Annotated in this window: 102 protein-coding genes, 2 tRNA genes, 3 pseudogenes and 1 riboswitch (2 of these 108 only partly in view); of the genes and pseudogenes, 38 read left to right on the top strand and 69 right to left on the bottom strand. The window is 71.2% G+C overall.

The genetic code is table 11. The features are described from left to right. The 3 genes in view from ACFZDI_RS02060 to ACFZDI_RS02070 are tightly spaced (at most 32 nt apart) and all read left to right on the top strand, a layout consistent with a single transcriptional unit that may run on beyond the window. Positions 1–519: the 3' portion of an ABC transporter substrate-binding protein gene (locus tag ACFZDI_RS02060; protein WP_234849458.1), read on the top strand. The gene continues 432 nt to the left of window position 1, outside the view; only the last 519 of its 951 coding nucleotides appear in the window; its start codon lies off the left edge, out of view; the stop codon is at positions 517–519. A gap of 32 nt (positions 520–551) precedes the next feature. Then, on the top strand, positions 552–1,493 hold the full coding sequence (locus tag ACFZDI_RS02065) for an amino acid ABC transporter permease (protein WP_234849459.1): 942 nt from the start codon (positions 552–554) through the stop codon (positions 1,491–1,493). Beyond that, a complete protein-coding gene (locus ACFZDI_RS02070) occupies positions 1,490–2,251 on the top strand; it encodes an amino acid ABC transporter ATP-binding protein (RefSeq protein ID WP_308287510.1) in 762 nt (253 codons plus the stop codon). Before ACFZDI_RS02065 ends, ACFZDI_RS02070 begins: the two co-directional genes overlap by 4 nt. Before the next feature lie 56 nt (positions 2,252–2,307). On the opposite strand, the pseudogene ACFZDI_RS02075 reads toward ACFZDI_RS02070, so the two are convergent. Next, positions 2,308–3,077, bottom strand: a pseudogene (locus tag ACFZDI_RS02075) (class I SAM-dependent methyltransferase). Between the two features lie 89 nt (positions 3,078–3,166). On the opposite strand from ACFZDI_RS02075, the gene ACFZDI_RS02080 reads away from it, so the two are divergent. Then, on the top strand, positions 3,167–3,826 hold the full coding sequence (locus ACFZDI_RS02080; protein WP_308287511.1) for a CGNR zinc finger domain-containing protein: 660 nt from the start codon (positions 3,167–3,169) through the stop codon (positions 3,824–3,826). A 65-nt stretch (positions 3,827–3,891) separates the two neighbouring features. On the opposite strand, the pseudogene sodX reads toward ACFZDI_RS02080, so the two are convergent. Then, positions 3,892–4,377 (bottom strand): annotated as a pseudogene (sodX, locus tag ACFZDI_RS02085) (nickel-type superoxide dismutase maturation protease); the annotation flags it as partial. Between sodX and sodN the strand changes: the two are divergent. Both sodN and ACFZDI_RS02095 read left to right on the top strand, forming a co-directional pair. Continuing rightward, positions 4,289–4,684: a superoxide dismutase, Ni gene (gene sodN / locus ACFZDI_RS02090; protein WP_003992892.1), complete on the top strand. Its 396-nt coding sequence runs from the start codon at positions 4,289–4,291 to the stop codon at positions 4,682–4,684. The pseudogene sodX and the gene sodN overlap by 89 nt on opposite strands. Before the next feature lie 530 nt (positions 4,685–5,214). After that, positions 5,215–5,964 (top strand): VOC family protein, encoded by a 750-nt coding sequence (locus ACFZDI_RS02095; RefSeq protein WP_391247153.1) that lies wholly within the window; start codon positions 5,215–5,217, stop codon positions 5,962–5,964. Here the strand turns inward: ACFZDI_RS02095 and ACFZDI_RS02100 are convergent. From ACFZDI_RS02100 to ACFZDI_RS02135, 8 genes are all read right to left on the bottom strand, one after another. Further along, a complete protein-coding gene (locus tag ACFZDI_RS02100; protein ID WP_391247155.1) occupies positions 5,946–6,191 on the bottom strand; it encodes a hypothetical protein in 246 nt (81 codons plus the stop codon). The genes ACFZDI_RS02095 and ACFZDI_RS02100 overlap by 19 nt on opposite strands. Before the next feature lie 10 nt (positions 6,192–6,201). Beyond that, complete coding sequence (locus tag ACFZDI_RS02105; protein ID WP_391247157.1) at positions 6,202–7,422, bottom strand: sigma-70 family RNA polymerase sigma factor; 1,221 nt, start codon at positions 7,420–7,422, stop codon at positions 6,202–6,204. 28 nt (positions 7,423–7,450) lie between these two features. Continuing rightward, positions 7,451–7,864 (bottom strand): YciI family protein, encoded by a 414-nt coding sequence (locus tag ACFZDI_RS02110; RefSeq protein WP_234849466.1) that lies wholly within the window; start codon positions 7,862–7,864, stop codon positions 7,451–7,453. Positions 7,865–7,948: 84 nt separating this feature from the next. Next, positions 7,949–8,269, bottom strand: coding sequence for an LITAF-like zinc ribbon domain-containing protein (locus ACFZDI_RS02115; RefSeq protein WP_234849481.1), 321 nt, complete (start codon positions 8,267–8,269; stop codon positions 7,949–7,951). Between the two features lie 26 nt (positions 8,270–8,295). After that, entirely contained in the window at positions 8,296–8,880 is a 585-nt protein-coding gene (locus ACFZDI_RS02120) for a dihydrofolate reductase family protein (protein ID WP_391247160.1), read from the bottom strand. Between the two features lie 173 nt (positions 8,881–9,053). Next, entirely contained in the window at positions 9,054–9,695 is a 642-nt protein-coding gene (locus tag ACFZDI_RS02125) for a GNAT family N-acetyltransferase (protein ID WP_391247161.1), read from the bottom strand. Positions 9,696–10,199: 504 nt separating this feature from the next. Next, entirely contained in the window at positions 10,200–11,393 is a 1,194-nt protein-coding gene (locus ACFZDI_RS02130; RefSeq protein WP_391247163.1) for a polyprenyl synthetase family protein, read from the bottom strand. A 111-nt stretch (positions 11,394–11,504) separates the two neighbouring features. Beyond that, positions 11,505–12,911, bottom strand: a complete 1,407-nt coding sequence (locus tag ACFZDI_RS02135) for a family 2B encapsulin nanocompartment shell protein (RefSeq protein ID WP_391247165.1) — start codon at positions 12,909–12,911, stop codon at positions 11,505–11,507. Positions 12,912–13,187: 276 nt separating this feature from the next. On the opposite strand from ACFZDI_RS02135, the gene ACFZDI_RS02140 reads away from it, so the two are divergent. Further along, positions 13,188–14,096: a pyridoxal-phosphate dependent enzyme gene (locus ACFZDI_RS02140; RefSeq protein WP_391247167.1), complete on the top strand. Its 909-nt coding sequence runs from the start codon at positions 13,188–13,190 to the stop codon at positions 14,094–14,096. Positions 14,097–14,153: 57 nt separating this feature from the next. Here the strand turns inward: ACFZDI_RS02140 and ACFZDI_RS02145 are convergent, their stop codons facing one another. After that, on the bottom strand, positions 14,154–15,752 hold the full coding sequence (locus ACFZDI_RS02145) for a Na+/H+ antiporter (protein ID WP_234849472.1): 1,599 nt from the start codon (positions 15,750–15,752) through the stop codon (positions 14,154–14,156). Positions 15,753–15,814: 62 nt separating this feature from the next. Between ACFZDI_RS02145 and ACFZDI_RS02150 the strand changes: the two genes are divergently transcribed. The 3 genes from ACFZDI_RS02150 (at position 15,815) to ACFZDI_RS02160 (ending at position 17,903) form a co-directional block, all read left to right on the top strand. Next, entirely contained in the window at positions 15,815–16,075 is a 261-nt protein-coding gene (locus ACFZDI_RS02150; RefSeq protein WP_234849473.1) for a UBP-type zinc finger domain-containing protein, read from the top strand. Between the two features lie 260 nt (positions 16,076–16,335). Beyond that, entirely contained in the window at positions 16,336–16,749 is a 414-nt protein-coding gene (locus ACFZDI_RS02155) for a hypothetical protein (RefSeq protein ID WP_003992877.1), read from the top strand. Positions 16,750–16,766: 17 nt separating this feature from the next. Further along, positions 16,767–17,903, top strand: coding sequence for an RNA polymerase sigma factor SigF (locus ACFZDI_RS02160; protein WP_234849474.1), 1,137 nt, complete (start codon positions 16,767–16,769; stop codon positions 17,901–17,903). Between the two features lie 3 nt (positions 17,904–17,906). Here ACFZDI_RS02160 and ACFZDI_RS02165 read toward each other — a convergent pair whose 3' ends face one another. Next, positions 17,907–18,356 carry a hypothetical protein gene (locus ACFZDI_RS02165; RefSeq protein ID WP_234849475.1) on the bottom strand — a complete coding sequence of 150 codons (450 nt, stop codon included), beginning with the start codon at positions 18,354–18,356 and terminating at the stop codon, positions 17,907–17,909. 116 nt (positions 18,357–18,472) lie between these two features. Between ACFZDI_RS02165 and ACFZDI_RS02170 the strand changes: the two genes are divergently transcribed. Then, positions 18,473–19,441, top strand: coding sequence for a diacylglycerol kinase family protein (locus ACFZDI_RS02170; RefSeq protein WP_234849476.1), 969 nt, complete (start codon positions 18,473–18,475; stop codon positions 19,439–19,441). Positions 19,442–19,761: 320 nt separating this feature from the next. Beyond that, positions 19,762–20,019, top strand: coding sequence for a WhiB family transcriptional regulator (locus ACFZDI_RS02175; RefSeq protein ID WP_003992873.1), 258 nt, complete (start codon positions 19,762–19,764; stop codon positions 20,017–20,019). 199 nt (positions 20,020–20,218) lie between these two features. Here ACFZDI_RS02175 and ACFZDI_RS02180 read toward each other — a convergent pair whose 3' ends face one another. Continuing rightward, a complete protein-coding gene (locus tag ACFZDI_RS02180; RefSeq protein WP_391248003.1) occupies positions 20,219–21,685 on the bottom strand; it encodes a histidine kinase N-terminal domain-containing protein in 1,467 nt (488 codons plus the stop codon). A 353-nt stretch (positions 21,686–22,038) separates the two neighbouring features. Further along, a complete protein-coding gene (locus ACFZDI_RS02185) occupies positions 22,039–22,842 on the bottom strand; it encodes a TetR family transcriptional regulator (protein ID WP_391247170.1) in 804 nt (267 codons plus the stop codon). A gap of 97 nt (positions 22,843–22,939) precedes the next feature. Between ACFZDI_RS02185 and ACFZDI_RS02190 the strand changes: the two genes are divergently transcribed. After that, entirely contained in the window at positions 22,940–23,692 is a 753-nt protein-coding gene (locus ACFZDI_RS02190) for an SDR family oxidoreductase (protein ID WP_391247172.1), read from the top strand. Between the two features lie 126 nt (positions 23,693–23,818). On the opposite strand, the gene ACFZDI_RS02195 is transcribed toward ACFZDI_RS02190, so the two are convergent. Then, positions 23,819–24,892: an SIS domain-containing protein gene (locus ACFZDI_RS02195; RefSeq protein WP_391247174.1), complete on the bottom strand. Its 1,074-nt coding sequence runs from the start codon at positions 24,890–24,892 to the stop codon at positions 23,819–23,821. A 280-nt stretch (positions 24,893–25,172) separates the two neighbouring features. Between ACFZDI_RS02195 and nagB the strand changes: the two genes are divergently transcribed. Continuing rightward, complete coding sequence (nagB, locus tag ACFZDI_RS02200; protein WP_234850976.1) at positions 25,173–25,958, top strand: glucosamine-6-phosphate deaminase; 786 nt, start codon at positions 25,173–25,175, stop codon at positions 25,956–25,958. Between the two features lie 205 nt (positions 25,959–26,163). Here nagB and ACFZDI_RS02205 read toward each other — a convergent pair whose 3' ends face one another. The 6 genes from ACFZDI_RS02205 to ACFZDI_RS02230 all read right to left on the bottom strand — a co-directional run bounded on the left by ACFZDI_RS02205 (position 26,164) and on the right by ACFZDI_RS02230 (position 31,841). After that, positions 26,164–26,709, bottom strand: coding sequence for a hypothetical protein (locus ACFZDI_RS02205; RefSeq protein WP_234849290.1), 546 nt, complete (start codon positions 26,707–26,709; stop codon positions 26,164–26,166). Further along, on the bottom strand, positions 26,706–26,954 hold the full coding sequence (locus ACFZDI_RS02210) for a helix-turn-helix transcriptional regulator (protein WP_234849289.1): 249 nt from the start codon (positions 26,952–26,954) through the stop codon (positions 26,706–26,708). Before ACFZDI_RS02210 ends, ACFZDI_RS02205 begins: the two co-directional genes overlap by 4 nt. Positions 26,955–27,108: 154 nt before the next feature. Beyond that, a complete protein-coding gene (locus ACFZDI_RS02215) occupies positions 27,109–28,647 on the bottom strand; it encodes a glycoside hydrolase family 3 N-terminal domain-containing protein (RefSeq protein WP_391247177.1) in 1,539 nt (512 codons plus the stop codon). A 9-nt stretch (positions 28,648–28,656) separates the two neighbouring features. After that, the gene (locus ACFZDI_RS02220) at positions 28,657–29,502 is read right to left on the bottom strand and encodes an ABC transporter permease subunit (protein WP_391247179.1); all 846 of its coding nucleotides are present in this window, start codon (positions 29,500–29,502) and stop codon (positions 28,657–28,659) included. Further along, a complete protein-coding gene (locus ACFZDI_RS02225) occupies positions 29,499–30,488 on the bottom strand; it encodes a carbohydrate ABC transporter permease (protein WP_234849284.1) in 990 nt (329 codons plus the stop codon). The genes ACFZDI_RS02220 and ACFZDI_RS02225 overlap by 4 nt, the downstream gene beginning before the upstream one ends. A gap of 72 nt (positions 30,489–30,560) precedes the next feature. Continuing rightward, positions 30,561–31,841, bottom strand: a complete 1,281-nt coding sequence (locus ACFZDI_RS02230; protein ID WP_391247182.1) for an extracellular solute-binding protein — start codon at positions 31,839–31,841, stop codon at positions 30,561–30,563. Between the two features lie 314 nt (positions 31,842–32,155). Here ACFZDI_RS02230 and ACFZDI_RS02235 point away from each other — a divergent pair, with 314 nt between their 5' ends. The 6 genes and pseudogenes from ACFZDI_RS02235 (at position 32,156) to ACFZDI_RS02260 (ending at position 38,899) form a co-directional block, all read left to right on the top strand. Beyond that, the gene (locus ACFZDI_RS02235; protein WP_391247184.1) at positions 32,156–32,920 is read left to right on the top strand and encodes a UTRA domain-containing protein; all 765 of its coding nucleotides are present in this window, start codon (positions 32,156–32,158) and stop codon (positions 32,918–32,920) included. Positions 32,921–33,049: 129 nt separating this feature from the next. Further along, complete coding sequence (locus tag ACFZDI_RS02240) at positions 33,050–33,316, top strand: DUF3311 domain-containing protein (RefSeq protein ID WP_234849281.1); 267 nt, start codon at positions 33,050–33,052, stop codon at positions 33,314–33,316. Continuing rightward, positions 33,313–34,941, top strand: a complete 1,629-nt coding sequence (gene mctP / locus ACFZDI_RS02245) for a monocarboxylate uptake permease MctP (RefSeq protein ID WP_234849279.1) — start codon at positions 33,313–33,315, stop codon at positions 34,939–34,941. The genes ACFZDI_RS02240 and mctP overlap by 4 nt, the downstream gene beginning before the upstream one ends. Positions 34,942–35,018: 77 nt before the next feature. Next, positions 35,019–35,210: pseudogene (locus ACFZDI_RS02250) on the top strand (GNAT family N-acetyltransferase); the annotation flags it as partial. A gap of 12 nt (positions 35,211–35,222) precedes the next feature. Next, positions 35,223–35,420, top strand: a riboswitch (cobalamin riboswitch). A gap of 123 nt (positions 35,421–35,543) precedes the next feature. Then, on the top strand, positions 35,544–37,892 hold the full coding sequence (locus tag ACFZDI_RS02255) for a ribonucleoside-diphosphate reductase subunit alpha (RefSeq protein WP_391247187.1): 2,349 nt from the start codon (positions 35,544–35,546) through the stop codon (positions 37,890–37,892). Then, positions 37,892–38,899: a ribonucleotide-diphosphate reductase subunit beta gene (locus ACFZDI_RS02260; protein WP_361117981.1), complete on the top strand. Its 1,008-nt coding sequence runs from the start codon at positions 37,892–37,894 to the stop codon at positions 38,897–38,899. Before ACFZDI_RS02255 ends, ACFZDI_RS02260 begins: the two co-directional genes overlap by 1 nt. On the opposite strand, the gene ACFZDI_RS02265 is transcribed toward ACFZDI_RS02260, so the two are convergent. Beyond that, a complete protein-coding gene (locus tag ACFZDI_RS02265) occupies positions 38,812–39,054 on the bottom strand; it encodes a hypothetical protein (RefSeq protein WP_234849276.1) in 243 nt (80 codons plus the stop codon). The genes ACFZDI_RS02260 and ACFZDI_RS02265 overlap by 88 nt on opposite strands. A gap of 93 nt (positions 39,055–39,147) precedes the next feature. Between ACFZDI_RS02265 and ACFZDI_RS02270 the strand changes: the two genes are divergently transcribed. Then, on the top strand, positions 39,148–40,110 hold the full coding sequence (locus tag ACFZDI_RS02270) for a GlxA family transcriptional regulator (RefSeq protein ID WP_234849275.1): 963 nt from the start codon (positions 39,148–39,150) through the stop codon (positions 40,108–40,110). 12 nt (positions 40,111–40,122) lie between these two features. Here the strand turns inward: ACFZDI_RS02270 and ACFZDI_RS02275 are convergent, their stop codons facing one another. From ACFZDI_RS02275 to ACFZDI_RS02320, 10 genes are all read right to left on the bottom strand, one after another. After that, positions 40,123–41,493, bottom strand: coding sequence for a cytochrome P450 (locus ACFZDI_RS02275; protein ID WP_234849274.1), 1,371 nt, complete (start codon positions 41,491–41,493; stop codon positions 40,123–40,125). Beyond that, a complete protein-coding gene (cyc1, locus tag ACFZDI_RS02280) occupies positions 41,490–42,575 on the bottom strand; it encodes an epi-isozizaene synthase (protein WP_234849273.1) in 1,086 nt (361 codons plus the stop codon). Before cyc1 ends, ACFZDI_RS02275 begins: the two co-directional genes overlap by 4 nt. A gap of 297 nt (positions 42,576–42,872) precedes the next feature. After that, complete coding sequence (gene def / locus ACFZDI_RS02285) at positions 42,873–43,523, bottom strand: peptide deformylase (RefSeq protein WP_234849272.1); 651 nt, start codon at positions 43,521–43,523, stop codon at positions 42,873–42,875. Between the two features lie 125 nt (positions 43,524–43,648). Beyond that, positions 43,649–44,629: a hypothetical protein gene (locus tag ACFZDI_RS02290; protein WP_234849293.1), complete on the bottom strand. Its 981-nt coding sequence runs from the start codon at positions 44,627–44,629 to the stop codon at positions 43,649–43,651. 117 nt (positions 44,630–44,746) lie between these two features. Continuing rightward, on the bottom strand, positions 44,747–45,991 hold the full coding sequence (locus ACFZDI_RS02295) for an HD domain-containing protein (protein WP_234849271.1): 1,245 nt from the start codon (positions 45,989–45,991) through the stop codon (positions 44,747–44,749). After that, a complete protein-coding gene (locus ACFZDI_RS02300; protein ID WP_391247191.1) occupies positions 45,988–47,325 on the bottom strand; it encodes an HD domain-containing phosphohydrolase in 1,338 nt (445 codons plus the stop codon). Before ACFZDI_RS02300 ends, ACFZDI_RS02295 begins: the two co-directional genes overlap by 4 nt. Positions 47,326–47,477: 152 nt before the next feature. Then, positions 47,478–47,789, bottom strand: coding sequence for a mycothiol system anti-sigma-R factor (gene rsrA, locus ACFZDI_RS02305; protein ID WP_234849268.1), 312 nt, complete (start codon positions 47,787–47,789; stop codon positions 47,478–47,480). Further along, positions 47,786–48,472, bottom strand: coding sequence for an RNA polymerase sigma factor SigR (gene sigR / locus ACFZDI_RS02310; protein ID WP_234849292.1), 687 nt, complete (start codon positions 48,470–48,472; stop codon positions 47,786–47,788). Before sigR ends, rsrA begins: the two co-directional genes overlap by 4 nt. Before the next feature lie 256 nt (positions 48,473–48,728). Further along, positions 48,729–49,385 (bottom strand): alpha/beta family hydrolase, encoded by a 657-nt coding sequence (locus tag ACFZDI_RS02315; protein ID WP_391247192.1) that lies wholly within the window; start codon positions 49,383–49,385, stop codon positions 48,729–48,731. Position 49,386: 1 nt separating this feature from the next. Further along, positions 49,387–50,202 carry an SOS response-associated peptidase family protein gene (locus ACFZDI_RS02320; protein ID WP_391247194.1) on the bottom strand — a complete coding sequence of 272 codons (816 nt, stop codon included), beginning with the start codon at positions 50,200–50,202 and terminating at the stop codon, positions 49,387–49,389. A 50-nt stretch (positions 50,203–50,252) separates the two neighbouring features. Here ACFZDI_RS02320 and ACFZDI_RS02325 point away from each other — a divergent pair, with 50 nt between their 5' ends. The 4 genes from ACFZDI_RS02325 to ACFZDI_RS02340 all read left to right on the top strand — a co-directional run bounded on the left by ACFZDI_RS02325 (position 50,253) and on the right by ACFZDI_RS02340 (position 53,888). Next, positions 50,253–50,975: a M50 family metallopeptidase gene (locus ACFZDI_RS02325; RefSeq protein WP_234849266.1), complete on the top strand. Its 723-nt coding sequence runs from the start codon at positions 50,253–50,255 to the stop codon at positions 50,973–50,975. Positions 50,976–51,082: 107 nt separating this feature from the next. Beyond that, the gene (aroA, locus tag ACFZDI_RS02330; protein ID WP_391247196.1) at positions 51,083–52,399 is read left to right on the top strand and encodes a 3-phosphoshikimate 1-carboxyvinyltransferase; all 1,317 of its coding nucleotides are present in this window, start codon (positions 51,083–51,085) and stop codon (positions 52,397–52,399) included. 17 nt (positions 52,400–52,416) lie between these two features. Then, entirely contained in the window at positions 52,417–53,427 is a 1,011-nt protein-coding gene (gene rsgA, locus ACFZDI_RS02335; RefSeq protein WP_234849264.1) for a ribosome small subunit-dependent GTPase A, read from the top strand. A 137-nt stretch (positions 53,428–53,564) separates the two neighbouring features. Next, positions 53,565–53,888 (top strand): multidrug efflux SMR transporter, encoded by a 324-nt coding sequence (locus ACFZDI_RS02340; RefSeq protein WP_234849263.1) that lies wholly within the window; start codon positions 53,565–53,567, stop codon positions 53,886–53,888. Positions 53,889–53,895: 7 nt separating this feature from the next. Here ACFZDI_RS02340 and ACFZDI_RS02345 read toward each other — a convergent pair whose 3' ends face one another. Together ACFZDI_RS02345 and ACFZDI_RS02350 are read right to left on the bottom strand one after the other, a co-directional pair. Then, positions 53,896–54,501 (bottom strand): TetR family transcriptional regulator, encoded by a 606-nt coding sequence (locus tag ACFZDI_RS02345; protein ID WP_391247199.1) that lies wholly within the window; start codon positions 54,499–54,501, stop codon positions 53,896–53,898. Positions 54,502–54,654: 153 nt separating this feature from the next. Continuing rightward, positions 54,655–55,329, bottom strand: a complete 675-nt coding sequence (locus ACFZDI_RS02350; RefSeq protein WP_391247201.1) for a DUF4097 family beta strand repeat-containing protein — start codon at positions 55,327–55,329, stop codon at positions 54,655–54,657. Positions 55,330–55,561: 232 nt separating this feature from the next. Between ACFZDI_RS02350 and ACFZDI_RS02355 the strand changes: the two genes are divergently transcribed. The 3 genes from ACFZDI_RS02355 (at position 55,562) to ACFZDI_RS02365 (ending at position 57,867) form a co-directional block, all read left to right on the top strand. Beyond that, positions 55,562–56,449, top strand: a complete 888-nt coding sequence (locus ACFZDI_RS02355) for a GbsR/MarR family transcriptional regulator (protein ID WP_234850995.1) — start codon at positions 55,562–55,564, stop codon at positions 56,447–56,449. A gap of 95 nt (positions 56,450–56,544) precedes the next feature. Then, positions 56,545–57,345, top strand: coding sequence for a histidinol-phosphatase (hisN, locus tag ACFZDI_RS02360; protein ID WP_234845821.1), 801 nt, complete (start codon positions 56,545–56,547; stop codon positions 57,343–57,345). 129 nt (positions 57,346–57,474) lie between these two features. Continuing rightward, a complete protein-coding gene (locus ACFZDI_RS02365; protein ID WP_361120065.1) occupies positions 57,475–57,867 on the top strand; it encodes a CBS domain-containing protein in 393 nt (130 codons plus the stop codon). Between the two features lie 70 nt (positions 57,868–57,937). Here the strand turns inward: ACFZDI_RS02365 and ACFZDI_RS02370 are convergent, their stop codons facing one another. Beyond that, positions 57,938–59,389 carry a catalase gene (locus tag ACFZDI_RS02370; protein ID WP_391247204.1) on the bottom strand — a complete coding sequence of 484 codons (1,452 nt, stop codon included), beginning with the start codon at positions 59,387–59,389 and terminating at the stop codon, positions 57,938–57,940. Between the two features lie 145 nt (positions 59,390–59,534). Between ACFZDI_RS02370 and ACFZDI_RS02375 the strand changes: the two genes are divergently transcribed. Next, complete coding sequence (locus ACFZDI_RS02375; protein ID WP_062928973.1) at positions 59,535–59,951, top strand: Fur family transcriptional regulator; 417 nt, start codon at positions 59,535–59,537, stop codon at positions 59,949–59,951. Positions 59,952–60,088: 137 nt separating this feature from the next. On the opposite strand, the gene ACFZDI_RS02380 is transcribed toward ACFZDI_RS02375, so the two are convergent. From ACFZDI_RS02380 to ACFZDI_RS02395, 4 genes are all read right to left on the bottom strand, one after another. Further along, a tRNA-Met gene (locus tag ACFZDI_RS02380) sits at positions 60,089–60,162 on the bottom strand. A gap of 322 nt (positions 60,163–60,484) precedes the next feature. Further along, complete coding sequence (locus tag ACFZDI_RS02385) at positions 60,485–62,308, bottom strand: sel1 repeat family protein (protein WP_391247206.1); 1,824 nt, start codon at positions 62,306–62,308, stop codon at positions 60,485–60,487. A 234-nt stretch (positions 62,309–62,542) separates the two neighbouring features. Then, positions 62,543–62,616, bottom strand: a tRNA-Met gene (locus ACFZDI_RS02390). Between the two features lie 57 nt (positions 62,617–62,673). Continuing rightward, positions 62,674–65,625 (bottom strand): UPF0182 family protein, encoded by a 2,952-nt coding sequence (locus tag ACFZDI_RS02395; RefSeq protein ID WP_391248006.1) that lies wholly within the window; start codon positions 65,623–65,625, stop codon positions 62,674–62,676. Between the two features lie 163 nt (positions 65,626–65,788). Between ACFZDI_RS02395 and ACFZDI_RS02400 the strand changes: the two genes are divergently transcribed. Next, positions 65,789–66,331, top strand: coding sequence for a PPA1309 family protein (locus tag ACFZDI_RS02400; RefSeq protein ID WP_234845825.1), 543 nt, complete (start codon positions 65,789–65,791; stop codon positions 66,329–66,331). Between the two features lie 45 nt (positions 66,332–66,376). Here the strand turns inward: ACFZDI_RS02400 and ACFZDI_RS02405 are convergent, their stop codons facing one another. The 4 genes from ACFZDI_RS02405 to ACFZDI_RS02420 form a co-directional block, all read right to left on the bottom strand. Next, the gene (locus tag ACFZDI_RS02405) at positions 66,377–67,468 is read right to left on the bottom strand and encodes a PDZ domain-containing protein (RefSeq protein ID WP_391247208.1); all 1,092 of its coding nucleotides are present in this window, start codon (positions 67,466–67,468) and stop codon (positions 66,377–66,379) included. 102 nt (positions 67,469–67,570) lie between these two features. Next, positions 67,571–67,702: a hypothetical protein gene (locus ACFZDI_RS02410; protein WP_358611243.1), complete on the bottom strand. Its 132-nt coding sequence runs from the start codon at positions 67,700–67,702 to the stop codon at positions 67,571–67,573. A 231-nt stretch (positions 67,703–67,933) separates the two neighbouring features. Next, positions 67,934–68,395 carry a molybdenum cofactor biosynthesis protein MoaE gene (locus ACFZDI_RS02415; protein ID WP_031108363.1) on the bottom strand — a complete coding sequence of 154 codons (462 nt, stop codon included), beginning with the start codon at positions 68,393–68,395 and terminating at the stop codon, positions 67,934–67,936. A gap of 158 nt (positions 68,396–68,553) precedes the next feature. Continuing rightward, entirely contained in the window at positions 68,554–69,675 is a 1,122-nt protein-coding gene (locus ACFZDI_RS02420; RefSeq protein WP_361120050.1) for an SDR family oxidoreductase, read from the bottom strand. A 192-nt stretch (positions 69,676–69,867) separates the two neighbouring features. On the opposite strand from ACFZDI_RS02420, the gene ACFZDI_RS02425 reads away from it, so the two are divergent. Together ACFZDI_RS02425 and ACFZDI_RS02430 are read left to right on the top strand one after the other, a co-directional pair. Next, positions 69,868–71,328: a zinc-dependent metalloprotease gene (locus tag ACFZDI_RS02425; protein WP_234845829.1), complete on the top strand. Its 1,461-nt coding sequence runs from the start codon at positions 69,868–69,870 to the stop codon at positions 71,326–71,328. Further along, positions 71,325–71,852 (top strand): NUDIX domain-containing protein, encoded by a 528-nt coding sequence (locus ACFZDI_RS02430; RefSeq protein ID WP_391247210.1) that lies wholly within the window; start codon positions 71,325–71,327, stop codon positions 71,850–71,852. The genes ACFZDI_RS02425 and ACFZDI_RS02430 overlap by 4 nt, the downstream gene beginning before the upstream one ends. A 170-nt stretch (positions 71,853–72,022) precedes the next feature. Here ACFZDI_RS02430 and ACFZDI_RS02435 read toward each other — a convergent pair whose 3' ends face one another. The 4 genes from ACFZDI_RS02435 to ACFZDI_RS02450 all read right to left on the bottom strand — a co-directional run bounded on the left by ACFZDI_RS02435 (position 72,023) and on the right by ACFZDI_RS02450 (position 75,959). Then, positions 72,023–72,778, bottom strand: coding sequence for an AIM24 family protein (locus tag ACFZDI_RS02435; RefSeq protein ID WP_234845831.1), 756 nt, complete (start codon positions 72,776–72,778; stop codon positions 72,023–72,025). Between the two features lie 16 nt (positions 72,779–72,794). Further along, positions 72,795–73,475 (bottom strand): AIM24 family protein, encoded by a 681-nt coding sequence (locus ACFZDI_RS02440; RefSeq protein ID WP_234845832.1) that lies wholly within the window; start codon positions 73,473–73,475, stop codon positions 72,795–72,797. A gap of 11 nt (positions 73,476–73,486) precedes the next feature. Continuing rightward, positions 73,487–75,208, bottom strand: a complete 1,722-nt coding sequence (locus tag ACFZDI_RS02445) for a TerD family protein (protein WP_391247213.1) — start codon at positions 75,206–75,208, stop codon at positions 73,487–73,489. Positions 75,209–75,350: 142 nt separating this feature from the next. After that, complete coding sequence (locus tag ACFZDI_RS02450; protein WP_234850979.1) at positions 75,351–75,959, bottom strand: M48 family metallopeptidase; 609 nt, start codon at positions 75,957–75,959, stop codon at positions 75,351–75,353. Positions 75,960–76,264: 305 nt separating this feature from the next. On the opposite strand from ACFZDI_RS02450, the gene ACFZDI_RS02455 reads away from it, so the two are divergent. Continuing rightward, complete coding sequence (locus tag ACFZDI_RS02455) at positions 76,265–77,479, top strand: ThiF family adenylyltransferase (RefSeq protein ID WP_391247215.1); 1,215 nt, start codon at positions 76,265–76,267, stop codon at positions 77,477–77,479. Next, on the top strand, positions 77,472–78,842 hold the full coding sequence (locus ACFZDI_RS02460) for an AarF/ABC1/UbiB kinase family protein (protein ID WP_234850637.1): 1,371 nt from the start codon (positions 77,472–77,474) through the stop codon (positions 78,840–78,842). The genes ACFZDI_RS02455 and ACFZDI_RS02460 overlap by 8 nt, the downstream gene beginning before the upstream one ends. A gap of 16 nt (positions 78,843–78,858) precedes the next feature. Here ACFZDI_RS02460 and ACFZDI_RS02465 read toward each other — a convergent pair whose 3' ends face one another. From ACFZDI_RS02465 to ACFZDI_RS02485, 5 genes are all read right to left on the bottom strand, one after another. Continuing rightward, entirely contained in the window at positions 78,859–79,077 is a 219-nt protein-coding gene (locus ACFZDI_RS02465) for a hypothetical protein (RefSeq protein ID WP_391247217.1), read from the bottom strand. Positions 79,078–79,405: 328 nt separating this feature from the next. Beyond that, complete coding sequence (locus ACFZDI_RS02470; protein ID WP_391247219.1) at positions 79,406–79,729, bottom strand: hypothetical protein; 324 nt, start codon at positions 79,727–79,729, stop codon at positions 79,406–79,408. Beyond that, a complete protein-coding gene (locus ACFZDI_RS02475; RefSeq protein ID WP_033313877.1) occupies positions 79,726–80,094 on the bottom strand; it encodes a WhiB family transcriptional regulator in 369 nt (122 codons plus the stop codon). The genes ACFZDI_RS02470 and ACFZDI_RS02475 overlap by 4 nt, the downstream gene beginning before the upstream one ends. 173 nt (positions 80,095–80,267) lie before the next feature. Beyond that, a complete protein-coding gene (locus tag ACFZDI_RS02480) occupies positions 80,268–80,594 on the bottom strand; it encodes a hypothetical protein (RefSeq protein ID WP_234850634.1) in 327 nt (108 codons plus the stop codon). A gap of 164 nt (positions 80,595–80,758) precedes the next feature. Then, positions 80,759–83,011 carry a UvrD-helicase domain-containing protein gene (locus tag ACFZDI_RS02485; RefSeq protein WP_391247222.1) on the bottom strand — a complete coding sequence of 751 codons (2,253 nt, stop codon included), beginning with the start codon at positions 83,009–83,011 and terminating at the stop codon, positions 80,759–80,761. A 126-nt stretch (positions 83,012–83,137) separates the two neighbouring features. Between ACFZDI_RS02485 and ACFZDI_RS02490 the strand changes: the two genes are divergently transcribed. Beyond that, a complete protein-coding gene (locus tag ACFZDI_RS02490; RefSeq protein WP_003992805.1) occupies positions 83,138–83,380 on the top strand; it encodes a mycoredoxin in 243 nt (80 codons plus the stop codon). Between the two features lie 41 nt (positions 83,381–83,421). Here ACFZDI_RS02490 and ACFZDI_RS02495 read toward each other — a convergent pair whose 3' ends face one another. The 6 genes from ACFZDI_RS02495 to ACFZDI_RS02520 form a co-directional block, all read right to left on the bottom strand. Continuing rightward, positions 83,422–84,039 (bottom strand): methyltransferase domain-containing protein, encoded by a 618-nt coding sequence (locus ACFZDI_RS02495; protein WP_391247224.1) that lies wholly within the window; start codon positions 84,037–84,039, stop codon positions 83,422–83,424. 13 nt (positions 84,040–84,052) lie between these two features. Further along, positions 84,053–84,997, bottom strand: coding sequence for an NAD(+) diphosphatase (nudC, locus tag ACFZDI_RS02500; protein ID WP_391247226.1), 945 nt, complete (start codon positions 84,995–84,997; stop codon positions 84,053–84,055). A gap of 155 nt (positions 84,998–85,152) precedes the next feature. After that, positions 85,153–86,556: a dipeptidase gene (locus tag ACFZDI_RS02505; protein WP_391247228.1), complete on the bottom strand. Its 1,404-nt coding sequence runs from the start codon at positions 86,554–86,556 to the stop codon at positions 85,153–85,155. Positions 86,557–86,566: 10 nt separating this feature from the next. Beyond that, positions 86,567–90,313, bottom strand: coding sequence for a UvrD-helicase domain-containing protein (locus tag ACFZDI_RS02510; protein ID WP_391247230.1), 3,747 nt, complete (start codon positions 90,311–90,313; stop codon positions 86,567–86,569). 91 nt (positions 90,314–90,404) lie between these two features. After that, entirely contained in the window at positions 90,405–93,821 is a 3,417-nt protein-coding gene (locus ACFZDI_RS02515) for a UvrD-helicase domain-containing protein (RefSeq protein ID WP_391247232.1), read from the bottom strand. 266 nt (positions 93,822–94,087) lie between these two features. Further along, the gene (locus tag ACFZDI_RS02520; RefSeq protein ID WP_391247234.1) at positions 94,088–94,480 is read right to left on the bottom strand and encodes an MGMT family protein; all 393 of its coding nucleotides are present in this window, start codon (positions 94,478–94,480) and stop codon (positions 94,088–94,090) included. 186 nt (positions 94,481–94,666) lie between these two features. On the opposite strand from ACFZDI_RS02520, the gene ACFZDI_RS02525 reads away from it, so the two are divergent. From ACFZDI_RS02525 to ACFZDI_RS02535, 3 genes are all read left to right on the top strand, one after another. Beyond that, positions 94,667–97,396, top strand: coding sequence for a lysylphosphatidylglycerol synthase domain-containing protein (locus ACFZDI_RS02525; protein WP_234849979.1), 2,730 nt, complete (start codon positions 94,667–94,669; stop codon positions 97,394–97,396). Between the two features lie 130 nt (positions 97,397–97,526). Beyond that, positions 97,527–99,071 carry an alpha/beta fold hydrolase gene (locus ACFZDI_RS02530; protein ID WP_391247236.1) on the top strand — a complete coding sequence of 515 codons (1,545 nt, stop codon included), beginning with the start codon at positions 97,527–97,529 and terminating at the stop codon, positions 99,069–99,071. 135 nt (positions 99,072–99,206) lie between these two features. After that, positions 99,207–100,676, top strand: a complete 1,470-nt coding sequence (locus ACFZDI_RS02535) for an alpha/beta fold hydrolase (protein ID WP_391247238.1) — start codon at positions 99,207–99,209, stop codon at positions 100,674–100,676. Between the two features lie 71 nt (positions 100,677–100,747). Here the strand turns inward: ACFZDI_RS02535 and moeZ are convergent, their stop codons facing one another. The 11 genes from moeZ to ACFZDI_RS02590 form a co-directional block, all read right to left on the bottom strand. Beyond that, positions 100,748–101,926, bottom strand: coding sequence for an adenylyltransferase/sulfurtransferase MoeZ (moeZ, locus tag ACFZDI_RS02540; protein WP_031112256.1), 1,179 nt, complete (start codon positions 101,924–101,926; stop codon positions 100,748–100,750). A 63-nt stretch (positions 101,927–101,989) separates the two neighbouring features. Beyond that, positions 101,990–102,739, bottom strand: coding sequence for a spherulation-specific family 4 protein (locus ACFZDI_RS02545; RefSeq protein ID WP_391247240.1), 750 nt, complete (start codon positions 102,737–102,739; stop codon positions 101,990–101,992). Beyond that, entirely contained in the window at positions 102,727–103,686 is a 960-nt protein-coding gene (locus tag ACFZDI_RS02550; protein ID WP_086560583.1) for an NAD(P)-dependent oxidoreductase, read from the bottom strand. Before ACFZDI_RS02550 ends, ACFZDI_RS02545 begins: the two co-directional genes overlap by 13 nt. A 131-nt stretch (positions 103,687–103,817) precedes the next feature. After that, positions 103,818–105,059, bottom strand: coding sequence for a hypothetical protein (locus tag ACFZDI_RS02555; protein ID WP_391247242.1), 1,242 nt, complete (start codon positions 105,057–105,059; stop codon positions 103,818–103,820). After that, a complete protein-coding gene (locus ACFZDI_RS02560) occupies positions 105,059–106,777 on the bottom strand; it encodes a DUF3492 domain-containing protein (protein WP_391247244.1) in 1,719 nt (572 codons plus the stop codon). The genes ACFZDI_RS02555 and ACFZDI_RS02560 overlap by 1 nt, the downstream gene beginning before the upstream one ends. A gap of 189 nt (positions 106,778–106,966) precedes the next feature. Continuing rightward, positions 106,967–108,559 (bottom strand): dipeptide ABC transporter ATP-binding protein, encoded by a 1,593-nt coding sequence (locus tag ACFZDI_RS02565; protein ID WP_391247246.1) that lies wholly within the window; start codon positions 108,557–108,559, stop codon positions 106,967–106,969. Next, positions 108,556–109,554 carry an ABC transporter permease subunit gene (locus ACFZDI_RS02570; RefSeq protein ID WP_391247248.1) on the bottom strand — a complete coding sequence of 333 codons (999 nt, stop codon included), beginning with the start codon at positions 109,552–109,554 and terminating at the stop codon, positions 108,556–108,558. The genes ACFZDI_RS02565 and ACFZDI_RS02570 overlap by 4 nt, the downstream gene beginning before the upstream one ends. Then, positions 109,551–110,561, bottom strand: coding sequence for an ABC transporter permease subunit (locus ACFZDI_RS02575; RefSeq protein ID WP_391247250.1), 1,011 nt, complete (start codon positions 110,559–110,561; stop codon positions 109,551–109,553). Before ACFZDI_RS02575 ends, ACFZDI_RS02570 begins: the two co-directional genes overlap by 4 nt. Positions 110,562–110,565: 4 nt before the next feature. Beyond that, the gene (locus ACFZDI_RS02580; RefSeq protein ID WP_391247251.1) at positions 110,566–112,284 is read right to left on the bottom strand and encodes an ABC transporter substrate-binding protein; all 1,719 of its coding nucleotides are present in this window, start codon (positions 112,282–112,284) and stop codon (positions 110,566–110,568) included. 169 nt (positions 112,285–112,453) lie between these two features. Further along, complete coding sequence (locus tag ACFZDI_RS02585) at positions 112,454–112,546, bottom strand: Ms4533A family Cys-rich leader peptide (protein WP_311774658.1); 93 nt, start codon at positions 112,544–112,546, stop codon at positions 112,454–112,456. 68 nt (positions 112,547–112,614) lie between these two features. Continuing rightward, positions 112,615–112,888, bottom strand: the 3' portion of a protein-coding gene (locus ACFZDI_RS02590; protein WP_391247254.1) for a DUF3152 domain-containing protein. 1,322 nt of this gene lie beyond the right edge of the window; only the last 274 of its 1,596 coding nucleotides appear in the window; the start codon falls outside the window, past its right edge; it ends in the stop codon at positions 112,615–112,617.

Consider the following 112,888-nt stretch of genomic DNA (forward strand, 5'->3'; position numbering starts at 1 on the left):
GGCAAGAAGGTCGGTGAGGGCGTCGACTTCGTGGACTACTTCACGGCCGGTGTCTCGATCTACACCAAGAAGGGCGACGACCAGGGCATCAAGACCTGGTCCGACCTGTGCGGCAAGAAGGTCGTGCTGCAGCGCGGCACGGTCTCCGAGGACCTCGCCAAGGCCGAGTCGAAGAAGTGCCCGTCCGGCAAGAAGATCGCCATCGAGGCCTTCGACAACGACCAGCAGGCCCAGACCCGCCTGCGCGCGGGCGGCGCCGACGCCGGCTCGTCCGACTTCCCGGTCGCCGCGTACGCGGTGAAGACCTCCGGCGGCGGCAAGGACTTCCAGCTGGTCGGCGAGCAGGTCGAGGCCGCCCCGTACGGCATCGCGGTCGCCAAGAACCAGACGGAGCTGCGTGACGCCCTCAAGGCCGCGCTGGACGCCGTCATCAAGAGCGGCGAGTACGAGAAGATCATGAAGAAGTGGGGCGTCACGGACGGTTCCATCGACGCGGCCACCATCAACGGCGGCAAGTGACCGCAGCGCAGCGGCACTGAAAGGCAACACCCGTGACTGTTGACATCGACAAGACGCCGGCCGACACGCCCCCGGCCGGACCGGAGGCCATCAAGGCCATCCCGGTCCGGCACTACGGGCGGTATGTCTCCGCCGTCGTCGCCATCGCCCTGCTGGGCGGGGTCGTCTACGCGTTCTCCCAGGGCAAGATCAACTGGGGCGCGATCCCCGACTACTTCTTCGACGACCGCATCCTGGACGGCGTCGGCAAGACCCTCCTGCTGACGATCCTGTCCATGGCGATCGGCGTCATCGGTGGCGTTCTGCTCGCCGTGATGCGCCTGTCGAAGAACCCGGTGACCTCGTCGATCGCGTGGTTCTACATCTGGTTCTTCCGCGGCACCCCGGTCCTGGTCCAGCTGATCGTCTGGTTCAACCTCGGCCTGGTCTTCGAGTACATCAACCTCGGGCCGTTCTACAAGGACGAGTGGTCGGACTTCATGACCCCGTTCCTGACGGCGCTGCTGGGCCTCGGCCTGAACGAGGCCGCGTACATGGCGGAGATCTGCCGTGCCGGTCTGCTCTCGGTCGACGAGGGCCAGACCGAGGCGTCGCACGCCCTGGGCATGAGCCACGCGAAGACGCTGCGCCGGATCGTCATCCCGCAGGCGATGCGCGTGATCGTGCCGCCGACGGGCAACGAGGTCATCAACATGCTGAAGACGACCTCGCTGGTCTCGGTCGTCCAGTACCCCGAGCTGCTGCGCGCGGCTCAGGACATCGGCCAGACGTCCGGTGCCCCCGCCGAGATGCTGTTCCTGGCGGCGGCCTGGTACCTGCTGCTGACCTCGATCTTCAGCGTCGGCCAGTACTACCTGGAGCGGTACTACGCGCGCGGTTCGAGCCGGTCCCTGCCGGCCACGCCGTTCCAGAAGATCAGGGCGAACGTGCTCTCCCTGTCCAGCCGCTCCAAGCCGAAGGGAGGCACCGCATGACCGTCATGGTCAAGGCCGAGGGCGTTCACAAGTCCTTCGGTCCCGTAGAAGTCCTCACGGGCATCGACCTGGAGGTGAAGACCGGCGAGGTGTTCTGCCTCATCGGCCCCTCCGGTTCCGGCAAGTCGACCTTCCTGAGGTGCATCAACCACCTGGAGAAGATCAACGCGGGCCGTCTGTACGTCGACGGCGAGCTGGTCGGCTACCGGCAGAAGGGCGACAAGCTCTACGAGCTGAAGGACAGCGAGGTCGCGGTCAAGCGCCGGGACATCGGCATGGTCTTCCAGCGTTTCAACCTGTTCCCGCACATGACGGCCGTCGAGAACGTCATCGAGGCGCCGGTCCAGGTCAAGGGCGTGGGCAAGGGCAAGGCCCGTGAGCGTGCCCTGGAGCTGCTGGACCGGGTGGGCCTGGCCGACAAGGCAGGCAACTACCCCTCCCAGCTCTCCGGCGGTCAGCAGCAGCGCGTCGCCATCGCCCGGGCCCTGGCCATGGATCCGAAGCTGATGCTGTTCGACGAGCCGACCTCGGCGCTCGACCCGGAGCTGGTCGGTGACGTCCTGGACGTCATGCGCGACCTGGCCGAGTCCGGCATGACGATGATCGTCGTCACCCACGAGATGGGCTTCGCCCGCGAGGTGGGCGACAGCCTGGTCTTCATGGACGGCGGTGTGGTGGTCGAATCCGGTCACCCGCGCGAGGTGCTGACGAACCCGCAGCACGAGCGGACGAAGTCGTTCCTGTCCAAGGTGCTCTGACGGTACGCACGGCGAGGGGGCGGTACGGGATCTCCGTACCGCCCCCTTCGTCTGTGCTACTTGACGGCCAGCAGCAGGGTGTCCGAGGGCGAGCACCACACCGGCCTGGCCTCACCGAACCCCTTCTCGCGCAGCACGCGCGCGTGCCAGGCCGCCGACGGCGTGTCGCCGTCGGCGTGTTCGCCATAGATCTCGTAGCGCCGCGCTGTGGGCCGGCGAGGACGGGGTCCTTCGCCGCGAGCCGCCACCACTCGGCCCAGTCGGGGGTGCCGTCCCGCTTGGCCTGATCCATGCGGGCGTGCCGTTGTGCGCGCTCCGCCGCGTTGATCCGGGGCGTCGTCTCGTCGATCATGTGGTCCGCGTTCATGAAGACACCGTCGGCACGGACGAGTCCCGCGACCCGGCCTTAGAGGTCCGCGAGGGGTTCCTTGTGCAGCCAGTGCAGGGCCGTCGCGGTCAGAACGGCGTCGTAGGAGTCGTACGGCAGTCTCGACGGCCAGTGCGGGTCCTTGAGGTCGGCGGTGACCAGACCGACCCGCTCGTCACCGGCGAAGGTGCCCTCGGCGATGGCGAGGAGCGCCGGGTCGAGGTCGACGCCGGTGCTGGTGGCGTCCGGGAACCGGGCGAGCAGCCGGGCGGTGATGCTGCCCGTGCCGCAGGCGAGGTCGAGGACGCGGGGGGCGGTGCCCACGAGGGCCTCCACCATGTCGAGCATGATCCGGAACCGCTCCTCGCGGTCGGGCATGTACCCCTCCTGCTGGCGGTCCCAGCTCGCCTGCCAGGCCTGCCAGTCGGTGGTGGCCGTGGTGGTGTCCGCGTCCGTCATCGATCCCCTCCCTCGTAATACCCTGGAAGCACCATCAGCTGTTACAAGTGCGCGCTCACGACCATAAAGCCCCTCCGTAAGGACTACAAGTGGAACTGGCCTATTACTCGGACTACGCCGTGCGCCTCGTCAACACCGAGGAGCCGGCCCGGGGCAAGGACGCCCTGACGTCGGTCGAGGCCGTCCGCGACCTGTTCGGGCCCAGCCAGTCGGCGGCTCGCCGTGCCACCGACGCGGACGTGACCCGCTTCCGCTCGGTCCGGGCCCGGCTGCGCGCGGTCTTCGAGGCGGCCGACACCGGTGACGAGAGGCTCGCCGTCGACCTGCTGAACTCGCTGCTGCTGGAGTTCCCGGTGAGCCCCCAGATCTCCGGGCACGACCACCGCGACGACGACGGCCGCCCCCTGTGGCACATGCACCTGGCGGACCACCCGTCGAATGCGACGGCGGGCTACGCGGCGATCGCGGCGATGGGCCTGGCGTTCCACCTGACCGAGTACGGCGTGGACCGCCTCGGCCTGTGCGAGGCCGCGCCCTGCCGCAACGCCTACCTCGACACCTCGACGAACCGCTCGCGGCGCTACTGCTCCGACCGCTGCGCCACCCGCGCCAACGTGGCGGCCTACCGCGCCCGCAAGCGCCTGGAGGCCACTCGGCCCGACGTGCCCGAGAGGACGGGCCTGGCCGCCGACAGTGCCCAGCCCAGCAGCGCCCAGGGCGACCGCCGGCCGGAGCTGCGCGGCCGGTAGCGGAACCTGACCCGCCCCAGCACCAGGTCGTCGGGCACGACGCCGTAGTCGGTGCTGTCGCCGCCGGCGTACGCGTTGTCCCCGAGCACCCACCAGCCGCTCTCGCGCCGCTGGGCGATCCGCTTGACGACCAGCAGGTCCTGCTGGAAGGGGTGCCGCAGCACGACGACGTCCCCGGGCCTGACCCGGGCCCCGTAGTGCACCAGGAGCAGGTCCCCGTGGTGCAGCGTGGGCACCATGGACGGCCCGGTGACCTCGGCCACTCCGAAGGGCGGGGCCGGCCTCCCCCGCTCGGACTCCTGCGACAGCTCCGGCATCACCCGGCACCTCCCCGGTTCTTCCTCCACCAGTCTCAGTCTCACCCCGGACTTTTGTCCTAAGCCCATGGGGGCACCCGCGAAAAGCCGTCCCTCACGGAGTAATGTCCCCTGTGAGAAGACGATCACGAGGAAGGAATGCTCCATGCTTTCCCGCCTGTTTGCCCCCAAGGTCAAGGTCAGTGCGCACTGCGACCTGCCCTGCGGTGTGTACGACCCTGCCCAGGCCCGCATCGAGGCGGAGTCGGTCAAGGCTGTCCAGGAGAAGATGGCCGGCAACGACGACCCGCACTTCCAGGCGCGTGCCACCGTCATCAAGGAGCAGCGTGCCGAGCTCGCCAAGCACCACGTGTCGGTGCTCTGGAGCGACTACTTCAAGCCCCCGCACTTCGAGAAGTACCCGGAGCTGCACCAGCTGGTCAACGACACCCTGAAGGCCCTCTCGGCCGCCAAGGGCTCGACCGACCCGGCCACCGGCCAGAAGGCGCTGGACTACATCGCCCAGATCGACAAGATCTTCTGGGAGACCAAGAAGGCCTGATCGTGGATCATGCCGTTTGACCTGCAATGTCTTGGTTGTCAGGTCTACCGGTCCGCACCCGGTCCGCTGAGGCCGCCGAGCACGGCGTCCATGGCGGTCCGGGTGCGGTCTTCTTCCCCCGGCCACAGGTGGGCGAAGGCCGACAGGGCTTCACCCGGCCCGCGACGGCGCCGACCGGGCGAGAAGGGGGCCGCGGGTCCGGTACCCGTCGCCGTGCACGGGACCCTTCATCCTCCGCCGGTCGGAGGCGCGTTGTGGCCCGGGGCGTTCACGACGACTCCTTCCCCGGCCCGCCGGTGCCCGCATCACGACACGGTGGGCCAGAAACTGCTGCCGCCTCCCGCGGCCAGCTCAAGATGCTGCACTCTTGTGTCTCTTCTGTTCGCGGGTGATCAGCTCCCGTCCCGGCCACCGATCGTGGCACCGACGTAGCCACCCACCGAGTAGCTCCGGTCGACGGCCGTGGCCGTCTTCCCGACGACGTTCGCGGTACGCAGGTGGCGGGGGCGCGTGCCTCTACGATCGCGCCCATGAGGATCAGCTGGACCTACGCCTTCATCGATCGCCCGCGTGAGACCTTCGGCGCCGCCTGCGACTTCTGGACAACGGTCACGGACACCCGCCTGTCCGAACTGCGCGGAGAGCACGACGAGTTCGTCACGTTGCTCCCCGAAGGCGCCGACGCGTGCGTGAAGGTGCAGGCGGTCGGCCCGGGTTCCGGAGGCGCGCACCTCGACTTCTGCGTGGACGACGTACCGGAGTTCGCCGCCGCGGCGGTGCGGCTCGGCGCGAGCGTGGTGAGCGACCTGGGGTCGCTCGTCGTGCTGCGCTCGCCCGGCGGCCAGTTGTTCTGCGCGGACCCCTGGCGCGGCCAGTCGGTGCGGCCGGGCGTGGTGCGGGGCAGCCGTCTCGACCAGGTGTGCGTGGACGTCCCGCCCTCGGCCTACGACGCCGAGGTCGCCTTCTGGAGCGCGCTGCTCGACGGCTGGGAGTCGCGCCCGGGCGCCCTGCCGGAGTTCCACGTGGTCGAGCCGCCGCCCGACCTCCCGGTCCGGCTGCTCCTGCAACGCCTTGGGGAGGAGGGCACGGCCTCGGCCCACCTCGACCTCGCCTGCGCCGACGTCGCGGCGACCCGGGCCCACCACGAACGGCTCGGGGCCGGCTTCGTGGCCGGCTTCTCCGGCTGGACGGTGCTGCGCGACCCGTCGGGCGGCACGTACTGCCTGACGAGCCGGGATCCGGTGACGGGCCGGTCGCGCGGTCAGGGCATGTCGGCGTAGGCGCAGGCGACCGCCCCGGTCGTCGGGCAGGACGGCAGGGCCGGTGGCTCGTCGGGGTCCGCATCGGGATCCGCATCGGGATCCGCATCCTGCCAGACGTACGGTCCCCGCGGCTGCGCGGAGTCCTGCATCCACAGCGTCAGAGCGCCCGCGACCGCCACGAGCAGCGCCCACCCGATCACCACCCGGCGCCACACTGTGCGGCGCCGCTCCCCCGGTACACCCATGCCTCATACGCTAGTCGCGCAACCGGGCCGCCCGGGACCGGAGATAGCGCTGCTCGGGCAGGCTGAGGGTCTGGGCCGCCGCCGACTCGTAGGCGGCCCGGGCGGCTTCGGGCCGACCCGCGCGCTCCAAGAGGTGGCCTCGTACGGCGTCCAGACGGTGGCCCTTCAACTCATCTGCCAGGGAGTCCACTTCGGCCAGGCCTGCGTGCGGGCCGTGGACCATGGCCACGGCGACCGCGCGGTTGAGACGCTCGACCGGGCCGGGCACCAGGCCGACCAGGACGTCGTACAGGCCCAGGATCTCCGCCCAGTCCGTCGCCTCGGGCGAGGGTGCCTCGTCGTGCACGGCGGCGATGGCGGCGCGCAGTTGGAACGGCCCCGGACGCCCCCGGGAGAGGGCCTGGGTGACGAGTGCGACGCCCTCTTCGATGGACGCGCGGTCCCAGCGGTCGCGGTCCTGCTCGTCGAGGGGGATCAGCTCGCCGGTCGGGCCGCTGCGCGCGTCGCGCCGGGCGTCGGTGAGCAGCATCAGCGCGAGCAGACCGGCCACCTCGCAGTCGCCGGGCAGCAGCCGGTGGACCGTGCGGGTCAACCGCACGGCCTCACCCGCGAGGTCACGCCGTTGCAGGGCGGCGCCCGAGGTGGCCGTGTAACCCTCGTTGAAGATCAGGTAGAGGGTCTGCAGGACGGACGGCAGCCGCTGTTCCCAGCGGTCCGGGCGGCCGAAGCGCACGCCCCGCACCTTCTGCTTGGCCCGGCTGACCCGCTGCGCCATCGTCGCCTCGGGGACCAGATACGCCCGGGCGATCTCCGCGGTGGTCAGACCGCCCACGGCCCGCAAGGTCAGCGCGATCTGCGCGGGCGGCGAGAGGTCCGGGTGGCAGCACAGGAACAGCAGCGACAGCGTGTCGTCCTCGCGAGGCGCCCGCTCCCCGGGCGGCGGTGCCGTGAAGGCGTCCCGGGGCGTGAGCGCGGCGGCCCGCTCCTCGCGCCGCCGCCGGGCCTCGTCGCTGCGCAGGGCGTCGGTGAGCCGCCGCGAGGCGACCTTGATCAGCCAGCCGCGCGGATTGCCGGGCACGCCTGCTTCGGGCCACTGCCCGGCCGCCGCGAGCAGTGCCTCCTGCACGGCGTCCTCGGCGGCGTCGAAGTGCCCGTACCGTCTGACCAGCGCGCCGAGGACCTGCGGCGCGTCGTCGCGCAGCAGGTCCTCGATCTCGGGTGTGTCCCGCACGGGCGTGTCCGTCGGTGCCGGCCGTCCGTCAGAGGTCCCCGGAGCCGTCCATGATCGGGCGGATCACGACCGGGTGGCGGGGGGCGCCGGCCGGCTGGGGGCAGCGGGAGACCCGGTCGGCGATCTCCGTGACCCGCTCCAGGCTCTCGCACTCCAGGACCCAGTAGCCGGCCAACAGCTCCTTGGTCTCGCCGTACGGCCCGTCGGTGATCACGGCCTTGCCGTCGTCGCCGAGGGCGACGTGGCGGGTCTGTGCCGGCTCGGCCAGGCCCTGCGCGTCGACGAGCTCACCGCTCTCGGAGAGGTCGTCGTTGATGGCGCCCATGTAGGCGAACATGGTCTTGATGTCCTCCTCGCTCCAGACCGGGGAGTCCGCCGACGCCTTGCCCCGCATGGCCTCGTAGTCCGCCTGCGTGCCCTGCACCATGACCAGGTACTTCATCAGTCCGCTCCTTCGCTCGCACCGCCCTGCCGGGCGGCTCTTCACAGGGGACGTCGGAGCCGGGTGGCGTATCTCGACACGGGTTCAGGAATTCTTCGCGGCGCTTTCCCCGGGGCTCTGGCCGGGCCCGTATCGGGGCCCGTCGGACGGGCCGGAGCCGGCTTCGGGCGGGGCCGTTCTCGCGGGCGGGGCAAGCTCTCCGGTGGCCGGGTGGGTCTCCCCGGCACGCGTGCCCTCGACGGTGTGGCCGCTGTTCACGGCGTCCGCGTCGTAGGCCCCGCACTCCGGGTTGCCGCACGGGCCCGCCACCCATCGGGGGACCCAGGTGCCCAGCGTCTTGTGACGCCGGACCACCGTCTCCACTGGCTGTCCGCAGCTGGGACAGACGTGTTCTTCGCTGCCCATGTCCTCAGGGTAGGCCGGTCGGGGGTTCAGCGCTTCCTGCTGTACGTGCGCACCAGGGCGCCGTTGCCGAACGTGCGCACCGACCCCAGGGTGAACTCCGAGATCGCGAACCCGGAGCCGAACATCGGCATGCCCGCGCCGTAGACGAGCGGGTAGGTCTTGATGACCAGCTCGTCGATCTCGTCGACCAGTTCCCCGGCGACCTGGGAGCCGCCGCACAGGTAGATGCCGAACGCGCCGTCCTCCGCCTTCAGTTCGCGTACCTTCCCGACCAGGTCGTCCGCGATGATCTCGACGTTCGGGTCGGGCGACTTCTCCAGGCTCCTGGAGGCGACGTACTCCCGCAGATGGGCGTAGGGGCTGGTGATGCCCTCCTTCAGGGCGAGGTCGTAACTGCCCCGTCCCTGAATGATGGTGTCGAACCGCTTGTTCGGCAGATCGTCGAAGCCGAGGGCACGGCGCCCCTGGGTGGGCACGGCGTCCGGGTATTCCGTCCTCAGGAAGTCGAGGAACTCCTCGTCGAGGAGCTGCATCATCGCTGTCGCGTCTCCGCTCGGGTCACCGATGAAGCCGTCGAGGGAACAGGCGATGTAGTACGTGAGCTTTCGCAAGCCGGTCTCCTTCCGTAGACAGTCGCTGCAACAACTCCAGTTGTAGTACTCCCGTTGTAGTGGTAGCAAGGGGATGACGATGAATCACCGAATGGGAGAAAGGATTCCGCATGCTGGCATGCCGTGGGCGTCGCCGCTCCCGTGGCAGGCGGACGGCGCGCTCTCCGGTGGGTCTAGGCAGGCCGGCCGTGTGACCTGGGCTCGCGCCACATGGGCCACATCGCGGGGCCGTCCGGAAGGTCGAGAGCCGGGCCGGCGGGCGCGAAGCCCAGGCGCTCGTACAGCACGCGGCTGCGGGCGCTGCTGGCTTCCAGATAGGCGGGCAGCCCCTCACGGTCGCAGCGGTCGAGGACGGCCTCGATGAGCGCGGTCCCCAGACCCTCGCCCTGACGGCCGGGCGCCACACCGATCATCCACAGATACTCGTGGGCCCGCCCGGTGGGATGGATGGCTGCCGTCAGCCGGCCGATCGCCTCGATGCGCTCGTTGTCGGGGTCGACGGCCTCCCGCACCTGGGCCGGTCCTTCGTCGCCGGAGACGTCGCCGTGGCCCTCGGCACCCTGGCCTTCGTGCCCGTCACCTGCGGGCATGGAGAGCCACAAGGCGCAGGCCGAGCCGTCCTCGGTGACGTCTATGCGGCCGGCCGCGAGCACGATGTCGGTGAAGGCGGCCATGAGCCCGGGGTGCTTGGCTCGGCGCTCCTCCGCACCGGGGAAGACCCAGCCGCTCACGGGATCGTCCTGGAACGCCTCGTCCAGGAGCCGGACGATCAGCTCCCTGTCCCCTGCACCCGCCGTCCGGATGGCCACACCCATGCCCCGCCCCTTCGCTCGTCCCGACGGGCGTCGATCGTAGGGGGACCGGCTCCGGCAGGACGCCGCGAGCAGGATCTTGGCGGGATTCAGTCGAACGTCTGCCCAATCCCGACCGGTGCGGAGCGGTACGCGCGCCGGTGCGGAGCGGTGCACGCGCCGAGCGGGAGCCCGGGCACGCGCCGCGCGCGAGCCTGTGCAGGGGTGGATCCGGAAGCCGGTGCAGGGATGGATCCGGGAGTTCGTACGGGGGTTGATCCGGCCGTCATGGCGAGAAGGGGCGGGCCCCGCACACCGTGGGGCAGTGCGGGACCCGCCGACCGGAGGCCGGTGGCCGCGCGGGGTCAGGAGCCGCACGGCTCCGGCGCTCCGGAGTCCTGTCCTTCGGCGACCCGAAGGAGCCTCGCCGGTCTGGTCAGTCGTAGCGGAGGAGGGGACCTCCAGCCGGTGCGGGCCACCGGCTGCCGCTGGTCGCCGACCCCCGCGGTCGCCGACCTCCGTGGGCCCTCACCCGGTCCGCCGTGTCACGCACTCGGCGAGCGCCAGCAGGCCGCCCGCCGCCTCCGGGTCCGGCACCGCTCGGGCCAGTTGCTGCATCGCCCGGGCCATCCGGTCGGCCGCCTGGCCCTGGGCCCAGTCACGGCCGCCCGCCCGCTCCACCGCCAGGGCGATGCGCTCCAGGTCCTCCGTCTCGGCCGGTCGTGCGTACAGTTCGGCGAGTTCGGCCGCAGCCGGGTGACCGGAGGCGAAGGCCGCGGCCACGGGCAGGGACTTCTTGCGGGCGGCCGCGTCGGCACCGCCGGGCTTGCCGGTGCGGCACGGATCGCCCCATATGCCGGCGACGTCGTCGATGAGCTGGAAGGCGAGCCCGGCCTCCCGGCCGAATGCGTCCAGCGCCGCCACTTCCGTCTCCGAGGCACCCGCGTACAGTCCGCCGATCGCGCAGGCACTTCCGATCAGGGCACCCGTCTTGGCCTCCGCCATGGCGAGCACCTCGTCGAGCGTGACCTCCGTGGGGGCGCACCGCTCCAGGGCCGTGTCCGCGTGCTGCCCCGCGCACAGTTCGACGACGCAGTCCGCGAGCCGGACGGCGGCGGCCGGCGCGGCCGGGTGCGGATCCTGCGCGAGCAGCCGCAGGGCCAGCGCCTGCAGGGCGTCTCCGGCGAGGATGGCGTCGGCGTCACCGAACACCGTCCACGCGGTGGGGCGATGACGACGGGTGGTCTCCCGGTCCGTCACCTCGTCATGCAGCAGTGTGAAGTGGTGGACCAGCTCCACCGCCGCAGCTGCCCGAGCCGCCCCCGCCCGCGCCTCGGACCCGCCGCGTGCCGCCGCGGCGGCGAGGACCAGCGCGGGCCGGATCGCCTTGCCGGAGCCCCCCTCCGCCGCCGCGCCGGATCCCCCCTCCACCACCGTGCCGTCGGCCTGTTCCCAGCCGATGTGGTACTGCGCGATCCGGCGCATCGGCCCGGGCAGCGAGCCGAGCGCGGCCCGCAGCACCGGATCGACCTCCGCCCGGGCCCGCTCCAGCAGCATGCGCGCCTCGTGCTCCTCGGCCGGCGCCGGCCGGCCGTCCCGCTGCGGCCCGGCGGCCCCTCGCCCCTCCGGTGTCCCGGCCGTCCGCCGGTGCTCGGCGTGGCGCGGCCCGCCCGGGGCGGGCAGCGCCGTCTCCGTCCTGGACTCCGTGAGGGACTCACCCATGGGACCGCCTCGGAGAAGGAGCGGAGGGTGGCGCTTCCGCTGTCGCTGGGCGCGTACCCCGAGCATGTACCCGCCCCGACGGGCGGGGACACGGCGGGCATGCCGCAGGCGTCACCGCCAGCGGCCGATCTCGACGTTCTCCAGGACGCCGAGCGCGTCCGGTACCAGGACCGCGGCCGAGTAGTAGGCCGTGACCAGGTACTTGATGATGGCCTGTTCGTTGATGCCCATGAAGCGCACCGACAGGCTCGGCTCGATCTCGTCCGGGATGCCGGAGGCGCGCAACCCGATGACACCCTGGTCGGCCTCCCCGGTCCGCAGGGCGATGATGGACGTCGTCCGGGCGTCCGAGACCGGGATCTTGTTGCACGGGAAGATCGGCACACCGCGCCAGGTCGGGATGCGGTTGCCGGCCATGTCGATGGTCTCGGGCACCAGTCCCCGCTTGTTGAGCTCGCGGCCGAACGCGGCGATGGCACGCGGGTGGGCGAGGAGCAGCTTGGTGCCGCGGCGCCTGCTGAGCAGCTCGTCCATGTCGTCCGGGCCGGGCACGCCGTCGTGCGGCTGGATCCGCTGGTCGTACTCGCAGTTGTGCAGGAGTCCGAAGTCGCGGTTGTTGATGAGCTCGTGCTCCTGGCGCTCCTTGAGCGCCTCGACCGTCAGCCGGATCTGCTGCTCGGTCTGGTTCATGGGCTGGTTGTAGAGGTCGGCCACGCGGGTGTGGATGCGCAGCACGGTCTGGGCGACACTCAGTTCGTACTCACGGGGCCGGGCCTCGTAGTCGACGAAGGTGTGCGGGATGTCCGGCTCGCCGGAGTGGCCGGAGGAGAGGTCGATCTCCTTCTCGCCGTGCTTGTTGGAGCGCTGGGAGGGGATCGAGCGGCGCTGCCGGAGGTGTTCGCGCAGGGTGTCCGAGCGCTCCGCGATCTGCTGGAACTCCTGGCGGGACAGCACGAGCACGGTGCACGCGGTGAGGGCGCGGGCCGTGAACTCCCAGATGGCGTCCTCGTCGAACAGCGCCTCGTCGCCGAAGTAGGCGCCGTCGGCGAGGACTCCGAGGGACTCGTCGTCCCCGTAGGGGCCTGTGCCGACCTTTTCCACCCTGCCGTGCGCCAGCAGGTACACCTCGTCGGACGGGCTGCCGAAGGAGGCGATCACCTCGCCCGCCGGGATCTCCCTCTGCTCGCAGCGGCGGGAGATCTCGAAGAGCACCTCCTCGTCCTCGTACGACCGCAACGCCGGCAGCTCGCCCAGCTCGGCGGGGATGACCTCGACGCGGTCGCCGGTCTTCACGAACGTCACCCGGCCGTCGCCCACGGCGAACGTCAGCCGTCGGTTCACCCGGTACGTGCCGCCCTGGATGTCGACCCATGGCAGCATCCGCAGCAGCCAGCGCGAGCTGATCTCCTGCATCTGCGGCACGGACTTGGTCGTGGTGGCCAGGTTCCGCGCGGCCGCCGTGCCGAGACTCTGCTGCGGCTTGGTCTGCTCCGTGCGGACCTCTTCGCCTACCGACATAGAGAACTGCCCTCCCGGTCGTGACCGACGCCCATATGCCCCGGGCATCGATGTGCACGGCAAGCCTTCCGCACGCGACCTCGTGGTGCTATTACCCGAAAGAGGGGGAATGGATCTTCGCAGTACTGGGCAAAGGGGGCCCGTCCCGGGGCGTTCGGAAGCGCCCGTGCCGGGGACGCGGACCGGGGGCCGGGGCGCCGCGGGGTCAGCCCGGGGCGCGGCGCCGGCGTCAGCCCGGGGCACCCTCCTCTCCCACGTCCGGGTGACAATGGCCCGGTGACCGGCCCCGACACCCCAGGACTCGCCGCGCTGCGGCCCCGGCTGCCGTCACCGGTGCAGGAGGTCGTGGACGAGCGGTTCGAGCGCAGGGGCGTGCGGCTGCTGCTGAAGCGGGACGATCTGATCCACCCCGAGCTGATCGGCAACAAATGGCGCAAGCTCGCGCCGAACCTGGCAGCGGCCGCCGGCCGTCCCGTCGTCACCTTCGGCGGCGCCTGGTCCAACCACCTGCGTGCCACGGCCGCGGCCGGCCGGCTGCTCGGCATCCCCACGGTCGGTGTGGTACGCGGCGACGAGCTGGCCGGGCGTCCCCTCAACCTCTCACTGAGCCGCTGCGCGGCGGACGGCATGCGGCTGCACTTCGTGGACCGGGCGACCTACCGCCGCAAGGCCTCGCCGCGGGACCTGGCCGGCATCCTGCGCGCGGCGGACGCCGAGGACGCGTACGTCGTCCCCGAGGGCGGCAGCAACGCCGAGGCCGTACGCGGCTGCCGGGCACTCGGCGCCGAACTGCGCGGCCGGGCCGAGGTCGTCGCCGTGGCCTGCGGCACCGGCGGCACGCTCGCGGGGCTGGCCGCCGGTCTCGGCACCGGCACGCGCGCCCTGGGCGTGCCGGTGCTCAAGGGCGGCTTCCTGAGCGCCGAGACGGAGGCCTTGCAGCGTGCGGCGTTCGGCGGCCGGCGCGGCACCTGGAGCCTTGACGAGCGTTTCCATGGCGGTGGCTACGCGCGCGTGCCCACCGAGCTCGACGCCTTCGCGGCGGACTTCGAGCAGCGGCACGGCCTGGCGGTGGAGCGTCTGTACGTCGCCAAGCTGCTGTTCGGGCTCGTCACGCTGGCCGGCGAGGGGGCCTTCCCGCGCGGGACGACGGTCGCTGCCGTGGTCACCGGCCGCCCTTTCCCCTGAGGAGCCCCCGCGAGTCCCTCGGCGCCGCTGTTCCCACCCCGGGGCGCCGCTCAGCCGTCACGCCGCCTCCCGGAACGCCGCCGCCTCCTCCAGGTCCAGCCTGCGCAGCAGGGTCCGCAGCATCTCGTCGTCGATGTAACGGCCGTCCCGGAGTCTGACGAACACCTCGCGCTCGGCGCTGATCATCTCCCTCGACAGTCGCCGGTAGGTGTCGTCCACGGACTCCCCGGTGATCGGGTTGGCCTGGCCGAGCCGCTCCCAGACGGCGTTGCGACGGCGCTCCAGCACGGTGCGCAGCCGGTCGGCGAGCGGGGCGGGCAGGGCGTTGCGCTCGTCGGTGAGGAGCTCGTCCAGGCGCCGCTCGGCGGCCCGCGAGGCTTGCGCCTGGGCGTTGGCCTCGGCGAGCGTCTCGGTCTGCGCGTCCCGCCCGGGGAACTTCAGCACCCGGATGAGCGGCGGCAGGGTCAGGCCTTGTACGACCAGGGTCCCGATGACCGTCGTGAAGGTCAGGAAGAGGATGAGGTTGCGCTGCGGGAAGGGCTCCTCGCCGTCGTGCATGGTGAGCGGGATGGAGAAGGCGATGGCCAGCGAGACCACACCCCGCATCCCGGCCCACGCGATGACGAAGGGCCCCTTCCACGTGGGGTTCTCCTCCCGTTCCCGCACCCGGGCCGACAGCATCCGTGGCAGGAAGGTGGCGGGGTACACCCAGACGAACCGGGAAGCGACGACGACCAGGAACACGGCGAGCGCGTACCAGGCGGCGTCGATACCCTCGTACTCCCCGAGCCCCCGCAGCACCACGGGCAGCTGCAGGCCGATCAGCGCGAACACCGCCGACTCCAGGACGAAGGCGACCATCTTCCAGACCGCCTCCTCCTGCAGACGGGTCGCGAAATCGACCTCCCACGCGCGGTGCCCCAGGTAGAGCGCGACGACCACGACCGCGAGGACACCGGAGGCGTGCAGTTGCTCGGCGACGGCGTACGCGACGAAGGGGATCAGCAGGGACAGCGTGTTCTGCAGCAGCGCCTCCTTCACGTGCGTGCGCAGCCAGTGGATCGGCGCCATCAGCACCAGGCCCACCAGGACGCCGCCGACGGCCGCGAGCAGGAACTCGCCGATGCCTTCGGCCCAGGTCACGCCCTCGCCGACGGCGGCGGCCAGGGCCACCCGGTAGGCGGTGATGGCGGTGGCGTCGTTGAGCAGGGACTCGCCCTGGAGGATCGTGGTGATCCGCGACGGCAGCCCCACCCGGCGGGCGACCGCCGTAGCCGCGACCGCGTCCGGGGGCGCCACCACCGCGCCGAAGACCAGGGCCGCGGTCAGCGGCATCCCCGGCACGATCACGTACAGGGCCCAGCCGACGACGAAGGTCGCGAAGAGCACGTACCCGACGGACAGCATCGCGACCGGCCGCAACTGCGCCCGCAGGTCGAGATAGGAGCTGTCGGTCGCGGCCGTGTGCAGCAGCGGCGGCAGGATCAGCGGCAGGACGACGTGCGGGTCGAGCGTGTACTCGGGCACCCCCGGGACGTAGCTGACCGCCAGTGCCACGGCCACCAGCAGCAGCGGCGCCGGCACCGGGGTGCGCCGTGCGGCCGCCGCGATCGCGGCACTGCCCGCCACGAGCAGCAGCAGTGGCATCACGTCCATCGTTCTCGCCCACCCTCATTTTTCGACGCGGCCTTCCGCCCGACCGTCGTAACCTGGCAATCATGAAACAGTGCACGCATGCCGAAGCGCTGCCGCACCCCGAACCCGGCCCGCTCAGCGAGACGTGTCCGGAGTGTCTGGCGGAGGGCATGGATCCGGTGCAGCTGCGGCTGTGTCTCAGCTGCGGTCACGTCGGCTGCTGCGACTCCTCGCCGGGACGGCACGCGTCGGAGCATCACAAGGAGTCCGGTCATCCCGTGATGCGGACACACGAGCCCGGGGAGACCTGGCGTTGGTGCTTCGTCGACCATGTCCTGGTGTGACGCGACAGGACCCCGGCGGCGGACGGTTCGACCGTCTGACGTCTGGGTACGTCAACCCGGCGCGCGCTCTTCCCTTTTGGGCCCGCCCAACCCCTAGACACGGAGCGTATCCACAGGTTTACTGTGAGTGACGACAAGGGGTTGGGGTCCCGGGGACAGGACCGCCGAGAGCGCGGTAGCGTCACCGCTGAACCACGTATCGCGTTATCCCGGGGGACGACCCTCGGCCCTGAAACGCTTGTACCACCATGGAGGTGAGGGTGTCCCAGATCGCAGGCGAGCCCGCGACCCAGGACTTCGTGGAAGTCCGGCTGCCGGCCGCGGGGGCCTACCTGTCGGTGCTGCGTACGGCCACGGCCGGTCTCGCGGCCCGTTTGGACTTCACCCTCGACGAGATCGAGGACCTGCGCATCGCAGTGGACGAGGCCTGCGCGATCCTGCTTCAGCAGGCCGTGCCCGGCTCGGTGCTCAGTTGTGTCTTCCGCCTCGTCGACGACTCACTCGAGGTCACCGTCTCGGCGCCGACCACGGACGGTCATGCCCCCTCGCGGGACACCTTCGCCTGGACCGTCCTGTCCGCTCTCGCGGGCAAGGTCTCTTCCGCCGTGGACAAGGACAAAACCGTTTCGATCAGCCTCTACAAACAGCGCGGCGCGGGACCCGGGCCGGCGTGAGGAGCGAGGACGGGCCGGTGCGGGACGAAGAGCGCGGCACACGAGAGCTGCCGGCCGAGGGCACGGGCGTGAGCGGCCCGAAGGGTGCCCGGCGCATGGCGGACGGCATCGACGGCATCCCCGAGCAGGCACGCCCGCATCCCGAGGACGACTCCGCGGGGGTCGTCCTCCCGGGCGGCGGGCGGCCCGACCGGGACGGCGCCGTGCGGAGCGCGCCTCCGGGCGGGGGGATCGGAGCATCCCCGGCCCAGGGGGGTCCCCCCACTCGCGAGAAGTCGAGAGTGGCGGAGGAGGCGAGGGCGCGGGGAAGGGCGACGGGCGGGACGATGAGCGAGCACGAGCGAGACTCCGAGGATCAGGCGCCGCGTGCACCCCACGCGCAGAGTGCGCAGCACGGCTCTCCGGACCGCAGCGGGGCGCGCGAGATGTTCCTCAAGCTGCGCACGCTGAGCAGTGGCAGCCCCGAGTACGCGGAGCTGCGCAACCAGCTGGTCCGGATGCATCTGCCGCTCGTGGAGCATCTCGCGCGCCGCTTCCGCAACCGGGGCGAGCCGCTGGACGACCTCACCCAGGTCGCCACGATCGGGCTGATCAAGTCGGTCGACCGTTTCGACCCCGATCGCGGTGTGGAGTTCTCGACGTACGCGACCCCGACGGTGGTCGGCGAGATCAAGCGGCACTTCCGCGACAAGGGCTGGGCGGTGCGCGTCCCGCGCCGGCTGCAGGAGCTGCGCCTGGCGCTGACCACGGCCACGGCCGAGCTCTCACAGCTGCACGGCCGCTCCCCCACGGTCCACGAGCTCGCCGAGAAGCTGGCGATCTCGGAGGAGGAGGTCCTGGAGGGCCTGGAGTCCGCCAACGCGTACTCCACGCTGTCCCTGGACGTTCCCGACACAGACGACGAGTCCCCGGCGGTCGCGGACACCCTCGGCGCCGAGGACGAGGCGCTGGAGGGCGTGGAGTACCGGGAATCCCTCAAGCCCCTGCTGGAGGATCTCCCGCCGCGTGAGAAGCGGATCCTGCTGCTGCGGTTCTTCGGCAACATGACCCAGTCACAGATCGCCCAGGAGGTCGGCATCTCCCAGATGCACGTCTCCCGGCTGCTGGCGCGCACGCTGGCGCAGCTGAGGGAGAAGCTCCTCGTCGAGGAGTGACGGCTACTTCTGGAGGTCGCCCGAGTTGCCGGGCCCGCGGATCCCGAGGGCCCGGGTCGTCTCCGGGTTCACCAGCAGCACGAGCGACGCGACGGCCACCACCGCCAGGGCGATCCCGCCCGGGATGGCCATGCTGTCGGCCTGCAGCAGGTTGTAGGCCACCGGCAGCGCCATGAGCTGGGTGATCACGGCCGGGCCGCGGCTCCAGCTGCGCAGGGCGAGCAGCCCGCGCGCCGCGAACAGCGGCAGCAGCGCCAGCACGACCAGCGTGATGCCTCCGGTCACCGCCTGCTGACGGTCGTCGGGATGCCCCGTGAGGCCGAGGACGAGGATCCAGACCCCGCCGACGACCAGCGCGAGGCCCTCCAGCGCGGCCAGCAGCGCGGCGTACGTCAGACGCCGGGGGCGCGGGCCGGTGGTTTCCTCGGTGGTGGGGGTCTGCTCACTGCTCACCCCTGAAGGGTAGCCCTGGTCGTACGCGCCCCTCGTGCCCAGGTTCACCACCGCTCTCTTACCTGATCCCCACCTCGGTATGGGCCCGGTACCCCCCAGTAGGTACGCTGCCAGTCATGCGTGCACTCCTCGTGGTCAATCCGGCGGCAACCACCACAAGTGCGCGCACACGCGACGTACTGATCCACGCGCTCGCCAGCGAGATGAAGCTCGAAGCGGTCACGACCGAGTACCGCGGTCACGCGCGCGACCTCGGCCGGCACGCGGCGGACAGCGACGACATCGACCTGGTGGTGGCCCTCGGCGGCGACGGTACGGTCAACGAAGTGGTCAACGGCCTCCTGCACGCCGGCCCCGCCCCCGGGCATCTTCCGGGCCTCGCGGTGGTCCCGGGCGGCTCCACCAACGTCTTCGCCCGCGCCCTGGGGCTGCCCAACGACGCCGTGGAGGCCACCGGCGCGCTGCTCGACGCCCTGCGCGACGGCAGCGAGCGGACCGTCGGCCTGGGCCTGACCTCGGGCACGCCGGGTACCGAGGACGAGTCGGTGCCGTCCCGCTGGTTCACCTTCAACGCGGGGCTCGGCTTCGACGCCGGTGTCGTAGGGCGTGTGGAGCAGCATCGCGAGCGCGGCCGGAAATCCACGCACGCTCTCTACGTGCGCCAGGTGATGCGTCAGCTCCTGGGTGAGCCGAACCGCCGTAACGGGACGATCACCCTGGAGCGGGCCGGGGAGGATCCGGTCACCGATCTGGTGCTGTCCATAGTCTCGAACACCTCGCCCTGGACGTTTCTGGGGAATCGCCCGATCTACGCGGCGCCTAAAGCCTCGTTCGATACCGGCCTCGACCTCTTCGGTCTCAGCCGCCTCTCCACTGCGGCGGTTGCCCGGTATGGCACCCAGTTGCTCACTTCGTCCCCCGAGCGTGGACCCCAGGGGAAGCACGCCACCTCTCTGCACGACTTGACAGAGTTCACCTTGCATTCGAAGGTCCCGCTCCCCCTCCAGATGGACGGTGACCACCTGGGGCTGCGGACCAGCGTGACGTTCACAGGCGTACGCCGTGCACTGCGTGTGATTGTGTGAGCAGAACTGGCTAAAGTCCTTTCACTCGAACGTTTAGGCCAGGATCCACCCCATGGAAGTACGGCTGTGACCTAGTCGACACCGAAGAATCAAAAAAAACTTTCCAGAAGGGGTTGTATCCGCCGCTGAGGTTTGCGAGTCTCTACGTGGCGATCGGGACGGCCCGCAAGACCGGCCTCCACTGATCACCGGAACCCCTCTCCAACACACAGGACCTTCGTCAGGTGACCCTGACGGTCGGCCCTTCACTTGTTGAGGGATTCGTGAAAGCGTTCACATTCACAAGCACCTGCACGTAATACCAAGGAGAGGTAGCAGCCATGGACTGGCGTCACAACGCCGTTTGCCGCGAGGAAGACCCCGAGCTCTTCTTCCCCATCGGCAACACCGGTCCTGCGCTGCTGCAGATCGAGGAAGCCAAGGCCGTCTGCCGTCGCTGCCCGGTGATCGAGCAGTGTCTGCAGTGGGCGCTCGAGTCCGGCCAGGACTCCGGCGTCTGGGGTGGTCTCAGCGAGGACGAGCGCCGCGCCATGAAGCGCCGCGCCGCTCGCAACCGGGCTCGTCAGGCCTCCGCCTGACACCCACCCCTGCTGACAGCCTGAGCTTGGCGGCGCGTGCAGCGAGTACGCATCTCCCGCCCCCGAGCCGCAGCGCGCAGTTCCCCCGATGCGCTTAGACAAGCAGCAACGAGCTTTAGCCCCGGGCCACTTGGTGGCCCGGGGCTCATCGCTTTTTCCGGGCCCTTCCCGAGGCTTTCGGTTTGCGCTGCGGTTTCCGCTACTTCTGGGAGCGCACCGGGATGTCGAGGATCACTCGGGTGCCGCGCTCGGGGGCCGGGACCATGTCGAACGTCCCGCCCAGCTCGCCCTCCACCAGCGTCCGCACGATCTGGAGCCCGAGATTGCCGGCGGTGTGCGGGTCGAAGCCGTGGGGCAGGCCCACCCCGTCGTCCTGGACCGTGACCAGCAGTCGGGCCTCCTTGGTCGTGCCGCCGCGCACCGCCGACACCTCGACCGTGCCGATGTCGCCCTCGCGGAACCCGTGCTCCAGCGCGTTCTGCAGGACCTCGGTCAGCACCATCGACAGGGGTGTGGCGACCTCGGCGTCGAGAATGCCGAAACGGCCGGTGCGCCGGCCCGCCACCTTGCCCGGGGAGATCTCCGCGACCATCGCCAGGACGCGGTCGGCGATGTCGTCGAACTCCACACGCTCGTCCAGGTTCTGGGAGAGCGTCTCGTGCACGATCGCAATCGATCCGACACGTCGCACCGCTTCTTCGAGAGCCTCGCGCCCGCGGTCGGACTCGATGCGCCGGGCCTGGAGGCGCAGCAGCGCGGCCACCGTCTGGAGGTTGTTCTTGACCCGGTGGTGGATCTCCCGGATGGTGGCGTCCTTGGTGATCAACTCGCGCTCACGCCGACGCAGTTCGGTGACGTCCCGGAGCAGGACGAGGGAACCGATGCGGGTGCCCTTCGGCTTCAGCGGGATCGCGCGGAACTGGATGACCCCGTCACTGGCCTCGATCTCGAACTCGCGCGGCGCCCAGCCGCTGGCGACCTTGGCGAGCGCCTCGTCCACCGGGCCCCGGGTGGGGGCGAGTTCGGCGGTGGTGCGGCCCAGGTGCTGGCCGACGAGGTCGGAGGCGAGGCCGAGCCGGTGGTAGGCGGACAGGGCGTTGGGAGAGGCGTACTGGACGATGGCGTCGGCGTCGAGCCGGATCAGGCCGTCGCCCACGCGGGGTGAGGCGTCCATGTCGAGCTGCTGGTTCGCGAACGGGAAGGACCCTGCCGCGATCATCTGCGCCAGGTCGGAGGCACTCTGCAGATAGGTGAGTTCGAGGCGGCTCGGGGTGCGCACGGTGAGGAGGTTGGTGTTGCGTGCGATGACGCCGAGGACGCGCCCCTCCCGCCGTACGGGGATCGACTCGACCCGGACGGGCACCTCCTCGCGCCACTCGGGGTCGCCCTCGCGCACGATGCGCCCCTCGTCGAGGGCGGCGTCCAGCATCGGACGGCGGCCGCGCGGGACGAGGTGGCCCACCATGTCGTCCTGATACGAGGTCGGGCCGGTGTTGGGCCGCATCTGGGCGACCGAGACGTACCGGGTGCCGTCGCTGGTGGGGACCCACAGGACCAGGTCGGCGAAGGAGAGGTCGGAGAGCAGCTGCCACTCCGAGACCAGCAGGTGCAGCCACTCGAGATCGGTGTCGTCGAGGGCGGTGTGCTGGCGTACGAGTTCGTTCATGGAGGGCACGTGTGCGAGCGTACCCGGGGGTTCGTACGGCCCTGAAACACCCGCGGGCCGCGGCGCCTGAGAGGGACCCTCAACCCTCCCGGCACCGCAGCCCGGAGCAACATCGGCCGTGGGGTGTGCGGTCCCGGTCGGCCGAAGGATTGAGGAGCCGGGGCAGTCAGGGCAGAGAGCCTCGGATCCTCGGTCCGTCTTCCTGTGCGGGGAAGACGGAGGCTTGGTGCGCGTTGCACACGCGCTCTGGTTACGCATTGTGGACTAGACCACTTGTGGTGTCCATGCGTGGGAGGCTGTTCGTTGTTGTCATTTCCGCGACGCATCGGACGCACCGGCGTCCAGCAGGCAGCCTAACCCGTGTGGGTTCCTGTGCGGGGCCAGATGGCCAGGGCAATTTCCGCGACCGCCTCCAGCTCCTCCCTGCTCGCCCCGTCCCGTGCCTGTTGTGACATGCCCTGGATCATCGCGCCGGTGTGACGGGCCAGGGCGGCGGCGTCGGTGGCGGACGGCAGCACGCCGGCGGCGACATCGGCCCTGATGCGGCTTTCGAAGGCGGCGATGTTGGCGTTGCGACGGTCTCGCAGCGACTGCTCCACCTCTGGGTTCGAGCAGTTCGCGGCGGCGTGGACGACGAGGCAGCCGTGCGGGTGGCCGGGTTCGGTGTAGGCGGTGGCGGCCTCGCGCAGGGTGCGCTCGACGGCGGCCCGTGCGGTGGGCTCCTCTTCGAGGGCGCGCTCGGCGAAGGACCCGTAGCGCGTGCCGTACACGCGGACGACCTCGTCGAAGAGGGACCGCTTGTCGCCGAAGGCGGCGTAGAGGCTCGGGGCGCCGATGTCCATGACGCGGGTGAGGTCGGAGACGGACGTCGCCTCGTAACCGTGCTCCCAGAAGGCCAGGAGTGCCTTCTCCAGCGCGGTTTCGCGGTCGAAGGAGCGGGGGCGGCCGCGGGGCTTGGCTTTCGCCGTGCCGGTCCCGCCGGTTTTCGCGCTGCCGGCTCCGGCGGTCTTCGCGTTGCCCGCCCCGGCGGTCTTCGCACTCGCGGTGCCGGGCCCCTGAGAACTCTGCGCGCTCGCGGCGTGCGACCCCTGAGGAGCCTCCACGCTCGCGGCGTCGGCCTCCTGCCGAGCCTTCGCGGTTCCGTCGTCGTTCACCATGGGGTGCATTTTATAGCGGGCACTAGAGAAATGGGGGCGGGCTGTTGTACGGTCATTTCTGTAGCGACAGCTAGATAAATGAGAAGGGGGCGCCGCCATGGGCGTGCTCACGGGCAGGACGGCACTCGTCACGGGGGCGAGCAGGGGCATCGGGCGAGGCATCGCCGAGCGGCTGGGGCGCGACGGAGCTCGGGTCGCCGTGCACTACGGCCGGAACGAGACGGCGGCGAAGGAGACGGTCGCGGCGATCGAGAGGGCCGGGGGTTCGGCGTTCGCGGTGGGGGTCGAGCTGGGGACACCCGGGGACGCCGAGGCGCTGTGGGAGGAGTTCGACCGGCACGCGGACGGGCTGGACATCCTGGTGAACAACGCGGCGATCGGTAACACGCGGCCGCTCGGGCAACTGGAGGAGCGGGAGTTCGACGAGGTCTTCGCGGTGAACGTGAAGGCGCCGTTCTTCATCCTCAAGCACGGCATGACTCGGCTGCGGGACGGCGGCCGCGTCGTCAACATCTCGTCGGGGCTGGCCCGGACGGCGGCGATGCCGGACAACGTGGCGTACGCGATGACCAAGGGCGCGCTGGACGTCTTCTCACGTGATCTGTCCAAGGTGCTGGGTCCTCGCGGCATCACGGTGAACTCGGTGGCCCCGGGCATCATCGAGACGGACAACACGGCAGCACTGCTGCACGGCGGCCCCGACGGCTGGGCGAAGGCCGCGGCGCTGTCGGCGCTGGGCGGAGTGGGTCAACCCGCCGAGGTCGCGGACGTGGTGGCGTTCCTGGTGTCGGACGGCGGGCGGTGGATAACGGGCAGTTGGGTGGACGTGACGGGGGGTTCGCTCACCTGACGGCGAGGACGCGGGGCGGGCGCGAGCCCCCGGTCCCGCGCTGGGAGGCGGGCCTGTGCGAGCCCCACCGCCCCCGCTAGGAGGCGAGGCCTACACGCCCCCGGCCACCAACCCCCTCCCCCGCCCTCAGCGGGTCTCCGTCACCTTCGCCAGAGCCCGGGGCGCGTCCGGGTCCTGGCCGCGGGCGATGGTGACCTCGTAGGCCAGGAGCTGGAGAGGGATGATCTCCAGCACGGGCTGGACCTCCTCCGCCACACCCTCGGTGGGCAGGACGAAGCCGGCCGACGCCTGCTCGACCTGGTGCCCGGGTCCGATGACGACGAGGTCGGCACCGCGGCCGCGCAGCCGGTCCAGGACGGGCTGGAGGGCTTCGCCGCCCTTGCCGTCGGTCACCACCGCGATGACCGGGGAGACGTTGTCGACCATGGCCAGCGGACCGTGCAGCAGGTCCGCTCCGGAGTAGGAGAGGGCGGGGATGTAACTGGTCTCCATCAGCTTGAGGGCGGCCTCCTTGGCCGTGGGGTAGCCGTAGCCGCGGGAGGTGATCACCATGCGCTCGGCGAAGCGGTAACGGGCGGCGAGCGTACGCACCTCTTCCTGCCGGTTGAGCAGTTGCTCGGCGAGGTCCGGCAGCACTCGCGTCGGCGCACCGTCACCGCCCCGCAGGCCCTCGACGAAGAGGTAGAGCGCGAGAAGGGAGGCCGTGTACGTCTTGGTCGCGGGGAGGGCCTTCTCGGGTCCGGCCACGATGTCGATGTGGTGCTCGGAGACTTCGGCGAGCGGTGAGTCCGGGTTGTTGGTGACGGCAAGGGTGATCGCGCCGGCCTCCCGGGCGGCCCGGGTCGAGGCGACCAGGTCCGGGCTGCCTCCGGACTGGCTGACGGTGACGACCAGGACGTCGGTGAGGTCGGGGCGGGCGCCGTAGGCCGTGGTCGTGGACATCGAGGTGAGTCCGCAGGGCAGGCCGAGCCGGACCTCCAGGAGGTACTTGGCGTACAGGGCGGCATTGTCGGAGGTGCCCCGGGCGGTCAGCAGGACGAAGCGGGGTGCGCGGGCGGCGATCTTCCGGGCGACGTCCTGGATGGCGGGGGCACCCTCGGACAGGATCCGGCGCAGCACGGCGGGCTGTTCGGCCATCTCACGCGCCATGGTCCGGCCCGGGGGCTCGCTGAGGGGACCTGGTGCGGCGGGGGCGGTCATGGCGTGGTTCCTCCCGGGGGTGGGGCGACTCCGGACCCCATTCCACTCCCCCGGGTGCGGCGCCGCCCGCCCGGGAAACCTCACGTCCGCTTCGTCACCTTGCGCGCAGTGGCACTGTTCACCCCCTGGTGACCCGCTGGGCACGGCAGCGCCGCCCGTGCGGGAGTGGTGATGTGCACCCTGGGCCGAGGAGGACCGCTCTGTTAGATTGGTCTAAACCACACGGCCCCTCACAGGTCCAGTCCCAGTTGAGTGCTCCCCTCAGATCGGCAGGCCCAGCGTGGAAGTTGTCATCGTCCCGGACAAGAAGGCAGGCGGCGAGCTCATCGCCGAGGCCATCGCTCAGCTGCTCCGGCGCAAGCCCGCAGCCCTGCTCGGCGTGGCCACCGGCTCGACGCCGCTGCCCGTGTACCAGGCGCTGGCGGCGAAGGTGCGCTCCGGCGCGGTGGACGTCGGGCGGGTGCGGATCGCGCAGCTCGACGAGTACGTGGGGCTGCCCGCCGATCACCCGGAGTCGTACCGGTCGGTGCTGCGGCGTGAGGTGCTGGAGCCGCTCGGCATCGGCATGGACCAGTTCACGGGCCCGGACGGCACGGCGGCGGACGTGCAAGGGGCCTGTGAGGCCTACGACGAGGCGCTCGTGGACGCCGGGGGTGTGGACCTTCAGCTGCTCGGCATCGGCACCGACGGGCACATAGGTTTCAACGAGCCGTGTTCGTCGCTGGCGTCGCGGACGCGGATCAAAACGCTGACCGAGCAGACCCGGGTCGACAACGCGCGCTTCTTCGACGGTGACATCGACCAGGTGCCGCACCACGTGATCACGCAGGGCATCGGCACCATCCTGGAGGCCCGGCACCTGGTGCTGCTCGCCACCGGTGAGAACAAGGCGGACGCGGTCGCCGCGTCGGTGGAAGGGCCGGTCGCCGCGGTGTGCCCCGCGTCCGCGCTCCAGCTCCACCCGCACGCGACCGTCGTCGTCGACGAGCCCGCCGCGTCGAAGCTGAAGCTGGCGGACTACTTCCGCCACACCTACGCCAACAAGCCGGAGTGGCAGGGGATCTAGGGCACCCTGGGCCCCGGGACACCAGGGCAACCCCACAACCCCCGGCCCCCTCGGAGCCGGTCGGTCACCTGCTTCACCCTCGGAGCCGGTCGGTCACCTGCCGACACCCTCGGAGCCCCGTCGGTCACCTGCCGGCACCCCCGGGACCCCTCGGTCACCCACAGGCGACCCCCCGCCCCTCCCCACCCCCGGCGTCTCCTCGGACTCAGAGCTCCAGGGCCCCGCCCCCGACCGCATCCTCGTCGGCCGGTTCGTCCTGGGCGCGCCAGCCGGCCACCCACAGGGGCATCATCCAGTGCACGACGAGGACGGCGATGAGCAAGGGTGCCGCGTAGGCCTTGGGGGCGACGCCGGCGGTGCCGCCCGTGATCAGCAGGGTGACCGCCGCGGCGGCGAGGAGCAGGGTCGTCACGCGGTGGGCCCTGGCCAGGACGCGGCTGCGTTCCGCCGACTGCCGCTCGTCCAGCGCGCGTTCGCGCAGCTCCAGCAGGCCCCGGGTGGCGCCGTTGATCAGGCCCGTCGCGACCATCCAGGGAAAGTACAGCACCGCCGTCACCGCGACGGTCCACAGTGGCTCGCCCTCGGCGAGGCAGAAGTGGGTCATCAGGCCACCGATGGCCCCGCTGAGGACGACATGGGCGACGACGGTCAGACGGCGGCGGGCCGCCGTGGCGTACCAGACCGCCGCACGGCGGTCGTTCATCAGCCGCAGCATGCTCCGGTCGTAGCGGGTGAGGGGTGTCGTCGTCATATCTGGTTCCTCCCGTAGACCTCGTCGGTGAGCGGGCGGAACGGTTCGAGGGAGAACAGGGCCTCGACCGGCAGACCGAAGAACTTGGAGATCTTCAGCGCCAGGTCGAGGCTCGGGTTGTACTGCCCCCGCTCGATGTAGCCGATGGTCTGGTAGTGGGCTCCCACTGCCTCGGCCAGGCTCTGGCGCGACACCTTGCGTTCGGCGCGCACCACCGCCAACCTGTTGTGCACCTGCTCACTCATGTATAAGAAGTACTACATTCGGGCGCAGGCTTACAACAGTGAGTCCGAGGAAGGTCGGCCTCTGCCTGCCGGCGAAGGCACGCAGAGGGTGGTGAGACGTCCTTGCCGGCCGAGGTCCTGCCGGGGAGTTCCCCACAGCGGGCCCACCGCGCTCTCACACCCCGGTGACCCCGGCGATCACCTCGGCCGCCGCGCGGCCGCAGACGCGGGCCGCGCCGTGGGTGGCGATGTGCAGGGCGCCTCGTGGGGCGGCCTGGGGGACGCCCATCTCGACGACCACGGTCTCGGGGCGGGCCGCGAGCAGGGTGTCGAGGGCCGAGGCCATCCAGGGGTGGCGGTGTTCGTCGCGGACGACGGCGACGATGCGGCGGGTGCCGGCTGCCTGGAGCGCCTCCCGTCCGGCCTTCTCACCTGCGTCCCGCTGGGGGCCGTCCCCGGCGGAGAAGCTGCCCGTCACCGTGCCCGGCAGGAGGTGGACGAGTTCCGCGGCGACGCCCCACGGGGTCTCGTCACCCACGGCGATGTTGGCGACGGGGGTGAGGGCGGCGACGTAGGGCGGTTCGGTGAGGGGCTCGAAGGCGCCGGGGCTGCCGAGGCCGGGCGCCGCGGTCACGGTGAGGGCGCGGCGGGCGGCGTGCAGGCCGATCCCGGTGCCGTGGGACGTCTCGGCCGGGCGGCTCGCCGTGCCGGTCCAGCGGGCCAGTGCGCGCACCCGGTCGGCGGCCTCGGCGAGGCGTTCCTCCGGGAGTTCGCCCGCGCGCACGGCGCCGACCAGGGCGTCCCGCAGGCGCAGCACGGTCTCGTCGTCGGCGAGGCCGCCGCCCACGCAGATCGCGTCGGCGCCCGCGGCGACGGCGAGGACGCTGCCGCGTTCGATGCCGTAGGTGCCGGCGATGGCGCGCATCTCCATGCCGTCGGTGACGATGAGGCCGTCGTAGCCGAGCTCGTCGCGGAGCAGGCCGGTGAGGATGCGGCGGGAGAGCGTGGCCGGGCGGTCCGGGTCCAGGGCGGGGACCAGGATGTGGGCGCTCATGACGGCCCGGGTCCCGGCGGCGATGGCGGCGCGGAACGGGATCAGCTCGCGTTCGGCCAGTACCTCGGCGGAGACGTCGATGCGCGGCAGGGCGTGGTGGGAGTCGACGGCCGTGTCGCCGTGACCGGGGAAGTGCTTGGTGCAGGCGGCGACCCCGGCGGACTGCAGGCCGGTGACGTAGGCGGCGGTGTGCCGGGCGGCGAGTTCGGTGTCGGCGCCGAAGGAGCGGACGCCGATGACCGGGTTGCGCGGGTCGGAGTTGACGTCGGCGGAGGGGGCCCAGTTGAGGTTGACGCCGCAGGTGGCGAGGCGCTGGCCCAGTTCGTGGGCGACCTGCCGGGTCAGCTCCACGTCGTCGACCGCGCCGAGCGCGTGGTTGCCGGGGAAGGAGGAGCCGCTGCGCACCTCCAGGCGGGTCACGTCGCCGCCCTCCTCGTCGATCGCGACGAGGACGTCGTCGCGCTCGGCCCGCAGCTGGGCGGTGAGGGCGGCCAGTTGGTCCGGTGAGGCGATGTTGCGGCCGAAGAGCCCGACGGAGGCCAGGCCCTCACCGAGCCGGCGCAGCAGCCAGTCGGGGGCGGTGGTGCCGGTGAAGCCGGGCTGGAGGACCGTCAGGGCGTCGCGGGTGAGTGTGTCGGTGCCGCTGGCGAGTGTCGTCATCGGGTGAGGTCATCCCTTCACTGCGCCCGCGGTCAGGCCCGCGGCCATCTTGCGCTGGACGAGGAGGAAGAGGGCGACGATCGGCACGGCCATCATCGTGGCGCCGGCCATCATCGGGGCGTATTCGGTGCCGTGTTTGGTGGTGAAGTTGCCGAGCCAGACGGTCGCGGTCTGGTTCTTCTGGCTGAGCAGCATCAGGGCGTACAGGTACTCGTTCCAGGCCTGGATGAAACCGTAGACCGAGGTGGCGACCATGCCGGGGGCCAGGAGCGGGAAGACGACCCGGAGGAAGGCGCCGGTGCGGGAGCAGCCGTCGACCATGGCCGCCTCCTCCAGCTCCTTGGGGATGTTGACGATGAAGCCCCGCAGCGTCCACACCGTGAACGGGAGGATGAAGGTCAGGTAGGTGATGATGAGGCCGGTCAGCCGGTCGTACTGGCCCAGGTCGTTGAGCAGCAGGAACACCGGGATGATCATGGCGACCAGCGGGACCATCTGGACCGCGAGGATGCCCACGATCACGATCTTGCGGCCGCGGAAGGCGTAGCGGGAGATGGCGAGCGCGGCCAGCAGCCCGACGGCCACGCCGATGACGACCACGGCCAGCGACACCACGAGGCTGCGGCCGACGGGGCCCCAGAAGTCGGCGATGTCCAGCGCCCGGCCGAAGTTGTCGAAGGTGAGGCCGGTCGGCAGCAGGCTCGGGTCCGGGTCGATGGCGTCCTTGGCGGGCTTGAACGCGGTGTTGAGCATCCAGTAGAGCGGGAAGCCCGCGACGAGGAAGACCAGGAGACCGAGGAGGTTCCAGCCGAGCCGCGGGTTCCTGCGGCGGCGGGTTCCGGTGAGCGTGCTCATTCGACCTCTCCGATCTTCAGCATCTGCCGCATGTAGACGGCGACCACGCCGAGCAGCAGCAGGACGGTGATCAGCGCGATGGCCGAGCCCTGGCCGTAGTCGTTGACCACGAACGCCCGGTCGTAGGAGTAGGTGTTGAGGACCTGGAACTCCGGCTCGGGGTGGCCGCCCCGCATGACGAACACCTGGGGGAAGACGCCCATGTCCCAGATGACCGACAGGGTCGTGAGCATCACGATGATCGGCTTGAGGACGGGCAGGGTGACGAAGCGGAAGACGCCCCAGGAGCCCGCGCCGTCCAGACGGGCGGCCTCCTCCAGCTCCTTCGGGACCTGGGTGAGACCGGCGCTGAGGGTGATGACCACGAACGGCACGGCTCCCCAGATCACCAGCAGCATGATCACGGCCAGCCCCTCGGGGCCGCTCGCGAACCAGTTGTGGCCGACCATCTCGACGCCGGGCAGCTTGCTGAGCAGCGCGTTGAAGACGCCGTAGTCGGAGTCGAAGAGCCACTTGAAGACCGTGGTCGCCACGATCACCGGCATGCCCCAGCTGGCCACCAGCACGATGTTGATGAGCATCTTCAGCCAGCCGGAGACCCGCTGGAGCAGCAGGGCGAGCGCCATGCCGATCACCATGGTGAGGACGACGGCACCGGCCGCGAAGACGATCGTGCGCACGACGACGGCCCAGAACTCGCCGTCGCCCAGCACCTCGGCGAAGTTGTCGAACCCGACCGTCTCGGCCGGCTGGAAGCCCCACAGCTGGGACTGGCCGAACTTCTGGAAGGACAAGGAGACCAGGCGGGCCAGCGGATAGCCCATGACCAGGGCGAGGATCAGCAGGCAGGGCGCGAGCAGCAGCCAGGGGGCCAGGGCCCCGCCGGATGTGCGCTGTCCGCGGGGCCGCCGGTCCTTCGGGGGCGGCGGTGGTGCCTGCCGCGGTGGCGGCACCTTGGCAGGGGTGGTGGTCTCTGCGGCACTCATCGCGCGCTCCTCGGCGGTCCCTCAGGTCGTACGGACGGCGGGGCTCCGCAAGCCGGGAGCCCCGCGCTCAGGTCACTTGGTGTTGATGACCTTGTCGATCGCGGCGTCCGCCTCCTTGGCGGCGGCCTCGACGGACTTCTTGCCGGTGCCGATGCTCTGCAGCATGGTCTGCAGGATCTGGGCCTTCTCGACCTGGCCCCAGCCGGGCGCCATCGGGACGAACCAGCTGGACTCGGCCGCGGTGGCGGGGACCGCCGTCTTGGGGTCGTTCTTGAGCGTCGCGAGGTCGGTCTTGTTGTTGGGCAGGTTGCCCTTGGCCATCAGGCCCTTCTGCCCGGAGGAGCCGGTGAACGCGTTGATCCACTCGGCGGCCAGGGCCTGCGCGTCGGACTTGACCGGCACGGCGAGGTCACTGCCGCCCAGGAAGACGGGCATGTTCTTGCCGGACGGGCCGGGCATCACGAAGTTCTCGAGGTTGCCCTTGAGCTTGCCGGTCTTGTCGTTCTTCGGGTCCTCGGCGGTGGCACCCTCCCAGGCGGCCGCGAAGATCATGGCGGACTTGCCCTGGCCGTAGACGATGTAGCGGTCGGACTCGTCCTTGGTCTTGTCCCCGTGCATGTAGGAGTCGACGACGTTCTTGAACTCCTTCAGGCCCTTGAGGGACTCGGGCGAGGAGAGGGACGCCTTCCACTGGCCGCCCGACTCGGTGGCGATGGCACCGCCGGCGTCGTAGACGAAGGACATGGCCGCGTACCAGTCGCGGGTGGGCTGGTACCAGGCGCTGAACTTGTCGCCCTCCTTCTTCTGGATCTTGTCCAGGGCGGCGGTCAGCTCCTTGTAGGTCTTCGGGGGTGTCTTCAGGCCGGCCGAGGCCGCGACGTCCTTGCGCCAGTTGGCGACGCGACCGCCGGCGTAATACGGGACGCCGTAGGTCTTGCCCTGGTAGGTGACGGAGGCCTTGAGGCCGTCCAGCCAGGCGTCGGAGTTGTCGAACGTGCCCTGGTCGAGCGGGGCGAAGGCGCCCTTGACCATGTAGCCGAGCATCTCGGTGTTGCCCATCTCGACCACGTCGGGGGCCTTGTCCGTGGCGAGGACGGCGTCGAGCTTGGCGTTCTTGTCGGGCCAGCCGTAGTACTCGTGGTTGATCTTGAGGCCGGGGTGCTTCTTCTTCACCGCGGCGTCGGTGGCCTTCACCAGCCCGGGCCAGTTGTTCTGGGCGTCGACGGTGAGCCAGACGGTCAGCTCCTTGGCGTCCGCGCCCTTGTCCGAGCCCCCGTCACCCTCGCCCCCGCATGCCGCGATGGAGACCATCATGCCCGCGATACCGATCGCGGCTGTCAGCTTGCGCTTCACGCCACCCTCCTCAGGGATCCCACAACCCCCCTGGCTCCCCGCAGTGAACGTGGGGCCGGGCCTGGACCAATGGTGTAGACCAGTACCGGGGAGCTTGGACCAGACCAGAAGGCCTGTCAAGGGCCTCGATAAAGCTCTGACCAGCCGTTATGCGACCTACATATGCAGGAACCTTTAAGTAAGAAGCCAGCGAAAACCCGAGCGGAACACGGCATACTGCGGGTAGACCACAGAGAACGGTGGACTAGACCAAAAGAGGCGCCGACGGTATACAAGTGGGATCGTGTCGGCAGACCGGGCCGGGAAGGCGGAGCATGAGCACCGACGTCAGCAGTGCGGAGAACGAGAACGGGGTGCCCGTCCGGACCGCGCGCGTGCCCAAGTACTACCGGCTGAAGAAACACCTGCTCGACATGACCGAGACCCAGGCGCCGGGCACGCCGGTCCCGCCCGAGCGCACCCTGGCGGCGGAGTTCGACACCTCGCGCACGACCGTGCGCCAGGCGCTCCAGGAACTGGTCGTCGAGGGCCGGCTGGAGCGCATCCAGGGCAAGGGCACGTTCGTCGCCAAGCCGAAGGTCTCGCAGGCCCTGCAACTGACCTCGTACACCGAGGACATGCGCGCCCAGGGCCTCGAACCCACCTCGCAGCTGCTGGACATCGGCTACATCACCGCCGACGACCGGCTGGCCGGGCTGCTCGACATCACGCCCGGCGGACGCGTGCTGCGCATCGAGCGGCTGCGCATGGCCAACGGCGAGCCGATGGCCATCGAGACCACCCACCTGAGCGCGAAGCGCTTCCCGGCGCTGCGGCGCTCGCTGGTGAAGTACACGTCCCTCTACACCGCGCTGGCCGAGGTCTACGACGTCCATCTCGCGGAGGCCGAGGAGACCATCGAGACGTCGCTGGCGACTCCGCGCGAGGCCGGTCTGCTGGGCACGGACGTCGGGCTGCCGATGCTGATGCTCTCCCGGCACTCGCTGGACCGGGAGGGCCAGCCCGTGGAGTGGGTGCGGTCGGTCTACCGGGGCGACCGGTACAAGTTCGTGGCCCGGCTGAAGCGGCCCCAGGACTGACGCGGCGGCGGCCGGATCCCCGGTCCTTTCGGGAACCGCATTGCGGACGAGGGGTTCCGCTTGCGCCGTGCCCTGACCTAGATTGCCTGCGCATTGCCCAGGTGATCACTGAGGGGACGGAGCCGCCTGATGTCGCAAGCCCCAGAATCCAGCAGAGGCCCGGTGGTGACGCCCGTGCGCGTCGTCATCGGGCTCTGCCTTGTCGCACCCTTCGTGGCCATGCTGTGGGTCGGCTCGTACGCCAAGACCGACCCGGCCTTCATCGGGATCCCGTTCTTCTACTGGTACCAGATGGCGTGGGTGCTCATCTCCACCGCTTTGACGATGATCGCCTACAAGCTGTGGCAGCGTGACCAGCGCGCCCGCTCGGCCGCGAAGGGCGGTGCGTCGCAGTGAAGGACGGCGTGAACGGCGTCGCACTCGCCGTCTTCATCTTTTTCTTCGTGGCCGTGACGGTCATGGGCTTCCTGGCCGCGCGCTGGCGCAAGGCCGAGAACGAGCACAGCCTGGACGAATGGGGCCTGGGCGGCCGCTCGTTCGGCACCTGGATCACCTGGTTCCTGCTCGGCGGCGACCTGTACACGGCGTACACCTTCGTCGCCGTGCCGGCGGCGATCTACGCGGCGGGCGCGGCCGGCTTCTTCGCCGTGCCGTACACGATCCTGGTGTACCCGCTGATCTTCACCTTCCTGCCGCGCCTGTGGTCGGTGTCCCACAAGCACGGGTACGTCACGACGTCCGACTTCGTGCGCGGCCGCTTCGGTTCGAAGGGTCTGTCGCTGGCCGTGGCCGTGACCGGCATCCTGGCGACGATGCCGTACATCGCCCTCCAACTGGTCGGCATCCAGGCCGTGCTGGACGTGATGGGCGTCGGCGGCGGCGAGAACACCAACTGGTTCATCAAGGACCTGCCGCTGCTGATTGCGTTCGGCGTGCTGGCGGCGTACACGTACTCGTCGGGTCTTCGGGCCCCCGCGCTCATCGCGTTCGTGAAGGACACACTGATCTACATCGTCATCGCGGTGGCGATCATCTACATCCCGATCAAGCTGGGCGGCTTCGACGACATCTTCGCCAAGGCCGGTGACGCGTTCAGCCAGACCAACCCGGCGACGGGCGCGCCGCGCGGGGCGCTGGCACCGGCCGAGCCGGGCCAGTGGACGTACGCGACGCTGGCGTTGGGATCCGCCCTGGCGCTGTTCATGTACCCGCACTCGATCACGGCGACGCTGTCCTCGAAGAGCCGTGAGGTGATCCGCCGCAACACCACGATCCTGCCGCTGTACTCGCTGATGCTGGGCCTGCTGGCGCTGCTCGGGTTCATGGCGATCGCGGCCGGCATCAAGGTGCAGAACGGTCAGCTGGCGATCCCTCAGCTGTTCGAGACGATGTTCCCGGACTGGTTCGCGGGCGTGGCGTTCGCGGCGATCGGCATCGGCGCGCTGGTGCCCGCGGCCATCATGTCCATCGCGGCCGCGAACCTCTTCACCCGCAACATCTACAAGGACTTCATCAAGCCGGACGCCACCCCCGCGCAGGAGACCAAGGTCTCCAAGCTGGTCTCCCTGCTGGTGAAGGTCGGCGCCCTGGCCTTCGTCCTCACCATGGACAAGACGGTCGCCATCAACTTCCAGCTGCTGGGCGGCATCTGGATCCTGCAGACCTTCCCGGCCCTGGTCGGCGGCCTGTTCACCCGCTGGTTCCACCGCTGGGCCCTGCTCGCGGGCTGGGCGGTCGGCATGATCTACGGCACGGCCGCGGCGTACGGCGTGGCCTCCCCGACGCAGAAGCACTTCGGCGGCTCCGCGAAGGAGATCCCGGGCATCGGGGAGATCGGCTACATCGGCCTCACGGCGTTCGTCCTGAACGTGGTGGTGACGGTGGTCCTGACCTTCGTCCTGAAGGCCCTGAAGGCCCCCGACGGCATCGACGAGACCAAGCCGGAGGACTACACGGCGGACGCGGGCGACCCCGGGGTCCAGGTGGAACTCCCGCCTGCGACGGCCGGGTCGGCTCACTGACCTCGCACCACCACACAACACCCGCAGCGGGCCGCCGAGACCACTCACCACGGCGGCCCGCTGTCGTACACGCTCATCAGCGCTCCTGCGTCGAGCGGGCGCGGGCCACCCCGGGCTGCCGGAGCGTCGTGCTGTCGGCCCGGCCCCCCGTGCACACCGCCCATCGCGTCTACGAACGCCTGGGCTTCACTCGCACACCCGAGCGTGACGGGAACCCCCTCCCGGAGCTGACGGACATCACTCATCTCACCTATGAGTTGACGCTCTGAAACCAGCACGACACAACATCTGGGGGTGCCGTTCGAACCCGGCACAAGATGTATGCTCATGCTCGCTGTCGCCGCAGGGGAATCCGGTGCGAATCCGGAACTGTCCCGCAACGGTGTACTTGTGCATGTCTGTTCCCGGAACCGCCGTGTTCCGGGTGCCGCCCTGCACAGGGGTCAGTCCGAGGACCTGCCGACAGCGCACCCGGCCACCCGGCCGGTGTGCCCTGACGTCCGGGCCTCGTGGAGTGGGCCGGTGGACGCGACGCCGCGTGCGCTCGTGTGCTGCCCCCTGCCCTCGACGAGGCCCCCGTGCCGAGCGAGGGAGAGCCCCACGTGACCATCGCGCCAGCCGAACCGGTCTCAGCCGAAGAAGAGCACGACGCTCCCGGTGCCACGCTGCTGCGGACCCTGAGCGAGCTGACCGCCGACCTCCCCGACGCCGACCCCGACCGGGTCGCCGCCGCCGCGCTGCGCGGCCGGTCCGCGCAGGCGGACGAGCGGGAGCTGCGGGAGCTGGCGACGGAGGCCGCGGCCGGTCTGATCTCCGAGGACCCCGCCTACTCCCGGCTGGCCGCCCGGCTGCTGACCATCGGCATCCGCGAGGAGGCCGCCTCGCAGGGCGTCACGTCCTTCACCGGGTCCGTCGCGGTCGGCCACCGCGAGGGGCTCATCGCCGACCGCACCGCCGAGTTCGTGCGCGTCCACGCCGCCCGCCTCGACGCGCTGATCGACCGTGCGGCCGACGACCGCTTCGGCTACTTCGGCCTGCGTACCCTCCACAGCCGCTACCTGCTGCGTCACCCGCACACCCGCAAGGTCGTCGAGACGCCCCAGCACTTCATGCTCCGGGTGGCGTGCGGCCTCGCCGAGGACGACACCACACGCGCGGTGGACGAGGTCGCGGCTCTCTACTCGCTCATGAGCCGCCTCGACTACCTCCCGTCCTCCCCCACGCTCTTCAACTCCGGCACCCGGCATCCCCAGATGTCGTCCTGCTACCTCCTGGACTCCCCGCAGGACGAACTGGACTCAATCTACGACCGGTACCACCAGGTGGCCCGGCTGTCGAAGCACGCCGGCGGCATCGGCATCGCCTACTCCCGGATCCGCGCCCGCGGTTCACTGATCCGCGGCACCAACGGGCACTCCAACGGCATCGTCCCGTTCCTGAAGACCCTGGACGCCTCGGTCGCCGCCGTGAACCAGGGCGGCCGGCGCAAGGGCGCCGCCGCGGTCTACCTGGAGACCTGGCACGCCGACATCGAGGAGTTCCTTGAGCTGCGCGACAACACCGGTGAGGACGCCCGCCGTACGCACAACCTGAACCTCGCACACTGGGTGCCGGACGAGTTCATGCGGCGCGTGAACACCGACGCGCAGTGGTCGCTGTTCTCCCCCTCGGACGTGCCGGAGCTGGTCGACCTGTGGGGTGAGGAGTTCGACGCCGCGTACCGGGCGGCCGAGGCGAAGGGCCTCGCGAAGAAGACCCTGCCCGCCCGTGAGCTGTACGGCCGCATGATGCGCACCCTCGCGCAGACCGGCAACGGCTGGATGACCTTCAAGGACGCCGCCAACCGCACCGCCAACCAGACGGCCGAGCCCGGCCACGTCGTGCACTCCTCCAACCTCTGCACGGAGATCCTGGAGGTCACCGACGACGGCGAGACCGCGGTCTGCAACCTGGGCTCGGTGAACCTCGGCGCGTTCGTGACCGGCGGGGACATCGACTGGGAGCGCCTGGACGAGACCGTCCGCACGGCCGTGACGTTCCTCGACCGGGTCGTGGACATCAACTTCTACCCGACCGAGCAGGCTGGCCGCTCCAACGCCCGCTGGCGTCCGGTCGGCCTCGGCGCGATGGGCCTCCAGGACGTCTTCTTCAAGCTGCGCCTGCCCTTCGACTCACCGCAGGCCAAGGCCCTGTCCACCCGTATCGCCGAGCGGATCATGCTCGCCGCGTACGAGGCCTCCGCCGACCTCGCCGAGCGCAACGGCCCGCTGCCGGCCTGGGAGAAGACCCGTACGGCCCGGGGCGTACTGCACCCCGACCACTACGACGCGGAGCTGACCTGGCCGGAGCGCTGGGCGGCGCTGCGCGAGCGCGTCGCCTCGACCGGCATGCGCAACTCGCTGCTCCTCGCCATCGCGCCCACGGCCACCATCGCCTCCATCGCGGGCGTGTACGAGTGCATCGAGCCGCAGGTGTCCAACCTGTTCAAGCGCGAGACGCTGTCGGGCGAGTTCCTCCAGGTCAACTCCTACCTGGTGGACGAGCTGAAGCGGCTCGGCGTGTGGGACGCCCGCACCCGGGAGGCCCTGCGCGAGGCCAACGGGTCGGTGCAGGACTTCGCCTGGATCCCCGAGGACGTGCGCGCCCTCTACCGCACGGCGTGGGAGATCCCGCAGCGCGGCCTGATCGACATGGCGGCGGCCAGGACGCCGTTCCTGGACCAGTCCCAGTCCCTGAACCTGTTCCTGGAGACGCCGACCATCGGCAAGCTCTCCTCGATGTACGCCTACGCCTGGAAGTCCGGGCTGAAGACGACGTACTACCTGCGCTCGCGCCCGGCGACCCGCATCGCCCGCGCCGCCCGGGCCACCGTGCCCGTGCAGGCCACTCCCGACCCCGAGGCGGTCGCCTGCTCCCTGGAAAACCCCGAGTCCTGCGAGGCCTGCCAGTAATGAGCACCCAGAACCTTCTCGACCCCGGCTTCGAGCTCACCCTGCGCCCCATGCGCTACCCGGACTTCTACGAGCGCTACCGGGACGCCATCAAGAACACCTGGACCGTGGAGGAGGTCGACCTCCACTCGGACGTCGCCGACCTCGCCAAGCTCTCCCCCGCGGAGCAGCACCTCATCGGCCGGCTGGTCGCCTTCTTCGCGACGGGTGACTCGATCGTCGCGAACAACCTGGTGCTGACGCTGTACAAGCACATCAACTCCCCCGAGGCGCGGCTGTACCTGAGCCGTCAGCTCTTCGAGGAGGCGGTGCACGTCCAGTTCTATCTGACGCTGCTCGACACCTATCTCCCCGACCCGGAGGACCGCGCGGCGGCCTTCGCGGCCGTGGAGAACATCCCGTCCATCCGCGAGAAGGCCGGGTTCTGCTTCAAGTGGATCAACGAGGTCGAGAAGCTGGAGCGCCTGGAGTCACAGGCGGACCGCCGCCGCTTCCTGCTCAACCTGATCTGCTTCGCCGCGTGCATCGAGGGCCTGTTCTTCTACGGCGCCTTCGCGTACGTCTACTGGTTCCGCAGCCGGGGCCTGCTGCACGGCCTGGCCACCGGCACCAACTGGGTGTTCCGCGACGAGACGATGCACATGTCCTTCGCCTTCGACGTGGTCGACACCGTCCGCAAGGAGGAGCCGGAGCTGTTCGACGACCGGCTCCAGCAGGAGGTGACGGACATGCTCCGGGAGGCCGTCGAGGCCGAGCTGCAGTTCGCGCGCGACCTGTGCGGTGACGGCCTGCCGGGCATGAACACCGAGTCGATGCGGCAGTACCTGGAGTGCGTGGCGGACCAGCGGCTGACCCGCCTCGGCTTCGCTCCGGTGTACGGCTCCGAGAACCCCTTCTCCTTCATGGAGCTCCAGGGGGTTCAGGAGCTGACCAACTTCTTCGAGCGTCGGCCCTCGGCGTACCAGGTGGCGGTGGAGGGCACCGTCGACCTGGACGAGGACTTCTGAGCCGGCACCTCTTCGCGGGCCTCCTGAGCCTCCCGGATCTGCCGGTCGATGCGCCGCTCGCGCACCAGGCCGAACAGGGACGGGAGGATCAGGAGGACAAGGATCCCGAAGGTGGCGGTCAGTCCGATCAGTGCTTCTACCTGGTTGCTGTTCATGGACACCACTGTCGCGCTGATTGCTCCTTACCGTCAGTGGCAGTACTGCCGCAGACCCTCGAATTACTGCCACCGACGAGGCACACTGGACGCATGCTGCGGAACGTGGCCGTCGCCCTGCTCGACGGCGTGAATCCTTTCGAACTGGGCGTGGTCTGCGAAGTCTTCGGCACCGACCGGAGCGACGAGGGCCTGCCGGTGTACGACTTCGCCGTCGCCTCGGCCGAGGGCCCGGTGCTGCGGATGAACTCCGGCTTCTCGCTCCACGCCGAGCACGGCCTGGAGCGGCTGGAGACGGCCGACCTGATCGCCGTGCCGGCCGGGCACGGCTATGCGTCCCGGGACTTCCCGCCGGAGCTGCTGGACGCCCTGCGGCGCGCGGTCGACCGCGGCGCCCGGGTGCTGAGCGTCTGCTCCGGCGTCTTCGTGCTGGCCGCGGCCGGGCTGCTGGACGGCCGCCGCTGCGCTACGCACTGGAAGCACGCCGAGGACCTCGCCCGGCTGTACCCGCGCGTGGTCGTCGAGCCGGACGTGCTCTACGTGGACGAGGACCCCGTGATCACCTCCGCCGGCACGGCCGCCGGCATCGACGCCTGCCTGCACCTGGTGCGCAAGGAGCAGGGCACCGAGGTCGCCAACAAGATCGCCCGGCGGATGGTGGTGCCGCCGCACCGTGACGGCGGCCAGGCCCAGTACATCGAGCGCCCGCTGCCGCTTCCCGAGGCCGACACGATCGGTGAGGTGCTGGCGTGGATGGAGCGGCATCTGGACGAGGAGGTCACGGTCGAGCAGCTGGCCGCCCGCGCCCTCATGTCCCCGCGGACCTTCGCCCGCCGCTTCCAGCAGGAGACGGGCACGACTCCCTACCGCTGGGTGCTGCGCCAGCGCGTGCTGCTGGCCCAGCGGCTGCTGGAGGCGACGGACGAGACCATGGACGCGATCGCCGGCCGGACGGGGTTCGGCAACGCGGCCACGCTGCGCCACCACTTCGTCCGGGCGATCGGGACCACCCCGAACGCCTACCGGCGCACGTTCAGGGGCCCGGAAGCGGCCTGAAGCGCGTACCGGTCATCGCGCCACCGGCCGCACCCGCAGGTCGTGCGGCCGGAGCGTGATCCCCACCCGGGTGGCGTCCTTCGACCCCGCGACCTGCTCGAAGCGGTACGTGGTGGCCAGCACCGCCGTGATCAGCGTCAGCATGGCCATCGAGAAGTGGTCGCTCGGGCACTTGCGGTTTCCCACGCTGAACGGGCTCATGGCGTGCTTCGGGATGTCCTTGACCCGCTCGGGAAGCCAGCGGTCGGGGTCGAACTCCAGGTTCCGCTCGTACGACTTCGGGTCGCGCTGGATCGCGTAGGGGCTGTAGATGAGGTCCGCCCCGGACGGAATGCGGTATCCACCGAGTTCCGTGTCCCGTACCGCCCGGCGGGTCAGAATCCAGACGGCAGGGCTCAAACGCATGGACTCGACGACGACATTGTTGGTATGCCGGAGTCCTCGGACGTCTGCGAATGCCACCGGCCTGCCACCGGTGACGGCCCGCACTTCGTCGCGCACCCGGTCGGCGTGTTCGGGATGCTCCGCGAGCATATGCAACAGCCACATGATCGTGGAGGCGATGGTTTCGCTGCCGGGGGTGAGGATCGCAACGACCTGATCGTGGATCTCCTGTTCCCCGATCGGCTCGCCATTCTCGTCCGTCGCCTCGAGCAATGCCGTCAGCAAATCGTCCGGCTTTTGACCGGATGCCCGGCGCTCGGCGACGATCTCGTCGACCAGGAGATGCAAATCGGCCAATGCCCGGTTGAATTTCCGGTTGGCCGGCAACGGCAGGTTGTAGAGCGGTCCGAGCGGGACCACCATCCGCCGGTACATCCCCCGGAAGACGGTCGTGAGAGCGACGGACAGCCGTTCCGCCCGCTCGTCCATGTAGTCGCCGCGCAGCAGGCAGCGGGCCGCGACGCGCACGGCCACCCGGAAGGACTCGGAGGTGCAGTCGATCGTCTCGCCGGGCTTCCAGCGCTCGATGAGCGCGTGGGCCTCCTCCTCCATGATCGGGCCGTAGGCGGGGATGGCGTCGAGCCGGAAGGCGGGCTGGATGGTGCGCCGCTGGCGCCGGTGCAGCGGGCCGTTCGCCGTGGCCACGCCCTCCTTGCCGAGCAGGCCCTCCAGGGACTCCCACAGCGGCCCGGCGATGATGAAGTCGTTGCTCAGCGCCAAGGCGCCGGTCAGGGCGGGAGTGGTGACCGCGTACACGGTCTTCGGGCCGAGCGCCAGCCGCACGACGTCGCCGTGGTCGCGCAGCCGGGACATGAACGCCAGCGGGTCGCGTGCCAGCTTCCAGCCGTGCCCGAGGACCGGGACGGCACCACCCGCCCGGGGCGGTTCCCGCAGCGTCACGTCCGGCGGGGTCTCGGGCTTCACAGACTCGACGGTCATTTCTCACCTGCCGCTTCGTTGCTGACGTACGGGGGCGTGGACCGGTCGTCCCAGCTGTCGACCATGTACCGGCCGGACTCGTGATGGAACCAGTAGACGGAACTGAACCAGTTCCGCATATTGCTCAGACAGCTCAGCACGGCGGCGCCCAGCTCCTTTCCGCGCACGGTGCCGTCGGCGAGGTCGTCGGCGAACCGTAAGGCTTCCTGCTCGACGTCGAGGAAATCGTCGATGGTTTTCTCGACACGGCGCCGGACTTCCACGACCGCCTGTTCCAGGGTCAGGCCCTCATGGGTGATGAGACTGATTCCGAGATTGTGCACTTCGTCGCCCGCAATCTCCTTGGGGAGCGAGCACAGATCGTTGTACCAGGCGGCGAACTCCTGACTCAGCAGGGCGGCCCGCCGATATGCGGGATGTTTCCGCACGGCGTCCGGGAGTTCACAGCCGGCGGCCGTCTCCAGCAGGTCCGTCCATATCCAATGCGCGAACGTGAGCCGCCGCAGCCGAAGGTATTCCTCGACCGTCGGGACGATCCCCTCGGTGCGATTGTGGAACTCCCGGTCGTACGCGCCTATCACCGCGTGGAAGTGCCGGGCGAAGCGGAGGTTCCACGTCTGGGGCAGAAACGCGTACAGCCGCTGCACACTGTCCGCGAACCCGGCGACCAGTGGGTCCTCGTGACGCAGGTGCTCCCCGGGGGAGTCGAGGGCCGAGTGCAGCCGGTCCCGCAGCAGCCGCCAGGCCGCCGGACGGCCGTGGACGATGTCGCGGTCGTGACGGTCGTCCCAGACGAAGAACCAGGCGCTGTAATCGGCGATCGCCTGCATGACCTCGTCCGGAGCTCCGATGTAGTACCCGGCCATGAGGTCGGTGTAGCAAAGTCCGTCGGCATATTCCTCCACCTTGTCCGCCGGCATGAGCCGCTTTTCGAGCAGCCAGGCCCGGGTCTTCTCCTGGCACTTCGGCCAATACGGGTGGAGCCGACGGGGAAACGCCGCCTCGATCACCGGGAGAGAGAGCGACGGTGGAACTGCGATCGTGACCGGTGTCCATGTGGTGCCGCGTGACAAAGCATGCACGAACTAACCCCTCTCAGCCGCCAGTTGGCGCGGGCGCCCCTCCCTTCGTGCCGGGCGTGCGCCGTTGCATACCCCGCTCATCCCATTCAGCACTACAACTGACCGCTCTGGGAACGCATTTGCTTCATTCACCACCCCACACTGCCGGGAATCTCCCGTTGTGTGACTTCCCGTGGATCACCAAGAGAGCAGAAGCGATCGAACATGCGACGGACAGGCGAACAGGACAGACGAACGGCGCCTGTTCAGGGTGGGACACCCGAACAGACGCCGTGCGCCTGGTGAGGCCGAGGCGGGTCAGTCGTTGGCCACGACCGGGTAGCGGGGCTCGTTCTCGGCCATCTGCCGCAGCGCGTCCTTGCGCTCGCGCTTGGAGAGCCGGTCGATGTACAGGTAGCCGTACAGGTGGTCCGTCTCGTGCTGCAAACACCGAGCGAAGTACCCGGTGCCGCGCACCTTGATCGGGTTGCCCTTCTCGTCCTGCCCGGTCACCTCGGCGTAGTCGGGCCGGGCGAGCGGCGCGTACGCGGTGGGCACCGACAGGCAGCCCTCGTTGCTGTCGTCCAGGCGGCGCTTCTCGGCGGGCAGTTCGACGAGCTTGGGGTTGCAGACGACGCCGGTGTGCCGGACGCCCTCGTCGTCCGGGCAGTCGTAGACGAAGACCTTCGCGTCGACGCCGATCTGGTTGGCGGCGAGGCCCACGCCCTCGGCGGTGCGCTGGCTGGCGAACATGTCCGCGACGAGCTGCTGGAACTCCTCGCCGAAGTCCGTGACGTCCTTGCACTCCTTGTGCAGCACCGGGTTCCCGACCACGGTGATCGGCCGCGAGGTACCGCGCTCCCGCCAGGCCGCCTCGCGCTCCTCGCAGTCCTCCGTGTCGATCACGTACCCCTCGTCATCGACGGGGAGCACGCCCGCACGCTGCTGATCGGTGTCCTGCTGAGCCATGACGTCCGTACGCCTTCCTGAACAAATCCAACCCGGGATGCTGATACAGGGTACGGGGAAGGCGCCCCCTCAGGGGCGCGGGGAACTGCGCGATCAGCCCCACGGCGCCGCACCCGTCGGACGACTTAGCACACCTCTTCCAGGTCCCGCCAGTCACGAGAGTCCGGGCTGTCGGCCACCCACCCGTCCAGCAGCCCCCGGACCAGCGAGGCCGGCGCAGCCAGCCCGCACTCCCGCTCGGGAACCCACAGCTGCCCGTCCGTCCGGTGCCCCAGCGGCCCGGGATGCCCCGGCTCACTGTGATCGTGCGGGTCGAGATGCTCCCCGTCGCCCTCGTCCGACGGCATCCGTGACTCCGAGCACATCCGGCACAGCAGCCGTACCGAGGAGGACCAGTCCTCCGCCGCGAACCCGGCGTCCGCCGCCAGCTGCTCCAGCGCGTCCCGGTCCGACTCGGTCGCCGCCTCCAGCAGCACCACCCACGTCGGCACCGGCGAGGGCGCCCACAGCTCGATCTCGTCGAACACCGGGTACGTATGCCCGGCGGCCGTGGTCCGCTCCCCGTGCGGCACGCCGTCGTGCAGGACGACCTCGCCCCAGCGCCGCCCCGACGACGGCAGCGGAATGGACAGCACCTCGACCCGCGCCGGATCCAGCCGCCGCCCCCACACGACCTCGGCCTCCCCCTCCGGGGACAGCCGTACGGCCGCGCTGCCGAGGTCCATGCCGAGGGGCTCACCGGAGTCGTTGGCCGCTCCCGGCACCCGCAGCCCGTAGGCCTGCCAGGCGCGCCGGGCCAGCGGCCAGTCCTGGAGCGCGGTGGCGGCGATGCCGACGTTCCACCAGTCGGGCGCACCGGTGTCCCGGTCGAGCAGCGCCACGGCCCGCAGGCCCGCCGCCCGCGCCTGCTCCCAGTCGTGCCGGAACTTGTGCAGCAGCGCGAGATTGAACCAGGACTCGGAAAGCCAGGGCTCCAGATCGGCGGCACGTGTCAACAGTGCGCCTGCGTCCTCGTACCGGCCGTCGCCGATGAGGGTGAACGCCCGGTCCGTGGCCTGCCGCCAGGAGGCGGAGGGCCGGTGCCGTCCCTTGCCGAAGATCCTCACGATTCCCGCCTGCCAGTTCCGTGCGGTGGGCTGGCCGTAGCTGTGTTTCGAGCCCCCGGACACCTTCTCCTTCGCATCCAACCACGTACGGCCTCGGGGGCGCTCATTACCCATGGGTTACCCAGCTACAGGCAGCGTCAGACTGCTCCTTGCCAGTACCCGGGCCAGTGATTCCACCACCTCCGGGGCGTACGTCCCGGCGGTGGCGAGCCGGAGTTCCTCCAGCGCCGTCAGCGGCCCGCCGGGCCCTCCTTCCCTGGACTTCTCCTCGTACGCGTTCACGGCCCGGACGATTCGCGCGGCGAGGGGCTGCTCGGGGTAGGGGTCGGCCTGCCGCTCCACGACCACGGCCACCGCCTCGTCGACGCCCGTCTGCCGTACGACGGCCCCGCCGAGCAGGGCGATCCGCCGCTGTTCCGCGGCGGGCAGGGCGGCGGTGGCGCCCGCGGGCACCGGGTCGACGAGGCTGAGCTGCCCGATGTCGTGCATCAGCGCGGCGTACTCCAGCACGGTCAGTTCGGGCCCGGTCAGCCCGAGGTCCCGACCCACCGCCTTGCTGACCGCGGCGACCCGCCAGGCGTGGCCGCACGGGGTGTAGCCGGCGACCTCGGTGGCCCGGGCGAGGGAGGCGATGGTCTGCCGGTAGGTCGACCGGACGGCGGCGTACCGGCGGAAGGACAGCTGGGCGAGCAGCAGCGGCACGGAGAACACGGGCAGCGCCCACAGGCCCACGACGGCGACCGCGAGGGCCATCACCGCCCCGGTGGCGATGACGGCCGACCCGATGCCGCACGCGGCCCGCAGCTCGTCGCGCAGCACGGGCCCGAAGGGCCAGCCGGTGCGGGTGTGGGCGAGGGCGGCGGCGAGCACCGCGTCGCACAGCGCGGTCAGCGACAGCAGTGCGAGCAGCAGCAGGGCGTAGGCGGGGCCGCCCCAGTCGTCGAACATGCCCCGGTTGTAGGGGGGCTGGAAGCACACGGCGACGCACCCGACGGTGAGCACGCGGCGGGCCAGGTGGTCGAGTGTGGGCCCCTGCCCGCGTGCCACGTGCGGGACGCTGCCGAGCAGCGAGGCGGCCAGCACGACGGCGACCGCCTGCGCGGGCCCGTGGTGGGTGGCGTGCCCGCCGGCCTCTCCGAGCAGGGCGTACGACAGGGCCGCCGCGGCCCCGAGCGGTGCGGGTTCCCTGACCCGGGTGCCGTTGCGCCGGGTGAGTTCGCCGACGGCGACGAGGACGCCGAAGGCGAGGGCGACCCGGCGTTCCTCGAGGCCGTGTTCGAGAGTGACGGCCAGGGACCCGGCGGCGAAGAGGGCGGCGCAGGCGTGGACGAGGGTGAGGAGCGACGGCCGGTACGCGCTCATCGGTGTGCTCCCGGGCGGCCCGCCACAGGTGCTCCGGGCGGCGGCACGCGCGTCGGGCGGGTCTCCTCGTCGTCGGCGGTCACCGCGGGATGCCACCCCGTCCGTCCGACGGCCTCGACGAGCGCGGCGACCATCACGGGGTCGAACTGGCTGCCCGCGCACCGCTCCAGCTCCGCCAGGGCGACGGCGACCGGCCGTGCCCTGCTGTAGCTGCGGGTGGAGGTCATGGCGTCGAAGGCGTCCGCGACCGCCACGACCCGTGCGGACTCGGGGATCTGACGGCCCACCAGGCCGTAGGGGTAGCCGCTGCCGTCCAGCCGCTCGTGGTGGTGCAGCACGGCGGCCCGGGCCTCGCCGAGGAAGCCGATGCCGCGCACCATCTCGTGCCCGTACTCGGGGTGCAGCTCGATCACCCGCCGCTCCTCGGGTGTCAGCGGCCCGTCCTTCCTGAGCAGCCGGGTGGGCACGCCGAGCTTGCCGACGTCGTGCAGGATCCCGGCGAAGCGGAGCACCTCGACGCGCTCGTCGGGCATGCCCAGCTCGCGGGCGATCATCATCGAGGCCTGCCCGACGCGCTCGCTGTGCCCCCGGGTGTACCCGTCCTTGATGTCGACGGCCTGCACCAGGGCCCGGATGGTCGCCTGGTGGGCGGCGCGTTCCCGGTGGTACTGGGCGAACGCCCACCACGAGACGCACATGGGCAGCAGCACGAGCAGCGCGGCGACCGGCCCGTAGGGACTGCGCCACAGGACGGCCATCATCAGTCCGGCGAGGCCGTGCACGGCGATCGGCGCGAGCGAGCGCTCCATCAGCCCCCGCCAGGCCCGCCGTACCGGCACCCGTTCCGCCAGGGCCAGGATGGCGCCGTCGAGCAGTGCGAGCACCAGGCAGAACGCCAGCACGGCCGCTCCGGCGGGTCCGAGCGCGTAGGGGACGTCGCCCGCGGCGACCGCCTCGCGGCCGCCGAGCAGCGCGTGCGCCTGCGCCGCCACCCACACCCCGAGGGCGAGCTGGGCGGTCCGCCAGACGCGCCGCAGCGCCACGGGCCGCTGGGCGACGTGCGACAGCAGCGCGCCGGGCACCGCCACCAGCGCGGCGGCGTGCGCCGGCAGGAGGAAGGCACCGGCGAGCAGCACGGGATGGAACGTCCCGGCGGGATGGGTGGTCCCGGCGAAGCGGGACCGGGCGACGCGCTCGCATCCCGCGTACAGCCCGGCGAGCAGCACGACCGCCCACCAGGGCGTGCGGACACCCGGCTGCGGCAGCAGGCAGAGCAGTGCGGCCGTGGCGGCACAGGCGATGAAGACACGTGCCCGTGCCGGTACCGCTTCCATGCGCCCCTCCCCCGGCCATGTCCGTCAGGCCCGGAGCCTAGGGCGGCGGCAGGGGGTCGGCGGGTCCATCGCCCGCGGATTAGCACGTTCGAGTGACGTGTTCGAGGGCGACTACCCGTGCAGGGGTGGGGTAGTTGAAAAGCGCAGGAGTGTCAGGACTCCCGCGGCGTGGCGGGCGAGGCCGTGACGTCCTGCTCGGGGACGGCCTGGCCGGAGCGGATCAGCTCGATCCGGCCCATGACCTTGTCCCGCAGGTCGCCCGGCACGTCGTCGTGCCCGCAGCAGCGCTTGACCAGCTTCTTCACGGCCTGCTCGAGGCCGTACTTCTCGAGGCAGGGCGAGCACTCCTCGAAGTGGTGCTCGAACTTCACGCAGTCCGAGTCGGGCATCTCACGGTCGAGGAACTCGTAGAGATGATCGAGGATTTCGCTGCAATCCGTCTCGTGCGGCTCTCCGCAGCTCATGACCCCGAGCCTTTCGCTTCGTTCGACTCTCCGGCACCGGCCGGCACCATTCCGCGGTCACGGGCGTAGTCCTCCAGCATGCCGCGCAGCTGACGACGGCCCCGGTGCAGCCGGGACATCACCGTACCGATGGGTGTCCCCATGATGTCGGCGATCTCCTTGTAGGCAAACCCCTCGACGTCCGCGAGATAGACGGCGATGCGGAACTCCTCGGGGATCGCCTGGAGGGCCTCCTTCACGTCCGAGTCGGGCAGGTGGTCGAGCGCCTGCGACTCCGCGGAGCGCAAGCCCGTCGACATGTGCGACTCGGCGCGGGCGAGCTGCCAGTCCTCGATCTCCTCGGCCGCGGAGCGCTGGGGTTCGCGCTGCTTCTTGCGGTAGGAGTTGATGAAGGTGTTGGTGAGGATCCGGTACAGCCACGCCTTGAGGTTGGTGCCCTCACGGAACTGGTGGAAGGACGCGTACGCCTTGGCGTACGTCTCCTGCACCAGGTCCTCGGCGTCGGCCGGGTTGCGCGTCATGCGCAGCGCGGCCGAGTACATCTGGTCGAGGAACTCGAGCGCGTCCCGCTCGAAGCGCGCGCTGCGCTCCGCGGCCGTCTCCGCGCCCGTGCCGCCCTGGCCCTCGGGCTGCTCCGCGTGGCCGTTGTCGGTCCCTGCGTCGGTCCCAGTGACCGGACCCACCTCCTCGAGTGTTCTCGTGAGACCGAGACCGGTCTCACCCGAATCGGAGGATAGACGACGATCCGGCCCGCCCGCCGCCCGAATAGGGGCGGTCCTGGCCGCGTGCAGCACCGTCCAGTCCAGGTCGGCACGGCTGCTGCGGGCCGGGCAGATGGTCGAACCCATGCGGCGGACTCCCTCTTCTACGACGTCGGTGCTGGTCTCCAGCACGTACGTCCCGCACAACAGTGACCGCCGCCCCGGCATTCCCGAAGCTTTACCCGAGCGTCCGGGCCCACTCCACGACCGCGTCCGTGATGACCGCCACTGCCTCGTCCTGCGAGAGCTCCGCACGTTTCGGCACGGCGAAGCCATGATCCCCGTACGGGACCTCCACGAGCCGGTACTCCCCGGCGGGGAACTCCTCCGGCTTGCCGAACGGGTCGTTGCCGCCCTGCACGACCAGGGTGGGCACCCCCGAGCCCAGCAGCTCGTCGGCGCGGGACTTGTCCGGCTTGCCCGGCGGGTGGAGCGGGAAGCTGAGCGCGAGCACGGCGTGGGCGCCCAGCTCGGTCGCGGTGCGGCAGGCCACCCGGGCCCCGGCACTGCGCCCGCCGGAGACGACCGGCAGCCCGGGCCTCGCCAGGGCGGGCCAGATGCCCCGCCAGCCGGTGTCCAGCGTCTTCGGCGCGGGCGCCAGCTTCTTCCCGGCCACCCGCCAGGGCTGCTCCACCCGGGCGACGGTCACGCCGTGGGCGGGCAGCACCTCGGCCAGAGCCTTCAGGTCACGGGCCTCGATGCCGCCGCCGGCGCCGTGGCTGACGGCGAGGACCAGCCGGGCCTTCTTCGCCGCGTGCCAGGTGATGCGGGCGGTGCCGGCGCCGGTCTCGACGGTCTCGGTGGTCGTGCCTGCCGTCTTCGTCACATGCGTCACGTCAGAAGAGTGTGCCCTCTTCGGGCCCTTCCAGCTCCTTCAGCAGCTCCGGCCCGTTGTTGCGGACGTTGCTGACGGCGGTGGCGACCGGATAGGCGCGCATCAGCCCGCCGGGCGGCGGGGCGAGCAGCTCGCGCAGCTCGTCGGTGTCCGTGCGGGACGGGTCGAGCCACGCGTCCCAGCGGTCGGGCGTCAGCATCAGCGGCATCCGGGGGTGGATGTCGGCGAGCGCCCGGGGCCCGTCGGTCGGCGACACCGCGAGGGGGCTCTGCTCGGCCTCCGTGGTGATGACCGAGCACGTCACCCACCAGGCCTGCGGGTGGTCGTCCGGCAGGGTCTTGTCGCGCCAGAACTCGTAGAGCCCGGCCATTGCGAAGACCGATCCGTCCGCCGGCGTCACGAAGTACGGCTGCTTGCGGGGCCGCTTCTTCTTGCCCTCGACCTCCAGCTCGCGCTCCTGGGTGCCGGTGACCCACTCGTAGTAGCCGTCGGCGGGCAGGATGCAGCGCCGGGAGGAGAAGGCGCGGCGGTAGGACGGCTTCTCGTGGACGGTCTCCGCGCGGGCGTTGATCATCCGGGCGCCGCCCTCGGGGGTCTTCGACCAGGACGGGACGAGCCCCCACTTCAGCGTGCGCAGCTGCCGAACCGGCCGCGGGTCGTCGGCGTCTTTCAGGGGGCGGTCCAGGACGGCGTAGACCTCTTTGGTGGGCGCCACGTTGTAGTCCGGCTCGAGGGTCTCCTCGGGCTCCCACTTCTCGATCTCAAAGATTCCTGCGAGATCCTCTGGCCTACGACTCGCTGAATACCGTCCGCACATACGTGCCACACTGCCAGATTCCATCCGACCGCAGGGAGCCAACGCCGCACATGGACAGCACCGCAACCGCCTCGCTCGCCTCCCTCTGGGACGAGGTCTCCGGTACGCAGCCCGACCCCGACCTGTGGGTGGTGATCGCGACCCTGGGCGCCGCGCTCGCCGTGGTGGTCCCGCACGGCCTGTGGCGCATCTCCCGCAACGCCATCACCATCGCCCACGAGGGCGGCCACGGGCTCGTGGCCCTGCTCACGGGCCGCACCCTGACGGGCATACGCCTGCACTCGGACACCAGCGGCCTGACCGTCAGCCGCGGCAAGCCGCACGGCATCGGCATGATCCTCACCGCGGCCGCCGGCTACACCGCCCCGCCGCTGCTGGGTCTCGGCGGCGCGGCCCTGCTCGGCTCCGGCCGCATCACGCTGCTGCTGTGGCTGGCGACGGCCCTGCTGCTCGCCATGCTCGTGATGATCCGCAACGCCTACGGCGCCCTGACCATGCTCGTCACCGGCGGCCTGTTCGTGCTGGTGTCCTGGCTGGCGGGTCCCCAGGTGCAGGCGGCGTTCGCGTACGCCGTGGTGTGGTTCCTGCTCATCGGCGGGGTCCGCCCGGCCTTCGAACTCCAGGCGAAGCGGGCCCGGGGCGGGGCCGGGGACTCGGACGCGGACCAGCTGTCGCGGCTGACGCACGTACCGGCGGGGCTGTGGTTCTTCCTCTTCCACGCGGTGTCGCTGTGCTCGCTGATCGGCGGAGGACGCTGGCTGCTGGACCTGTGACAGCCGGCCCGGGACGCCGCGCCGCCACGCCGTACGGCTCCCCCACGCGGGCGTGACCGCCCCGACGGCGCCGCACCAGGGGGACGCCCTGCTTATAAAGTAAAGGCATGGCCCCGAACACCGCAGACACCGCCCTCTGGCCCGCCCCGCACGCGAGCGGAGCCGTCGACGCGACGGTCCACGTGCCCGGGTCCAAGTCGGTCACCAACCGCGCCCTAATCCTCGCCTCCCTCGCCTCGGAGCCCGGCTGGCTGCGCCGCCCCCTGCGCTCCCGCGACACCCTTCTGATGGCCGGTGCGCTGCGGGCGATGGGCATCGAGATCGAGGAAGGCGTGGGCCCCGACGGCACGGGCGAGGCCTGGCGGGTGCTCCCCACGGGTCTGCGCGGCCCGGCCACGGTCGATGTCGGCAACGCCGGCACGGTGATGCGGTTCCTGCCGCCGGTCGCCGCCCTCGCCGACGGCCCCGTCCGCTTCGACGGCGACCCGCGTTCCTACGAGCGTCCCCTCCACGGCGTCATCGACGCGTTGCGTCAGCTCGGCGCCCGGATCGACGACGACAGCCGCGGCGCGCTGCCGATGACCGTGCACGGCAGCGGTGCCCTGGACGGCGGTACGGTCGCCATCGACGCCTCCTCGTCGTCGCAGTTCGTCAGCGCCCTGCTGCTGTCCGGCCCGCGCTTCAACCAGGGCGTCGAGGTCCGCCACACCGGCGCGACGCTGCCCTCCATGCCGCACATCCGCATGACCGTCGACATGCTGCGCTCGGTCGGCGCCCAGGTGGACACGCCCGAGTCGGGCGGCGAGCCGAACGTCTGGCGGGTGTCGCCGGGTGCCCTGCTCGGCCGGGACCTGGTCATCGAGCCGGACCTGTCGAACGCCCAGCCGTTCCTGGCGGCTGCGCTGGTGACCGGCGGCAAGGTCGTCGTCCCCGACTGGCCGGCCCGCACCACGCAGCCCGGTGACCGGCTGCGCGAGATCTTCACCGAGATGGGCGGCTCCTGCGAACTGACCGAGTACGGGCTGGTGTTCACCGGTTCCGGCTCGATCCACGGCATCGACGTCGACCTGGGCGAGGTCGGGGAGCTGACCCCGGGCATCGCGGCCGTCGCGGCCCTCGCGGACTCCCCGTCGACGCTGCGCGGCGTGGCCCATCTGCGGCTGCACGAGACGGACCGGCTGGCCGCGCTGACCAAGGAGATCAACGAACTCGGCGGCGACGTCACGGAGACCGCCGACGGCCTGCACATCCGCCCGCGCCGGCTGCACGGCGGGGTGTTCCAAACCTACGACGACCACCGCATGGCCACGGCCGGCGCGATCATCGGGCTGGCGGTGGACGGCGTACAGATCGAGAACGTGGCGACGACGGCCAAGACCCTGCCCGACTTCCCCGACCTGTGGACCGGGATGCTCGGGGCGTAGGACGCAGGGATCACGTCATGCGCCGCTACGGCAAGCACACCGACGAGGACGACATCCGCACCCGTCCGGGCCGCCGGAACACCCGGCCCCGGACGAACATCCGCCCCAAGCACGAGGACGCCGCCGAGGGCCTCGTCCTCACCGTCGACCGGGGCCGCCTGACCTGCCTCGTCGAGGACCGTGTGGTCATGGCGATGAAGGCCCGCGAGCTGGGCCGCAAGGCGGCGGTGGTCGGCGACCGCGTCGCCCTGGTGGGCGACCTGACGGGCAGGAAGGACACACTGGCGAGGATCGTGCGCATCGAGGAGCGGACCTCGGTCCTGCGGCGCACGGCGGACGACGACGATCCGTTCGAGCGGGTGGTCGTCGCCAACGCCGACCAGCTGGCCGTCGTCACCGCCCTGGCCGACCCCGAACCCCGCCCCCGGCTGATCGACCGCTGTCTGGTCGCGGCCTACGACGGCGGTCTGGATCCGCTGCTGGTGCTGACCAAGTCGGACCTCGCACCGCCCGAGAAGCTGCTGGAGCTGTACGGCGACCTCGACATCCCCTACGTCGTCACCAGTCGCGCGGAACTGGAGAGCGGTGTCGCCGTCGACCGGGTGCGGGAGCAGCTCGACGGCAAGATCACGGCGTTCGTCGGGCACTCCGGTGTCGGCAAGACGACTCTGGTGAACGCTCTGGTGCCCCAGGAGCAGCGGCGCTCGACGGGGCATGTGAACGCGGTGACGGGCCGCGGCCGGCACACCACCACCTCGGCACTGGCCCTGCCGCTGTCGGACAACGACGGCTGGGTCATCGACACGCCGGGCGTGCGGTCCTTCGGACTCAACCACGTGGACCCGTCCCGGGTCATCCACGCCTTTCCCGACCTGGAGCCGGGCACCGAGGGCTGCCCGCGCGCGTGCAGCCACGACGAGCCGGACTGCGCGCTGGACGCGTGGGTGGCCGAGGGGCACGCGGACCCGGCGCGGCTGTACTCGCTGCGGCGGCTGCTGGCCACGCGCGAGCGCAAGGAAGGCGACTGACCTCCGCGTTGTTTGTCCTGGCGTGCGGACGGTAAGTGCATAATCGCACCCAAGCCGGACGCGAGCCCGGCCAGGCCTGATGAGCACGCTGAGACTGATGAAGCGGTCACTGGACGTGGGATACGGGAGGACGACTCATGGCGTGGCTGCTGGTCATCGTGGCCGGGTTCCTCGAGACCGGGTTCGCGGTGTGTCTGAAGCTGTCGCACGGCTTCACCCGGCTCTGGCCCACGGTCGCCTTCTGCATCTTCGCCCTCGGCAGCTTCGGACTGCTGACCCTCGCGCTGAGGAGACTCGACGTGGGTCCCGCCTACGCGGTGTGGACCGGCATCGGGGCGGCGGGGACGGCGGTCTACGGCATGGTGTTCCTGGGCGACGTGGTGTCGACGCTGAAGATCGTGTCGATCAGTCTCGTCATCATCGGCGTGGTCGGGCTGCAGTTGTCGGGATCGGCACACTGACGTCCCGTCAAACCTCCTGTCTCTGAAGGGCGCTGCGGACCAGATCGGCGACTCCGCCGTCACCGGGCGGCGCGGCCACGCACGACAGGGCGAGCCGGACGGCGAGTTCGCAGGAACGGGCCAGGTCTGCGGAGTCGGACGTGGGGGTGCCGGGTCCGGCCAGGAGACTGACGGCGCGGTCGCGGACGAGGGCGACGAAGTCACCGGGGGTGGGCAGCGGCCCGTCGGCGCGGCGCTGGGCCGGTACGGCCGAGGAGGACGGCACGGCGGAAAGGGCGGGGGCGGGCAGCCGTTCACTCCAGCAGCCGGTGAGCATGGCCCGTACGAGGACGTTGTCCCGGGCGGCCGACGTGGTCCACTCGGCGGTGGCGGTGAGCCGGTCGCGTGGGTCGCTGTGCCCGGCGAGCGCCCGCTCCACTCCCGCGAGGTACCCGTCGGCCTCTCTGCGCACGAGCGCCCTTGCGAGACCGTCCTTGCTGCCGAACTCGTTGTACAGCGTCTGCCGGGACACTCCGGCCGCCGCCGCCACGTCCACCATCCGGACGGCGGACCACGGCCGGCGCACCAGCGCCGTGTAGGCGGCGTCCAGTAGGGATTCCCGCGCTGCAGGCATCTTCGCCTCCCCTTGGGGCGAGCGGCTCTGCGCCCAGGTTTGACGCGCGTGTCACCACTGTCAAGGGTTCGCGAGCGCACCCGGGGGCGCGATTCGGCCTTGTAGCGCGGGGCGTTGAGGCGTGTGCCCGTCCTCCACCCGTGCCCCGTCGGACTACTGGAGGCTGCGGGCGGTGATGTCGCCCTGGGCAGTGGTGGCGTGGATGGTCAGAGGGGCGGCGGAGCCGTCGGTGTTGTGGAGGGAGTTGTGGATACGGCCGTAGGCGGTACCGGCGTCCAGGGCGGCGGAGACACCGCGGGCGGCGCCGACGCAGATGTCGCCCTGCTCGGTGCGCAGCGCGACGGCGCCGCGGGTGGCCTCGGTGACGGTGAGATCGCCCTGCTGGGTACTGAGCTGCGCCGGGCCGCGCAGGCGGCCGACGGTGATGTCGCCGGCGAGCAGGCTCAGCCGGGCGCCGGCGGTCTCGTCGAGCTTGACCGCGCCCTGCGCCGCCTCGAAGGCGACCTCGCCGAGCCGTCCGACGCCGCGCAGGTCACCGGCGGCGGCCCGGCCCGCCACGTGCGAGCCGGCGGGCAGCTGCACGGTGACCTCGACGGCCCCGGACCGGCCGAGCATCCGGTTCTTCGCCTCGGGGGCCGTGATGCGCAGGACACCGTCGTCGTAGCGGACCTCGATCCGCTCGGCGGCCTTCACGTCGCGGCTGTTGGCGGCGTCCGCGGGCAGGACCTCGACGGTGGTGTCGGCCCGGTCGGCGGCGAGGAACCGGATGCGCCCGGCGGGGACGTCGAGGACGGCCGAGATCGGGGCGGGGGTGGCGAACTGGTGCATCGTGCTCTCCATTCGTTTCGCGCGGTGCGCTGTTTCCAACGATTGAAAAGCTACGTTGCGTTCACGGAATCGGCAACAAACTTGTTGCACGGAATTGTGATACGCACAGCTCAAGCCCCATAAATCATTGCAACGGCCCAGCGAATGAACGCAACACGACGAGCCATTTCATTGCAATGAGCTGCCGATGAACGCTATGGTGCGGACAACGCGCACCACGAAGGAGGCCACGATGCCGGGAGGCCGACTCACCCAGCAGGAACGCCAGCAGATCGCGCTGGGACTGGCCGACGGCCTCGCCTACGCGGAGATCGCCCGGCGCCTGGACCGCCCGACGTCGACGGTCACCCGCGAGGTCATGCGCAACGGCGGCCCCACGGCATACCGCGCCGACCTGGCCCATCGCGCCACGGAACGCCGCACACAGCGCCGCAGACGGACCGTTCCCCGGGACCCGACGGCACCCCCGCAGACCGACGGGCGGGACACCGAGGCCCTGCGCGAGTACGAGGAGACGTTCACCACCGTCCTCATGGGGTCGGGCATGCCCAAGATGATGTCCAGGGTGATGGCGTGCCTCTGCATGACCGACTCGGGCAGCCTCACCGCGTCCGAACTCGCCCAGCGGCTCCAGGTCAGCCCTGCCTCCGTCTCCAAGGCGATCACGTTTCTCGACGGTCAGGGCTTCGTCCGCAGGGAGACGGGCGAGGGCCGCCGCGAGCGCTATGTCGTGGACGACGACGTCTGGTACCAGTCGATGCTGGCCAGCGCACGCGCCATCACGCAGGTCGTCGGGGTCGCACGGCAGGGCGTCGGCGTGCTGGGCCCCGGCACACCGGCCGCGGACCGCCTCGAGAACGTGGCCCGCTTCCTCGACTTCGTCTCGGAGAGCACGGCCCGCGCCGCGGAGCAGGCACGCGACATCCTGCACACCAGGTCGAACGCCGCTGCGCACGACACCGCTTCACACGACACCACTGCGCAGCGCACGGCTTCGCACGGCACGGGTTCACGGGGCACGGGTTCACAGGGCACCGCTTCGCACGACATCGGTTCGCACGACACCGGTTCGCACGACACCGGTTCGCAAGGCATCGCTCAGCCCGGCGCGGATCACTGACCCCGCGCCCCCTCGCCGGGCCTCACCCAAACCACTCCCCCACCGTCACAAACCCCCGGTAGCCCCACCCCCACCACGGCAGATAGGTTCGTTGCATGCCCGACTACCTCGACGACCTGCGTCTCGCCCACGTCCTCGCCGACGCCGCCGACGCCGCGACGACGGACCGGTTCAAGGCTCTCGACCTCAAGGTCGAGACCAAACCGGACATGACTCCGGTGAGCGAGGCGGACAAGGCCGCAGAGGAACTCATCCGCGGCCAGCTCCAGCGTGCCCGCCCCAGAGACGCGATCCTGGGCGAGGAGTACGGCGTCGAGGGCACCGGCCCCCGCCGCTGGGTGATCGACCCGATCGACGGCACCAAGAACTACGTGCGGGGCGTGCCCGTGTGGGCCACGCTCATCTCACTGATGGAGGCCGGTGAGGGCGGCTTCCAGCCCGTCGTCGGGGTCGTCTCCGCACCCGCCCTCGGCCGGCGCTGGTGGGCGGCGAAGGGCCACGGCGCGTTCTCCGGCCGCAGCCTCACCAAGGCGACCCGGCTGCAGGTCTCCCGCGTCTCCAAGCTCTCCGACGCGTCGTTGGCGTACTCCTCGCTCAGCGGCTGGGAGGAGCAGGGGCGGCTGGACGGCTTCCTGGACCTGACCCGCGAGGTGTGGCGGACGCGCGCGTACGGCGACTTCTGGCCGTACATGATGGTTGCGGAGGGCTCCGTCGACATGTGCGCCGAGCCGGAGCTGTCCCTGTGGGACATGGCCGCCCCCGCCATCGTCGTCACCGAGGCGGGCGGCACCTTCACCGGCCTCGACGCCCGCCCTGGCCCCCACAGCGGCAACGCGGCGGCATCGAACGGCCTGCTGCACGATGAGCTGCTGGGATACCTCAACCAGCGCTACTGAGCCCCCCGTTGTTACCGAGCGCCCCCTTGTTGACCCTCCCTTTACCTGCCACCCTGAGAGTCCCCCCACTTGTGAATTTGTGAAATTCCGAACGAACGGCGGGGAGACTCCCAGGAGGTGGCTCCATCCATGCTCGTCCGTGACGCCATGAGCACTGTCGTCCTCACGATCGGCCCGACCCACACCCTGCGCCAGGCCGCGGCGCTGATGTCCGCGCGCAAGGTCGGTGCGGCGGTGGTCCACGACCCCGACGCCGGCGGCATCGGCATCCTCACCGAACGCGACATCCTCAACTCCGTGGGTCTGGGCCAGGACCCGGACACGGAACGCGCCCACGCCCACACCACCAACAACGTCGTGTTCGCCGCTCCCGCCTGGACACTGGAGGAGGCGGCGGCCGCCATGGCACACGGCGGCTTCCGGCACCTCATCGTGCTGGACGGCGGCGAACCCGCGGGCATCGTCTCGGTCCGCGACATCATCCGCTGCTGGGCCCCTGCACGCCAGCAGGTCCCGGCCTGACGACAGGGACGGGCCGGGCCCCGAGAAGGGCCCGGCCCGTCCGCTACCGCAAGCGGTCCAGCGCTGGAGTTCAGCCGCGCAGGGCCTGGACCGCGACCTCCAGCCGCTTGCCGTAGTCTCCGTCGGCCCGACGGAAGTTGTCGATCGCCCGCTCGACGATGTCGTCGCGCGAGACCTTGGCGAGGAAGCCCGCCAGGTTGGCGATCAGGCGCTCCTTCTCGTCCTCGCCCATCAGCCGGTGGAGGTTGCCCGCCTGCACGAAGTCGTCGTCCTCGGCGTGGACCGGCGCCGGGTGGTTGCCCGTCGCGCCGTTCACGGCCGTGGCGGACCACAGCGGACGGTCCGTCTGGTGCGGGCCGCCGAAGCTGTTCGGCTCGTAGTTCTTCGCCCCCTGGTGCCGGCCGTCGTAGAGGTAGCCGTCTCGGGAGTTGGTGCGCGCCACGGTGGCGTGCGGGCGGTTCACCGGCAGGTGGTCGGCGTTGATGCCGACGCGGTAGCGGTGGGCGTCGCCGTAGGCGAAGAGGCGGCCCTGGAGCATCTTGTCCGGGGACGGGCCGATGCCCGGCACGAAGTGGGCGGGGCTGAAGATCGACTGCTCGACCTCGGCGAAGACGTTCTGCGGGTTGCGGTTGAGCTCCAGCCGGCCGATCTCGATCACCGGGTAGTCCGCGTGCGGCCAGACCTTGGTCAGGTCGAACGGGTTGAAGCGGTACGTCGCCGCCTCGGCCACCGGCATGATCTGCACACCGACGGTCCAGCTCGGGTACTCGCCGCGCTCGATGGCCTGGCGCAGGTCACGCTGGTGGGAGTCGGGGTCCTCACCCGCGAGCCGGGCGGCCTCGGCACTGGTCAGGTTCTTGATGCCCTGGTCGGTCTTGAAGTGGTACTTCACCCAGAAGGCCTCACCGGCCGCGTTGGTCCACTGGAAGGTGTGCGAGCCGAAGCCGTCCATGTGGCGGTACGAGGCGGGAATGCCCCGGTCGCCGAACAGCCAGGTCACCTGATGCGTGGACTCGGGCGACAGACTCCAGAAGTCCCAGACGTTGTCCGCCTCCGTCGAGCCGGTGTAGGGGTCGCGCTTCTGGGTGTGGATGAAGTCCGGGAACTTGATGGCGTCCTTGATGAAGAACACCGGAGTGTTGTTGCCGACGAGGTCGTAGTTGCCCTCCTCGGTGTAGAACTTCAGCGCGAAGCCGCGCGGGTCGCGGACAGCGTCCGCCGCGCCCAGGTTGCCGGCCACCGTCGAGAAGCGCAGGAACACCTCGGTCTGCTTGCCGGCCTCGGAGAGGAACGCGGCACGCGTGTACGGGGTGACGTCGGCGGTCACCGTGAAGGTGCCGTAGGCCCCCGCGCCGCGGGCGTGCACCACGCGCTCCGGGATGCGCTCACGGTTGAAGTGGGCCAGCTTCTCCAGCAGCAGCTGGTCCTGGACGAGCACCGGGCCGCCGACGCCCGCGGTCTCGCTGTTCTGGTTGTCGGCGACCGGAGCACCGGCCTCCGTCGTAAGCGGTCCCTGCGTCACGTGCGCCTCCTGCACCATTCCTGACCAGTCCTGTCCACTGGCCAAAGCCGGTCTCGATCCTACAATAGACAATGTCTAAAGCAAGCAGCCCTCTAAACTCACACCTGTTCGGGACCTGGTCTCCTTTGCTGTTAGGCTGGTGGCCATGAGCGACCTTCTGGAACGGCTGCGCGGACGCGGATGGCGGATGACCGCGCAGCGACGTGTCGTGGCTGAGGTCCTCGACGGCGAACACGTCCATCTGACGGCCGACGAGGTCCACGCCCGGGCCGTCGCCAAGCTGCCCGAGATCTCCCGGGCGACCGTCTACAACACGCTGGGCGAGCTCGTGACCCTCGGCGAGGTGCTCGAGGTCTCCACGGACCAGCGCGCCAAGCGGTACGACCCGAACGCCCACCAGCCGCACCACCACCTGGTCTGTGCGCAGTGCGGCGCGATCCGGGACGTCCACCCGACCGGCAATCCGCTGGCGGACCTCCCCGACACCGAGCGCTTCGGCTTCACGGTCTCGGACGTCGAGGTGACGTACCGCGGCGTCTGCCCGAACTGCGCGGCCGCCTAGCCCTCCCGCACGGAACGCACGAGAGCCCCGGCACCGATGGGTGCCGGGGCTCTCTGCTGCCGAACCGCAGGGGCGCACACTGGCGCCCTATACACCGAGGGCCGGAACCCTTTCGGATTCCGGCCCTCGGCTTTCAGTAGCGGGGACAGGATTTGAACCTGCGACCTCTGGGTTATGAGCCCAGCGAGCTACCGAGCTGCTCCACCCCGCGTCGGTGAATGCAACGTTACGTCACCGCAGAGGACGGATGCAAATCCATTCCCCGCCGCTCCCCCCGGGCCGCCTCCCGCACCCCTGCCGGGGTCAGCTCCGGCGCCCATACGCGGGGCTCCCCTGGAACCCCACCCAGGCTCCCCCCGCCCCCGTCCGGGACGGCTCCTTCGGGGTCGACGGGGACGAAGCCCCGGGAGCCGGCCGCGGCAGGACAAGCCTCCGGCGGCAGGCCGCGGCAGACGAACCCCCTGTGGTGGCCGGCGGCGGACAGGGTCGGCCGGTGCCCTGGCCGTCCTGCGGCCCTCCCCGGCGGCAGGACCTCACGCGGACAGCTCCTGCCGCAGCGCGTCCCTCAGGCGCTCCGCCCTCTCGGCGACGGACGCCGGCCCCATCGACATGGCCCGGTCGGCCCAGCGCTGTCCCTCCGCCAGCTCGCCCCGACGCGCGTAGAACAGGGCCAGCCGCAACGCCGCCCGCCCGTGACCGGCGTCGGCGGCGCGCGTCCACCACACCGCCGCCTCCGGCTCGCTCCCTTCCCTGGCCAGCAGCAGCCCGAGGTTGAACGCGCCGTTGCGGGACCCGGCCTCGGCGGCCTCCCGGTACCACCGCGCCGCCTCGACGACATCGCCGCGGGCCGCCGCCAGCATGCCGACCCGCACCTGCGCGCGCCGGTGCCCCTGGGACGCCGCCCGCTCGTACCACTCCTCGCACTCGCTCCGCCGGTGCACCGGCTCCCCGAGCTCGTGCGCGGGCTCCGGCGGGCGCCGCGCGTCGAGCACGGTCGCCAGCCGGTACGCGGCCTCGGCGCTCCCGCCCCCGGCCGCGCACCGCAGGTGCCGCTCGGCCTCCTGCTCGTCGCCGTCGCGCAGTCGCGCCATGCCGACCTGGAGCGCCGCCTCGGTGTGCCCCGCGGCCGCGGCACGCTCGTACCAGCCCAGCGCGGCCTGCTCCTCGCCCCGCCCGGCGTGCAGGATGCCGAGGTTGAAGGCGGCGTCGACGCTCCCGGCCTCGGCGGCCTTGGAGAACCACGGCTCCGCGCCGGTCTCATCGCCAGCCCGCAGCAGCAGGATCGCCAGCGCGTTCGCGGCCTCGCGGTGCCCGGCGTAGGCTGCGCGCCGGTACCACTGCTCGGCCTGCGGGGTGCGTCCCTGCTCGGCGCAGAGCAGACCGAGGTTGTACGCGCCGTTAACGTCTCCCGCGTCCATGGCGGCCCGGTACCAGCGCTCGGCGGTCTGGGTCTCGCCCCGCTCGGCGTGCAGCGCCCCCAGCGCGTTCGCCGCGTTGCCGTCGCCGTCCTGGGCGGCCCGCAGCCACCACACGGCGGCGTTCTCGGTGTCGCCCGCGTCGCGCAGCAGGAAGCCGAGCGCGCACGCGGCACGGGCCTCCCCGTCCTTGGCGGACGTGAGGTACCAGCGTCCGGCCTCCTTGAGCTCGCCCCGCCTCTCCAGGATCGTCCCGAGGTGCAGCGCGGCCCGCCGGTGGCCGCGTGCGGCGGCCTGCCGGTACCACTGCTCGGCCTCCTCGGGCGCCTGGACACCGTTGTCGCCGTCGGCCTCCCGCGCCGCCTTCCGGTCCAGCGCCCGCGCGAGCCGGTACGCCGCTTCCCGGTGCCCGCGCTCGGCCGCGGTCCGCATCCACCGCTCGGCCGCGGCGTCACCGCGGTGCTCCAGCAGATCGGCGAGCGCGTAGGCGCCCAGCGTGTGGCCCTGTTCGGCGGACTGGCGCAGCCAGTACTCGGCGGCGGGCTCGTCGCCCCGCTCGCGGTGGTGCCGCCCGAGGGCGTGCGCGGCCGCCGTGGACCCGGCGACGGCGGCGATCCGCCACCAGCCGGCGGCCTCGTCGGCGTACCCCCGCTGATGCAGGAGGACTCCCAGGTTGTTGGCGGCCGCCCGGTCGCCCGCGGCGGTGGCGGCACGCAGATGAGGCTCGGCACCGTCGAGGTCACCGCGGCGCAGCAACATGGCCCCGAGGACACTCATCGCCTCGACGTCGCCGGCCTCGGCGGCCAGCCGCTGACGCAGCTCTTCGGCCGCCTCGTCGGCGATCTCCCCGGTCTCGTCCGGGGTCTCGGTGTCCTCCCGGCTGGAAGGCTGCACAAAACGCCCTGTCTCGAACAGAGTTGCCTTGTCCCCCATAACGTCCATCGTCGCACCACCTGCAACCTGGGTACACCTGGTATACCGCAGCCAGTGAGGTCACTTCAGCGTTTTGTCGACATGCCCACAGAGAGACAAGTCAAACACAGATCGGCCAACTCCCCCCGGTGGCGCGGCCGCAGGCGGCGCCAGCACATGCGTTCACACATCACGAAGGCCCGGATTCCTTTGTGGAATCCGGGCCTTCGGTGTCGCTCCATCACTCGGACATCGCGACTTCAGTAGCGGGGACAGGATTTGAACCTGCGACCTCTGGGTTATGAGCCCAGCGAGCTACCGAGCTGCTCCACCCCGCGCCGTTGTGTTCACAACCGTATCACGGCGCGGGACGAGCATCTGACCAGGCCAGGGCCCTAGCTGCTCGGCTTCGGGCTCGGACTGCCGCTGGCGCCGCTGCTCGGCTTGCCGCCGGGCTTGCTCTCGCCGCCCCCGGCACCGCCCGACCGGCTCGCCTCGGACTGCGCGTCCTCGGCCCGCCGCAGGGCGTCCTCAAGGTCCTTCTGCGCCTTGCCGTACGCCTCCCAGTCGTTCTTCTTCAGGGCCTCCTGGCCCGCGTCGAACGCCTTCTGGGCGTCCTCCAGGGCCTGTTGGACCGTCGGGTTGTCGGACGCCGGCGGCGGCTGGGTCGTGTCGCCCTCGTCCGGTGGCTCGGTGGTCGGGCCGTCCGCTCCGAAGACCTTGTTCAGGGCCTCGTCGAGGGTGTTCTCGAACGCCGTCTGGCCTCCGTAGGTGACCAGCACCTTGCGCAGCAGCGGGTACTTCAGCCCGCCACCGCGGACGTAGACCGGCTCCACGTACAGCAGTCCGCCGTCGAGCGGCACCGTGAGCAGGTTGCCGTACTCGACTTCGGAGTCGCCGCCTCTCAGGAGCCTGATGGATTCGGCGATGTCCTCTTGCGAGTTGAACTGGCTCTGGACCTGCTTGGGGCCGTTGACCGTGGTGTTGGTCGGCAGTTTCAGGATTCTGATCTTGCCGTAGTCGCCGGTGCCCGCCTCGGCGTCGACCGCCATGAACGCACTGAGGTTGTCACGTCCGTTGGGCGTGAACGTCGTCGTCAGCGAGAACGCCTGTGCCTGCTGGTCGGGCATCTTCATGCTCAGGTAGTACGGCGGCACCGCGCTGCCCGACCGGTTCGTCGGGTCGTCCGGCACCTGCCACACCTCGCTGCCGCTGAGGAACGTCGTCGCGTCCTTCACGTGGTAGCGCGTGAGCAGCTCCCGCTGGACCTTGAACAGGTCCTGCGGGTAGCGCAGATGGTCCATCAGGTCCTTGGAGATGTCGCTCTTGGGCTCGACCGTGTCCGGGAAGGCCTTCATCCAGGTCTTCAGGACCGGGTCCTTGGTGTCCCACTGGTAGAGCTTGACCTCGCCGGAGTAGGCGTCGACGGTCGCCTTCACCGAGTTCCGGATGTAGTTGACCTGGTTCTGCTGGGCCACCACCGCGCGGTTGTCGTTGGTGGCGGTCAGCGAGTCGGCCGTGGTGTCACCGAGCGTCGTACGCGAGGAGTACGGGTAGCCGTTCGTCGTCGTGTACGCGTCGACGATCCACTGGATGCGGCCGTTGACCACCGCCGGGTAGGCGTCGCCGTCGATGGTCAGCCAGGGGGCGACCGCCTCGACGCGCTCCTTGGGCGTCCGGTTGTACAGGATCCGCGAACCGTCGCCGATGGCACCGGAGTACAGGATCTGCGGCTCGCCGAACGCCACCGCGTACGCGGCCCGGTTGACCGGGTTGGAGAGATCGACCCCGCTGTCGCCCTTGTAGCTGGTGGTCTTCTCGCCGTTGTCGTCGGAGTAGTCGATCTCCTTCTGGGGACCGCCGACGATCGAGTACGTGGTGGTCTTCTCGCCGTAGTAGACCCGCTGCTCGTACGTGCCCAGGTCGCCCTTGGACGGCAGGTCGGACTCCGTGAAGTTCGGCCGGCCCTGGGCGTCGGCGCTGGTGCCCTCGGCGGCGACCACTCCGTATCCGTGGGTGTAACGGAAGTGGTTGTTGATCCAGTTCTTCTTCGGGATGCCCGCGAGGTTGATTTCACGCAGGCCGAGGACCGTGTCCTGGTCCTTGCCCTTCTTGGGGTAGCGGTCGACGTCCAGGTTGGTCGGGAACGCGTAGTAGTTCCTGATCTGCTGGAGCTGCTGGAACGTCGGCGAGACGATGTTCGGGTCCATGATCCGGATGCTCGCCGTGGCGGGGACGTCGTCGCGCAGCGTGGTCTTGTCCTCGGTCTTGCTCGTGCCCGAGTAGTCCGTGACCTTGGTGCCGTCGATGCCATAAGCCTGGCGCGTGGCCTCGAGGTTCTTCTCGACGTACGGCGCTTCCTTGGCCTGCTCGTTCGGCTGGACCTGGAACTTCTGCACGATCGCCGGGTACAGCCCGCCGATGAGGATCGCGGAGAGCACCATCAGGCCGAAGCCGATCACGGGCAGCTGCCAGGTGCGCCGCCAGATGGTGGCGAAGAACAGCAGCGCGCAGATCACGGCGATGCAGAACAGGATCGTCTTGGCCGGCAGGTAGGCGTTGGCGTCGACGTACCTCAGGCCCGTCCAGTTGTCGGTCGCCCTGAAGTCACTGGACTTCACCGCCAGTCCGTAGCGGTCGAGCCAGTACGCGACGGCCTTGAGAGCGACGAAGATGCCGATGAGCACCGACAGGTGCCCGGTGGCCGCGGCGGTGGCGCGGGCGCCGGGGCTCGTGACGCGCAGCCCGCCGTACAGGTAGTGCGTGAGCGCGGCGGCGATCAAGGACAGGATCGCCGCGGCGAAGCCGAAGCCGAGCAGGAACCGGTACCAGGGCAGGTCGAAGGCGTAGAAGGAGACGTCCAGCTTGAACTGGGGGTCCTTCTCGCCGAAGGGCACGCCGTTGACCCACATCAGCCACGTCCGCCACTGCCCGGAGGCGGAGGCGCCGGCGATCAGGCCCACGAGGGCGGTGATCCCGAGCAGCAGCCACTTCTTGTAGGGCGCGATGCCCATCCGATAGCGGTCGAGGTTCTGCTGCTCCATCGACATGGCGCTCAGCGGCGGCCGCAGCCGGTGCGCCAGCCAGATATTGAAGCCGACGGCGAGGGCCATGAGCAGGCCGAAGACGAAGAAGAGCCCGATCTTGGTCCACAGGGTGGTGGTGAAGACCGAGGAGTAGTTCACCGAGCGGTACCAGAGCCAGTCCGTCCAGAAGCCCGCGAACATGGTGAACGCCATGCCGAGAACGGCCAGGACGCCCAGCGTCATGAGCAGGGTCCGGACACGCCGGGACGGGCGGCCCACTCTCATCCGCGGCCCTGTCGGGCCTCCGCCGCGGTCCGGCATCTGGAAAGCCAAGGTGCGCACCTCGAAGTTCGCTGTTGATTCGTCAGGCCCGCGTCTTCACGGACCGTGCGTGGCCCCCCTGATCGTGGGCCCCCACCTATGCAACTTACTCACCGTTTACTCGGTTCCCGATTCCGGCCGGGAACGAGGCAGGATTGTGACCATGTCCAACACTCCCATGGCTGCGAACCCGCTCACCCGGGCCGTTCTCGAGATCGACGAGTACGTCTCCGGCCTCGGCTGGGACCAGTCAGCCCGCCTTTTCGCCCTCGTCGACACCGCACGGCTGCGGGCCGATGAGCCCTCGCTCGCCGACCGGCTCGGTCTCGGGGACGAGTCGGAGCATTCCGGCCTCACCCCGATCGAGCAGGACGAAGTGCCGACGGGCAAGCCGCTCGACGAGTTCCTCGCCACCATCGCCTGGCCCGACGCGGTGGCCGGCTGCGCCCTCGCCGTGGAGCGCCTGATGCTGCCGCCCTCCGCGGAGGCGCAGGTTCCGAAGGGTCTGAGCGAGGCCGAGCTCACGAAGTGGGTGGCCGACCACCCGGAGCGCCAGGAGGTCCGCATGACGGTGGCGGTGCTGCGCGACGGCACGCGTGAGTCGGCCCTGCGGCTGCGCGAGAAGGACTCACCCACCGAGGTCCTGACCGGCTCCGACCTGGTCCCCGGGCTGGCGGAGGCACTGTCGGCGACGTTCGAGGAGTAGCTCCGCGGGACCGTGCGGTGTGCCGCCCGGGTCTTCGGTCCCGGGCTAGTTACCGCACTTCGGCAGGTCGGCGGTGTCGCCGCTGCGGATGTCCTTCAGGGCGCCCAGGGCGTCCTTGATGGTGCCCACCTTGACCAGGGTGAGGCCGTCCGGGGTGTCCTTGGCGGCGGCCGCGCAGTTGTCGGCGGGCGTCAGGAAGTACTGCGCGCCCTTGGCCCGCGCGCCCACGGTCTTCATCTCGATGCCGCCGATCGGCCCGACCTTGCCGGCGTCGTCGATCGTGCCGGTGCCGGCCACGAACGTGCCGCCGGTCAGGCTGCCCGGGGTGAGCTTGTCGTAGATGCCGAGCGCGAACATCAGCCCGGCGCTCGGCCCGCCGACGTCCGCGAGCTTGATGTCGATGGTGAACGGGAAGGTGTGGTCGGTCCCCGCGGAGATCCCGACGATGGCGCGCTTCTCACCGGTGTCGTCGGACGTCGTGGTGGTCATGGTCACGTCCTGCGCCCCGGTCGGCGTCCGCTTCTCCTTCTCCGCGGCGGCCTGCTCCTTGGCGGGGACGATCGTGAAGCGGACCTGCTGGCCCGGCCTGTGCCGTGTGACGAGCTTGGCGACGTCGGCCGGCTCCTTCACGGCCGTACCGTCGACGGCCTTGATCACGTCTCCGGCGTGCAGCTTGCCCTCGGCCGGGGAACCCTTGACGACCGTGGAGACGATCACCCAGGACTTCACCGGGACGTCCAGCTGCTTCAGGGCGGCGACCTTGGCGCTCTCCTGGGACTGGCTGAACTCCTCGGCGTTCTCCTGGGTGGACTGCTCCTCGGTCTTGCCGTCCGGGTAGAGCGTCTCGTGCGGCACGACCTTGTTGTCGTGCGCGAGCCAGCCGTAGACGGCCTCGACCAGGTTCATCCGGTAGTCGGCGCTCGTCACCCGGACCGTCGTCATGTTCAGGTGGCCCCTGGTCGCGTAGGTCTTCCTGCCCGCGATCTGCAGCACCGGCTCACCGTCGTGATCGCCCAGCGTGTTCACCGTCGGCCCCGGTGACATCTCCGAGTAGGGCACGGGGATGAACACTCCCGCGCACAGGAGCGCGATCAGCATCAGGGTGGAGGCGAGCATCGTCGCGGTGCGGCGTGGCATGAGTCGACAGTACGGGACGGTCCTGTCAGCGCACCGTCAGGGCCGCCCGTCCGGGGCGACCCTGCCCTTCACACCATGTGTGACCTGCGGTTTCCTCGGTCTTCAGGCACCCGGCCGGGGCTTCTCCATGGCCTCGCGGAAGCGGGCGTAGCCGGTGAGCTCGGGCCCGTCGTTGCGGACCTTGCGGGTCCGGTTGGCCCAACTGCCCCACAGCCCCGCGCCGATGGCAGCCACAAGCGGAATCAGCAACCAGGCGAGCGCCGCCATGCCGACCTCCAACCCCTTCGAGCATCCGCAACTGACTGATCAGCAGATTAACGATCCGCAGTGACAACGCTCACGCCAGGGGTGCGGTTACGCAACCGGAGGCCGGCCTCCACAACCAGCCGGCGGGTACGGGCCCAGAAGGCGGACTCACGGGGGTCAGCAGGCGGGCCGAGGGGGTAGCAGGCGGACTCACGGGGGTCAGCAGGCGCCGACCCACTCCTCGGTGCCGTCGGAGAACTTCTGGTGCTTCCAGATCGGCACTTCGTGCTTGAGGTCGTCGATCAGCTTCCGGCAGGCCTCGAAGGCCTCCCCGCGGTGCGGGCAGGAGACGGCGACGACCACGGCGAGGTCCCCGACCCGCAGGTCGCCCACGCGGTGCACGGCCGCCAGGGCCCGCACCGGGAACTCGGCGGCGACCTTCTCGGCGATGCGCCGCATCTCGGCCTCGGCACTGGGGTGGCACGAATACCCCAGCTCGTCGACGTCGGCGCCTCCGTCGTGGTTCCGCACGGTTCCCACGAAGAGCGCGGTGCCGCCGGCCGCGTCGTCCCCGACGGCCCGGAACACCTCGTCCAGGGAGAGGGCCGAGTCCCGGATGCCGATCAGCTTGATCGGGTCCTGCGCGGCCTGCTCACCGGGGTGATCGTTCGTGGTTGCCATGCGTCCATCGTGCCGCACGCGACCGACAGCGCGGAATAGAGCTATCGCCCGGCACGCGCGCGTAAGCGTTTGGAGCCTTCTACAGGGGCGGCATCTTCAGTACATCTCACGCTGCAGAAGGCGTCTGCCGACTCCGTGCAGTCCGCAAAAGGGGTTCCTCAGATCCGCCGCCGGGCCTTGCGGGCCCGCCGCACCACCGCGGCGGCACCGAGCAGCGCCACCGTCGCGCCGGCGGCACCCGCGGCCGTCGCGTCCTTGCGGCCCAGCCGCCGTCCGGCGACGGTGTGCCGGCCGGAGACCTCCTCCAGGAGTTCCGCCAGCACCTCCTCGTTGGTGTACTGCGGCCGCCACCCGGCGTCGTGCAGCCGGCTGCCGCTCACCACCCAGGGGTACATCGTGTACGCCAGGTCCCCCGCCGGCGACGGCGTGAGCCCGATGCGGTGCAGCCGTGCCGCCGCACCCAGCGCGACCGCCGACGGCAGCTCCATCCGCCGGATCCCGCTGAGCTCCTCGACCTCCTCCTGCTCCAGCCAGCCGTCGCAGCCGACGGTCAGCTCGCCGTCGACCTTCTCCAGAACGGCGTACTCCAGCGCGCTGCACAGGTCGTCGACGTGGCAGAACTGCCACGCCGGGCGCGACCCGGCGACGACGAGGAGCCGGGGAGATTCGAAGTACCTGGTCAGTGCCGTGTCGGTGCCTCCGACCAGCACGGCCGGCCGTACCACGGTGACATTGAGCCCGGGGTGCGCCCGGGGCGCGCGCCGCGCGAGCCGTTCGATCTCCAGCAGGTCGCCGACGCCGGTCGCCTCGGCCGTGGCACGCAGCTCGGCGTCCTCGGACAGCGGCAGCTCGTTGTCGGGCAGCGCCCCGTAGACCATCGCCGAAGTGCACAGCACGACGCGGTGCACTCCGGCGGCCGCGGCAGCCGTGAGGACGGTTTGCGTCCCCCGTACGTTGTAGGCCGTTCGGGCGGCTGCGTCGGTTTCCAGGTCGAGGTCGAGCGCCAGGTGCACCACCACGTCGGCCCCGCGCAGTTTGTCCGCGATGGCCGGGTCCCGTACGTCCAGGATGTGCCACTGAGCCGCCGCGCACTCGCCGCGCCGCTCGTCGATGGCGAGGACCTGCTTGACCTCGTCGGATGCGGCCAGCCGCTCCGTGAGCAGGGCTCCGACGCCGTACGCGGCGCCGGTGACCGCGACGACGGGGCCGCGCGCCGCGGGACTCGCGGAACTGGTTGACTGGTTTCGCGCTGCGCGAACCTGCGGATCTGGGGAACTCACCGGGCGTCTCCAGCGGTTGTCTTCAGTACGAGCGCGTCCGACGCGTGCGTACCAGGTGGCATCCATCCTGCCGCAGGCCGTCACCCGGCGAAGCACCGAGGCCCGATCCGCCCCGGGTGTCTACGCTGGGTGGTGTTGTCGGGCAGCCGTGCCGCCGGAAAGAACCGGCGGCCCTACCAGCCGAGGAATCCCGTGAGTGACACCCCATTCGGATTCGGCCTTCCGCCGGAGGAGCCGGACGACGGCGACGAGGGCAAGAAGAAGGACCAGGAGAGCGGTGGTGGTCAGGGACCGGCCAACCCGTTCGGTTTCGGCGGCCTGCCCGGAGCCGGTGGCTTCGGCCAAGGCCCCGGCGGCCCTGGCGGCCCCGGTGCGGACAATCCGTTCGCAGCCATGTTCGGGTCGCTGAACCCCACCGACCTGGGCGCCGCGTTCCAGCAGCTGGGCCAGATGCTCTCCTACGAGGGCGGCCCGGTGAACTGGGACATGGCCAAGCAGATCGCCCGCCAGACGGTCTCCCAGGGCAGTCCCGACGGCACCAAGGACGCCAGTGTCGGCCCCGCCGACCGCAAGGCCGTCGAGGAAGCCGTCCGCCTGGCCGACCTGTGGCTCGACGACGCCACGTCCCTGCCCTCCGGCGCCGCCTCCGCGGTGGCCTGGAGCCGCGCGGAGTGGGTCGAGGCCACCCTGCCCGCCTGGAAGGAGCTCGTCGATCCGGTGGCCGAGCGCGTCGGCACCGCCATGGGCGATGTCCTGCCGGAGGAGATGCAGGCCATGGCCGGCCCGCTGATCGGCATGATGCGCTCGATGGGCGGCGCCATGTTCGGCACGCAGATCGGGCAGGCCGTCGGTGTGCTCGCCGGTGAGGTCGTCGGCTCGTCCGACATCGGCCTGCCGCTCGGGCCGGCCGGCAAGGCCGCGCTGCTGCCGGTCAACATCGAGACCTTCGGCAAGGACCTGAGCGTCCCCCAGGAGGAGGTGCGGCTGTATCTCGCCCTGCGCGAGGCCGCCCACCAGCGCCTCTTCGCGCACGTGCCGTGGCTGCGCTCGCATCTGTTCGGCGCGGTCGACGGCTACGCCCGCGGGATCAAGGTCGACACGGCCAAGCTGGAGGACGTGGTCGGCCAGTTCGACCCGCAGAATCCGGAGCAGCTGCAGGAAGCCCTTCAGCAGGGCATGTTCCAGCCGGAGGACACGCCCGAGCAGAAGGCCGCCCTGGCCCGTCTGGAGACGGCTCTGGCGCTCGTGGAGGGCTGGGTCGACGCGGTGGTCCACGCCGCCGCGAAGCCCCGCCTGGCGTCCGCCGACGCCCTGCGCGAGACGCTGCGCCGCCGCCGCGCCTCGGGAGGCCCTGCCGAGCAGACGTTCGCCACGCTGATCGGCCTGGAGCTGCGTCCGCGCCGCCTGCGGGACGCCTCCCGGCTGTGGGCCTCGCTCACGGACGCGCGCGGGGTCGACGGCCGGGACGCCCTGTGGCACCACCCGGACATGCTGCCGACCGCGACCGACCTGGACGACCCGGACGGCTTCGTGCACCGGGAGCAGATCGACTTCTCCGAGCTGGACAAGATGCTCGGCGAGGCGGCGGACAAGCCCGACCTCAAGAAGAAGGACGAGGGCGAAGGCGAGAGCAAGGGCGACGACGCCGGGTGAGCCTGTACGACGACGCGGTCCTCGTACTGAAGGGGCACGAGGACCAGACCGAGCTGCGCCAGGCCTATCTGGATCACTTGGCGGACCACCCGGACGGCCTGTGGAAGGCCTGCCACGCGGGCCACATCACAGCGAGCGCCCTGGTGATCGATCCCGAGGGCGGCCGGGTGCTGCTGACCCTGCACAAGAAGCTCCGGATGTGGCTGCAGATGGGCGGCCACTGCGAGCCAGGGGACGCTTCCCTCGCCGACGCCGCCCTGCGTGAGGCGACGGAGGAGTCCGGGGTCCCGGGTCTCTCCCTGCTGCCCGGCGGCCCGGTACGCCTGGACCGGCATCCGATCCCGCCGCCCTGCCACCGCCACTTCGACGTCCAGTACGCGGTGGTGGCGCCCCCGGACGCGGAGCACGCGATCAGCGACGAGTCACTCGACGTGCGCTGGTTCGGCTACGACGAGGTGGCCGAGGTCGCGGACGAGTCGGTCGTACAACTGCTGGCGGCGACCCGCGCGAGGCTCGGGGCTTGAACACCGGTAAGGGGCGGCCGCTCTTGCGGCCGCCCCTTACCTGTCGATTCTGACAATGGGCTGCGCCCCGTCAGGGGTGCGGGGAACTGCGCGACCAGCCACGGACGGTCCCCGGCCTGAGCGAGACCGCACAGCCCCTCGAACCCGAATCGGCCGACCCCGCGGAGCGCTCAGCTCCAGACGTTGCCCTGGTTCTGCCCCCGCGCTCCCTGCTGGCCCATGCCGTACTGCGCGGCGAGACCCGAGCCGATCTGGGCGTTCTGCGGCGGCAGCAGCTCACTCGGCTGGACCAGCGCGTGGCCGGTACCCATGAAGCTCAGCTCCCAGCCCTCACCGGTGCTGCCGCGGCGCCTCCACACCCCGGAGGAGTGCGTCTGGGCCTGCATCTGCACCCTCAGGCTCGTCGACCAGGCGACGATCGCGTCGGCGTCGCAGTTGACGTATTTGTCCGGCGTCACCTGCAACAGCAGCGGCATCCCGGAGGTCATCAGGGCGACCTTGCCCCGGCCGGAGATGTTGAGCTGGTACTTCCCGGAGCCGGAGATGCCGTACAGGCTGTCCACGGCGATGACCTCGTGGTGCAGGGAGGAGTCCATCGCCAGCACGTAGCTGCTGTCGACGGTGAGGCCGTCCTGGTCCACCTCCATGATGTGGACGTGCTGCTTGAGGTTGGCGAGGTAGACCGTGCCCTGCCCGTGGCAGCGCATGAGGTCCAGTCCCTCCCCGGTCTGCGCACGCGCGCGGGACTGCTGGTTGCTCTGGAACTCGGCGTCGAACTCCACGAGTCCCTGGTAGGCGACCATGGTGCCCTTGCGGGCCAGGACGTCGTCGTGGCCCTCCAGGGCGACCCGCAGCATCTGCTTGTTCTGCAGACTCCAGCGCTCCTGGGTCTGCTGCTCGTTGTAGGCGAAAATAGGGCTCTGCATGACGTGTGGCTCCCCCTCAGCCCCGGAACCGGAGACGGTCGGTGCTGTCCTCGCTGGGCTGGACGACGACGATGCCCTGACCGGAGAAGGCCATCTGGTAGGCCTCGCCGCTGCCGCGGCCGATCAGCGACTGCGCCCGGAAGCTGCGCTTGCCCTTCACCTTGAGGTTCGGGGACCAGGCGACGAGCGCGTCGGGGTCGACGTAGGTCTCGTCCTCGCCGCCTCCGCAGTCGACGACGATGGGCTTGCCCCGGGAGGTCAGCGCGACCCAGCCCTGGCCGGAGATCTTGGTGTTCCACAGGCCCTGCCCGGCGAACTTCGCCAGGCCCTTGACCCGCTCCACGCCCCATGTCAGGTGGGCGTCGAAGGCGAGCAGATTGGTGGCGTTGACCGAGATGCCGTCGCCGTTGAGGTTGATGACGACGACGTTCGCCCCGTAGTCGGCGAGGTAGAGCAGGCCGTCGCCGGAGCACTTCATCAGGGGCGCGCCCTCACCGGTGAGCCAGTCCTTGGCGATCTGGCGCACGGCCGGCGGGTTGGGCTCGTACTGCACGAACCCTTCGTAGGCGACCATCGACCCCACGCGCGCGAGGAGGTCGTTGCCCGTCTGCATGGCGACCTTCAACATGTGGTTGCCGTGGTTCTCCATGCGGGCGGTGACGGGGGCGGGGGCGTGGCCCGCGAGTTGCTGTGTCATGACGGGCTCCCTCAGACCTCGTAAGGCTGGACGACGATGAAGTTGCCGGGCGCTCCCCGGAACTGGAGGTTGACGCTCTCGCCCGTGTCACCGGGGTAGGCGTTGCGGCGCATGCGCACCTGGCTGGAGACGACGACCTGGGCGGCGGCCGACCAGGCGACCACGGCGTTGCAGTCGGCGAACGTGGTGGGCGTGACGGGCAGGACCACGGGCGTGCCGTGCGTCTTCACGACGATGGTGCCGGTGCCCTGGAACTGCATGGTGAACAGCGCGCCGCCGGGGATGCCGTGGCCCTCGATGCGCCGTACCTCGTAGGTGAGGCTCTCGTCGAAGGCGAGGACGTTCTCGGCCGAGACGCAGACGGCGTCGCCCTGCAGTTCGAGGGGGTGCAGCATGGTCGAGTTCTCGGCGAGGAACACCTGCCCCTGCCCCGTGCAGCGCATCAGCTGCATCTCCTGGCCGGTCGCGTTACCCACGATCCGGCCGGAGAACCCGGCGCCCTTGTAGCTGAAGTCGACCTTGCCCTGGTAGAGCACCATGCTGCCCTGCCGGGCCAGCACGGGCTGTCCGCCGATGCCGAGATCGACGCGGACGAGCTTCTTGTTCTGCTGCGTCCAGCGCTGCCCGGTGGGGGTCTCCTTGAACTGCTGGAGCGCGGCGGACACACCAGGGCCCTGAGGGGCACCCTGCGGAGCGGCGTGGGGCGCCTGTCCGTAGGGCGGCTGCTGGCCGTAGCCGGGGGGAGGCGTGGTCTGGCCATAGCCCGGGGGCGGCGTGGGCTGGCCGTATCCGGGGGGCGGAGCCGGGGCGTGGGGTGCCTGCGACGGGTGGGGTGCCTGGGGGTGGCCGTAGCCGGGAGGCGGCGGGGCCGTCTGGCCGGGGACCTGGCCATGGTGCGGCGGCTGCTGGCCCGGCTGGCCGTACGGTGCGGGCGCCGGGGCGGGAGGCGGCACCGGCGAGCCGCCGGGCGGGGTGTGCAGGGGCGCGACGATGGTCGGGGCGGCGTGCACCTGCGGTGCGGGCGCCGGAGGCGGCGTGTGGCCGGGCGGCGGTGCGAAGCCCTGCGCGGCGGGCTGGGGCGTGGGGGCCGGCTGGGCGGGAGGCGCGGTGGGTTCCGCAGTGGCCGGGACGCCGAACGCGGGCGGGGCGAAGGCGGGTGCGGCGCCCGCCTGCGGCTGCTGCGGAGCGGGCGCGGGGGTCTCCTCCTCGGCGACCTCGCCGCCGAAGTTCTTCAGCAGCGCGTCCAGGCCTCCGTCGAAGCCCTGGCCGACGGCGGCAAACCGCCAGACGTCCTTGAGGTAGAAGTCGCCCAGCATCACGGCCCGTTCGGTGGAGAACTCCGAGCCGTTGAAGGAATAGCGCGCCACCTCCTCGCCGCCCGCGACGATGCGGAGGTACCCGGAGGCGATCTGCGACATCTGTCCGGCGCCGTCGATCGTCGCCGTGAAGGACAGCTTCTGGATCTGCGGCGGGATCCGGTCGAGCGTCACCCGGAAGGACTCCGTGTCGCCCGCCTGGGCGCCCAGGAGCTGAATGGACTCCTCGGGGGACTTCGGCTGGTTGAAGAAGACGAAGTACCGGTCGTCCGAGAGCCGTTCGTCGGCGTCGAGGCCGAAGCAGCTGATGTCGAAGGTCAGTCCGGGGCCGGCGATCTGTACACCTACGTACAGATCCGTGCCCGCGGTGAGGTCACTGATCCTGGCCTTGTGGCCGCGTTGGAATTCCCTGGCCATGCGTAACGACCGTCCCCCATCCAGAACGTGAGTGCGTCGCGCCAGGCTAACGGCAAACTCGGACACCGGACGAGGTCGGTACAGAGCCGGTACACAACGCCCGCACGGCCGTATCGGCTGTTCGCTCGCGGAAAGCGGTCGGTCACCCGGCGGGCGTCTCACCCCGGGCGCCCGGCACATGGGGCAACCGCTCGGCGGCGACCACGCCTTCGAGATATCCACGGGCCCGTTCCGTGCGCGGATAGGCCTCGAGGAGTTCCCAGAAGCGAGGACCGTGTCCGGGAACGAGCAGATGGGCGAGTTCGTGGACGAGGACGTAGTCGACGACGTACTCGGGCATGCCCTGGAGGCGGTGCGAGAGCCGGATGCTGCCCTCGGCGGGGGTGCAGGAGCCCCAGCGCGTGTTCTGGTTGGTCACCCAGCGCACCGACGCGGGCCGGGCCCGGCCGTCGAAGTACTGGGCCGAAAGACGCCGGGCCCGCTCGGCCAGCTCGGCGTCGCCGAGGGCCCGCTTGCTCTCCTGGGCGGCGAGCTTGTCGAGCATGACGGTCACCCAGCGCTGCTCCTCCGCCTTGGACATCCGGGCGGGGATGAGCACCACGGTGCGATCGCCCTCGCGGTACGCGGAGACCGTTCTGCGTCGGCGGGTACTCCTGCGGACCTCGATCGCGCTCGCCCTCGAGCCGCTCGGCGGCTGGCTCGTCGTGCTGCGCTGTGCGGTTCCGGCGCGGTGCAGTGGGTCGGCGGGCACGCCCCGACGTTACCCGCTGCACACGGGGAAGTCCCGACGCCGGGACGGTTCGGTGCCGCCCCTCCCACCGCCGCCGGATTTGTACGACCTGGTGCCGGCACCCTTTGACCCCGGTCGCCCGATTAGTGCGACGAGTAAGACGAATACCCACAGCTGTGGATAACTTTCAGCAGCGTGCGGCGGAGTTGGGCATGCTGGATCTCGTCGGCGAAGCGACGGCGAGGCCGGTCCGGGACCAGGGGCCGTGCCCCCGCGCTCGTGACCGCCGGCGCACGGGGACGATCTACGGCATACGGGGGCCTGTCATGCATCCGATGGTGAAACCCGCGCTCAAGCGCGGCTGGCGCGACCTCAAGACCGTGCAGTTCGGGATGACACCGGCTCATGCGATGACGCTGGGCCCGATGGACCTGGCGTCGGGCAGCTTCCTGGACCTGCTGAACGGCACGCGTGGTCTGGAGCTGCTGCGTGCGGAGGGACGTCGCATGGACCTGCCCGACGGCCATGTAGACAGGCTGGTGCAGGGGCTCGCGCGGGCCGGGCTGCTGGATGACGCCCGCGGCGGCGGGCCGGCCGCCGACGCCCTGCGGAAGAAGAAGGGTGTCCTCGACCGGCTGCGCCCCGACCTGGCCTCCCTCTCCCTGACGACTTCGGCCCCGGGCGAGGCCATGGGGCGGCTGGCCGCGCGGCGCTCGCAGCGTGTACAAGTCCGAGGGGCGGGCCGGGTGGGTGCCGTGCTGGCCTCGTTGCTGGCCGGGGCGGGCGTGGGCGGGGTGGAGGTGATGGACGGCGGCTGCGTGGAGCCGTCGGACGTCGCGCCGGGCGGCCACCCCGCGGACGCCGTCGGCGACCGCAGGGACGAATCGGCCCGCCGCGCCGTGCGCAGAGTGGCCCCGGACCGGCCGCCGCGCCGCACGTCGGCAGGGGTGTCCTCCGAGGGAGGCGACCTGGGATTCTCACTGGTGGTTCTCGCGCCGCGCGACGACGTCGCCGTGTACGCGCCGGACCCGGCCGATGCCGAGTCGCTGAGGGCCGCCGGGACGTCCCACCTGTACGCCGGGGTCGTGGAGGGCACCGGTCTTGTCGGGCCTCTCGTCCTGCCCGGCGAGACGGGATGTGCGGGATGTCTCCACGAGAGCCGCACCGATCTCGACCCGGCCTGGCCGCGTCTGATCGCCCAGTGGCGCTCCGGCAGGCAGCGGCAGGTCCGGCCGTGCGACCTGACACTGGCCACGACCGTGGCCGGGCTGGCGGCCGCCCACGCGCTCGCGTTCCTGGACGGCCGGGCCCCCTCCAGCGTGGGGGCACGCTGGGAGTGCTCCGTCCCTGGTCTCCACTGGCGTGCGCGGCCGGTCCGGGCGCATCCGGGGTGCTCGTGCGCGGCGGCGGAGAGAGGAAATGGGGAGCACCTCTCGGAGGACGGGGGGTCGCACGAGACAATGGCTGTGCAACGGCCGTCGGAGCAATGCCGTGAGGCAGAGGCGGAGCGGCCGGCTGGGACTTGGAGGGCGCATGTCTGATCTTCCCCGGAAGGCGGTTACCCGGACCGCCAAGCTCGCCGCGCTCCCGCTCGGCATCGCCGGGCGGGCGACCTGGGGATTCGGCAAGCGGATCGTCGGCGAGTCCGCCGAGCTCGTCGGACGCGAGCTGCAACAGCGCACGGCGGAGCAGCTGTTCAAGGTGCTCGGTGAGCTCAAGGGCGGCGCGATGAAGTTCGGCCAGGCCCTGTCCGTCTTCGAGTCGGCGCTGCCGGAGGAGGTGGCCGGCCCCTACCGGGCCGCGCTGACCAAGCTCCAGGAGGCGGCGCCGCCCATGCCGACCCGGACCGTGCACGCGGTGCTGGAGGAGCGGCTCGGCGAGGGCTGGCACGAGCTGTTCCTGGAGTTCGAGGACAAGCCCGCCGCTGCGGCCTCGATCGGCCAGGTCCACCGGGGGGTGTGGCACGACGGGCGCGAGGTGGCGGTCAAGGTGCAGTACCCGGGCGCCGGCGAGGCCCTGCTGTCGGATCTGAACCAGCTGAGCCGCTTCTCGCGCCTGCTCGGTCCGCTGATCCCCGGCATGGACATCAAGCCGTTGATCGCGGAGCTGAAGGACCGCGTCTCGGAGGAGCTGGACTACGGCCTGGAGGCGCAGGCCCAGCAGGCCCACGCGGAGGAGTTCACGGACGACCCGGACGTGCTCGTGCCGCAGGTGGTCCACCAGTCCGACCAGGTCCTGGTGACCGAGTGGATCGACGGCATCCCGCTGTCGGAGATCATCTCGGACGGCACCCAGGAGCAGCGCGACCGTGCCGGTCAGCTTCTGGCCCGCTTCCTGTTCTCCGGCCCCGCCCGCACGGGGCTGCTGCACGCCGATCCCCACCCGGGCAACTTCCGGCTCCTGCCGGGTGGCCCGGACGGTGAGGACGACTGGCGCCTCGGTGTGCTGGACTTCGGCACGGTCGACCGGCTCCCGGGGGGCCTGCCGGCCACCATCGGCGAGTCCCTGCGGATGACCCTCGACGGGGAGGCCGAGGCGGTCTACGAGCTCCTGTGCGCGGAGGGGTTCGTCAAGGAGACCATAGAGCTGGACCCGGACGCCGTCATGGACTACCTGCTGCCGATCATCGAGCCGGCCCAGGTCGAGGAGTTCACCTTCACCCGGGGCTGGATGCGCAGCCAGGCGGCACGGGTCGCCGACCCCCGCTCCCCCGCCTACCAGCTCGGCAAGCAGCTCAACCTGCCCCCGTCCTATCTGCTGATCCACCGCGTGACGCTGAGCACGATCGGCGTGCTGTGCCAGCTGGGGGCGACGGTGAGGCTGCGCGAGGAACTGGAGGAGTGGCTGCCGGGCTTCGTCCCGGAGGACCCGGCCGACGGCGAGGAGGCCGTGGCGCAGGCGTGAGTCCCGGTGGCGGGGTTCACCACCAGTCGGAGTCCAGGCGCCCCTCGATGGACCGGAGGTTCTCCCGGGAGCAGGCCTCGCAGAAGTGGCGACGGGCACCGTCCTCCACCGAGTAGGTCCAGGTGAGGGGCGGTCCTTCGGTCAGAACCTCGGCCGATGTGCCGCAGTGGGCACAGACGAAGCGCCGTGGCTTCGCGGCGGCCCCGTCGTCACTGCCTTGTGCAGCACTCGTCACCGCTGCCTCCTGAAGGACGCGTCATCGGGCGACGATATCCCCGGCCCGGCAACACGGTGGGCACAACGCCCTGCGCCCCCTCGTCGCACCGCCCCGGCCTGCACCCGCCCCTGGTCGTACAGGCAGGCACCGGTCCCGTCCCTCGCGAGCGGCGCCCGGGTTCGCTGGAGGCCCTGCGTCCCCCCATCGGCGCAACGCGACGCGTCCGCCATGCGCTGGAACGCGCCGCGGGGGCCGGTCCGTTCGACACGGATCGGCCCCCGCGGTGAGAGCTCGGCGGCGGCAGCCCGGCCCCTGGGCCGGGAAGCCCCGCTTCAGGTGCGGTGCATTACTGCATGACCGCCATGGCGAGCGCACGGCGGGCACGCAGCGAGGCGCGCTCCGCCCTGCGCTGCATGCGGCGGGCGGCCACCAGGCGCACGGCCAGGCGATCCCGCTCCGCCTCCTGCAGTCGCTCGCGCATATGCGCGCGAGCCATGGCTTCTGGGATGAGTTGCATCTCTCGGGTCCTGTTCTGACGCGAGTCCTTCGCGCCGCTGATGGTGAAGTCTTGGGTTGCGGAGCCGGCGGGCTCGTAAGTGGACGGCTTCATCGGGGCCTGCTTCTGGGGGTCGTGCGTGAGGGGGCGGTCGATCGTTCCTGTGGTGTTCATGCCGTGACCGGGTTCTTGCGCGGGCGGCCACGCGGCCGCTTCCGGGCGACGACGACACCCTGGACGAACAGCTCGCCACCCCAGACGCCCCAGGGCTCACGCCGCTCCTTGGCACCGGCGAGGCAGGCCTCGACCAACGGGCAGGTGCGGCAGAGGGACTTGGCGTACTCGACGTCCGCGGGCGACTCGGCGAAGAAGACCTCCGGGTCGTAGGAACGGCACGGGACGGGTACGCCGAGGTTCTCGATGGCGTCGTCGAGCGCGGTGAGCGCGGTGAGCGGGGTCAAGGCGGGGTCCTCCGTGGAGCCGGGCTTGGGGATCGTGTCGGAAGGCGGTACGGACGGGGCGTGCGCTTCGAGTTGCACGGTTCGTCTTCCTCGTCTGCTCGTGCCGGCCTGTTGGCCGAGGGGTGGTGGTACCGGGTTCTTTTCTTGTCCCGAGGCTCCTTCGGTCTGTCATCCCTGTTCAGGGACAAACAGAAGGGCCGCGGATCCCGGATGGGGTTCCGCGGCCCTGAAGGCGCCGGCCTGATCGATGATCAGGCTGGATCACTCCAGGGTTCTGGCCCACGGAAGGCCCACATCTGGTGGTGCTGCGTCGTCTGCTTCCGGAATCCGGCACCGGTCGCCGTAAAGGCATAGGCCTGTGCCTGTGCCGTTACTGCCGCTTCCAGTGCCTTGGTCGGTCGCTCATTGCGCTCACGAACGGGAAGGCCCGCAGGAGCGACGGAGGAGGACGCCGGACGGACGGCACGAATGCCGGACAGACCGGTGCCCAGGTTCGAAACGCCGAGCATGCACGCGGAGACGGCCGAGCGATCGGTCATTTTCACGATGCTGACGGAGCTGGTGTTGATGCTGATCACTGGACTCGCCTCCTCTCGGCGTCTCGGGGGACTGGATGAACCAGTCCGACGGATATGCAAGTACAACACGGAATCAGGGCCTCCGAGAAGGCCGCTGCTCTCGTGCCTAAGAACCTATGGGGATTGCTGGGGCATGCGCAAACTATTTTTTCGACGAGTTCGTGTCAGTCCTGATTCGTGCTCTCCGCGCCTGACTGGCCTGCGCAGATGGCCAGTACGTCGGCTCCGTAGCGGGTGAGCTTGCGCATGCCGACGCCCGGGATGCGAGCGAGCTCACGCTCATCGTCGGGGGCGGACTCGGCGATGGCCATCAGGGTCCTGTCCGTGAACACGCAAAAGGCGGGCTGACCGCTGCTGCGCGCCTGGTCGGCGCGCCACTGTCGCAGCCGCTCGTAGAGGCCCTCGTTCATGTCGGAGGGGCAGTCGTCGCAGCGCATCAGCTTCATCTCGCCGGGGTCGGTCAGCGTGCGGCCGCAGACCCGGCAGCGGGCGGGAACTCGCTGCACCCACCTCGGGGCGGAGCCCCTGGTTCCGGCAATTCCGCGCTCGATGCCGCCCGCCCCGCCGGCTGTGGCGCGCCCCGTGGTGGGCGTCGAGCCGGGGCGCAGTCCGTCGAGGAAACGGCTCGGACGGCGGTTGGGGCGGCCGCCGGGCGACCGGGAGAGCGCCCAGGAGACATGGAGGTGCTCGCGCGCGCGGGTGACACCGACATAGAGGAGACGGCGCTCCTCCTCGATCTGTTCGTCGGTCTTCGCGTAGGTGATCGGCATCATGCCCTCGGCCACACCCACCAGGAAGACGACGTCCCACTCCAGGCCCTTGGCCGAGTGCAGGGAGGCGAGGGTGACGCCCTGCACGGTGGGGGCGTGCTGCGCGTTCGCCCGTTCGTCGAGTTCGGCGACGAGGTCCGCCAGGGTGGCGCCCGGCTTGGCTGCGGCGAAGTCCTGGGCGAGGTTCACCAGGGCGGCCAGGGACTCCCAGCGTTCCCTGACCGCGCCCGAGCCCGCCGGTGGCTGGGGCGTCCAGCCCTCTCCCGACAGCACGGCCCGCACCTGGGAAGGGAGGTCGACGGCGTCGTCGAGGAGGGAGTCGTTGCCGCCGAAGCGGGCCGCGCCGCGCAGGGCGATGCCTGCCTTGCGCACCTCCGGCCGGTCGAAGAACCGCTCGGCGCCGCGCAGTTGGTAAGGCACGGCGGCGTCGGCGAGGGCCTGCTCATACGTCTCGGACTGGGCGTTCGTGCGGAACAGGACGGCGATCTCGGAGGCCGGGACTCCCGAGTCGATGAGCTCGCGGATGCGGCGGGCCGCACCCTCCGCCTCGGCGGGCTCGTCGGTGTACTCGGTGTAGACCGGCTCGGGTCCCGCGGCGCGCTGGGAGACGAGCTCCAGCCGGTGGTCGGCGGCCCGGCCCCGGGCCTGGGCGAGGAGGCCGTTGGCGAGGTGGACGACCTGCGGAGTGGAGCGGTAGTCACGGACGAGCTTGACGACGGTGGCACCGGGGTGGCGGGTGCGGAAGTCGAGCAGGTGGTCCGGGGTCGCTCCGGTGAAGGAGTAGATCGTCTGGCTGGCGTCCCCGACCACGCACAGGCTGTCCCGTTCGCCCAGCCACAGCTCCAGCAGGCGCTGCTGGAGGGGGCTGACGTCCTGGTACTCGTCGACCACGAAGTGCTGGTACTGGGCGCGGATCTGTTCCGCGATGTCGTGACGGTCCTGCAGGACGGCCACGGTCAGCAGCAGCACGTCCTCGAAGTCGATGACGGACCGCTCGCGCTTGACGTCCTCGTAGGCGGCGTAGAGCTGGGCGATCTCGGCCGGGTCGCGAGGGGACTCACGGCCCGCCTTGGCGGCGGCGGGAGCGTAGTCGGCGGGGACGGTCTGGGTGACCTTGGACCATTCGATCTCGGCGGTGACGTCCCGCAGCTCGCCGCGGTCGAGCCGGATGCGGCAGGCGGCCGCCGCATCGGCGACGAGCTGGATCTTGCGGTCGACGAGCCGGGGCATGGAGCCACCGACTGCTTTCGGCCAGAAGTACTGGAGCTGGCGCAGGGCGGCCGAGTGGAACGTGCGGGCCTGGACTCCGGCGGCTCCGAGCTGGCGCAGCCGGCCGCGCATCTCGCCGGCGGCGCGGTTGGTGAAGGTGACGGCGAGGACGCTGGAGGGGTGCAGGATGCCTGCGCGCACTCCGTAGGCGATGCGGTGGGTGATCGCCCGGGTCTTGCCCGTGCCGGCGCCCGCCAGGACGCACACCGGACCGTGCAGGGCCGTGGCCACCTCGCGCTGCTCGGGGTCGAGCCCCTCGAGCACGGCGTCGGCGGAGTCCGGTACCTGCGGGAACAGGGTGGAGTGCGGTGCTGGTGTCACACGGCCATGCTGCCAGGTCGCGCGAGACGGCAGCGCCGGTTGTCCACAGGCAGGCACTGACAGTCGTACGAATGCGGCAGGCGTCACGTCAGGCCGGGGCCCGGGTTCGGGAATGGCGGCCCACTCCCATACGTTCTGTCACTGCGACGACCCGCCCCGAGCCACCTGAGGAGTACGAGAGACATGCTGGGCACTGTGACGATGTACAGCACCACGTGGTGCGGCTACTGCCGCCGGCTGAAGAGCCAGATGGACCGCGAGGGCATCGCGTACACCGAGATCAACATCGAGCAGGACCCGGAGTCCGCCGCGTTCGTCGAGAAGGCGAATGGCGGAAACCAGACGGTGCCCACCGTCCTGTTCCCGGACGGCTCGACGCTCACCAATCCCTCGCTGGCCCAGGTGAAGCAGAAGATCGGCGCCTAGTCGCCGGGCACGCGTGCGGGGAAGGCGGCTCCTGAGACAGCTCAGGGGCCGCCTTCTCGTGGTTTGTCCCACACCGCGACGTAACGCCACAGCAGCGTGCGCCGGACGTCGCAGCCGGGCAGGAGACGGCGGAGCGCCCGTCTGATCTCCGTCCACGACATGTGCACGTCTTCCATGGGCATGCCGGCCGGGCTGTGCTTGCCGCCGTGCCGGTGGGCGTACAGCAGACTCACCGGCACGCCGCACGCGCTGATGAGCCAGTCCGGGAGCGTCCGGTTGGCGGCCATGCCGACGATCGTCAGGCGGCCGCCGGGCGCTGTCAGCCAGGCGAGGCGGGTGACGGCCTGCTCGAACGGGGCATGGTGGACCACGGCGACCGCGCTCACGAAGTCGTAGGCGGCCTCGGGCAGGGACTCGTCCGTGAGGTAGTCCGCCTTCCGGTACACCACGTTGCCGGGTACGTGCCGGTGCGCACGGGCAAGCCTGATCATTTCCGGAGAGCGGTCCACCCCTGTGACCGTGGTCGACCGTGCCGCCGGCTTGCGCGTGAGCAGCCCGTCGCCGCAGCCTGCGTCCAGGGCCGTGCGGCAGCCGTCCGGAACGGCGGCCAGGACCGCCGGATGGTGGTGGACGTTGTGGTTCCAGTACGGGTCGGTCATCCGGGCGGCCCCGTCATACGAAACTCCGCGTAGGAAGCGGCTTGCCGTACCAGAGTTCGATCAGGCGGGCCGCGATGGAGATGCCGTAGGGCGGGAGCACCTCGCCCGACTCGAAGGCGGCGTGCAGTTGCTCGCGGGAGAACCAGCGGGCCTCGTGGATCTCGTCGCCGTCGACCTCGATCTCGGTCGAGGTGGCGCGGGCCATGAAGCCCAGCATGAGGCTGGACGGGAAGGGCCAGGGCTGGCTGGCGACGTACTCGACCTGGCCGACGCTGATGCCGACCTCCTCGTGGACCTCGCGGCGCACCGACTGCTCAATGGACTCGCCGGGCTCGACGAAGCCGGCCAGCGTCGAGAAGCGGCCCTCGGGCCAGTGGACCTGGCGGCCGAGCAGGATGCGGTCGTCCTCGTCGGTCACGGCCATGATCACGGCGGGGTCCGTGCGCGGGTAGTGCTCCGCTCCGCAGGCCGGGCAGCGGCGGATGTGTCCGGCGGCGGCGATGACGGTGCGCTCGCCGCAGCGCGAGCAGAAGCGGTGCGTGCGCTGCCAGTTCTCCAGGCCCACCGCGTGCACCATCAGGCCCACGTCGCGGGCCGACAGCAGTGCGCCCGCCTCACGCAGGCCGGCCGGGCGAGCGGACTGGTCCATCCGTCCGGGCAGGGCGTCCTTCTGGAGGGCGAAGTAGCTGACGCCGTCCTCGTCGATACCGAGGAAGTAGCGGTGCGCCTCGGTGAGCGGGGCCTCGAAGGAGGGGGTCATGACGAGTTCGGTGCGCCCGTCCGCCGTCTCGTCGATGAGGACCTGTCCGCCGGAGACCACGAAGCAGCGCGTCGTCGGGTGGCTCCACGCCGCCGCGAGCCAGGCCTCGTCGAGCCGGTGGTGGGCGGCCCGGTCGATGCCGCTCGGGGCGGTGAGCGAGATGGGGCGGTCTGCGTTGTGGTCGGTCCAGGTGGTCACGGGTGTTTCCAACTCCCCGGTGCAACGGTCGGGTTCGGCAGGCGGTTCAGCGGGACGTACGGCGGGCGGCGACCGGGTCCGGCGGGCTCGATCGGTGCGGGGCGGCGCTTCCAGTGTGCCCCTCGCGCCCGACCGGCCCGGACGGAACGGGACGCTCAGGGCGCATGGTGCCAGTTCTCGGCGAGGTCACCCCACAGGTACGCGGTGGCCTCGACGCCTTTGAGGAGCAGGTCGAGTTCGACTTCCTCGTTCGGGGCGTGCCAGCCGTCGGAGGGGACGGAGATGCCCAGGAACAGCACCGGGGCGCCGAGGACGTCCTGGAGGTCGGCGGCCGGGCCGGAGCCGCCCTCGCGCGTGAAGCGGACCGGCTGCTCGAAGGCACGGCCCATGGCGCGGGTGACCGACCGGAGGGCCGGGTGGTCCAGCGGTGTCAGGCAGGGGCGCGTGGCTCCGCTGAACGAGATGTCGCAGCGGATCCCGGGTGGCACCTGCTGCTCCGCCCAGGCGCGGACGGCCTTCTCGACATGGCCTGGGTCCTGGCCCGCCACCAGGCGGAAGGACAGCTTCACCATGGCGGAGGAGGGGATGATCGTCTTGCTGCCGGGGCCTTGGTAGCCACCGCCGATGCCGTTGACCTCGGCGGTGGGGCGGGCCCAGATCCGCTCCAGGGTGGTGTACCCGGCCTCCCCCTGGGCGGCGTACGACTTGGCGGTGCGCAGCCACTGCTGCTCGTCGAAGGGCAGTTCCGCGAAGAGTTCGCGCTCCCGGTCGGTGAGTTCGACCACGCCGTCGTAGAAGCCGGGGATGGCCACGCGCGCGTGCTCGTCGTGCAGGGCGGCGACCAGGCGGGCGGCGGCCGTCGCCGGGTTGGGCACCGCGCCACCGAAGGAGCCGGAGTGGATGTCCTGGTCGGGGCCGTGCAGGCGTATCTCGCACTCGGCTAGGCCGCGCATGCCGGTGCACACCGTGGGGGTGTCCGCTGCCCACATGCCGGTGTCGGAGACGATCACGGCGTCGGCGGCGAGCCGCTCGGCGTGCTGCTCGACCAGGTCCCGGAAGTGCGGCGAGCCGGACTCCTCCTCGCCCTCGATCAGCAGCTTCAGGTGCACCGCCGGGGTGGTGCGGCCGGTGGCGGCGAGGTGGGCACGGACGCCGAGGGTGTGGAAGAAGACCTGTCCCTTGTCGTCGGCCGCGCCGCGCGCGTAGAGGCGGTTCCCGCGCTCGACCGGCTCGAAGGGCTCGCTGTCCCAGCCGTCCTCGCGGGCGGCGGGCTGCACGTCGTGGTGGCCGTAGACCAGCACCGTGGGCGCCTGCGGGTCGTCGCAGGGCCACTCGGCGAAGACCGCGGGGGCTCCCGGGGTCTGCCAGACCTCGGCCGTCGGGAAACCGGTCTGCCGCAGCTTCGCGGTGAGCCAGTCGGCGCTGCGTCGTACGTCGGGCGCGTGGTCCGGCTGGGCGGACACCGACGGGATGCGCAGCCACTCGGTGAGGTCGTCGAGGAAGGCGGCGCGGTGCTGCTGGATGTACGTACGGACGACGCTGTCCGGGGTCTGGCTCATGGTCACGAGCCTATCGGCCCGCGCCGACGTCCTCGGAGTGCGGTTCCTCACCGGCCCCCGCCCCCTTCCGCGCGCCGGTCTCCCCGTCGGACGGGTCCTCCAGCAGCAGCCGCTCCAGGGCGGCGAGGTCGGGCAGCTCCGGACGGACGACCTCCCCGCTGCGCACGTAGAGGAACGCGGCCGTGACGGACTCCGGCGGCACGCCCCGCTGCTCGGCCCAGGCCAGGCGGTAGACGGCGAGCTGCAGCGGGTCGGCGGTACGGGAACGGTTGGTCTTCCAGTCGACGATCTCGTACGTGGCGTCCTCCCCTTCGCCTTCCTTGTAGACGGCGTCGATGCGGCCCCGGACGATCCGGCCGGCGATCTCGAGCTGGAAGGGGGCCTCCACCCGGTGGGGGGTGCGGTGCGCGTACGGGGTGCGCTCGAAGGCTTCCTTGAGGGCTTCGAGGTCCCGTTCGTCGGCGATCTCGGCTTCGCTGCCGGGCAGCTCCTCCGGCTCCAGCAGGGGCAGCATGAGCTCTTCGAAGCGGGCCTCCACCCAGGCGTGGAAGCGGGTGCCGCGGCGGGCCGCGGGCTGGGGCGGGCGGGGCATGGGGCGGGCCAGCTCCTGGGCGAAGCCGTCCGGGTCGGCGGCGAGGCGCAGTAGCTGGGACGCCGAGAGCGACGCGGGGAGGGGGACGTCGGTGACGCCGTCGCGGGCGCGCAGGAGCTCGCCGGTGAGGGCGTCGAGATCGCGGTCCCAGGAGGCGATCGTGCGGGCCTCCTCCGGGCTGAGGCGCTGGTGATCTCCTGGGCTCGGTTGCCCGGGGGTCCTGGGGTGGGGGTGAGCGGCCTGGGGCTTCGGTGGGGCGACCTGGTGGGGGATGAAGGGGTCCGCGCCGAACGTGCCCTGATCGTCAAAGGGGGCACCGCCGAACGTACCCGGATCGTCGAACGGGTCCTCGCCGGGCGAGACGGGATCGTCGAACGGGTCCTCGCCGGACGAGACCGGACCGTCCGACGGGTCCTCGCCGGACGAGACCGGACCGTCCAACGGGTCCTCGCCGGACGAGACCGGACCGTCCAACGGGTCCTCGCCGGACGAGACCGGACCGTCCAACGGGTCGGGTTCGTCGTACGGGGCGTCATCGAACGGGTCGGGCTCGTCGTACGGAAACTCTTCGTGCGGCGGCGCATCGTCCCCGGGGGGTACCGGCCACTCCGGATCGTCGGCAGCGTCCGGGGTGTGCGTGGCCGCGGGACGGCCGTCCGCCTGGGAGGCGAGGTCCGCCAGGTGGGCCAGGACGGTCTCGGCGGCCGCGCGGCGGCGGGCCAGTGCCGTCTCGTCCAGGGGCAGGGGCCACACCTGGTCGGCCGTCGCCCGGTGCAGGGCCGGGTTCTCCTCGTCCTCGGCGGGTTCCTCCGCCCAGACCTCGATCTCGCCGTACCCGGCCTCGCAGTGCTCGTAGAGGGCCTTCAGGAAGTCGGACGGCCCACGGCGCTTCTTCTGGGTCGGACCCCACCAGTGGCCGGATCCCAGGAGGAGGGAGCGGGGGCGGGTGAAGGTGACGTATCCGAGGCGGAGTTCCTCGGTGTGCTGATGGTCCTTCATGGCCTCGTGGAAGGCCTTCAGTCCCTTGGCGTCCCAGGAGGCCACGTCGGGCAGGGTGTCGGCGTCGCCGCGCAGCCCGTGCGGCAGGACCTTGCCCTGGGAGGTCCACTTCTCGCGGCCCTGGCTGCTGGGGAAGGTGCCGGTGACCAGGCCGGGGACGACCACCACGTCCCACTCCAGGCCCTTGGACTTGTGCGCGGTGAGCACCTTGACGGTGTTCTCGCCGCCGGGCAGGGCGTTGTCGAGCCCCTTCTCGTACTGGGCGGCGGTGCGCAGGAAGCCGAGGAAGGCGAGCAGGGTCGCCTCGTTGTCGCCGGCGGCGAAGGAGGCGGCGACGTCGAGGAAGTTGGACAGGGTCTCGCGGCGGCGGGCGGCCAGGGCGTGCGGGGATGCCGACAGTTCCACTTCCAGGCCGGTGACGGCGAGGACGCGGTGCAGGATGTCCATCAGCGGGTCGGACAGGGAGCGGCGCAGCTCGCGCAGTTCGGTGGCCAGCCGGGCGAAGCGCACGCGCGCGTCGGGTGAGAACGGCAGTCCGTCGTCGTCCCCGCGGCCGTCCAGCGGGGTCTCCAGGAACGTGTCGAGGGCGTCGGCGAGGGAGATCACCTCGGACGGGTCGATCCCTTCGACGGCCTCGGCGAGCCGGCGGTCCTGATCGTCGTCGCCCACTCGCGCGTGGGCGACGAGGAACCGCGCGCGCCGCCCCAGCAGGGCGAGGTCGCGCGGGCCGATGCGCCAGCGGGGGCCGGTGAGCAGGCGCACCAGGGAGGCGTTGGCGCCGGGGTCCTGGAGGACCTCGCAGACGGCGACGAGGTCGGCGATCTCGGGCAGGTGCAGCAACCCGGACAGGCCGACGACCTCGACCGGGATGTCCCGGGCGACCAGGGCGCCCTGGATCTCCGCGAAGTCGGTCGCCGTGCGGCACAGGACGGCGATCTCGCCCGGTGCCGTCCCGGTCCGCACGAGGTGGGCGACGGAATCGGCGGCCCAGTCGATCTCCTCGGCGTGGGTGGGCAGCAGTGCGCAGCGGACCGTGCCGTCGCGTTCGGCGCCGGGGGCGGGCCGGAGGGCTTCCACGCCCGCGTGCAGTGCGCGCAGGGGTTCCGCGAGGCCGTTGGCCAGGTCGAGGAGGCGGCCGCCGCTGCGGCGGTTCTCGCTGAGCGCCTGGCGGGTCGCGGGGCGGCCGTCGGTGTGGGCGAAGTGCTCGGGGAAGTCGTCGAGGTTGGCGACGGAGGCGCCGCGCCAGCCGTAGATCGCCTGGCAGGGGTCGCCGACGGCGGTGACCGGGTGGCCGGTGCCCTCGCCGAAGAGGCCTGCCAGGAGGACGCGTTGGGCGACGGACGTGTCCTGGTACTCGTCGAGCAGGACCACCCGGAACTCGTCGCGCAGGAGGCGGCCCACCTCGGGGATCCCGGCGAGCCGGGCCGACAGGGCGATCTGGTCGCCGAAGTCGATCAGGTCCCGCTCGCGTTTGGCGGCCCGGTAGCGGGTGACCAGCTCGGCCAGTTCCCGCCGGGCGGCGGCCGCTTCGGGGACCTTGCGCAGGTCGGCGTTGCTGAGCTTGGCGCCCCGCAGGCTCAGCAGCAGTTCGGCGTCGTACGCGCGCAGGGCCTCGGGGCGTACGAGGTGCTCGGCGAGTTCGGCGTCGAGGGCGAGGAGGTCGCCGACCAGGTCGGGAAAGGAGCGGGTGAGGGCCGGGTAGGGCCCGGGGGCCTCGCGCAGGACGCGCGCGGCGAGCTGGAAGCGGGTCGCGTCGGCGAGCAGCCGGGACGTGGGCTCGAGACCGATGCGCAGGCCGTGGTCGGTCAGCAGACGGCCGGCGAAGGCGTGGTACGTGGAGATCACCGGCTCGCCCGGCGGGTTGTCCGGGTCGATGGCGTCCGGGTCGGTGACGCCGGCCTTGACGAGCGCCTTGCGGACGCGCTCGGCGAGTTCGGCGGCGGCCTTGTTGGTGAAGGTGAGACCGAGCACCTGCTCGGGGGCGACCTGGCCGGTGCCGACCAGCCACACCACGCGGGCCGCCATCACCGTCGTCTTGCCCGAGCCGGCCCCGGCGACGATCACCTGTGGGGCGGGCGGCGCGGTGATGCAGGCCGTCTGCTCCGGGGTGAACGGGATGCCGAGGAGCTCTTTGAGCTGTTCGGGATCGGTGATACGGGCGGGCACATCGAAAGGCTAGCGGCGGCCACTGACAGTGGGTGACCGAACCGACCTCCGGGACAGCGGAAGCGCAGGTCAGCACAGGTGGTGCGATACCTCACTCGACGACGTGACGCCCCTCTTGGCGCGCGCTGCACGAGGCACGGAACGCGCAGTGCGTGCAGTGCTGCCCGGCGGTCGGGGTGAAGCGCTCGTCGAGGACCTTGCCGGCGGCGGTGGCGAGCAGGTCGCCGACCCACTCCCCGTCCAGCGGCTCCTGTGCCTGCACCTTGGGCAGGCTCTCGCCGCCGTCCCGCTTGGCCGCGCCCTGCCGGAGGTGGACGAGTTCGGCGCCGCCGGGCTCGGGACGTACACCGTCGAAGGCGTCGTCGACGGCCCCCTCGCGGACGGCCAGCTGGTAGACGGCGAGCTGCGGGTGGCGCTCCACCTCTTTGGAACTGGGCGCCTGTTTGCCGGTCTTGAAGTCCACCACGTAGGCGCGGCCGTCGCCGTCCGCCTCGACCCGGTCCATCTGCCCGCGGATGCGCACCTGGTAGTCGCCCGCTTCGAGGGTGACGTCGAAGTCGTGCTCGCTGGCCACGGGGGTGCGTCCGGTGCGGTTCATGACGTGCCACTGCAGGAACCGTTCGAGCGCCACGCGCGCGTTGTCCTTCTCCTGGGCCGACTTCCACGGCGCGTCGAAGGCCAGCGCGTTCCACACGGAGTCGAGGCGTTCCATGAGGACGGTGAGGTCGGCCGGAGTGTGCCCGGAGGCGACCTCGTCGGCGAGGACGTGCACCACGTTGCCGAAGCCCTGGGCGGCGGTGGCGGGCGCGTCGGCCTTCACCTCCCGTCCGAGGAACCACTGCAGGGCGCAGGTGTTGGCCAGTTGGTCGAGGGCGCTACCGGAGAGCACGACGGGCTGGTCGCGGTCGCGCAGCGGCACCTTGGACTCGGTCGGCTCGAACATGCCCCACCAGCGGTAGGGGTGCGCGGACGGCACCAGGGGGCGGCCGTCCTCGTCGGCGAGGGCGGCGAGCCGGGCCAGGCGGTGCGCGGCGGCCTCCCGGAGTGCTTCGGAGACGCGCGGGTCGACGGTGGTGGCGCGCAGCTCGGCGACGAGCGCCGCGACGGACAGCGGGCGGCGCGGGCGGCCCGTGACGTCCCTGGGTTCGACGCCGAGCTCGGTCAGGAAGCGGGAGGGCTGGTCGCCGTCGTCGGCGGGGGCCTTGACCGCGGTGACCACGAGGCGTTCACGCGCGCGCGTGGCGGCCACGTAGAACAGGCGGCGCTCCTCGGCGAGCAGTGCGCCGGGGGTGAGGGGTTCGGCGAGTCCGTCGCGGCCGATGCGGTCGGCCTCCAGGAGGGAGCCCCGGCGGCGCAGGTCTGGCCACAGGCCCTCCTGGACGCCCGCGACGACCACCAGGCGCCATTCCAGGCCCTTGGAGCGGTGCGCGGTCATCAGGCGGACGGCGTCAGGGCGTACGGCACGGCGCGTGAGGGTGTCGGCGGCGATGTCCTCGGCGTCGATCTCCGCCAGGAAGTTCAGGGTGCCCCGGCCGCCGGTGCGTTCCTCGGCGCGGGCCGCGGTGGCGAACAGGGCGCACACGGCGTCCAGGTCGCGGTCCGCGTTGCGCCCGGCGGCACCGCCGCGGCGGGCGGCCCGCTCCAGCCGCGCGGGCCAGGGCGTGCCGTCCCACAGGTCCCACAGCGCCTCTTCGGCCGTACCGCCGCCGGCCAGGCGCTCGCGGGCCTTGCGCAGCAGCGCGCCGAGGCGCTGGGCGCCGCGCGCGTACGTGGGGTCGTGCACGGCGAGCCGCTCCGGCTCGGCGAGTGCCTGTGCCAGCAGTACGTCGGAGGGCGGCGGCAGGGGGTTGCCGGCCGCGCGCTCCTCGTCGCGCAGGGCGCGGCCGAGGCGGCGCAGGTCGGCGGCGTCCATGCTCGCGAGGGGGGACGTCAGGAGGGTGAGGGCGGTTTCGGTGTCGAGCCAGCAGGTGCTGCCGTGGGGGTGCGCGGCTTGAGCACCCTCGGAGGACTCGTGAGGCGGCCGGAGGGACTCGTCGCGGGGGCCCTCACCGGCCTCGGCCTCCTGAAGGTCCGCCTCCTGAGCCTCGGCCTCCTGAGTCTCGGAGGAGGACCCCGCCTCCGCCTCGGCCACCGCCCGCAACGCCGTCAGCAGCGGTGCCACCGCCGGTTCGTGCCGCAGGGGCAGATCGTCACCGTCGACGTCCACGGGGACGCCCGCCGCCGACAGGGAGCGGCGGAGCGTCGGGATGGTGCGGGACCCGGCGCGCACCAGGACGGCCATGTCGCGCCACGGGACGCCGTCCTCCAGGTGGGCCCTGCGGAGGATGTCGGCGATGTTGTCCAGCTCCGTCCCGGACGTCGGGTAGGTGTACGCCTCGACGCGGCCGCCGTCCCGCACGGGGGCGAGTTCGCGGTGGGCGCGGACCTTCTCGGCGGGCAGGCGGGTCAGCGGCATGCGCTGGGTGAGCAGCCGGGTGGCGGCGAGCAGGCCGGCGCCGGAGCGGCGGGACGTACGCAGCACCGCGACGGGGGCGGGGCGGCCATCCGCGCGCGGGAAGGCATGCGGGAAGTCCAGGATGCCGTTCACGTCGGCGCCGCGGAACGCGTAGATCGACTGGTCGGGGTCACCGAAGGCCACGAGTGTGCGCCCGCCACCGGCCAGGGCCTCCAGCAGCCGCACCTGGGCGGGGTCCGTGTCCTGGTACTCGTCGACGTAGACGGCGTCGTACCGGGCGGCGAGCCAGGCGGCGACCTCGGGGCGGCGGGCGAGGAGCACCGCGCGGTGGACGAGTTCCGCGTAGTCGATCACGCCGTGGAGGTCGAGCACGTCGAGGTACTCGGCGAGAAAGGCGGCCGCGGCGCGCCAGTCCGGCCGTCCCGTGCGATGGGCGAAGGCGTCCAGGGCGTCGGGGCCGAGGCCCAGCTCACGGCTGCGGGCCAGGACCGCACGGACCTCGTCGGCGAAACCGCGGGTGGTCAGGCAGGCGCGCAGCTCGTCGGGCCAGCGCACGTGCGCGAGCCCGAGCCGTTCCAGATCGATCTGCCCCGCGAGCAGCTCCCGCACGGAGACGTCCTGCTCGGGGCCGGACAGCAGCCGCAGGGGTTCCACGAACAGGTCGCTGTCCTGGTGGGCGCGGACCAGGGCGTAGCAGAACGAGTGGAAGGTGGTCGCCCGGGGTGCCCGGGCCGCCCCGGTCCGCCGGGCCATGCGGTCCCGCAGTTCGACGGCGGCCCGGCGGCTGAACGTGAGCACCAGGACGCGCTCGGGGTCCCCGCCGCGGGCGATCCGCTCGGTCACGGACTCGACCAGCGTCGTGGTCTTGCCGGTGCCCGGACCTGCGAGGACGAGCAGCGGACCGGCCGTGTGGTCAACCACGGAGCGCTGCGCGGCGTCCAGAAGAGGGGGGTCCACCCGAGCCGGAGGGGTACGTACCAGTCGGTAGGCGCCACTGTTCCCCCGCCGCACCCGGGGGTGCGACAGGCCGCTGGAGGAGGAAGAGGAGCTCACGTGGTTCGCCGGTTCTGGTGGAAGTGCTGGGTGGCGGGCCACCGCGCGTGGCGGGCGGTGACCGCGGGGTGACGGGAGCGCGCGCAGCCGACGCTACGCCGCCGAGTAAGGCGGAAGCAGGGCTTCCCCTTCTTCTCGTCGCCCCCTCACGACGCTCGCGGCACGCATGCCCCTCGCCTCACGAACGTACGTCATGGCCCCGCTGTGCCCCGATTCCCCCGTACGGATCACCGGTCACACGGGAGGCCGTGAGATGGCGGAAGCTGTCAGGTGTGACCCCCCGCGCGATCACCGCCGTCCCACCGCGCCCGTCTCATGTCGATGCGCGGCAGGTGGCCCTCGGCGGCGCGGCTCGCCGTCTTCAGGGGCGTGCCCTCCGCCCGGTAGTGGCCGAGCGCCCGCTGTTCGTGGCCCGGCAGCAGGACGCCGTCCGCGCGGACGACCCGCCACCACGGAGCGGCTCCCCCGTACAGCGCCAACACCCGGCCGACCTGGCGCGGACCGCCCTGCTCCAGCCACTCGGCGACATCCCCGTAGGTCATGACGCGGCCCGGCGGGATCAGGTCGGCGACGTCGAGGACCCGCTCGGCGTACTCGGGCAGCGCTTGCGCGGGCTCGTCCTCGTGCCGGCCCCCCTCAGGGCTCCTCTGCTCACTCATCCGTCCCATCCTGCCCCACCCCACCGACAACGGGCCGGGCGCGCTCCCGGGCGTTTCCCGCGCGTGGCAGGAGCGCGTCGGGCAGACTGTCCGCCCCCGCATGTGCACCCTGAATGCCCCGTGTGCCGGTGCGGCATGCCACCATCGTGCGGGCGGTGACCGGTGATACGAGACCAAGAAGAGACGATGAAGCAGCAGGGCGCGCACCCCGAGGACACGGAGGGCACCCCTGACGCTGCGTCGCGCCCGGGTACTCCGGAGGACCGTCCCAGGACGGCCGCGAAGAAGACCCGCGCACCCGCCGGGGAGCCGGAGTTCGCGCACATCGACGAGGTGGAGGGCGACGAACCGCTGCTCCCCGCGCGCGTGCACCGTCCCTCCGACCTGATGCGCCTGCTGGTGGGCGTGCTCGCCGTCGTGGTCCTGATCGGGATCGCCGCGTTCGCGCACGGCACCACCTCGGGCCTCGAACAGGACATCAACAAGGGCACCGGGCAGGCACCCGACCTGCTGATCAAGATCGCGGGGCTGGCCTCCAGCATCGCGATCCTGCTGGTGCCGGTCGCCTTCGCCATCGAGCGTCTGATCAAACGGGACGGGCTCCGGATCGCCGACGGCGTGCTCGCCGCGGTCCTCGCGCACGGTGTGACGCTCGCCACGGACCTGTGGGTGGCCCGTGCCGCGCCCGACTCGATCCAGGAGGCGCTGACCCAGCCCTCCCCGGGCGACGTCCACGCGCTGACCGATCCCGTGCACGGGTACCTGGCCCCGGTCATCGCCTACATGACGGCCGTCGGCATGTCCCGCAGACCGCGATGGCGCGCGGTGCTTTGGGTCGTGCTGCTCCTCGACGCCTTCTCGATGCTCGTCACCGGGTACACGACGCCGTTCTCGATCATCCTGACCGTGCTGATCGGCTGGACCGTGGCCTACGGCACGCTGTACGCGGTCGGCTCGCCCAACGTCCGGCCCACCGGGCAGACCCTGATGGCCGGCCTGCGGACCGTCGGCTTCCGCCCGGTCAGCGCCTCCCGCGAGGACACCTCGGACAACCCGGACACCGGGGACCGGGGCCGCCGCTACTTCGTCACCCTGGAGGACGGCCCGCCCCTCGACGTGACGGTCGTCGACCGTGAGCAGCAGGCACAGGGGTTCTTCTACCGTGCCTGGCGCAACCTCACCCTGCGCGGCTTCGCCACCCGCAGCAGCCTCCAGTCGCTGCGGCAGGCCCTGGAGCAGGAGGCGCTGCTGGCGTACGCGGCGATCGCGGCCGGCGCCAACGCGCCCAAGCTGATCGCCACCTCCGAGCTCGGCCCCGACGCGGTGATGCTCGTCTACGAGCACAGCGGCGGACGCACCCTCGACTCGCTGCCGGACGAAGAGATCACCGACGACCTGCTGCGCGACACCTGGCACCAGGTGAAGGCGCTGCAGTCGCGGCGCATCGCGCATCGCAGGCTGGTGGGCGACGCCATCCTGGTGGATCGTTCCGGCAAGGTGATCCTCACCGACCTGCGCGTCGGCGAGATCGCGGCCGGTGATCTGCTGCTGCGCATGGACACCTCCCAGCTGCTGGTGACGCTCGGCCTCCGGGTGGGCGCCGAGCGGGCGGTGACCTCGGCGGTGGGCGTGCTCGGGCCCGACGCGGTGGCGGACTGTCTGCCGATGCTCCAGCCCATCGCGCTCAGCCGCTCCACGCGCGCGACGCTGCGCAGACTGGGCAGGGAGCGGGCACAGCGCGAACGCGACGCGGTGCTGGAGGCCTCACGGCAGGCCAAGCAGGCCCGCATGGAGGAGCACGCGGAGGAGTCCGCGCCCGTCCTGGAGAAGCCCGACAAGAAGACCGTACGGGCGGAGCAGCGGGCCGAGAAGCGGGCGATCGACGAGGCGCTGGAGGAGGCGCGCGAGGAGGACCTGCTCACGCAGATCCGGCACGCGGTGCTGCGGATCAGGCCGCAGGCACCCGTCGAGCCGGCCCGGCTGGAGCGGGTGCGTCCGCGCACGCTGATCAGTTTCATTGCCGGCGCGATCGGCGCGTACTTCCTGCTGACGCAGCTCACCCACATCGAGTTCGGGCCGCTCATCGCGAACGCCGAGTGGGGCTGGGTGGCCGCGGCCGTGCTGTTCTCGATGTGCAGCTACGTCGCGGCGGCGATGGCCCTGCTGGGGTTCGTGCCCGAGCGGGTTCCGTTCGTGCGGACGGTGGCGGCGCAGGTCGCCGGGTCGTTCGTGAAGATCGTCGCCCCGGCCGCGGTGGGCGGTGTCGCGCTGAACACCCGCTTCCTGCAGCGCGCGGGAGTACGGCCGGGGCTCGCGGTGGCGAGTGTCGGCGCGTCGCAGCTGTTCGGGCTCGGCTGCCACATCCTGATGCTGCTGTCCTTCGGCTATCTGACCGGTACCGAGAAGACGCCCTCGCTGTCACCCTCCCGGACGGTCATCGCCGGCCTGCTGACCGTGGCGGTGCTGGTGCTCGTGGTGACGTCGGTGCCGTTCCTGCGGAAGTTCGTCTCCACGCGCGTGCGGTCCCTGTTCGCGGGTGTCGTGCCGCGCATGCTGGACGTGCTCCAGCGGCCGCAGAAGCTGGTCACCGGCATCGGCGGCATGCTGCTGCTGACCGCCTGCTTCGTGATGTGCCTGGACGCGTCGATCCGCGCGTTCGGCGACGACTCCACCTCGATCAGCATCGCCAGCGTCGCCGTCGTCTTCCTCGCGGGCAACGCCCTCGGGTCCGCGGCGCCGACGCCCGGCGGTGTGGGCGCGGTCGAGGCGACCCTGACGGTCGGTCTGATCGCCGTCGGTCTTCCGAAGGAAGTCGCGGCACCGGCCGTCCTGCTGTTCCGCCTCCTGACGCTGTGGCTGCCCGTCCTCCCCGGCTGGCTCGCCTTCAATCACCTCACCCGCAAGCAGGCCCTCTGACCCGCCCGGAGGGCACCGGTCAGTACCCCAGTGGTCGGCGGTCAGGCGGCTCTCACGCCTCACTGAACCCTCCTCCCTCGTACGGCACGCGCCCCGCGCGCCCGGTCCTGGGCCGCCGCAGGATGGAACCATGCCAACGCTCCTCCGGCTGCGCGCCGCCGCCCTGACCGCCTCCGCCGTGTTGCTGTCCACCGTGCTGGCGGGCTGCGGCGACGACGCCAAGGACGAGGACGTCACCCGGCAGGAGCTGAGCTGGAAGGCCTGCGCCGCCCCGGACGAGGCCCAGGGCGGCGGCCCGGCGCCCACTCCCCTGCCGGACGACGGTGAGTGGGAGTGCGCCACGATGAAGGCCCCGCTCGACTGGAGCGACCCCAAGGGCGACACCATCGGCCTCGAACTGATCAGGGTCAGGACCACCGGCACCGGGAACGAACGCATCGGCTCGCTCGTCTTCAACTTCGGCGGCCCCGGCGGCTCGGGCGTCGCCACGCTGCCCGCCTTCGCCAAGGACTACGAGAAGCTGCGCACCCGCTACGACCTGGTCAGCTTCGACCCGCGCGGCGTCGGCCGCAGCGACCCCGTGATCTGCGAGAACGACCAGCAGCTCGACGCCTACTTCCAGCAGGACGGCACCCCCGACGACGCCGCGGAGCGCACCCAGCTGCTGGACAGCACCAAGGAGTTCAACGACGCCTGCGAGCAGAACTCGGAAAAGGTCCTCCCGCACGTGCGCACCACCGACGCGGCCCGCGACCTGGACCTGATGCGCCAGGTCCTCGGCGACGACAAGCTGCACTACTTCGGCATCTCCTACGGCACCGAGCTGGGCGGCGTCTACGCCCACCTTTTCCCCAAGCGGGTCGGCCGTGCCGTGTTCGACGCCGTCGTCAACCCCACTCAGGACCCCGAGCAGAGCTCGCTGGGGCAGACCAAGGGCTTCCAGCTCGCGCTCGACAACTTCGCCGAGGACTGTGTGTCGAAGACCGAGGAGTGCCCGATCGGCGACAGCGCGCAGGACGTGAAGGACCGCATCGCCCGGCTGCTCAGCGACCTCGACCGCACACCGATCCCGGGCATCTTCCCGCGCCAGCTGACCCAGACCGCGGCGACCAGCGGCATCTTGCAGGCCCTGTACTCGCAGGACTTCTGGGAGTTCCTCACCGACGGCCTGGAGGAGGCCTACGACGGCGACGGCAGCACCTTGATGCTGCTGTCCGACTCGATGAACGGACGCAGCGAGAACGGCGAGTACGACAACTCGACCGCCGCCTTCACCGCCATCAGTTGCGCCGACGCCAAACCGCGCTACGACGCCGCCTATGTCGAGCGGCGGCTGCCGGAGTTCCGGGCCGCCTCACCCCTGTTCGGCGACTCCCTGGCCTGGAGCATGATCGGCTGCACCGACTGGGCCGTGGCGGGCGCGGCCGACCACCCGGACGTCAGCGCTCCGGGCTCGGCGCCCATCCTGGTCGTCGGCAACACCGGTGACCCGGCCACGCCGTACGAGGGCGCGAGGGCGATGGTCAACGCGCTGGGCAAGGGCGTCGGCGTCGAACTCACCTACCGGGGGCAGGGCCATGGCGCCTACGACAGCAAGAACCGGTGCGTGCAGGACGCGGTGAACGGTTATCTGCTGGACGGGAAGGTGCCGCCGACGGGGACCGTCTGCACCTGACACCTCCATCCCTTCCGGGAAACTCGCAGGTCAAAGGGTTATCCACAGGCCGGAACGGCCGAAGCGGGATCTGCCTACCATGGCCTGACCGCCATCCGCGGCACGGAGCGGGCGGCCTGCGAGGGGGGATGGGCAATGACACGCTTGGTTCGGTGGACCGCTCTGGCGGCCGTCTCGGCCCTGCTGGCCGCGGGCTGCGGCGGCGGTACGTCCGACGACGACAGGAGCGGGCTGTCCTGGGGGCGCTGCAAGGCCACCGCCGACGGGCCCGCACCGAGCGGCGAATGGCAGTGCGCGACGCTGAAGGTGCCGCTGGACTGGTCGAAGCCGGACGGCGAGACGATCGGCCTGGGACTGATCCGCGCCAAGGCCCGCGGCGACGACCGCATCGGATCGCTGCTGTTCAACTTCGGCGGCCCGGGTGCCTCCGGCGTGTCCATGATGCCGTCGTACGCCCCGACCGTCTCCTCCCTCCGTGAGCGGTACGACCTGGTGAGCTGGGACCCGCGCGGCGTCGGCGCCAGTGAGGGGGTGCGCTGCCGGGGCGACCAGGAGATCCAGGCCGCCGAGTCGGTGGACCTCACCCCGGACACCCCCGCCGAGGAGAAGGCGTACCTGGACGACGCCGCCGACTTCGGCAAGGGCTGCCAGAAGGACGCCGGGAGGCTGCTGGCCCATGTCTCGACCGCCGACTCGGCCCGTGACATGGACCGCATCCGGGAGGTCCTCGGCGATCCCAGGATGAACTACTTCGGCATCTCCTACGGCACCGAGCTGGGCGGCACCTACGCGCACCTGTTCCCGAAGAAGGTGGGGCGCATGACACTGGACGCGGTCGTGGACCCCGGGGCGGACACCGTGGGCCACGCCGAGAACCAGGCCAGGGGCTTCCAGCGGGCACTGGACAGCTACCTCGTGTCCACCGGTCAGACCCCTCAGGAGGGCTCGCGGAAGATCGCGGCCCTGTTGCGGCGGATCGACGCCCGCCCCCTTCCCACGAGCGTGCCCGGGCGGAAACTGACCCAGTCCCTCGCGTTCACCGGCATCATCCTGCCGCTGTACAGCAAGGACAGCTGGCCGACGCTGACCGGCGCCCTCGACGCGGCCGAAAGGGGCGACGGCTCCGACCTGCTGACCCTCGCCGACCGCTACAACGAGCGTGACCCGTCGGGGCGCTACGGCACGACGACCCATGCACAGCGGGTCATATCGTGCCTGGACGACAGGCAGCGGCCGACCGCGGCCGAGACGAAACGGCTGCTGCCCCGGTTCGAGAAGATCTCCCCGGTCTTCGGGGCGTTCCTCGGGTGGGACACGGCCGGCTGGTGCCACGACTGGCCGGTGCCCGGACAGCACGACACCCCGGAGGTGAACGCCCCAGGCGCGGCGCCGGTCCTGGTGGTCGGCAACACCGGCGACCCTGCCACCCCGTACGAGGGGGCGCGCAGGATGGCCGACGAACTGGGCAGGGGCGTCGGGGTGATGCTGACCTGGCGGGGCGAGGGGCACGGCGCGTACGGCAGCGGGAGCGACTGCGTCGACTCCACGGTGAACGCGTACCTGCTGCACGGTTCGGTGCCGAAGGACGGCAAGGTCTGCTCATGACGACGGCGGGGGCTTCGGGCACTCGTGGTGCCGGAAGCCCCCGCCGTTCGGCAAGGGAGCCCGGGTACGGCTCAGTACACCGGCTTGGACGGCTCGATCTGGTTGACCCAGCCGATCACGCCACCGCCGACGTGCACCGCGTCCGAGAAGCCCGCGGACTTCAGCACCGCGAGGACTTCCGCACTGCGGACACCCGTCTTGCAGTGCAGGACGATCTTCTTGTCCTGCGGGAGGCTCTCCAGGGCGGTGCCCATGAGGAACTCGTTCTTCGGGATCAGCCGGGCGCCCGGGATGGAGACGATCTCGTACTCGTTCGGCTCACGGACGTCGATGATGTCGATGCTCTCGCCGTCGTCGATCCACTCCTTGAGCTGCTTGGGAGTGATCGTGGAGTCGGCGGCCGCAGCCTGGGCCTCCTCCGACACGACGCCGCAGAAGGCCTCGTAGTCGATGAGCTCGGTGACGGTCGGGTTCTCGCCGCAGACCGCGCAGTTCGGGTCCTTGCGGACCTTGACCTGGCGGTACTGCATCTCCAGGGCGTCGTAAATCATCAGTCGGCCGACCAGCGGGTCGCCGATGCCGGCGAGGAGCTTGATGGCCTCGTTGACCTGGATGGAGCCGATGGACGCGCACAGCACGCCCAGCACGCCGCCCTCGGCGCAGGAGGGGACCATGCCGGGGGGCGGGGGCTCCGGGTAGAGGCAGCGGTAGCAGGGGCCGTGCTCGGACCAGAAGACGGACGCCTGGCCGTCGAAGCGGTAGATCGAGCCCCACACGTACGGCTTGTTCAGCAGCACACAGGCATCGTTGACCAAGTAGCGGGTCGCGAAGTTGTCCGTGCCGTCGACAATCAGGTCGTACTGGCTGAAGATGTCCATCACGTTGTCGGCCTCGAGCCGCTCCTCGTGAAGGATCACGTTCACGTACGGGTTGATGCCCTTGACGCTGTCGCGCGCGGACTCCGCCTTGGGGCGGCCGATGTCGGCCTGGCTGTGGATGATCTGGCGCTGCAGGTTCGACTCGTCGACCTCGTCGAACTCCACGATGCCGAGGGTGCCGACGCCCGCGGCGGCCAGGTACATCAGCGCCGGCGAGCCCAGGCCGCCGGCGCCCACACACAGCACCTTGGCGTTCTTCAGCCGCTTCTGCCCGTCCATCCCCACGTCGGGGATGATCAGGTGGCGGGAGTACCTGCGGACCTCGTCTACGGTGAGCTCGGAAGCCGGCTCGACCAGGGGTGGCAGCGACACGGGGACTCCGTTGGTCGGTCGATCACTACGGTTGTTCTCCCCGTAACAGTGCCACGCCCTTTTTCATTCCGAGACACCTGTTCCGATACGCGAGACGAATTCGTCCCAGTAGCCGGGCATGGCCTCCCAGGGGTCGGTGCGGCCGCCGCGGTCCGTGTGGTCGGTGATCCATACCGTCGCGGCGCCCTGCCGGCGGGCGATGCGCAGTGCCTCGGTCAGGTGGGGGCGGGGCACGCCGTGGACGAAGTGGCAGAAGCGCTCGGGAGAATGGTCCGCGGTCCACTCGGCCACCTGCGACCAGCGGTAGTCGCTCCAGGGCCCGGAGAAGGTGACCAGCTGGTCGGCGAGCTCGACGTAGCCGGGATGCGGGTGGATGCCGTGCCCGAGGACGATGTGGGCAGCGTCACGGATCACGCGGAGCGTGGCGACCGTGCGGCGGACCTCCGCCAGCCCGGCGTGGTCGGCGGGGCAGCGCTCCAGGAGGAAGCCGTCGACCTGGTACCAGTCGACGAACCGGTGGGCGTCCGAGATCAGCTCACCGAAGTTCCGGGTGCCGTAGCGGGTGTCGAGGTGGCCGAGGACACGGATGCCCGCGTTGCGCAGCCGGCCGGCCGCCGCCAGGCAGTACGGGTCGGGGCGCGTGCCCGGACCGTCGTCCACATTGAGGACCACCCAGTGCAGCGGGGTGCCGGGCCGGGCCAGCTCGCCCCATTCGGTGGGGGCGAGGAGAGGGTGGGCGTAGCCAGGGACTCCGACGCCGGGGCGGACATCCGTGCCCGCGGTGGGCCGCCGGGACCGGGTCAGATACGGCATGCCGCCTCCATCCAGATGTCGGCGAGGGACTCCTCCAGTCCGATCCGGGGACGCCAGCCGAGCCGGTCGCGTGCGGTGCGCACGTCGGCCTGCTGCCAGCTGCCGCAGCCGTCCGGGTACGGGTACGCGACGGGGGGCGCGTGGTCCGGGTCGGGGCGTGGATGGCCGATGGCCGGGCGCAGGGCGCCGGGCGGACCGTCGAGTTCGTGGAGGGCGCCGCCGTATCCGGCGACGCGGGCGAGGACCGCGGCGGCGTCGCGCAGGCGGACGGCGCGGCCGGAGCCGATGTTGATGACGCCTTGCGCGGCGGAGAGCGAGGCGGCGTGGACGGCGCGGGCGACGTCGCGGACGTCGACGAAGTCGCGCTGGGCGCCGAGGCCGCCGAGTTTCAGCTCGCCGTCACCGGACTGCATGGCGCGGCGCATGGCCTCGGCGAGGCGGCCCAGCGGGGAACCGGCGGGGGTGCCGGGTCCGGCCGGTGAGAAGACGCGCAGGACGACGGCGTCCAGACCGGAGCCGAGGACCAGTTCGGTGGCGGCGAGTTTGCTGACGCCGTACGGGCCGCCGGGCCGGGGCACCGCGTCCTCGGCGGTGGAGGAGCCGGGCTGGCTCGGGCCGTACTCCGCGCTGCAGCCGATCTGCACCAGCCGGGCGCCGCAGCCGCTGCGGCGCAGGGCCTCGCAGACGGTGGCGACGGCCACGGTGTTGTGGCGGGTGAGCTCGCGGGCCCCGCCGCGGGTGGCGCCGGCGCAGTTGACGACGACACCCGGGTGGACGGCGTCGAGGAAGCGGGTGAGGGCGCCGGGGCTGCCCGAGGCGAGGTCGAAGCGGACGTCGGCGTCGTCACCGCGGCCGAGGGCGGTGAGCTGCACCGCCGGGTCGGCGAGCAGGCGGTCGGCGACGAAGCGCCCGATGTAGCCGTTGGCTCCGATCAGCAGGACTCTCATCGCGTGGCTCCCGGGGTCGCCGGGGTTCCTGGGTGGGTGATCATGCGGGTTCTCCTCGGGAAAAAACGTAGGGAGGAAGGCAGGTAAGGGACGGGGGCCGTCTGTGGCCGTGGGGCCGAGGTCGGTGGTGGTCACACGGTGGGCTCCGTGGGTGCGTGCGCCGAGGCCCGGGTGAGCTTGCGGACCGTGTGGACCAGGAGGGCCAGGGCCGCGGCTGTGCAGGCGAGGGCGGGCACACTGCCGGCGCCCCAGGTGGTGACGAGCGTTTCGACGGGGGTGGCCAGGAAGCCGAGGCCGGGGAGGCGGGAGGCGAAGACCGAGGCGAGGGCGACCGCCTCGGCCGTGGCCGTCGCGCCGAGGACCACCGCGGGGGCATAGGTGAAGCCGTGCGTGGTGAGGAGGCGGGCCAGGAACAGGAGGGCGCCCAGGGCGAGGGCCTGGGCGTAGGCGGCGGACTCGCCGCGGACTGCCGAGCAGAGGGTGAGCAGACCCGTCAGGGCACCCAGGAACAGGGCGAACGTGGCGAGCAGCAGAGGGCGTGCCGCGGCGGCGAAGTCCTCCAGGCCGCGGCTGGAGGCGAGTCTGCGGCGGGCGCGCACGGTGAGGAGGTGCGCGGTCCAGGCGGCGGGCGCGCAGGCCAGGGCGAGGGCCAGGACCGGCGTGGCGGTGAGGGGCCAGGGGTCGCCGGGCGTGCCGGTGGGCAGGGCGTCGGGGCCTCCGGCGAGGGCGCTGCGAAGCAGGCCGTCCCCCAGGAGGGCGTAGCCGACGAGCCACAGGATCCATGGGGTGGTCCTGCCGGAGGCTGCACCGGGCCGCGGCCCGGGCCGGTCCGGGCCGGTCCTGCTCAAGGGGCCCCGGCGCAGGGCCGCGCGGAGAGCCAGGGTCACGGCGAGGGCGCCGGCCACACCCGCGAACAGTCGCGGCTGCCCCCGGGTGAGCTGCAGCGCGGCCACGGCGGCTGCGCACAGCGCACCGGGCAGGAGGGTCAGGAGGACCCAGTCGGCACGCACCCGGGGCGGGGCGGGCGGTGTGGGCAGGGGCGTGTCGCCGTCCCGTGAGACCCGTGCGTACATCTCCTCGGCGAGGGAGAAGACGTCGCGGTGGCGGAAGCGGGCTGCGGTCCGGTCGGTGATGCCGTGTGCCTCCAGACCCGCGGCGATCTCCAAGGGGTCCACCGCGCGCTCGCAGAGCTCACGGTGACGGTGCATCAGTGCCTTGACCGGGTCGCCGGCACCCCGGCGCGTGGGGGACGCCTTGCGCTCGGCGGCCGTCCCCCGGCTCGCGGGCCCGTTGTCCTCGGCGGCGGGCACTGCCGCCTTGCCGTCCGCGACCGCCTCCGGTGCGGTCGGGTCCAGTTCCTCCAAGTCGCTCATCACGCACCCTCCGGGGTGGGGACAGGGCTGGTGGCGCGCACGGGCCCGTCCGCCCCCCAGCCGGGGCCGCCGCGGGCGGCGAGGCGGGGTGATGCGGCGGTCCAGCGGACGGGTACGTGGGCCTCGGCGGGAACCGCGAACGGCAGCGGCGCCCCCGCTCCGTCGAGGAGTACACGGCGGACGGGCGCGTGCGAGACGATCTCCAGGTAAATGCCGTGAAATGCCTCGATGTTCTGCTCGACCGTGAACAGTTCGAGCGCGCGGGCACGGGCGGCGGCGCCCAGGCGCGCACGGCGCTGCGGGTCGCGCAGCAGCGCCACGCACGCCTGCGCGAGCGCCTGCGGATTGCGCGGTGGTACGACGAGCCCTGTGCCGCCGATGATCTCCACGACCGCGCCGACGTCCGTGGACACCGTCGCGCGCCCGCAGAGCATCGCCTCGACGAGACCGGCGGGGAAGCCCTCGACCACGCTGGACAGCACGGTCACGGCACCCGAGGCGTAGGCGTCGGCGACGCCCGGGAGTTCGGGGCCGCCGATCTCCTCGAAGGACACCGGATTGTCACCGGCGAGGTGCGGGCCGTCGGCCTCGTCGGGGAAGAGCTGGGCGGCCAGGGTCCTGCAGTGATCGAGGTAGGCCGCGCCCTCGGGACCGGCGGGGGCACCCACGATGCGCAGGCGGGTCCTCGGCTCCCGCTTGCGCACCTCCGCGAAGGCGTGCAGCAGCGAGACCAGGTCCTTGGCGGGCTCGACGCGGCCGACCCAGACGAGCGTGTCCGGGTCCGCGCAGTCCGGCGACTCGCCCACGGCGGCGAAGGGCCGGGCGTCCATGCCGGGGTGGACCGTGCGGAGCTTGGCGCGGTCGGCGCCGCAGCGCTCCTGCCAGCGGCGGGTGTGGCTGTTGCCGGCGGTGACGAACTCGGCCCGCGTGTAGGCCTCAGTCGCCAGCCGGCCCTCGAAGGCGGCCACCAAGGACCGTACGGCGGGTGGGGCGTCGGGAGCGGTGAGGTAGTGCGTCCGCAGGCGCACGCCGTACTCGGTCACCATCAGGGGGACGCCGGTGAAGTGCCGGGCGAGCAGGCCGGGCAGGGCCGCCGCGCCGCCGGACGCGGCGTGGCAGAGGTCGACCGCGCCGAGCCCGTCGTCCTCGTACCAGTCGAGGGAGAGGGGGCGCAGGGCGCGTTCCAGGTGTGCGGCGACGGCGAGCAGGTCCGGTACGCGCGCCTCGCGCGCCGCGCGATGGGCGCCGGGCGCGCGGCAGGCGCGCTCCAGGGTGCGTACGGCGGCCTCCGACCGGAGGGCTCCCGCCAGCCCCCCTTCCTCGCGGGCGAGTTCGGCGAGCCCGTACAGAGCGGTGGCGAAACGGTCCGCCTCAGAGGTCGGCGCACCCTCGGAGAGACTCCTGACGGCTCCTGACGCGCCCTCGTCGACTCCGCACAGCACGGCGGCCAGCTCCGCGAAGTACTCGGTGAACCGCCGGCGCGCACGGCGCCCGAGCGCCACCTCGTCGTCCTCGGCCATCCACAGGGGCGCGGTGCGCACCCTGCGGACGTTCGGCGACAGCGGGACCCAGCCCTCGTCCTCCTGGTGCTCGCTGCGGCTGAGCGCGTAGACGTCGAACTCGTGCTGGGCGAGCCCGCGCACCAGCCGGTCGCACCAGAGCCTGGCGTCACCGCTCACATACGGATACCCACCCTCCGTAAGCAGTCCGATGCGCACGAGTGCACCCCCGATCTCCCGTATGGGGAGCCGCCGTTGCCCGGCGGCTCGCAGCGGGACGAACGTATGCGGACAAGGCGGTGGTGCGACGGACGGTTGTCCGTCGCACCACCAGAAGGGGTGAACGGTCGTAACTTTCCCGTGCGGGTCGCGTTCTGTCGCGCTAGGAGATCAAGCGGACACAGATCGTCACGCGGCGGCCAACTCCCGTCGCTGTGCCCGGCGTCGCGCGGCGGCCTGCGGATCGAGCGCGGGCACGGCCGCGAGCAGCTGCCTGGTGTAGGGGTCGCGCGGCGACTCGTACACCTCGCCGACGGGCCCCTCCTCCACGATCCGGCCGCGCCGCATCACGGCGACCCGGTCGCTGACCTGGCGGACGACGGCCAGGTCATGGGCGACGAAGACGAGGGCGAGTCCGAGTTCGCGCTGCAGCTCCCCCAGCAGGTCGACCACATGGGCCTGGGTGGTGACGTCGAGGGCCGAGACCGGCTCGTCGCAGACGATGACCCGCGGGTCGGCCGCGAGGGCCCGGGCGATGCCGACCCGCTGGCGCTGTCCGCCGCTGAACTCATGGGGGTAGCGGTCGTGGTGGGCCGCTTCGAGCCCCACGCGCTCCAGCAGTTCGCCCACGCGCTCCCGGATGCGCCCTTCGTGCCGCTCGCCCCGTGCGCGGAGCGGATCGGCGATGGACTCGCCCACGCTGCGGCGGGGGTTGAGGGAGGAGACCGGGTCCTGGAAGACCATCTGCACGGCCGGGTTCACCCCGGTGTGTGCGCGGCCCTCGAAGCGCAGCACCCCCGCCGTCGGCTCCAGCAGCCCGACGAGCATGCGCCCGAGGGTCGTCTTGCCGCTGCCGCTCTCGCCGACGATCCCGAGGGTCTCACCGCGGCGCAGGGTCAGCGATACGTCGTCCACGGCCGTGAACGCTCCCTTCCCTCGCCCGAACTCCCGTCGCAGGCCGGTCGCCTCCAGGACGACCTCGTCGGGGTCCGCCGAGGCCTTGCGCGGCGCGTCCAGCCGGGGAACCGCGGCGAGCAGCTCCCGGGTGTACGGCTGGGCCGGGGAGCCCAGCACGTCGACGACCGGGCCGTGTTCGACGGCCCGGCCGTGCTGCATCACCAGCACCTCGTCGACGCTCTCGGCGGCGACGCCCACGTCGTGCGTGACGAGCAGCAGGCCCATGCCGGTCTCCTCACGCAGGGTGTGCAACAGATCGAGGACCTGGGCCTGGATGGTCACGTCGAGGGCGGTCGTCGGCTCGTCGGCGATGAGCAGCCGGGGCTCGCAGGCGAGTGCCATGGCGATCAGGGCGCGCTGGCGCATGCCGCCGCTGAACTCGTGCGGCCAGGACCTCGACCGCCGGGCCGCGTCCGGGATGCCCACCCGGTCGAGGACCTGCACGGCACGCGCGCGTGCCGCCCGCCGGGACACGCGGGCGTGCACGCGGTAGACCTCGGCGATCTGGTCGCCGATCGCGTAGTACGGGTCGAGGGACGACAGGGGGTCCTGGAACACCATGGCGGCCGATCCGCCGCGCAGCCGCCGCAGTTCCTCGTCGGTGGCGCGCTGCACGTCGGTGCCGGCCACCTCGACCGTGCCCTCGACCCGTGCGCCGGTGCCGCGGTGCAGGCCGAGCAGCGCGGACGCCACCGTCGACTTGCCGGAGCCGGACTCGCCGACCAGGGCCAGGGCGGCGCCCTCCTCCAGGCTGAAGGAAAGGCCGTCGACGGCACGCAGCGCGCCGAACTCCACACAGAGGCCGGTCACGTCGACCAGGCTCATGTCAGCACCACCCGTCGGTCGGCCACCGCGTACAGGACGTCCGCGACGGCGTTGGCGAGGACCACGAAGAATCCGATGACCAGGACCATGCCGACCACGACCGGCAGGTCGACGACATTGACGGCATGGACGAGTTCCTGTCCGATGCCGGGCAGGCCGAACAGTGTCTCGGTGAGCACCGCGCCGCCGATCGCCGATCCGACGTTGTTGGCGTTCAGCGCGATGACCGGGGCGAACGCGCCGCGCAGTGCGTGCCGTCCGACGATCGACCGTTCGCCGACGCCGTAGGCACGGAAGGTGCGGATGTGATCGTCGGCGAGCGTCTCCAGCATCGAGGCCCGGGTCAGCCGGGCGAACGCGGCGGCCTCGATGAGGGCGAGCGACAGCCAGGGCAGCAGCAGGTTCCACGCCCACTGTTCGGGGTCGTCGGTGAGGGCGACGTACTGCGGGAAGGGCAGCAGCCGCAGTTCCCCGCAGACGACGATCATGAGGACCAGGCCGATGACGAAGACCGGCGTGGCGGTGCCGGCGAGGGTGAGGCCGGTCAGCACCCGCTCGGAGAACCGGCCGCGCCGCCAGGCGGAGAGCACGCCGGTGCCGACCCCGAGGATCAGCCACAGCACCATCGCGCCGGCCACCAGGGACAGACTGACCGGGAGCTTCGCCCAGATCAGCTGCGTGACCTGCTGGTCGCTCTGGTACGACAGGCCGAGGCAGGGCGCGGAGCAGTGCTGGACGGACGTGCCGGTCGAGTAGTCCTGGCCGGCGACGAGCCCCTGGAGGAAGTGGCCGTAGCGCACGAACAACGGGTCGTCGAGGTTCAGCTGCCGGGCGACCTGGTGAACCTGTTCCGGTGAGCAGCGCGGGCCGCAGGTGATCTGGGCGACGTTGCCGGGGGTGGCGTAGAAGACGACGTAGACGATCACTGAGATGGCGAGCAGGGTGACGGCGGCGCCGACGGCGCGGCGCAGGATGAATCCGGTGAAGCCGTTCATGCCGTGCCTCCCCCTGCCGCCTTGGACTCCCGCCTGCGTCCCGTCCCGACGCGCAGCCGGGAGGCCGCGCGGGGGTCGAGGGCGGTGCGGACCCCGTCGCCGAGGACCGTGAGGGCGAGCACCGTGACGAACAGGGCGCCCGCGGGCAGCAGCAGGTACTGCGGGGCGGCCTGGTACCAGACGTCGGCGGCGGTGAGCATCTGTCCCCAGGAGGGTGTCGGCGGCTTCACGCCCACGCCTAGGAAGGACAGCGCGGCCTCGACGGTGATGTTCGTCGGGACGAGCAGTGCGGCGTAGGTGATGACGGGTGCGGCGATTCCGGGCAGGAGTTCGCGGCGGGCGATGCTCCAGGTGCCCCAGCCGCTGAGCCGGGCCGCGGAGACGTGGTCGCGTTCCTTGAGGGTGAGGGTCTGCGCGCGCACGATCCGGGCGATGTTGCCCCAGCCGATCAGGCCGATGACGAGCGCGACGAGTACCGGCCGCGGAAAGCTCGCCGGGACGATCGCGAGCAGCGCCAACGCCATGATCATGAGCGGCATGGCGACCATGACGTCGGTGAAGCGGCTCAGCAGTTGATCGACCCATCGTTTCCCGAGCGCGGCCGCGACGCCCAGGGTGATGCCGATGGCGACCTGCACGACGGTCGCGGCCAGGGCGACGCCCAGCGATACGCGCGCGCCGTACACCAGCCGTGCGAAGAGGTCGCGGCCGGTCTGGGGCTCGACGCCGAACCAGTGGTCGGCGCTCGCTCCGCCGAGGGGCCCGACGGGGACGCCGCCGCGCGCGGAGTCCACGAGGGAGGGGTGGTAGGTGGTCGGGTCCTGGCCCTCGACGGCGGTGAGCAGCGGCGCGGCGAGCGCGACCAGGACGAGCAGCGCCACGACTCCGGCCGCTGCTAGGGCGGCTCGCTGCGTGCGCAGCCGCCGCCAGAACTGACGGGCCCCCGAGGCGGCCGGGACGGCGGGATCCGTCACGGCCGCCTCGGCGGCGAGAAGTGCCTCGCTCACGGCGTCACTTCACCGCGACCTGCGAGATGTCCAGTACACCGGTCCAGTCGCTGATCACGACGTTCTTGATGTCCTTGCCGACCAGTCGCTTGTAGACGGGGTGGAACAGCGGCACCGTCAGTGCCTTCTCCCCGATCTTCTGGTCCAGTGCACCCCACCTCTCGGCGGCCTGGTCAAGATCCGTCAACTTGTTGATCGCGTCGATCTCGTCATTGACCGACGTGTCGTTCAGCTGGCCCGTGTTGAAGTTGGCGCCGTCCTTGACGATCTGCCGGCCGTCGAAGATCGGGGCGAGGAACGGCCCGCCGGAGGGCCAGTCGGCACCCCAGTGGGCGAGGAAGAAGCCGGGCTCGGCCTTCACGTCGTGGATCTTGTCGGAGTAGTCGTTCTCCTCCAGGCCCTGCAGCTTGACCGTGATGCCGGCCTTCTTGAGCGCGTCCTGGATGGCGGTGGCGATCTCGGGGCTGGTCTCGAAGTCCTTGGCGTTGGAGTGCGTCAGCGTGACGGTGAGGCCCTTGGTGTATCCGGCCTCATTCAGCAGTTCCTTGGCCTTGGCGGCGTCGCCGGCCTTGCCCGCCGGGAAGTGGTCGTAGGGCGTGTACCCGAAGGACTTCTGGTCGGGCAGGAAGGTGGTGGCGGGCTCGGCCAGGGCGGACCCGCCCGCGGCGTTGACCACGGACGACCGGTCGATGGCGTACGAGATCGCCTGGCGCACCTTGGGGTTGTCGAACGGCTTGGTCTTCGGATTGAAGGCGATGTAGTTCGTGTAGCCGAAGTGGCCGGTGCCGACGCGGGAGGCGAGGTCCTTGTCGCCGGTCACCTTGGCCAGCTCGGCCGGGCCGAGGTTGGTGTCCGTGGTGACCGCGGCGGCGTCCGCTCCCTGGGACGCGGACAGCCGCTGGTTGATCACGGACGAGTCGAGCCCGGACCGCACGTCGATCTTGTCCGGGTAGGCCTTGCGCTCGGCGTCGGTCGCGGCGGACCAGTGCGGGTTGCGCTCCAGGACCAGCCGCTCACCGTCGTTGTCGTTGCGCACGACCTTGTACGGCCCGGAGGAGACCGGGTGCTCCTCGTACTTGGTGCCGGTGTCCTTGCTCTTCGGGACGGGCGTGAACTGCGTCTGCGTGGCCAGGTAGGGGAACTCGCCCTCGGGCTTGTTCAGATGGAAGACGATGGTCCGCTCGTCCGGCGTCTCGATCGCGTCGAGGCCCTTCTTGTCCTTGTACGGGCCCTGGTAGTCGGCGGCCCCGACCAGCCAGTCGCGCAGGTAGGGAGCGCCGCCCGACAGCTCGGGGGCGAAGGAGCGCTCGATGCCGTACTTGATGTCGGCCGAGGTGATCGGCGTGCCGTCCTCGTACGTCAGGCCCTTCTTCAGGGTGTACGTCCACACGGTCGCGTCCTTGTTGGGGCGCCCGGTGTCGGTGGCGAGGTCGGGGACGACCTTCGCGCCGGCGGCGCCGTCCTCGCGGTTGCGGGTGGTGAGGGTGCGGAAGACCAGGGACGGGACGTTGCCGCCGCCGGAGGTGTAGAGGCGGGCCGGGTCGAAGTCCTGCTGGGGGTTGGCGTTCAGGACCGTGAGGGTGCCGCCCTTGTGGGGCGTGGAGTCGCCGCCGGCTGCCTTGGCATCGTTGTCCTCCGGCCCGCAGGCGGTGGCACCCGCTGCCAAAACCAGGCTGACGGATGCCGCGGCCACGCGGCGCGCTGTGACGGACGGTTGGCGCATCGGAAAGACGACCTCTCGGAAGGCGTCCCGGACCACGAGGTTCTCGTATCGCGAGACGAATAGACGAAGGGTGAGACGGAAGAAGACAGACGTCTACCCGGCGCCGAGTCGTCGGGAAAGCCGTGACCGGGTCACGGGGAGAGCGAGCGACGCGCGCCGGGGGCGGGCGTCAGCAACAGTGAATGTCGGCCACGCAGAGCGGGGTCACGCCGATGAGCGCCAGCTCGATGGCGGCGCGAACGGAGACGTGACGGGGCGACATGCCCAGAAATATGAACGAACTTTCCGAGCATGTCAACGCGAGCCGCGCCACACCCTGTGGGGCGCCTGTCAACTCCCGGGGTAAGGCCAGGCGTTGGCGCGGCAGTGGACGCCGTCGTGGTCGAGGAACTTGGTCTGCTGCTGCATGACCGGCGCGAGGTCGCCGTCCTTGTCGCAGGTGACGTGGCCGTAGCCGAGGCGGTGGCCGACCTCGTGGTTGATCAGCATCTGCCGGTAGGCGTGGATCTTGCCGTCGCCGTAGGTCTCCGAGCCCTGCGCCCACCGGTAGGCGTTGATCATCACGCGCTCGGTCGCGGCCGAGTCGCAGGAGACGTTGTCCTCG

Source organism: Streptomyces sp. NPDC007907 (assembly GCF_042959365.1).
Taxonomy (GTDB): domain Bacteria; phylum Actinomycetota; class Actinomycetes; order Streptomycetales; family Streptomycetaceae; genus Streptomyces; species Streptomyces indiaensis.

Coding starts and splice junctions, on each gene's coding strand:
- ACFZDI_RS02470 (WP_391247219.1), bottom strand. CDS start 79,729: ATGAACACCACAGGAACGATCGACCGCCCCCTCACGCACGACCCCCAG.
- ACFZDI_RS02325 (WP_234849266.1), top strand. CDS start 50,253: ATGGACAGCACCGCAACCGCCTCGCTCGCCTCCCTCTGGGACGAGGTC.
- ACFZDI_RS02460 (WP_234850637.1), top strand. CDS start 77,472: ATGTCTGATCTTCCCCGGAAGGCGGTTACCCGGACCGCCAAGCTCGCC.
- ACFZDI_RS02385 (WP_391247206.1), bottom strand. CDS start 62,308: ATGGACGTTATGGGGGACAAGGCAACTCTGTTCGAGACAGGGCGTTTT.
- aroA (WP_391247196.1), top strand. CDS start 51,083: ATGGCCCCGAACACCGCAGACACCGCCCTCTGGCCCGCCCCGCACGCG.
- ACFZDI_RS02340 (WP_234849263.1), top strand. CDS start 53,565: ATGGCGTGGCTGCTGGTCATCGTGGCCGGGTTCCTCGAGACCGGGTTC.
- ACFZDI_RS02215 (WP_391247177.1), bottom strand. CDS start 28,647: ATGACGACACTCGCCAGCGGCACCGACACACTCACCCGCGACGCCCTG.
- ACFZDI_RS02525 (WP_234849979.1), top strand. CDS start 94,667: ATGAAGCAGCAGGGCGCGCACCCCGAGGACACGGAGGGCACCCCTGAC.
- ACFZDI_RS02210 (WP_234849289.1), bottom strand. CDS start 26,954: ATGAGTGAGCAGGTGCACAACAGGTTGGCGGTGGTGCGCGCCGAACGC.
- ACFZDI_RS02190 (WP_391247172.1), top strand. CDS start 22,940: ATGGGCGTGCTCACGGGCAGGACGGCACTCGTCACGGGGGCGAGCAGG.
- ACFZDI_RS02135 (WP_391247165.1), bottom strand. CDS start 12,911: ATGTCGGTAGGCGAAGAGGTCCGCACGGAGCAGACCAAGCCGCAGCAG.
- ACFZDI_RS02265 (WP_234849276.1), bottom strand. CDS start 39,054: ATGAACAGCAACCAGGTAGAAGCACTGATCGGACTGACCGCCACCTTC.
- ACFZDI_RS02195 (WP_391247174.1), bottom strand. CDS start 24,892: ATGACCGCCCCCGCCGCACCAGGTCCCCTCAGCGAGCCCCCGGGCCGG.
- ACFZDI_RS02115 (WP_234849481.1), bottom strand. CDS start 8,269: ATGGGCAGCGAAGAACACGTCTGTCCCAGCTGCGGACAGCCAGTGGAG.
- hisN (WP_234845821.1), top strand. CDS start 56,545: ATGCCCGACTACCTCGACGACCTGCGTCTCGCCCACGTCCTCGCCGAC.
- ACFZDI_RS02505 (WP_391247228.1), bottom strand. CDS start 86,556: ATGAGCCAGACCCCGGACAGCGTCGTCCGTACGTACATCCAGCAGCAC.
- def (WP_234849272.1), bottom strand. CDS start 43,523: ATGGCTCAGCAGGACACCGATCAGCAGCGTGCGGGCGTGCTCCCCGTC.
- ACFZDI_RS02440 (WP_234845832.1), bottom strand. CDS start 73,475: ATGACACAGCAACTCGCGGGCCACGCCCCCGCCCCCGTCACCGCCCGC.
- ACFZDI_RS02400 (WP_234845825.1), top strand. CDS start 65,789: ATGTCCAACACTCCCATGGCTGCGAACCCGCTCACCCGGGCCGTTCTC.
- ACFZDI_RS02555 (WP_391247242.1), bottom strand. CDS start 105,059: ATGAGCGACTTGGAGGAACTGGACCCGACCGCACCGGAGGCGGTCGCG.
- ACFZDI_RS02345 (WP_391247199.1), bottom strand. CDS start 54,501: ATGCCTGCAGCGCGGGAATCCCTACTGGACGCCGCCTACACGGCGCTG.
- ACFZDI_RS02100 (WP_391247155.1), bottom strand. CDS start 6,191: ATGGGTGTACCGGGGGAGCGGCGCCGCACAGTGTGGCGCCGGGTGGTG.
- ACFZDI_RS02170 (WP_234849476.1), top strand. CDS start 18,473: ATGCGTGCACTCCTCGTGGTCAATCCGGCGGCAACCACCACAAGTGCG.
- ACFZDI_RS02220 (WP_391247179.1), bottom strand. CDS start 29,502: ATGAGCACGCTCACCGGAACCCGCCGCCGCAGGAACCCGCGGCTCGGC.
- rsrA (WP_234849268.1), bottom strand. CDS start 47,789: ATGAGCTGCGGAGAGCCGCACGAGACGGATTGCAGCGAAATCCTCGAT.
- ACFZDI_RS02300 (WP_391247191.1), bottom strand. CDS start 47,325: ATGGAAGCGGTACCGGCACGGGCACGTGTCTTCATCGCCTGTGCCGCC.
- ACFZDI_RS02530 (WP_391247236.1), top strand. CDS start 97,527: ATGCCAACGCTCCTCCGGCTGCGCGCCGCCGCCCTGACCGCCTCCGCC.
- ACFZDI_RS02395 (WP_391248006.1), bottom strand. CDS start 65,625: ATGCCGGACCGCGGCGGAGGCCCGACAGGGCCGCGGATGAGAGTGGGC.
- ACFZDI_RS02455 (WP_391247215.1), top strand. CDS start 76,265: ATGCATCCGATGGTGAAACCCGCGCTCAAGCGCGGCTGGCGCGACCTC.
- ACFZDI_RS02495 (WP_391247224.1), bottom strand. CDS start 84,039: ATGACCGACCCGTACTGGAACCACAACGTCCACCACCATCCGGCGGTC.
- ACFZDI_RS02270 (WP_234849275.1), top strand. CDS start 39,148: ATGCTGCGGAACGTGGCCGTCGCCCTGCTCGACGGCGTGAATCCTTTC.
- ACFZDI_RS02180 (WP_391248003.1), bottom strand. CDS start 21,685: ATGAACGAACTCGTACGCCAGCACACCGCCCTCGACGACACCGATCTC.
- ACFZDI_RS02225 (WP_234849284.1), bottom strand. CDS start 30,488: ATGAGTGCCGCAGAGACCACCACCCCTGCCAAGGTGCCGCCACCGCGG.
- ACFZDI_RS02240 (WP_234849281.1), top strand. CDS start 33,050: ATGTCGCAAGCCCCAGAATCCAGCAGAGGCCCGGTGGTGACGCCCGTG.
- ACFZDI_RS02490 (WP_003992805.1), top strand. CDS start 83,138: ATGCTGGGCACTGTGACGATGTACAGCACCACGTGGTGCGGCTACTGC.
- ACFZDI_RS02130 (WP_391247163.1), bottom strand. CDS start 11,393: ATGGGTGAGTCCCTCACGGAGTCCAGGACGGAGACGGCGCTGCCCGCC.
- ACFZDI_RS02295 (WP_234849271.1), bottom strand. CDS start 45,991: ATGAGCGCGTACCGGCCGTCGCTCCTCACCCTCGTCCACGCCTGCGCC.
- ACFZDI_RS02580 (WP_391247251.1), bottom strand. CDS start 112,284: ATGCGCCAACCGTCCGTCACAGCGCGCCGCGTGGCCGCGGCATCCGTC.
- ACFZDI_RS02095 (WP_391247153.1), top strand. CDS start 5,215: ATGAGGATCAGCTGGACCTACGCCTTCATCGATCGCCCGCGTGAGACC.
- ACFZDI_RS02535 (WP_391247238.1), top strand. CDS start 99,207: ATGACACGCTTGGTTCGGTGGACCGCTCTGGCGGCCGTCTCGGCCCTG.
- ACFZDI_RS02375 (WP_062928973.1), top strand. CDS start 59,535: ATGAGCGACCTTCTGGAACGGCTGCGCGGACGCGGATGGCGGATGACC.
- ACFZDI_RS02185 (WP_391247170.1), bottom strand. CDS start 22,842: ATGGTGAACGACGACGGAACCGCGAAGGCTCGGCAGGAGGCCGACGCC.
- ACFZDI_RS02415 (WP_031108363.1), bottom strand. CDS start 68,395: ATGGCAACCACGAACGATCACCCCGGTGAGCAGGCCGCGCAGGACCCG.
- ACFZDI_RS02320 (WP_391247194.1), bottom strand. CDS start 50,202: ATGTGCGGACGGTATTCAGCGAGTCGTAGGCCAGAGGATCTCGCAGGA.
- ACFZDI_RS02405 (WP_391247208.1), bottom strand. CDS start 67,468: ATGCCACGCCGCACCGCGACGATGCTCGCCTCCACCCTGATGCTGATC.
- ACFZDI_RS02550 (WP_086560583.1), bottom strand. CDS start 103,686: ATGAGAGTCCTGCTGATCGGAGCCAACGGCTACATCGGGCGCTTCGTC.
- ACFZDI_RS02175 (WP_003992873.1), top strand. CDS start 19,762: ATGGACTGGCGTCACAACGCCGTTTGCCGCGAGGAAGACCCCGAGCTC.
- ACFZDI_RS02570 (WP_391247248.1), bottom strand. CDS start 109,554: ATGAACGGCTTCACCGGATTCATCCTGCGCCGCGCCGTCGGCGCCGCC.
- ACFZDI_RS02565 (WP_391247246.1), bottom strand. CDS start 108,559: ATGAGCCTGGTCGACGTGACCGGCCTCTGTGTGGAGTTCGGCGCGCTG.
- ACFZDI_RS02520 (WP_391247234.1), bottom strand. CDS start 94,480: ATGAGTGAGCAGAGGAGCCCTGAGGGGGGCCGGCACGAGGACGAGCCC.
- ACFZDI_RS02110 (WP_234849466.1), bottom strand. CDS start 7,864: ATGAAGTACCTGGTCATGGTGCAGGGCACGCAGGCGGACTACGAGGCC.
- ACFZDI_RS02585 (WP_311774658.1), bottom strand. CDS start 112,546: ATGTCGCCCCGTCACGTCTCCGTTCGCGCCGCCATCGAGCTGGCGCTC.
- ACFZDI_RS02205 (WP_234849290.1), bottom strand. CDS start 26,709: ATGACGACGACACCCCTCACCCGCTACGACCGGAGCATGCTGCGGCTG.
- ACFZDI_RS02070 (WP_308287510.1), top strand. CDS start 1,490: ATGACCGTCATGGTCAAGGCCGAGGGCGTTCACAAGTCCTTCGGTCCC.
- ACFZDI_RS02125 (WP_391247161.1), bottom strand. CDS start 9,695: ATGGGTGTGGCCATCCGGACGGCGGGTGCAGGGGACAGGGAGCTGATC.
- ACFZDI_RS02145 (WP_234849472.1), bottom strand. CDS start 15,752: ATGGACGTGATGCCACTGCTGCTGCTCGTGGCGGGCAGTGCCGCGATC.
- ACFZDI_RS02275 (WP_234849274.1), bottom strand. CDS start 41,493: ATGACCGTCGAGTCTGTGAAGCCCGAGACCCCGCCGGACGTGACGCTG.
- sodN (WP_003992892.1), top strand. CDS start 4,289: ATGCTTTCCCGCCTGTTTGCCCCCAAGGTCAAGGTCAGTGCGCACTGC.
- ACFZDI_RS02260 (WP_361117981.1), top strand. CDS start 37,892: ATGAGCACCCAGAACCTTCTCGACCCCGGCTTCGAGCTCACCCTGCGC.
- ACFZDI_RS02350 (WP_391247201.1), bottom strand. CDS start 55,329: ATGCACCAGTTCGCCACCCCCGCCCCGATCTCGGCCGTCCTCGACGTC.
- ACFZDI_RS02365 (WP_361120065.1), top strand. CDS start 57,475: ATGCTCGTCCGTGACGCCATGAGCACTGTCGTCCTCACGATCGGCCCG.
- rsgA (WP_234849264.1), top strand. CDS start 52,417: ATGCGCCGCTACGGCAAGCACACCGACGAGGACGACATCCGCACCCGT.
- ACFZDI_RS02545 (WP_391247240.1), bottom strand. CDS start 102,739: ATGCCGTATCTGACCCGGTCCCGGCGGCCCACCGCGGGCACGGATGTC.
- ACFZDI_RS02355 (WP_234850995.1), top strand. CDS start 55,562: ATGCCGGGAGGCCGACTCACCCAGCAGGAACGCCAGCAGATCGCGCTG.
- ACFZDI_RS02150 (WP_234849473.1), top strand. CDS start 15,815: ATGAAACAGTGCACGCATGCCGAAGCGCTGCCGCACCCCGAACCCGGC.
- ACFZDI_RS02235 (WP_391247184.1), top strand. CDS start 32,156: ATGAGCACCGACGTCAGCAGTGCGGAGAACGAGAACGGGGTGCCCGTC.
- ACFZDI_RS02435 (WP_234845831.1), bottom strand. CDS start 72,778: ATGCAGAGCCCTATTTTCGCCTACAACGAGCAGCAGACCCAGGAGCGC.
- ACFZDI_RS02445 (WP_391247213.1), bottom strand. CDS start 75,208: ATGGCCAGGGAATTCCAACGCGGCCACAAGGCCAGGATCAGTGACCTC.